The organism is Aliterella atlantica CENA595, assembly GCF_000952155.1.
Lineage (GTDB): Bacteria > Cyanobacteriota > Cyanobacteriia > Cyanobacteriales > Chroococcidiopsidaceae > Aliterella > Aliterella atlantica.
Window position 1 is genome coordinate 1 of sequence record NZ_JYON01000011.1, and the last position, 115,343, is coordinate 115,343.

109 protein-coding genes, 1 tRNA gene and 5 pseudogenes (1 of these 115 running past the window's edge) are annotated in these 115,343 nt (G+C 41.9%); 52 read left to right on the top strand and 63 right to left on the bottom strand.

Going from position 1 to position 115,343, the window contains the following annotated elements; genetic code table 11:
* The 4 genes and pseudogenes from UH38_RS26740 to UH38_RS11750 all read left to right on the top strand — a co-directional run.
* Window positions 1-424, top strand: a pseudogene (locus tag UH38_RS26740) (serine/threonine protein kinase); the annotation flags it as partial.
* 23 nt (window positions 425-447) lie between these two features.
* Window positions 448-1,833, top strand: a complete 1,386-nt coding sequence (locus UH38_RS11740; protein ID WP_045054848.1) for an ABC transporter substrate-binding protein — start codon at window positions 448-450, stop codon at window positions 1,831-1,833.
* An 87-nt stretch (window positions 1,834-1,920) separates the two neighbouring features.
* Window positions 1,921-2,643, top strand: a complete 723-nt coding sequence (locus UH38_RS11745) for an MgtC/SapB family protein (RefSeq protein WP_045054849.1) — start codon at window positions 1,921-1,923, stop codon at window positions 2,641-2,643.
* Between the two features lie 219 nt (window positions 2,644-2,862).
* The gene (locus tag UH38_RS11750; RefSeq protein ID WP_235355216.1) at window positions 2,863-4,359 is read left to right on the top strand and encodes an ABC transporter substrate-binding protein; all 1,497 of its coding nucleotides are present in this window, start codon (window positions 2,863-2,865) and stop codon (window positions 4,357-4,359) included.
* Between the two features lie 7 nt (window positions 4,360-4,366).
* On the opposite strand, the gene UH38_RS11755 is transcribed toward UH38_RS11750, so the two are convergent.
* Complete coding sequence (locus UH38_RS11755) at window positions 4,367-5,365, bottom strand: AEC family transporter (RefSeq protein ID WP_045054962.1); 999 nt, start codon at window positions 5,363-5,365, stop codon at window positions 4,367-4,369.
* Between the two features lie 708 nt (window positions 5,366-6,073).
* Between UH38_RS11755 and UH38_RS11760 the strand changes: the two genes are divergently transcribed.
* Window positions 6,074-7,126, top strand: a complete 1,053-nt coding sequence (locus UH38_RS11760) for a PstS family phosphate ABC transporter substrate-binding protein (RefSeq protein ID WP_045054850.1) — start codon at window positions 6,074-6,076, stop codon at window positions 7,124-7,126.
* A gap of 8 nt (window positions 7,127-7,134) precedes the next feature.
* Here the strand turns inward: UH38_RS11760 and UH38_RS11765 are convergent, their stop codons facing one another.
* Window positions 7,135-7,854: a Crp/Fnr family transcriptional regulator gene (locus tag UH38_RS11765; RefSeq protein ID WP_045054851.1), complete on the bottom strand. Its 720-nt coding sequence runs from the start codon at window positions 7,852-7,854 to the stop codon at window positions 7,135-7,137.
* A 415-nt stretch (window positions 7,855-8,269) separates the two neighbouring features.
* Between UH38_RS11765 and UH38_RS11770 the strand changes: the two genes are divergently transcribed.
* Window positions 8,270-9,121 carry a DALR anticodon-binding domain-containing protein gene (locus tag UH38_RS11770; protein WP_160295952.1) on the top strand — a complete coding sequence of 284 codons (852 nt, stop codon included), beginning with the start codon at window positions 8,270-8,272 and terminating at the stop codon, window positions 9,119-9,121.
* A 145-nt stretch (window positions 9,122-9,266) separates the two neighbouring features.
* Here the strand turns inward: UH38_RS11770 and UH38_RS11775 are convergent, their stop codons facing one another.
* From UH38_RS11775 to UH38_RS11800, 6 genes are all read right to left on the bottom strand, one after another.
* Window positions 9,267-10,139 (bottom strand): Cof-type HAD-IIB family hydrolase, encoded by an 873-nt coding sequence (locus UH38_RS11775; RefSeq protein WP_045054853.1) that lies wholly within the window; start codon window positions 10,137-10,139, stop codon window positions 9,267-9,269.
* A gap of 148 nt (window positions 10,140-10,287) precedes the next feature.
* On the bottom strand, window positions 10,288-12,027 hold the full coding sequence (locus tag UH38_RS11780) for an iron uptake porin (RefSeq protein ID WP_045054854.1): 1,740 nt from the start codon (window positions 12,025-12,027) through the stop codon (window positions 10,288-10,290).
* A 243-nt stretch (window positions 12,028-12,270) separates the two neighbouring features.
* Window positions 12,271-12,831: a Crp/Fnr family transcriptional regulator gene (locus tag UH38_RS11785; RefSeq protein WP_045054963.1), complete on the bottom strand. Its 561-nt coding sequence runs from the start codon at window positions 12,829-12,831 to the stop codon at window positions 12,271-12,273.
* 240 nt (window positions 12,832-13,071) lie between these two features.
* Entirely contained in the window at window positions 13,072-13,740 is a 669-nt protein-coding gene (gene phoU, locus UH38_RS11790; RefSeq protein WP_045054855.1) for a phosphate signaling complex protein PhoU, read from the bottom strand.
* Window positions 13,741-13,791: 51 nt separating this feature from the next.
* Entirely contained in the window at window positions 13,792-15,090 is a 1,299-nt protein-coding gene (locus UH38_RS11795) for a PAS domain-containing sensor histidine kinase (RefSeq protein WP_045054964.1), read from the bottom strand.
* 72 nt (window positions 15,091-15,162) lie between these two features.
* On the bottom strand, window positions 15,163-15,915 hold the full coding sequence (locus UH38_RS11800; protein ID WP_045054856.1) for a winged helix-turn-helix domain-containing protein: 753 nt from the start codon (window positions 15,913-15,915) through the stop codon (window positions 15,163-15,165).
* Window positions 15,916-16,203: 288 nt separating this feature from the next.
* On the opposite strand from UH38_RS11800, the gene UH38_RS11805 reads away from it, so the two are divergent.
* The 7 genes from UH38_RS11805 to UH38_RS11835 all read left to right on the top strand — a co-directional run bounded on the left by UH38_RS11805 (window position 16,204) and on the right by UH38_RS11835 (window position 22,552).
* On the top strand, window positions 16,204-17,202 hold the full coding sequence (locus tag UH38_RS11805) for a coiled-coil domain-containing protein (RefSeq protein ID WP_045054857.1): 999 nt from the start codon (window positions 16,204-16,206) through the stop codon (window positions 17,200-17,202).
* Between the two features lie 48 nt (window positions 17,203-17,250).
* Complete coding sequence (locus UH38_RS11810; protein ID WP_045054858.1) at window positions 17,251-18,333, top strand: coiled-coil domain-containing protein; 1,083 nt, start codon at window positions 17,251-17,253, stop codon at window positions 18,331-18,333.
* Between the two features lie 98 nt (window positions 18,334-18,431).
* On the top strand, window positions 18,432-19,079 hold the full coding sequence (locus tag UH38_RS11815) for a DUF3386 domain-containing protein (protein ID WP_045054859.1): 648 nt from the start codon (window positions 18,432-18,434) through the stop codon (window positions 19,077-19,079).
* 61 nt (window positions 19,080-19,140) lie between these two features.
* Window positions 19,141-19,371, top strand: coding sequence for a NifU family protein (locus tag UH38_RS11820; RefSeq protein WP_045054860.1), 231 nt, complete (start codon window positions 19,141-19,143; stop codon window positions 19,369-19,371).
* 125 nt (window positions 19,372-19,496) lie between these two features.
* A complete protein-coding gene (locus tag UH38_RS11825) occupies window positions 19,497-21,743 on the top strand; it encodes a glycoside hydrolase (RefSeq protein ID WP_045054861.1) in 2,247 nt (748 codons plus the stop codon).
* A 175-nt stretch (window positions 21,744-21,918) separates the two neighbouring features.
* Entirely contained in the window at window positions 21,919-22,161 is a 243-nt protein-coding gene (locus UH38_RS11830; RefSeq protein ID WP_045054862.1) for an AbrB/MazE/SpoVT family DNA-binding domain-containing protein, read from the top strand.
* Window positions 22,148-22,552, top strand: coding sequence for a PIN domain-containing protein (locus UH38_RS11835; protein WP_200892406.1), 405 nt, complete (start codon window positions 22,148-22,150; stop codon window positions 22,550-22,552). Before UH38_RS11830 ends, UH38_RS11835 begins: the two co-directional genes overlap by 14 nt.
* Window positions 22,553-22,574: 22 nt before the next feature.
* Here the strand turns inward: UH38_RS11835 and UH38_RS11840 are convergent, their stop codons facing one another.
* Window positions 22,575-24,542, bottom strand: a complete 1,968-nt coding sequence (locus UH38_RS11840) for a serine/threonine-protein kinase (RefSeq protein ID WP_045054864.1) — start codon at window positions 24,540-24,542, stop codon at window positions 22,575-22,577.
* A gap of 176 nt (window positions 24,543-24,718) precedes the next feature.
* Between UH38_RS11840 and UH38_RS11845 the strand changes: the two genes are divergently transcribed.
* Window positions 24,719-25,582 carry a Tab2/Atab2 family RNA-binding protein gene (locus UH38_RS11845; RefSeq protein WP_045054965.1) on the top strand — a complete coding sequence of 288 codons (864 nt, stop codon included), beginning with the start codon at window positions 24,719-24,721 and terminating at the stop codon, window positions 25,580-25,582.
* 138 nt (window positions 25,583-25,720) lie between these two features.
* Window positions 25,721-27,031 (top strand): TldD/PmbA family protein, encoded by a 1,311-nt coding sequence (locus UH38_RS11850; RefSeq protein WP_045054865.1) that lies wholly within the window; start codon window positions 25,721-25,723, stop codon window positions 27,029-27,031.
* Between the two features lie 117 nt (window positions 27,032-27,148).
* Here the strand turns inward: UH38_RS11850 and UH38_RS11855 are convergent, their stop codons facing one another.
* Window positions 27,149-27,745 (bottom strand): MarC family protein, encoded by a 597-nt coding sequence (locus tag UH38_RS11855; RefSeq protein ID WP_045054866.1) that lies wholly within the window; start codon window positions 27,743-27,745, stop codon window positions 27,149-27,151.
* Window positions 27,746-27,864: 119 nt separating this feature from the next.
* Complete coding sequence (locus UH38_RS11860; protein WP_082065371.1) at window positions 27,865-29,667, bottom strand: GspE/PulE family protein; 1,803 nt, start codon at window positions 29,665-29,667, stop codon at window positions 27,865-27,867.
* Window positions 29,668-29,988: 321 nt separating this feature from the next.
* On the opposite strand from UH38_RS11860, the gene UH38_RS11865 reads away from it, so the two are divergent.
* Window positions 29,989-32,676 carry a chloride channel protein gene (locus tag UH38_RS11865; protein ID WP_082065372.1) on the top strand — a complete coding sequence of 896 codons (2,688 nt, stop codon included), beginning with the start codon at window positions 29,989-29,991 and terminating at the stop codon, window positions 32,674-32,676.
* Window positions 32,677-32,795: 119 nt separating this feature from the next.
* On the opposite strand, the gene UH38_RS11870 is transcribed toward UH38_RS11865, so the two are convergent.
* Entirely contained in the window at window positions 32,796-34,190 is a 1,395-nt protein-coding gene (locus UH38_RS11870) for a TldD/PmbA family protein (RefSeq protein ID WP_045054867.1), read from the bottom strand.
* Between the two features lie 197 nt (window positions 34,191-34,387).
* Between UH38_RS11870 and UH38_RS11875 the strand changes: the two genes are divergently transcribed.
* Complete coding sequence (locus tag UH38_RS11875) at window positions 34,388-35,998, top strand: DUF2079 domain-containing protein (protein WP_045054868.1); 1,611 nt, start codon at window positions 34,388-34,390, stop codon at window positions 35,996-35,998.
* A gap of 47 nt (window positions 35,999-36,045) precedes the next feature.
* Here the strand turns inward: UH38_RS11875 and UH38_RS11880 are convergent, their stop codons facing one another.
* The 8 genes from UH38_RS11880 to UH38_RS11915 all read right to left on the bottom strand — a co-directional run bounded on the left by UH38_RS11880 (window position 36,046) and on the right by UH38_RS11915 (window position 41,728).
* Window positions 36,046-36,366 (bottom strand): hypothetical protein, encoded by a 321-nt coding sequence (locus UH38_RS11880; RefSeq protein ID WP_045054869.1) that lies wholly within the window; start codon window positions 36,364-36,366, stop codon window positions 36,046-36,048.
* Window positions 36,367-36,531: 165 nt separating this feature from the next.
* Window positions 36,532-37,521, bottom strand: coding sequence for a glutathione S-transferase family protein (locus UH38_RS11885; RefSeq protein WP_045054870.1), 990 nt, complete (start codon window positions 37,519-37,521; stop codon window positions 36,532-36,534).
* A gap of 49 nt (window positions 37,522-37,570) precedes the next feature.
* Window positions 37,571-38,017, bottom strand: a complete 447-nt coding sequence (locus tag UH38_RS11890) for a VOC family protein (protein WP_045054871.1) — start codon at window positions 38,015-38,017, stop codon at window positions 37,571-37,573.
* An 88-nt stretch (window positions 38,018-38,105) separates the two neighbouring features.
* Window positions 38,106-38,525 (bottom strand): MarR family winged helix-turn-helix transcriptional regulator, encoded by a 420-nt coding sequence (locus UH38_RS11895; protein ID WP_045054968.1) that lies wholly within the window; start codon window positions 38,523-38,525, stop codon window positions 38,106-38,108.
* Window positions 38,526-38,630: 105 nt separating this feature from the next.
* The gene (locus tag UH38_RS11900) at window positions 38,631-39,098 is read right to left on the bottom strand and encodes a salt stress protein, Slr1339 family (protein ID WP_045054872.1); all 468 of its coding nucleotides are present in this window, start codon (window positions 39,096-39,098) and stop codon (window positions 38,631-38,633) included.
* Between the two features lie 160 nt (window positions 39,099-39,258).
* The gene (locus UH38_RS11905) at window positions 39,259-39,864 is read right to left on the bottom strand and encodes a vWA domain-containing protein (RefSeq protein ID WP_045054873.1); all 606 of its coding nucleotides are present in this window, start codon (window positions 39,862-39,864) and stop codon (window positions 39,259-39,261) included.
* Between the two features lie 9 nt (window positions 39,865-39,873).
* A complete protein-coding gene (locus UH38_RS11910) occupies window positions 39,874-40,476 on the bottom strand; it encodes a vWA domain-containing protein (RefSeq protein WP_045054874.1) in 603 nt (200 codons plus the stop codon).
* A gap of 127 nt (window positions 40,477-40,603) precedes the next feature.
* Window positions 40,604-41,728 (bottom strand): site-2 protease family protein, encoded by a 1,125-nt coding sequence (locus UH38_RS11915; RefSeq protein ID WP_045054875.1) that lies wholly within the window; start codon window positions 41,726-41,728, stop codon window positions 40,604-40,606.
* A 169-nt stretch (window positions 41,729-41,897) separates the two neighbouring features.
* Here UH38_RS11915 and UH38_RS11920 point away from each other — a divergent pair, with 169 nt between their 5' ends.
* From UH38_RS11920 to UH38_RS11935, 4 genes are all read left to right on the top strand, one after another.
* A complete protein-coding gene (locus UH38_RS11920; RefSeq protein ID WP_045054876.1) occupies window positions 41,898-42,377 on the top strand; it encodes a hypothetical protein in 480 nt (159 codons plus the stop codon).
* A gap of 82 nt (window positions 42,378-42,459) precedes the next feature.
* On the top strand, window positions 42,460-43,044 hold the full coding sequence (locus UH38_RS11925) for a Uma2 family endonuclease (protein ID WP_045054877.1): 585 nt from the start codon (window positions 42,460-42,462) through the stop codon (window positions 43,042-43,044).
* A 67-nt stretch (window positions 43,045-43,111) separates the two neighbouring features.
* Window positions 43,112-43,714: a Uma2 family endonuclease gene (locus tag UH38_RS11930; protein ID WP_045054878.1), complete on the top strand. Its 603-nt coding sequence runs from the start codon at window positions 43,112-43,114 to the stop codon at window positions 43,712-43,714.
* 88 nt (window positions 43,715-43,802) lie between these two features.
* Window positions 43,803-44,936 (top strand): glycosyltransferase family 4 protein, encoded by a 1,134-nt coding sequence (locus UH38_RS11935; protein WP_045054879.1) that lies wholly within the window; start codon window positions 43,803-43,805, stop codon window positions 44,934-44,936.
* 221 nt (window positions 44,937-45,157) lie between these two features.
* Here the strand turns inward: UH38_RS11935 and UH38_RS11940 are convergent, their stop codons facing one another.
* Complete coding sequence (locus UH38_RS11940; RefSeq protein WP_045054880.1) at window positions 45,158-46,450, bottom strand: hypothetical protein; 1,293 nt, start codon at window positions 46,448-46,450, stop codon at window positions 45,158-45,160.
* Between the two features lie 341 nt (window positions 46,451-46,791).
* Between UH38_RS11940 and UH38_RS11945 the strand changes: the two genes are divergently transcribed.
* A complete protein-coding gene (locus UH38_RS11945) occupies window positions 46,792-47,187 on the top strand; it encodes a hypothetical protein (protein WP_045054881.1) in 396 nt (131 codons plus the stop codon).
* 216 nt (window positions 47,188-47,403) lie between these two features.
* On the opposite strand, the gene UH38_RS11950 is transcribed toward UH38_RS11945, so the two are convergent.
* Window positions 47,404-48,903 (bottom strand): TolB-like translocation protein, encoded by a 1,500-nt coding sequence (locus tag UH38_RS11950; RefSeq protein ID WP_045054882.1) that lies wholly within the window; start codon window positions 48,901-48,903, stop codon window positions 47,404-47,406.
* A gap of 354 nt (window positions 48,904-49,257) precedes the next feature.
* On the opposite strand from UH38_RS11950, the gene UH38_RS11955 reads away from it, so the two are divergent.
* The 4 genes from UH38_RS11955 to UH38_RS11970 all read left to right on the top strand — a co-directional run bounded on the left by UH38_RS11955 (window position 49,258) and on the right by UH38_RS11970 (window position 55,613).
* Window positions 49,258-51,360 carry a M3 family metallopeptidase gene (locus tag UH38_RS11955; RefSeq protein ID WP_045054883.1) on the top strand — a complete coding sequence of 701 codons (2,103 nt, stop codon included), beginning with the start codon at window positions 49,258-49,260 and terminating at the stop codon, window positions 51,358-51,360.
* Window positions 51,361-51,365: 5 nt separating this feature from the next.
* A complete protein-coding gene (locus UH38_RS11960; RefSeq protein WP_045054884.1) occupies window positions 51,366-51,941 on the top strand; it encodes a pseudouridine synthase in 576 nt (191 codons plus the stop codon).
* Between the two features lie 373 nt (window positions 51,942-52,314).
* Entirely contained in the window at window positions 52,315-54,390 is a 2,076-nt protein-coding gene (locus UH38_RS11965) for a serine/threonine phosphatase (protein ID WP_045054885.1), read from the top strand.
* Between the two features lie 23 nt (window positions 54,391-54,413).
* A complete protein-coding gene (locus tag UH38_RS11970; RefSeq protein ID WP_045054886.1) occupies window positions 54,414-55,613 on the top strand; it encodes a protein kinase domain-containing protein in 1,200 nt (399 codons plus the stop codon).
* Window positions 55,614-55,672: 59 nt separating this feature from the next.
* Here UH38_RS11970 and UH38_RS11975 read toward each other — a convergent pair whose 3' ends face one another.
* A complete protein-coding gene (locus tag UH38_RS11975; protein WP_045054887.1) occupies window positions 55,673-55,891 on the bottom strand; it encodes a DUF4327 family protein in 219 nt (72 codons plus the stop codon).
* A 169-nt stretch (window positions 55,892-56,060) separates the two neighbouring features.
* Window positions 56,061-56,861 carry a hypothetical protein gene (locus UH38_RS11980; RefSeq protein ID WP_045054888.1) on the bottom strand — a complete coding sequence of 267 codons (801 nt, stop codon included), beginning with the start codon at window positions 56,859-56,861 and terminating at the stop codon, window positions 56,061-56,063.
* A 603-nt stretch (window positions 56,862-57,464) separates the two neighbouring features.
* Here UH38_RS11980 and UH38_RS27225 point away from each other — a divergent pair.
* The 4 genes from UH38_RS27225 (at window position 57,465) to tnpA (ending at window position 62,341) form a co-directional block, all read left to right on the top strand.
* On the top strand, window positions 57,465-57,683 hold the full coding sequence (locus tag UH38_RS27225; RefSeq protein ID WP_200892410.1) for a hypothetical protein: 219 nt from the start codon (window positions 57,465-57,467) through the stop codon (window positions 57,681-57,683).
* 54 nt (window positions 57,684-57,737) lie between these two features.
* Window positions 57,738-57,866: a hypothetical protein gene (locus tag UH38_RS27875; protein ID WP_268748880.1), complete on the top strand. Its 129-nt coding sequence runs from the start codon at window positions 57,738-57,740 to the stop codon at window positions 57,864-57,866.
* Window positions 57,867-57,895: 29 nt separating this feature from the next.
* Window positions 57,896-61,693, top strand: a complete 3,798-nt coding sequence (locus UH38_RS11990) for an FkbM family methyltransferase (RefSeq protein WP_045054889.1) — start codon at window positions 57,896-57,898, stop codon at window positions 61,691-61,693.
* A 174-nt stretch (window positions 61,694-61,867) separates the two neighbouring features.
* Entirely contained in the window at window positions 61,868-62,341 is a 474-nt protein-coding gene (gene tnpA, locus UH38_RS11995; RefSeq protein WP_045054890.1) for an IS200/IS605 family transposase, read from the top strand.
* A gap of 520 nt (window positions 62,342-62,861) precedes the next feature.
* Here the strand turns inward: tnpA and UH38_RS12000 are convergent.
* From UH38_RS12000 to UH38_RS12010, 3 genes are all read right to left on the bottom strand, one after another.
* The gene (locus tag UH38_RS12000) at window positions 62,862-65,096 is read right to left on the bottom strand and encodes an O-linked N-acetylglucosamine transferase, SPINDLY family protein (RefSeq protein ID WP_045054891.1); all 2,235 of its coding nucleotides are present in this window, start codon (window positions 65,094-65,096) and stop codon (window positions 62,862-62,864) included.
* Window positions 65,097-65,223: 127 nt separating this feature from the next.
* Complete coding sequence (locus UH38_RS12005; RefSeq protein ID WP_045054892.1) at window positions 65,224-65,730, bottom strand: type IV pilin-like G/H family protein; 507 nt, start codon at window positions 65,728-65,730, stop codon at window positions 65,224-65,226.
* A gap of 189 nt (window positions 65,731-65,919) precedes the next feature.
* Entirely contained in the window at window positions 65,920-66,423 is a 504-nt protein-coding gene (locus UH38_RS12010) for a type IV pilin-like G/H family protein (RefSeq protein WP_045054893.1), read from the bottom strand.
* A gap of 436 nt (window positions 66,424-66,859) precedes the next feature.
* Between UH38_RS12010 and trxB the strand changes: the two genes are divergently transcribed.
* A complete protein-coding gene (gene trxB / locus UH38_RS12015; protein WP_045054894.1) occupies window positions 66,860-68,224 on the top strand; it encodes a thioredoxin-disulfide reductase in 1,365 nt (454 codons plus the stop codon).
* A gap of 229 nt (window positions 68,225-68,453) precedes the next feature.
* On the opposite strand, the gene proS is transcribed toward trxB, so the two are convergent.
* The 7 genes and pseudogenes from proS to UH38_RS28025 all read right to left on the bottom strand — a co-directional run bounded on the left by proS (window position 68,454) and on the right by UH38_RS28025 (window position 73,826).
* Window positions 68,454-70,274, bottom strand: coding sequence for a proline--tRNA ligase (gene proS, locus UH38_RS12020; RefSeq protein ID WP_045054895.1), 1,821 nt, complete (start codon window positions 70,272-70,274; stop codon window positions 68,454-68,456).
* Between the two features lie 131 nt (window positions 70,275-70,405).
* Window positions 70,406-70,630 (bottom strand): annotated as a pseudogene (locus UH38_RS12025) (Uma2 family endonuclease); the annotation flags it as partial.
* 15 nt (window positions 70,631-70,645) lie between these two features.
* On the bottom strand, window positions 70,646-71,860 hold the full coding sequence (locus UH38_RS12030) for an RNA-guided endonuclease InsQ/TnpB family protein (protein ID WP_045054896.1): 1,215 nt from the start codon (window positions 71,858-71,860) through the stop codon (window positions 70,646-70,648).
* A 113-nt stretch (window positions 71,861-71,973) separates the two neighbouring features.
* Window positions 71,974-72,321 (bottom strand): annotated as a pseudogene (locus UH38_RS12035) (Uma2 family endonuclease); the annotation flags it as partial.
* A gap of 7 nt (window positions 72,322-72,328) precedes the next feature.
* Window positions 72,329-72,973: an acetoacetate decarboxylase family protein gene (locus UH38_RS12040; protein ID WP_045054897.1), complete on the bottom strand. Its 645-nt coding sequence runs from the start codon at window positions 72,971-72,973 to the stop codon at window positions 72,329-72,331.
* A 15-nt stretch (window positions 72,974-72,988) separates the two neighbouring features.
* The gene (locus UH38_RS12045) at window positions 72,989-73,573 is read right to left on the bottom strand and encodes a hypothetical protein (protein ID WP_082065374.1); all 585 of its coding nucleotides are present in this window, start codon (window positions 73,571-73,573) and stop codon (window positions 72,989-72,991) included.
* 16 nt (window positions 73,574-73,589) lie between these two features.
* Complete coding sequence (locus UH38_RS28025) at window positions 73,590-73,826, bottom strand: DNA-directed RNA polymerase subunit omega (protein ID WP_045054971.1); 237 nt, start codon at window positions 73,824-73,826, stop codon at window positions 73,590-73,592.
* A gap of 350 nt (window positions 73,827-74,176) precedes the next feature.
* Here UH38_RS28025 and UH38_RS12055 point away from each other — a divergent pair, with 350 nt between their 5' ends.
* The 4 genes from UH38_RS12055 (at window position 74,177) to UH38_RS12070 (ending at window position 77,915) form a co-directional block, all read left to right on the top strand.
* Window positions 74,177-74,593 carry a fasciclin domain-containing protein gene (locus UH38_RS12055; RefSeq protein ID WP_045054899.1) on the top strand — a complete coding sequence of 139 codons (417 nt, stop codon included), beginning with the start codon at window positions 74,177-74,179 and terminating at the stop codon, window positions 74,591-74,593.
* A gap of 207 nt (window positions 74,594-74,800) precedes the next feature.
* Window positions 74,801-75,676 (top strand): AraC family transcriptional regulator, encoded by an 876-nt coding sequence (locus tag UH38_RS12060; protein ID WP_200892411.1) that lies wholly within the window; start codon window positions 74,801-74,803, stop codon window positions 75,674-75,676.
* 171 nt (window positions 75,677-75,847) lie between these two features.
* Window positions 75,848-76,747 carry an SDR family NAD(P)-dependent oxidoreductase gene (locus tag UH38_RS12065; RefSeq protein ID WP_045054900.1) on the top strand — a complete coding sequence of 300 codons (900 nt, stop codon included), beginning with the start codon at window positions 75,848-75,850 and terminating at the stop codon, window positions 76,745-76,747.
* A gap of 130 nt (window positions 76,748-76,877) precedes the next feature.
* Entirely contained in the window at window positions 76,878-77,915 is a 1,038-nt protein-coding gene (locus UH38_RS12070; protein WP_045054901.1) for an aldo/keto reductase, read from the top strand.
* 277 nt (window positions 77,916-78,192) lie between these two features.
* Here UH38_RS12070 and UH38_RS12075 read toward each other — a convergent pair whose 3' ends face one another.
* Entirely contained in the window at window positions 78,193-79,278 is a 1,086-nt protein-coding gene (locus UH38_RS12075) for an AI-2E family transporter (RefSeq protein WP_045054902.1), read from the bottom strand.
* Window positions 79,279-79,432: 154 nt separating this feature from the next.
* Between UH38_RS12075 and UH38_RS12080 the strand changes: the two genes are divergently transcribed.
* A complete protein-coding gene (locus UH38_RS12080) occupies window positions 79,433-80,014 on the top strand; it encodes a Uma2 family endonuclease (protein ID WP_045054903.1) in 582 nt (193 codons plus the stop codon).
* A gap of 44 nt (window positions 80,015-80,058) precedes the next feature.
* On the opposite strand, the gene UH38_RS12085 is transcribed toward UH38_RS12080, so the two are convergent.
* A complete protein-coding gene (locus tag UH38_RS12085) occupies window positions 80,059-80,391 on the bottom strand; it encodes a DUF5615 family PIN-like protein (protein WP_045054904.1) in 333 nt (110 codons plus the stop codon).
* Window positions 80,388-80,621, bottom strand: coding sequence for a DUF433 domain-containing protein (locus UH38_RS12090; RefSeq protein ID WP_045054905.1), 234 nt, complete (start codon window positions 80,619-80,621; stop codon window positions 80,388-80,390). Before UH38_RS12090 ends, UH38_RS12085 begins: the two co-directional genes overlap by 4 nt.
* Window positions 80,622-80,861: 240 nt before the next feature.
* On the opposite strand from UH38_RS12090, the gene UH38_RS12095 reads away from it, so the two are divergent.
* Together UH38_RS12095 and UH38_RS12100 are read left to right on the top strand one after the other, a co-directional pair.
* Window positions 80,862-81,281, top strand: coding sequence for an element excision factor XisH family protein (locus UH38_RS12095; RefSeq protein ID WP_045054906.1), 420 nt, complete (start codon window positions 80,862-80,864; stop codon window positions 81,279-81,281).
* Complete coding sequence (locus tag UH38_RS12100) at window positions 81,266-81,604, top strand: XisI protein (RefSeq protein WP_045054907.1); 339 nt, start codon at window positions 81,266-81,268, stop codon at window positions 81,602-81,604. Before UH38_RS12095 ends, UH38_RS12100 begins: the two co-directional genes overlap by 16 nt.
* Window positions 81,605-81,618: 14 nt before the next feature.
* Here the strand turns inward: UH38_RS12100 and UH38_RS12105 are convergent, their stop codons facing one another.
* The 11 genes from UH38_RS12105 to UH38_RS12155 form a co-directional block, all read right to left on the bottom strand.
* Window positions 81,619-82,101, bottom strand: coding sequence for a hypothetical protein (locus UH38_RS12105; protein ID WP_045054908.1), 483 nt, complete (start codon window positions 82,099-82,101; stop codon window positions 81,619-81,621).
* A gap of 17 nt (window positions 82,102-82,118) precedes the next feature.
* Window positions 82,119-83,042: an NAD(+) kinase gene (locus tag UH38_RS12110; RefSeq protein ID WP_045054909.1), complete on the bottom strand. Its 924-nt coding sequence runs from the start codon at window positions 83,040-83,042 to the stop codon at window positions 82,119-82,121.
* Window positions 83,043-83,046: 4 nt separating this feature from the next.
* Window positions 83,047-83,352 carry an NADH-quinone oxidoreductase subunit NuoK gene (nuoK, locus tag UH38_RS12115; protein WP_045054910.1) on the bottom strand — a complete coding sequence of 102 codons (306 nt, stop codon included), beginning with the start codon at window positions 83,350-83,352 and terminating at the stop codon, window positions 83,047-83,049.
* 55 nt (window positions 83,353-83,407) lie between these two features.
* Complete coding sequence (locus UH38_RS12120; protein ID WP_045054911.1) at window positions 83,408-84,043, bottom strand: NADH-quinone oxidoreductase subunit J; 636 nt, start codon at window positions 84,041-84,043, stop codon at window positions 83,408-83,410.
* A 128-nt stretch (window positions 84,044-84,171) separates the two neighbouring features.
* Window positions 84,172-84,756: an NAD(P)H-quinone oxidoreductase subunit I gene (ndhI, locus tag UH38_RS12125; RefSeq protein ID WP_200892419.1), complete on the bottom strand. Its 585-nt coding sequence runs from the start codon at window positions 84,754-84,756 to the stop codon at window positions 84,172-84,174.
* An 86-nt stretch (window positions 84,757-84,842) separates the two neighbouring features.
* Window positions 84,843-85,961, bottom strand: a complete 1,119-nt coding sequence (nuoH, locus tag UH38_RS12130) for an NADH-quinone oxidoreductase subunit NuoH (RefSeq protein WP_045054913.1) — start codon at window positions 85,959-85,961, stop codon at window positions 84,843-84,845.
* A 393-nt stretch (window positions 85,962-86,354) separates the two neighbouring features.
* Entirely contained in the window at window positions 86,355-87,491 is a 1,137-nt protein-coding gene (locus tag UH38_RS12135; protein WP_045054973.1) for a citrate synthase, read from the bottom strand.
* Between the two features lie 102 nt (window positions 87,492-87,593).
* Window positions 87,594-88,085 (bottom strand): phosphohistidine phosphatase SixA, encoded by a 492-nt coding sequence (gene sixA, locus UH38_RS12140; protein ID WP_045054914.1) that lies wholly within the window; start codon window positions 88,083-88,085, stop codon window positions 87,594-87,596.
* Between the two features lie 55 nt (window positions 88,086-88,140).
* The gene (locus UH38_RS12145; protein WP_045054915.1) at window positions 88,141-89,418 is read right to left on the bottom strand and encodes a DHH family phosphoesterase; all 1,278 of its coding nucleotides are present in this window, start codon (window positions 89,416-89,418) and stop codon (window positions 88,141-88,143) included.
* Window positions 89,419-89,626: 208 nt separating this feature from the next.
* Window positions 89,627-90,124, bottom strand: a complete 498-nt coding sequence (locus UH38_RS12150; protein ID WP_045054916.1) for an HNH endonuclease — start codon at window positions 90,122-90,124, stop codon at window positions 89,627-89,629.
* A 78-nt stretch (window positions 90,125-90,202) separates the two neighbouring features.
* On the bottom strand, window positions 90,203-92,455 hold the full coding sequence (locus UH38_RS12155; RefSeq protein WP_052672362.1) for a serine/threonine-protein kinase: 2,253 nt from the start codon (window positions 92,453-92,455) through the stop codon (window positions 90,203-90,205).
* Between the two features lie 413 nt (window positions 92,456-92,868).
* Here UH38_RS12155 and UH38_RS12160 point away from each other — a divergent pair, with 413 nt between their 5' ends.
* Window positions 92,869-93,909: a WD40 repeat domain-containing protein gene (locus tag UH38_RS12160; protein WP_045054917.1), complete on the top strand. Its 1,041-nt coding sequence runs from the start codon at window positions 92,869-92,871 to the stop codon at window positions 93,907-93,909.
* Here UH38_RS12160 and UH38_RS26745 read toward each other — a convergent pair.
* On the bottom strand, window positions 93,902-94,063 hold the full coding sequence (locus UH38_RS26745) for a hypothetical protein (protein ID WP_160295953.1): 162 nt from the start codon (window positions 94,061-94,063) through the stop codon (window positions 93,902-93,904). The genes UH38_RS12160 and UH38_RS26745 overlap by 8 nt on opposite strands.
* Before the next feature lie 289 nt (window positions 94,064-94,352).
* Here UH38_RS26745 and UH38_RS12165 point away from each other — a divergent pair, with 289 nt between their 5' ends.
* The 3 genes from UH38_RS12165 to uvrA all read left to right on the top strand — a co-directional run bounded on the left by UH38_RS12165 (window position 94,353) and on the right by uvrA (window position 98,444).
* Window positions 94,353-95,000 carry a MotA/TolQ/ExbB proton channel family protein gene (locus UH38_RS12165; RefSeq protein ID WP_045054918.1) on the top strand — a complete coding sequence of 216 codons (648 nt, stop codon included), beginning with the start codon at window positions 94,353-94,355 and terminating at the stop codon, window positions 94,998-95,000.
* Window positions 94,984-95,385: an ExbD/TolR family protein gene (locus UH38_RS12170; RefSeq protein WP_045054919.1), complete on the top strand. Its 402-nt coding sequence runs from the start codon at window positions 94,984-94,986 to the stop codon at window positions 95,383-95,385. Before UH38_RS12165 ends, UH38_RS12170 begins: the two co-directional genes overlap by 17 nt.
* A gap of 95 nt (window positions 95,386-95,480) precedes the next feature.
* Window positions 95,481-98,444 (top strand): excinuclease ABC subunit UvrA, encoded by a 2,964-nt coding sequence (uvrA, locus tag UH38_RS12175; RefSeq protein WP_045054920.1) that lies wholly within the window; start codon window positions 95,481-95,483, stop codon window positions 98,442-98,444.
* 14 nt (window positions 98,445-98,458) lie between these two features.
* Here the strand turns inward: uvrA and UH38_RS27230 are convergent, their stop codons facing one another.
* The 4 genes from UH38_RS27230 to UH38_RS12190 all read right to left on the bottom strand — a co-directional run bounded on the left by UH38_RS27230 (window position 98,459) and on the right by UH38_RS12190 (window position 100,789).
* Window positions 98,459-98,629, bottom strand: coding sequence for a type II toxin-antitoxin system RelE/ParE family toxin (locus UH38_RS27230; protein WP_200892413.1), 171 nt, complete (start codon window positions 98,627-98,629; stop codon window positions 98,459-98,461).
* Window positions 98,630-98,751: 122 nt separating this feature from the next.
* Window positions 98,752-99,018 carry a ribbon-helix-helix domain-containing protein gene (locus UH38_RS12180; protein WP_045054921.1) on the bottom strand — a complete coding sequence of 89 codons (267 nt, stop codon included), beginning with the start codon at window positions 99,016-99,018 and terminating at the stop codon, window positions 98,752-98,754.
* Between the two features lie 101 nt (window positions 99,019-99,119).
* Window positions 99,120-100,010, bottom strand: a complete 891-nt coding sequence (locus tag UH38_RS12185) for an ABC transporter ATP-binding protein (protein ID WP_045054922.1) — start codon at window positions 100,008-100,010, stop codon at window positions 99,120-99,122.
* A gap of 5 nt (window positions 100,011-100,015) precedes the next feature.
* On the bottom strand, window positions 100,016-100,789 hold the full coding sequence (locus tag UH38_RS12190; protein WP_045054923.1) for an ABC transporter permease: 774 nt from the start codon (window positions 100,787-100,789) through the stop codon (window positions 100,016-100,018).
* Window positions 100,790-100,805: 16 nt separating this feature from the next.
* Here UH38_RS12190 and UH38_RS12195 point away from each other — a divergent pair, with 16 nt between their 5' ends.
* Both UH38_RS12195 and UH38_RS12200 read left to right on the top strand, forming a co-directional pair.
* Window positions 100,806-102,722 carry an FAD-dependent oxidoreductase gene (locus tag UH38_RS12195; RefSeq protein ID WP_045054924.1) on the top strand — a complete coding sequence of 639 codons (1,917 nt, stop codon included), beginning with the start codon at window positions 100,806-100,808 and terminating at the stop codon, window positions 102,720-102,722.
* 89 nt (window positions 102,723-102,811) lie between these two features.
* Window positions 102,812-103,888, top strand: coding sequence for an aromatic ring-hydroxylating dioxygenase subunit alpha (locus UH38_RS12200; protein WP_045054925.1), 1,077 nt, complete (start codon window positions 102,812-102,814; stop codon window positions 103,886-103,888).
* On the opposite strand, the gene UH38_RS12205 is transcribed toward UH38_RS12200, so the two are convergent.
* Window positions 103,883-105,457 (bottom strand): polysaccharide biosynthesis protein, encoded by a 1,575-nt coding sequence (locus UH38_RS12205; RefSeq protein WP_045054926.1) that lies wholly within the window; start codon window positions 105,455-105,457, stop codon window positions 103,883-103,885. The two genes, UH38_RS12200 and UH38_RS12205, sit on opposite strands and share 6 nt — an antisense overlap.
* Window positions 105,458-105,839: 382 nt before the next feature.
* Here UH38_RS12205 and UH38_RS12210 point away from each other — a divergent pair, with 382 nt between their 5' ends.
* The 5 genes from UH38_RS12210 (at window position 105,840) to UH38_RS12230 (ending at window position 109,962) form a co-directional block, all read left to right on the top strand.
* Window positions 105,840-106,625 (top strand): SAM hydrolase/SAM-dependent halogenase family protein, encoded by a 786-nt coding sequence (locus UH38_RS12210; protein ID WP_045054927.1) that lies wholly within the window; start codon window positions 105,840-105,842, stop codon window positions 106,623-106,625.
* A gap of 51 nt (window positions 106,626-106,676) precedes the next feature.
* Window positions 106,677-107,195, top strand: a complete 519-nt coding sequence (locus tag UH38_RS12215; protein ID WP_082065375.1) for a DUF3465 domain-containing protein — start codon at window positions 106,677-106,679, stop codon at window positions 107,193-107,195.
* A gap of 111 nt (window positions 107,196-107,306) precedes the next feature.
* Window positions 107,307-108,275, top strand: coding sequence for an arsenosugar biosynthesis arsenite methyltransferase ArsM (arsM, locus tag UH38_RS12220; RefSeq protein WP_045054928.1), 969 nt, complete (start codon window positions 107,307-107,309; stop codon window positions 108,273-108,275).
* Between the two features lie 63 nt (window positions 108,276-108,338).
* Window positions 108,339-109,325, top strand: coding sequence for an arsenosugar biosynthesis radical SAM (seleno)protein ArsS (gene arsS, locus UH38_RS12225; protein ID WP_045054929.1), 987 nt, complete (start codon window positions 108,339-108,341; stop codon window positions 109,323-109,325).
* 139 nt (window positions 109,326-109,464) lie between these two features.
* On the top strand, window positions 109,465-109,962 hold the full coding sequence (locus UH38_RS12230; protein ID WP_045054930.1) for a pyridoxamine 5'-phosphate oxidase family protein: 498 nt from the start codon (window positions 109,465-109,467) through the stop codon (window positions 109,960-109,962).
* A 40-nt stretch (window positions 109,963-110,002) separates the two neighbouring features.
* On the opposite strand, the gene UH38_RS12235 is transcribed toward UH38_RS12230, so the two are convergent.
* The 8 genes and pseudogenes from UH38_RS12235 to UH38_RS12260 form a co-directional block, all read right to left on the bottom strand.
* Window positions 110,003-110,803 (bottom strand): class I SAM-dependent methyltransferase, encoded by an 801-nt coding sequence (locus tag UH38_RS12235; RefSeq protein WP_045054931.1) that lies wholly within the window; start codon window positions 110,801-110,803, stop codon window positions 110,003-110,005.
* Between the two features lie 7 nt (window positions 110,804-110,810).
* Window positions 110,811-110,936 (bottom strand): hypothetical protein, encoded by a 126-nt coding sequence (locus UH38_RS27880; RefSeq protein ID WP_268748882.1) that lies wholly within the window; start codon window positions 110,934-110,936, stop codon window positions 110,811-110,813.
* A 7-nt stretch (window positions 110,937-110,943) separates the two neighbouring features.
* On the bottom strand, window positions 110,944-111,447 hold the full coding sequence (locus UH38_RS12240; protein WP_045054932.1) for a GNAT family N-acetyltransferase: 504 nt from the start codon (window positions 111,445-111,447) through the stop codon (window positions 110,944-110,946).
* 8 nt (window positions 111,448-111,455) lie between these two features.
* On the bottom strand, window positions 111,456-111,587 hold the full coding sequence (trpF, locus tag UH38_RS28170; protein ID WP_200892420.1) for a phosphoribosylanthranilate isomerase: 132 nt from the start codon (window positions 111,585-111,587) through the stop codon (window positions 111,456-111,458).
* An 8-nt stretch (window positions 111,588-111,595) separates the two neighbouring features.
* Window positions 111,596-112,114 carry a phosphoribosylanthranilate isomerase gene (locus UH38_RS12245; RefSeq protein WP_200892414.1) on the bottom strand — a complete coding sequence of 173 codons (519 nt, stop codon included), beginning with the start codon at window positions 112,112-112,114 and terminating at the stop codon, window positions 111,596-111,598.
* A 108-nt stretch (window positions 112,115-112,222) separates the two neighbouring features.
* Window positions 112,223-112,390, bottom strand: a pseudogene (locus tag UH38_RS12250) (RtcB family protein); the annotation flags it as partial.
* 26 nt (window positions 112,391-112,416) lie between these two features.
* Complete coding sequence (locus tag UH38_RS12255; RefSeq protein ID WP_045054934.1) at window positions 112,417-112,896, bottom strand: hypothetical protein; 480 nt, start codon at window positions 112,894-112,896, stop codon at window positions 112,417-112,419.
* Window positions 112,897-112,923: 27 nt separating this feature from the next.
* A pseudogene (locus UH38_RS12260) lies at window positions 112,924-113,178 on the bottom strand (RtcB family protein); the annotation flags it as partial.
* A 154-nt stretch (window positions 113,179-113,332) separates the two neighbouring features.
* Here UH38_RS12260 and UH38_RS12265 point away from each other — a divergent pair.
* The 3 genes from UH38_RS12265 to UH38_RS12275 all read left to right on the top strand — a co-directional run bounded on the left by UH38_RS12265 (window position 113,333) and on the right by UH38_RS12275 (window position 115,020).
* Window positions 113,333-114,193, top strand: a complete 861-nt coding sequence (locus tag UH38_RS12265; RefSeq protein ID WP_045054936.1) for a class I SAM-dependent methyltransferase — start codon at window positions 113,333-113,335, stop codon at window positions 114,191-114,193.
* Window positions 114,194-114,196: 3 nt separating this feature from the next.
* Window positions 114,197-114,919 carry an HAD family hydrolase gene (locus UH38_RS12270; RefSeq protein ID WP_045054937.1) on the top strand — a complete coding sequence of 241 codons (723 nt, stop codon included), beginning with the start codon at window positions 114,197-114,199 and terminating at the stop codon, window positions 114,917-114,919.
* Between the two features lie 28 nt (window positions 114,920-114,947).
* Window positions 114,948-115,020 (top strand) — tRNA-Ala (locus tag UH38_RS12275).
* Between the two features lie 89 nt (window positions 115,021-115,109).
* Here UH38_RS12275 and UH38_RS12280 read toward each other — a convergent pair.
* Window positions 115,110-115,343 carry the 3' end of a helix-turn-helix domain-containing protein gene (locus tag UH38_RS12280; RefSeq protein ID WP_045054938.1) on the bottom strand. Its footprint extends 258 nt past the window's final position, so 234 of the gene's 492 nt are visible here — the last part of the coding sequence; the start codon falls outside the window, past its right edge; its stop codon occupies window positions 115,110-115,112.

Consider the following 115,343-nt stretch of genomic DNA (forward strand, 5'->3'; position numbering starts at 1 on the left):
CCCTGCTTCCCCTGCTCCCCCTGCTCCCCCACCAGTCCGCCAGAAGACCAGAGCGCGGTTTTCGACGCTGGAACTATTATTTAATGGTGCTTTTAGTGGCTTTGAAGGCGGATTAGTAGGAATTGCGCTATTTAGTTTCCTCGGTACTACTTTAGTTAGTACGGGAGCGTGGCTGCTAATTTTAGCGGTGTTGGTGTTTGCCCAATGGCGGCGCTGGATTGAAAGATGGGACTTGATAATTATTGCTGGAATTACCTTAGCATTAGTTTTGTTTGTGCCAGGATTAACTGCAAATGTTAGCAATTTGATAGGAATTGACTCCAAATTAGTTGTATTAGTAATAGCGACATTAACAGCAGCAGTAGCGATCGCTGTAACGGCAATATTTCGCTTGATTTACAAATTGCTGTCGCTAATACTTTAACTAAGTGGCGCTCCAAATTCCCTATGTCTCAGTCTAAAAATGAAACTGTTGTTTTAGTCCTAGCCTTGTTACTCACATTAGGATTGGTAGGTGCTGGGATTTGGTGGTTCAGCCAACTTTCTCAAGGCAACAGAGGCGGGACAACAACCTCAAACGATCGATCGCTTTCAGAGCGAATTAGCGTAGGTGAGAAAAGCTTGCTATCAGGGGCAAACGCAGCCAAACAGCAGGGGATAGAAGCAATTTCTAAAGGAGATTATGCCCAAGCTATCCGCAGTTTGCAAACATCTTTGCAGAGCCAGAAAAACGATCCTGAAGCTTTAATTTATTTAAATAATGCCCGCATTGGTACTGGTAAAAGTTATACGATCGCCGCATCTCTCCCCATTGGCAGCGATCCTAATGGTGCTTTAGAAATATTACGCGGGATTGCCCAAGCGCAAGATAAAGTTGCTAGTGCAGGCGGAATTAACGGCGTAAAGTTAAAAATTGCGATCGCTAACGACGATAACAATCCTCAAGTTGCAGAACAAGTTGCGGCAGCGTTAGTCAAAGATCCAACTATTTTAGGAGTAGTTGGTCCTTATGCTAGCGATGTTACCCTAGCTGCTGGCAGCGTTTACAATTCGGGACAACTTGTAGCCATTTCCCCCATTAGTACCTCTGTCAAGCTTTCCGGCTTTAGCCCTTATATTTTTCGCACCGTTCCTAGCGATTATGTCGCTGCTAGAGCGCTGGCAAATTACATGACTAGCAACTTGCAGAAAACTCATGCAGCAGTATTTTTCAATTCCCAAAGTGGCTACAGTCAATCTTTAAAATCTGAGTTTGTTACTGCTGTTTCTTTGGGTGGGGGACAAGTAGAAGCTGAATTTGACTTGTCAGATCCAGGGTTTAGCGCTGCTAGAAGTGTAAAACAGGCAAGCGATCGCGGCGCAGATATATTGATGCTAGCCACAAATACAGGCGAACTCGATAAAGCCTTGCAAGTCGTGCAAGTTAATAACAAACGCCTACAGATTCTAGCAGGAGATGATGTTTACGCTCCCAAAACTTTAGAAGTTGGCGGCGGGGCAGCAGTAGGCATGATAGTTGCAGTTCCTTGGCATATTGACGCTAACTCCAATTCTGAATTTGTCCGTCAGTCTCGGCAATTGTGGATTGGCGATGTCAATTGGCGCACTGCTTTAGCTTATGATGCTACTGTTGCTTTAATTGCGGCTATTCAACGCTCTCCAACTCGCACTGGCGTACAACAAGCTTTAAGATCGCCAGAGTTTACTGCACCTGGGGCGGCTGGTAATATTCGTTTTTTACCATCAGGCGATCGCAATGCTCCAGTGCAATTAGTACAAATTGTTCCAGGCAAGCGTTCTGGTACGGGTTATGATTTTGTACCCTTGCGTTAACAATATTCTAGAGTCAAAGATAAACTGCAGACAACCAAAACAATTTATAAATTCAATTAGTAGGTAAATTATGCATCATGAATTAAGATGTCCTGGATAGATTTTGCAATCCGCTTACTTTTAGCCTTTATCTTGGGTGCGGCAATTGGGATTGAAAGACAATGGCGACAAACTAAGTCAGTTCTCAAAACTAATGTTTTGGTGTCGATTGGCGCAGCTATGTTTGTGATGTTGTCGGCTATGTTTACAGGCGATGCTAGTCCAACCAGGGTAGCAGCCCAGGTAGTGTCTGGAGTTGGTTTTCTGGGGGGAGGCGTAATTTTACGCGAAGGATCTAGCGTGCGCGGACTAAATACGGCAGCTACTTTGTGGTGTGCGGCTGCGGTAGGAAGCTTGATTGGGGCGGGATTTTTATTTCAAGCTTATGTTGGGGCGTTAGCTGTGATCGGTGCAAATTTATTGCTTTCGCCTTTAGTGCAGTTTGTGCAGAACCTTAATGGCGAAACGATCGCCGAAACAAAACTAGAAACTCGCTATCGTTGTCGTGTAGTGTGCGATCGTGAAGATGAAGCTGATGTTCGGGCTTTGCTGTCTCAAGCAGTACATGATGGTGTTTTAGTGCTTGATGCTTTTTATAGCAAAAATATTGATGGGAAGGATATCAATAACCCAACTTTGGTAGAAATTAAAGCAAATATCCTTACTCAAGGGCGCAACGATTCGCTTTTAGATGAGCTTGTTAATCTGCTTAAGCTTAAAGTAAATGTTACTAAGATAAGCTGGGAATTTATTTCTCAAGAATCGGAGTAAAAATTATTTTTACTCGTACCTATAAATGTACGTAAATTTGCTGAAATGTTTTATAAAAGTAATATAAACAAGGCTCTAGTTATCCGTAAAATTACGCTTGGAATGTCATGAAGGGTAGCGGTAGTCTGGAAGTTTGTCAATGCGCTATCTAATTTGGGATGTTCCCTCCCAAACCGCACGTCAATATTAAAATAGCCAATCGGGCTGTGGAGTTGTGACTTGACCAAGCTCTCAAATAAGAATAATCAAACTACACCCCTACCAGATAGTAATACATTGGGCAACAGTCAACCAATGTCGCGCAAAAAGTTAAATAAATTAATTGCTATTTATTTTCTGATTGTAGGTTTGATTGGTATAGGTCCTTTAATTTACTGGTTAAGTAACCGTAGCGATCGCCCAGAACGAAGCAATGCATCATTTACCAGCTTATTTAGTCTAAATCACAATTATAAATTTACTCAAAGGCGTATTAGTTTAGCTAATAAAGTTCTCATTAGAGCAGATAATAGCCCAGATAAACAGGCTGGAGTCGTAGCTTTTGCCCAAGGAGATTTTGCCACTGCAATTGATAAGTTCAGTGCTTCTTTGCAAATGAATCGCAACGATCCCGAAGGATGGATTTATTTAAGCAATGCTAAAGCCGCCCAAACAGGTAATGTTATCAAGATTGCGACAATTGTACCCATTGGCGGCAACTTAAACGTATCTAGAGAAATATTAAGAGGTGTAGCCCAAGCCCAATACGAAGTAAACAATACTGGTGGGATCGGTGGCAAGTTATTACAAGTAGAAATTGCTAACGACGATAATAATCCAGAAGTCGCCACCCAAATTGCCACAGCCTTAGTCAAAGATGCAAGTATAGTAGCAGCGATCGGACACAATTCTAGCGATGCTTCAATAGCCGCCGCTCCCATTTATCAACAAGGTGGTTTGGTAATGATTTCTCCTACTAGCGTGGCAAGAAACTTATCTGGTATCGGCAGTTATGTATTTCGTACTACTCCTAGCGCGAGATTTCTTGCTAGCACCCTAGCAAGTTATGCAGTTATTGATGCGCGTAAAACTAATATTGCTATTTGCTCCGATACTAAAGCTGAAGCTAGCAAGTCTTTTAAAGAAGAGTTTATCGCCGCTGTATTTGAAAAAGGCGGGAAAATTACTAACACTAATTGCGACTTCGCCGCTGCTAATTTCGATCCGCAGGAAATTGCCTCGCAAGCAATCAGCGATGGTGCAGATAGCTTATTTTTAGCACCCTCAGTAGACAAACTCAATCAAGCTGTGGATGTAGCTAGGGCAAATAAAGGTCGATTGCCTTTACTGGGCAGTCATACCATGTACGCTTTTGATACATTGCAGCAAGGGCAAGCTGATTTTAATAGCATGGTATTGGCTGTAGCTTGGCATCCAGCGGCAATTCCTGGCAATCAGTTCGCGCTGAAGGCGAAAAAGTTTTGGGGTGGGGCAGGTAGCTGGCGCACCGCAATGGCTTATGATGCTACTGTTGCAGCGATCGCTGGTTTAAAGTCTAGTAATAGCCGCGAACAATTGCAAAAGGCGTTGTCTAACTCTGGTTTTTCTATTAATGGGGCGACAGGTAGAGTTAAGTTTCTACCTACAGGCGATCGCAATACAACAGGTACTTTAGTTAAAATTCGTCCAGGTAAGATTTCTGGTACTGGTTACGACTTTGCGCCGTTTAAACCATAAGACTCGATTACTTAAATAGGAAAAGCCACAAGGGAATAGTTAACGGCAAGCCTACTGTAGTTAGGACAATACTACTAGCGGCAATTTGCCGATCCAAGTTGTACTCTTCAGCCAAAATCAAGTTGGCAAAAGCTGTAGGCATTCCTGACATCAAAACTAAAGCAAAGCGAGCATCGCCAGTGATGCCAAAATAAGTCAGAATTACTCCTGCTAGCGCTGGTAGCACTAACATTTTTAAAACGGCAGGAATTATCACAGGATAAAAACTTTTAACTCCCTGGAGTTTGCTTAATTGCATTCCGATCAACAGAAAAGCGCCAGGAATGACAAATAATAAAGAAGTCTGGATTCCCCATTCGATCGAAGGTGGAAATTCTAGATGACGGCTAAAGTAGCCAATGGCAAAAGCCCACAGTGAAGGAACGCACATCACATCGCGTAGTTGCATCCACCACTGATTTTTTTGTGTTTGTCTGCCAAAATAGCTAGCTAGAACTACTCCTAAGCCGTAGCTTCCTAGTATGTTGTGCGTAACGCCGTATAGTACCACCCAGCCTAAATATGCTGAATCGACAAAAGCAGGAGCGATCGCAAGTCCAATAAACCCAGTATTACCCAGCATAGATGCTAAAACAAAACTGCCTTTACCCGATCGCTGTTGTGGTAACAACTTGCTGACAATTGGTAACTGATAAGTACGTTGTCTGTCAGCTAGTTGCAGTTGCGAGGTAAGCCGACTTTTCTGCCAATATGCTAATTGTTTGAGTAAGTACAAACTTAAAATAGCTAATCCCATGCCTAGTAGTAGCACTTCTAGCGTAATTGCTGGAGGCAACCATACCGCTTGAGTAAAGTCTGAGCGACGAGCTAGTGCTAAAATTTGCAGCGGTACTCCTACCCAATACAAACTACGACCTAGTAACTGAGGTAAATTTTCTTTTAGTGGCAAAAACTCAAGCCGAAAAAGTAGTACCCCTAAACTCGTCCAAAAAATACTTGTTGTCATTACCCACATTTTACTTACCAGCTATTAGTTAAGCTACATAATTTGACAAAATCATTTTTCCTATTTGAATATTCAAATAGGGAATAGTTTTTACTTCTGCTACTTTTTAACTAGGCTGTGGCTTAAAAAACTTGTTTGTATTTATGAATGCAGCAAAACTTAAGTAGCTAAGTCATTACCAATACAACTGTTTTTCTTGCCAATGCCCTGCTGCAAAAAACTTTCAGCTATTAAATTTGTGATTTTTGTGAGTATTTATTCAAAAGAAACTAATCTCTTGAAAAATCGTACTTCTAAATTAAAAATTGTTGCTTTCTGTCGATCGAAAATATTTTATATAAAAATAATCTCATTTTTATGGCTATTAAGTTTTTGCACTTTGTTTATTTAAATTGACTTAAATAAAAGTTTCGTGAAGAATTTAATAAACTTTGGTTTTGATTGAGTTAAAATTTATTAAACGCAGGTTAAGCTTAGATTTGCAGCAAATTAACTCTTGATTATGCTGACAACAAGTATAAAAAATATTGAGGACAAATACTGAGTATTTGCAGTATAATTAACTACAGCAAATCAAAGTAATTGAAAGTTTTAAAAGACGTAAAAGTTGGCAAGTTTAGCTAAACAACATCAGAAATAAATGTTTATTGAACAGAAATTGTCTGCATTACAGCAGGTAACATCTACCCTTAAGAGCGATCGCTACTTATGTCTCAAAAAAACGAAACCACTGTCCTTGTCTTAGCGCTTTTAATTACAGCAGGGTTAATTGCTGGTGGCTTCTGGTGGTTCACGCAAAATGGTATCAAATTAAATAATTCTCGTCTTGCTAGTAATGGTGACACAGATACCCCTAGCCCAGCAGGACAGCCAAGCCCAGTTAGTCAATTTGCTGCTGTGCAAAATGTACCTACTGGGCTATTTAACTATGGTGGTAGCACTTCGTGGGCGCCGATTCGCCTGAATGTCGATTCAGCAATTCAAGCGGCGCGTCCTGAATTTCGGCTGCGCTACGTCACGCCTACAAGCTCAGTAGCAGGTTCTTCGACGGGAATTAGGATGTTAATCGATGGTACGCTCGATTTTGCCCAATCTTCGCGCTCCTTGCAAGCTTCTGAGGTCAACCAAGCTCAATCTAGAGGTTTCCAACTAACGCAAATTCCAGTAGCAATTGATGGCTTGGCTGTAGCTGTTAATCCTCGCTTAGATATTTCTGGACTGACTACCGAACAATTGCGGAATATTTATACTGGCAAAATTACTAATTGGCAACAAGTAGGCGGACCAAACTTAGCTATCAAACCCTATTCCCGTCCTATCACCGATGGCGGTACAGTTGAGCTTTTCATCCAAGAAATCTTAAACAACCAACAATTTGCACCTAACGTCGGCTTTGTTGCTACTACTACTCAAGCCTTGCGCCAAATATCTAACAATCCTGGGGGAATCTACTATGCTTCTGCGCCTGAAGTAGTCCCCCAATGTACGGTTAAACCTTTACCCTTGGGGCGCAGTTCTAGCGAACTAATTGCACCCTATCAAGAGCCTTTTGTTCCCTTGTCTCAATGCCCTAATCAGCGCAACCAACTTAACTCTCAAGCTTTTCAATCTGGGCAATATCCACTGACCCGCAATTTGTTTGTCGTAGTTAAGCAAAACGGGCAGATTGAGCAACAAGCAGGAGTTGCTTACGCTAATTTTCTCCTTTCCAATCGCGGGCAGGAATTAATTAGTCAAAGCGGATTTGTCAGAATTCGCTAACATTAATTTTATGAACGCAGCAAATTAACTGATGAAGCAGGCAGACAAATCAAGTTGTCGCCTTGATTAATTAGCAGCCCTTTTTGCCGCAACTTACCCATCAACCGCGTGACAGTTACTCTGGTAGAACCAATCGCACTACCAATTTGAGCGTGAGTGAGGGGAAAAGGTAAATAATACCCCCTTAAGACTTCAGGATCTTCTTCGCTCACCGAAGGTTCTCCATACTCTTCTACTAGCAATGTTAAAAAGCCAAGTAGCCTGTCAATTGTCCGTCTTTGACCTAAAGCACTGAGCCACAAAAGTTTGCGCTGGTGTTGGTAGCGAAAGGCATCTAAGACTTCGCGCCGAAAGTGGGGCCAATTGTCTAAATCGTGCCAATACATCCACACGACTGCGGTTTGGTCTACGTGGGCGTAACTTTGGAGGGTAAACGGCGATTGAGCAACAATTTCAAAGGGTTGTCCCGCTCCTACAAAGCCTAAAAAAGCCTCTTCTGGTGTGCGGTTAGCTCGCCTTGACATTAGCTGACTTGCGCTACTACTAATTTGTGCCGTACCTACAAGTCGTACAGCACCGCGTTGGACTAAATACAATAGTCCAGGTCTAGTTGGGATTCGCTCGTCCTTGCTAAAACTACGGCATCGATAATGCTCAGTAGCCCAGTCGAGAATCCGCTGCCAAGTTAGAAAAGGTCGTGATGGCTCTGAAGAAGAAGGAGAATGCATAAGTTCAAGCGGTTGGCAATCAGTGCGAAAGTTACAAGAATTTATAGCCTGTAGCGATTTTCTGTAATGATAGACTCTATCCGAGCAAAATCGGGCAATTTAGGCTACCTGTGCTAGTTTAGCTTTACGTTTGTACAAAATATTATAGAGATTGATTTTACTAACATTTATTTAGGTTTATTGTTTGCTAATTTGTAAGTCATTGCAGTTTAATGTTAGAGCAAGAAACCATAATGAGCAATCGAACGAAATGTATAAAAATAGCTGTATAAAAAGCGCTGTCTCTAATTATTAGGTAAATTATCTGTACGAGGATTTAATTTGTAATAAAACATACTTAGATATTTTTTATCTTTGACATTGTGTCAATTTTGATTTGTTGAGTAAGCTCGATTCAGAAAAACTATACTATCCCTTGAAATCAGATTTTGATACTTTGGCTATTCAACAGCTTGTTAAAAGCAAGCTACTTGCGGCTGTAAATGAATATTTCCGGCATAATCAGTTAATCCAACAGCCTCAGTCTGTGCCTTTATATCGAGCTAAAGATTATAGTCGCGTGCTGTACATATCCAGCGTAGCTTTTGTACTCAGTAAAACGCTAAATATTCCTCCTTTAGAAATAGCTATAGCGATCGCTTCTCATTTTCGCGCAGCCCCAATAGATATTACTGTTAATGTAGTAACACCAGGTTATCTTCACTTAGAGCCGACAGCATTTGGGCTAGCTAATTGGTTGCAAACCATCCCATTTTTACCACGATTGCTAGCTAAGTCAACACCTAATGAGTATTTTAGCCCTATTGTGAATAATTCCTGTTTATTTTATATCCAACACGCTCATGCTCGTTGCTGCTCTTTGTTACATCAAGCCGAGCGCGAAGGAACGATCGCTCTGATTAAGAGTGAGGCGCAAGATAAATTATGTCATTGGGCGATCGCGCAACCGCAACCTTTGCCTTGGTTAAACGCGCGATCTAGGTTGCGTTTTTGCCATCAGTCAGAATATGCGCTCATTGGCGAATTAGTAGAGGTATGCGATTGCATCTACACATCTAGCAGCGATGAGCGGCGCTTTTGGCAAGCTGCGGCGAAACTAAGTCAAGCTTTCACTAGCTTTCATGGCTGCTGTAGGCTCTGGGGCGAGGTAAAGCAATTAGATCCCCAATTAGTAGAGGCGCGTTTGGGCTTGATTTTGGCTGTGCAAGTAGTGTTGCAATTCTTACTGGCCAAGCATTTAGGAGTCCTTGCGCCTCAAGAGTTATAGGCTATCTCTATCTTAAGATAGAAAGTTTTGTTACAGGTAATGACAAAAGCCATGCTTTCAAGTATTATTGTCTTGTGTGAGGAGCGAACCAGTCAGGACACCGAGACGAAACACGGCCAGTCGTCGGTGTCCTTTCTGATTTGTACTATTCCCTAAGTAAGAATTTTTCGATGGCAACTGCGGCTCCATCTTGCTCTACGCTAGGAGCAACCCATTGGGCGATCGCTTGCACATCAGCAGGGGCATTGCCCATCGCTACACCAATGCCTGCATATTCGAGCATTTCTACATCGTTGAAGTTATCACCTACTGTCATTACTTGACTAGGTTCAAGCCCTAGTAGTTCTTCGGCTAAATAGCGCACGCCCGTACCTTTGTTGACACTGGGATTTGTGGCTTCAAAAAACGTGGCTACAGATGTAGTCAAATACAGTTCTGCAGGCGTGTATTGCTCTCGTAAATTGCCTAGCAAGCGATCGATGACATCTGTATCGTCGCTGAGGGCTAAAACTTTGGTAGGAGCATTATCTAGTACGTTACGCAAGTCGCCGACAGCTATTGCTTCAATCTCCGAACGGGCGGAGTAAATTTCTGTTTCTGGGGTAATTTCTCGCACGTACAAGCGATCGTTGATATAGAAATGGACTGATAGTAAAGATTTTAGTTCTGGCTGTTCAAAGTAATCTAGCAATCTACGAGCAGTATTTGGATCTAAGCACCAATGACGGTGCAAGTGTCCTGTACTTGGGTTTTGTATCCACGCTCCTTGATACGCTAATAAGGGCAAATTAGAGCCTATAGCCTGGTGAAAACGCAAAGCCGAGCGATACATACGTCCTGTAGCGATCGCAACTTGTATGCCTCTATTTTGCGCTGCTTTAACTGCTTGCTTGACGCTGGAGTTAATGTCGTTTGATACTCCGGCGATTGTCCCGTCAATATCTAGTACCAGTAGTTTAATATTGCTTGAGTCTAAAAGCGTTGCTGCTTGATTGTGATTAGCTAAAGATGCTTGCATAGCGATCGCTTGTCAGTAATTCCATTTTGAGGGTAACAGGCTTTAAGTGCGATCGGTATGATACTCGTAAGGGCGCAATGCATTGCGCCCTTACGATCGCATAGGCACAAAATACATTCTGTGCCTATGTTTATTTAACTTCTAAAATTTAGAAAGTGAATGTAGTACGCAAAGTACCTACATAGATTGTATCGTTAGCATCGTTGTGTTCTGGGTTGAGAATTACGAGCAAGCCTGGAGTGATAGCTACGTTGTCAGTGAGTTGCAAGCGATATAAAGCTTCAATGTGGTAGGAAGTATCTGCATCTTCACCGCCAGCAACATCGCTGTCAGTAACTTTAGGTGGTTGACCGAAGATCAAACCAAGTTGGCTACCTTCACGACCAAAGTCTTGCAGTGCTAGAGAAACGGCGTAGTTAAAGATTGTGGCACTGTCGTCGTTGTTGAGTTTGTTTTCTGCATCTGTTAAACCAGCCCAACCAGATAGTGTTAGCTTGTCACTAGCGCGGAAACTAGCTTCTACACCGTAGTGGTTAGCTGCAGTAGGTACGTTACCGAAAGGTTGGTTAGCCAAAGCGCTACCTGTACCACCAGATAGAGCGACTGCATTAGACTCCGCTACACCGCCAATACCGTTTCCTTTGTCATAGCTACGAGCATAAGTTAAACCGATGTTGATTGCGTCGCTGGGTCGGAAAGAAATTTGACCTAAAGCGGCAAACGAACCATCAAATAAGCCTGTACCATCGGCAGGACTGTCAGCAGTAGGTGCTAAATAGCCAATAGATGCGCCAATAGCTCCATCGGGGTTAAAGTTGAGGGTTAGACCTGCACCACCGTTACCTTGGCGGTAGATGGGGTTGAATCGTCCGAAGCGAGAGATTGCACCGCGTCCGCTGCTTTCAAATGCTGGGTTGAATGTATAAACGTTATCATGAAATTCAACGTTAGAGAAGTCAACTTGCGCTTGGATTCTTTCGCCAATGGGGAAGCGATAGAAGAAATCGTCGATTTCAAATTGATTTTCAGTATTGGTTTCAAAGCCCAAACGAGTCATGTTAGTGCCAGTTGCATCAGTAAACGAACCGATGTTAGCTGCTTGCAGACGGGTTCTTAATAAGTCTCTGCCAGTGAAGCTGGTGTTGAAGTTCAAACGAGCGCGAGCGCTAAAGGTAGTGTTTGTGTCTGCATCTATATCTCCGCCACCTACTGCATCGCCACCAAATACATCAGAAACAGCCGCAACTACTTCTCCCGTCAACTTGGTTGTAGTTGAGAACTGGTTGGCTTCTAGTTCAGCAGTCCGTACTTCTAAAGCATCTACACGACCACGCAAGGTAGCAAGTTCTGCCGCAAATTCTTCTTGCAAGCGCTGCAATGTAGCTAAATCTTCTTTGCTTACTAAGTCAGCAGTTGCAGTGGCAATGAGTTCGTTAACGCGGTCCAAACAAGCGTTCAAACCAGCCGCAAATTCGTAACGAGTTAAAGCGCGATTACCGCGATATGTACCGTCTGGATAACCAGCAATACAACCATAACGTTCAACTAAAGACTGCAATGCTTGGAACGCCCAGTCTGTAGGTTGTACGTCTGATAGCTGAGAAACTGATGTTACCTGAGCTAGTGAATCGTTGGTTGCAGGTGCAGCTTGGGTTTCAGTTTGTGCGGGTGCAGCTTGAGTCTCTGTTTCTGCGGGTGCAAATTGACTGATAACTACTGGTGCTGGCTTGTCAGCGATTTGTAAAGTTTCGTTGCTTACTGCTGCATTTTGGCTGGGAACTAAATCTGCTGCCGAGGCTTCTACTGCTTGAGCGCGACCTGCTACCAATAAAGTAGCTCCGAGTAGAACTGGACTTAGCTTTAAAGCATTCCAAAAAATCTTAGACATATATTTATCTCACTCACACCGATGTTTTTTACTTTGGCAGTTAGGAAGCTTTGCTTCGTTTTACTTCTTAGCTGCTTTCACATATCCTCAAGTCAAATTATACAAACTATTTGTTTAAATGTGTCAACAAAAAGTTAGACTTTTGGATTGATTTACCTTAAGTTTATTTTTGCTTTACTTGGTAAAGAAATAATTACCCAGAGATTGTAGGGTGCGTTGACTTGCAACGCACCCTACTTGAAGCTACTGGCAAGCAATAATTAACTGCCTTTGATGGCGCACTAGCAAGCCTTCTTCTTCAAACTGCTGCAACATTCTAGTTACAGATACTCTAGTTGTATTAATAACTTCAGCAATTTCTTGATGAGTAATTGCTAAGTCTATTAGCTGACCTTGTTCGACATCGCGCCCAAACTTCTTACTTAGCCATTCTAAAAACTGCCACAATCTAAGAGATACAGGTTTGCGATGTATGATACTTAAAAGCTCTTCAGTTTGTTGAATATGCACGAGCATTGCTTCTATTGCTTCACACCACAAATCGGAAGGAAGCATAGTTGTTTCTACACTGGTTAAGCACTCAATTTGATAAGGCTGGACGCGCGATAAAGAATGCCCGACGATATCGCCTTTACCCCAATAGCCTAATACAATTAGCGTACCTTGTTCGCTCCAAGTAAACGTGCGGATTGCTCCCCTGTCTATTTTCCACAAAATGTCATGACGCGGTGGAATCATCTCTCGGCGGCTAAATACCCGCTGCGTCAGCATAGAGGGTAAAGTTGGAGTCAAAGTAGTTGACATAGATAAGACCGTTGTTGAAGTGTTTACCTGGTGTCTTTCTCTCTTTAATGGTTTTTGTTGGCTAATTAATATAGATGCGCCGCTTTTTAGCAAACTATACCCGCGATCGCACTTTGGGACAAAAATGTTTTCAATTCTCAAGCTGCACACTTATTTTGCTATGTGCATCCTACCACTGCCAGTTTAAGAATTGGTCAAGGTAGCATTAATTATTTCTCTACTATAAATAGTAAATTCTTATCAACCTCTATGACCTGTAACTATGTAGGCTACTCGCTGACCGATATTCGTTGCATGATCTGCCATCCTTTCGATATGACGGATTGCTAAAGCTAAAAGCAAAATTGGCTCTACTACTCCTTTGATATCCCGCTCGTTGGCTAAGGTGTGGTAAAGATTTTTATATGCAGTATCAACAACATCATCCAAACGCTTGACAGAACGCCCCAACTGTGGATCTAAATCGGCTAGTGATAACAAGCTAGTAGCTAGCATTGCTTGAGCGTGATGAGACATAACTTCAATTTGCGGTACGCATGGATGAGGCGAATAAGGAAATATTTTCACAGCTATTTCGCCTAAATCCTCAGCATAGTCGCCAATTCGTTCCAAATCTCGGATTAGCTGCATAAAAGCACTAATAGAACGCAAATCTTGGGCTACAGGTCCCTCCAAAGCAATCAAAGCAGCACATTCTAACTCGATTTGGCGATAAAACTGGTCGATTTGTTTATCTAAAATCGGTAGTTGTTCGGCGGCTGTCAAATCGCGGGCAAAAAGGGCTTGATGGCTCAAGCGAAAGGAATTTTCTACTAAAGCGCCCATGCGTAAAATATCTCGCTCTAAGCGCCGAATGCGGCGTTCAAAATGAGGTCGTTCGGGATTGCGATCGGAAACAGCAATGGTCACTGAGCTTTTAGTAGCAATTATTAGCAGTTACATACACTACTAAATATAGTGTCACTTATTAAAATCAGCCAGAACTTCAGGTAATTCGATTTGCAACCACGCGCCGCCAGTTTCGGGATGGTTTTTGGCTTTAACAGTACCATTGTGGGCTAGAACAATCTGCCGCACGATCGCTAGCCCCAAGCCGCTACCTGTAATCACAGGTGCATCTAAAGAACCATGCAACTGCCTTGTACGATCGCTTTCACAGCGGTACAAGCGATCGAAGACATATGGTAAATCGGCGACAGGAAAACCCCTACCGCAATCAATAACATTAATTTGCACCTGTTTGGGAGCATCTTTAGTCGGCAGCAAATTAACAACAACATAGATAGTAGCTTGGGGAGGGCTGTATTTAATGCTGTTGTCTAGCAAATTCAAAAATACTTGAGTTAGCCGCGCTTTATCTGCTCTAATCCATACTGGGCAAGGTTCCGAGTATGATAACTGCAATTGATGCGATTGCGCCAAAGGTTCCAAAGTTTGCCAAGCAACATCAACTAGCGATCGCACTTCGACTGGTTGCAGATTTAATTGCTTATGAGGTTCGAGTTCCAAATGACTAATTTCTAGCCAGTTATGGACTAAATTAATTAAACGGTCAATTTCAGGCAGCAAGCGATCTACCAAGCGGCGAAATGGCGATTCTATGTGCTGCTGCAAAGTTTCTACGACAAGACGAATTGAAGTTAGGGGCGTTCGCAGTTCGTGCGCCAAATCGGAAATCAAGCGATCGCGGCTTTGGGAAATTTCTACAATTGGTTGCTGATTTTCCAGAAATACGCCTACACCATCGTCAGGTAAAGGCAAGCTACACGCCCGCAGTTTTAAAGACTTTAGTTTGCCGATCGCACTCGCATCAGCGCTAGTTGGATGAAATACCCACTCGTAAATTTGTTGTTGTTGGCGATCGCGGGTTTGCTCGATTAGTCGATCGAGTTCGTAAGAGCGCACCAATTCTAATAATAAGCGTACCTGTCCTGGTTCCCACTTTTGCAGCCCTAATAAATCCCGCGCTTGTTGATTGCACCACAGCAATTGATTTTCTTCGTCAACTTGCAAGTAGCCTACTGGTGCTACACCCAGAATTGTCTGGCAAGTTTGCAGTTGGATTTCTAGTTCTTGCTGACGCTGATTTTGCCGCGCGATTTCTCTACGCAAGCGCCCAATAACTGGTAGTGCTATCTCAGAATCATCAGTTGCAAACCCTTTGAGTAATTGTTGCAGCTTGCGGTTCGATCGGATTTTTTGCCACAGCCAAAAACCAATACCAATTGATAACCCTAGTAAAAAATCAACCACAGGCAACACCCAAGCTGATGCTTATCGATTTTGATGAGGGTTATTTTAAGGTATCTTATTTTTTAGCGATCGCTACCTCTAACCAAAGCGATAACCAAATCCGCGCACAGTAATTATGTACTCAGGATGGCTGGGATCTAGCTCTAGCTTTTCTCTTAGCCAGCGAATATGCACATCTACAGTTTTACTGTCGCCGACAAAATCCGCTCCCCAAATTTGATCTAACAACTGTTCGCGCGACCATACTCGGCGGGGATAATTTATAAATAGTTCTAAAAGCCGGAACTCTTTGGGAGATAGGCTAACTTCTGCTTGGCGTACCATAACGCGACACTCTTGCGGGTAAAGCACAATATCTTTAAACTGCAAGACTGGTATCTGCGGCAAACCACCCAAACGCTGGCGGCGCAATAAAGCGCGACAGCGGGCAATTAATTCGCGCATACTAAATGGCTTAGTTATATAGTCGTCAGCACCGACTTCTAAGCCCAACACGCGATCGGTTTCGCTACCTTTGGCACTCAAGATCAAAATTGGTACGGGATTGCCTTGATGGCGCAGCAAGCGGCATATATCCATACCGTTTACTTGTGGCAGCATCAAATCTAAAATTACGAGATCGAAGGGAAACTCATTCAAGCCGTATTCTACACCTTGAAGTAAAGCTAAAGCCGATCGCCCGTCTGTAGCTGTTGCGATCGTATAGCCTTCTCCTTCCAAACCCAGCACGACCATTTCCCGAATTAGTTCTTCATCTTCTACTACTAAAATGCGGCTCATTTGTCCGATCTCTGCCCTGGGAGGACTCTTGATTATTTCGCGGGTAAACATGAATGAAAAACTATTTGCTTTTGCACACCATTATTATCCGCTCTAATGGGACATATAACTTTTTTCTTATCTTGTCAGGAAATAATGTGTTTATGCCTTGACATTCTCTTAAAGCTATGTATAAATCTTGATAGTACATTTGTTCTGTACGCAGAACTTTCAGGAAAAGCATAGATATTTCCGTAATTTCACTACATTGAGCAAACTGTTATCGAAGCTACATTAGACGCAAACGTAGCAGAGATTTTGTTTGTCTCCATCAGCGTTGCAACTTTTAAGGAGTAAAATATGGCGAGAATTGCGGCAAAAGATAGCAAAGAGCAACTAAAACAAGTATTTCAACAAATAGTTGCACGCAAGAGATCGGAGTTTAAAATCGCTACAAAGCAAGAAATAGCAGAAAGCGAGAAAACCCAGCAAATTTTGGAAGTTGCTTCAACTTATACTGTCGATAGTATTGTCAAGGGTTTAGCAGATTTACAATTAGAGTTTGGTAGTATCGTTCGCCAGTTATCAGAAAAATTAGCCAACGAGAACTCTAAGTTAGACGAACTCAAGCTAGCAATAGAAACTGAAACTCAACACCTACAAGAGTTACAAGAAATTAGGATAGCCGCAGATACGCTGCATATCTTGAGCCAAGAACATCAAGAGCAGTTAAATGTACTAGAACAAAATAATAGCGATCGCAAACAAGCGCTAGAAAAAGAAATAACAGAACAACGGAAAAACTGGCAGCAAGAACAAGCAGAGTACGAAGTTACTGTACAACAACAAAATGAGTTATTGCTAAAAGAGCGACAAAAAGAAGCAGAAGATTATCAATATCGCTTGGAGTTAACGAGAAAGATCAATACAGATGCTTACGAAGCAAGAAAGCGTAACTTAGAAAGAGAAATTCAAGAAGTAACCCAAATAAAGCAGAAACAATGGGCAGAAAGAGAGAAAATATTAACCGAACAGCAACCATTGTTTAAAGAAAATCAGAAGAAAGTAGAGTCTTTTACTAGCGAACTAGAAGAAGCAGTTAAGAAAGCTAGAGAAGAAGCAATTAGAGACGTACACCAAGACGCTAAAGTTAAAGCCGACTTGTTTGAGAAAGAGTGGCAAGCTACCAAACAAAGTTATGAATTGAAAATTCAAAGTTTGGAACAAAATATTACCAAGCAACTAGAACAAATTCAAGGATTGGAAAATCAGTTGCAAGCAGCAATGAAGCAAGCGCAAGATTTAGCAATGCGAGCATTTGAGAACTCTTCAGGAAAGTTCGCGGCTAAAAGCGAGTAGATATTAACTAACCAAGTAGAACAATTTGCAGGATATCAGAGGTTATTTGTGGTAGTCAAAAAACCAAATGCTAAAAGCACAAAAGCAGAAATTTTAGAAGCATTTGATGAGTTAGCAAAAGAAAAAGCAGAGCTTAAGACTCAAGTAGACAAATTAAGTAAAGAGCGCCCCGCTCAAGTAGTAGTAGAACAGCCAGTAGTACCCAAAAAAGAAGCTATGAATCAGTCGCAATCAGTTCAACAAAAAATGAACTACACCATCGAAAGCTTAGTAAAAGTGCAAATGGGTTTTGGTACTGCTGTTAGCGAACTATCAGAACAACTAACAACAAAAGCATCCAGTTTGGAAGAATTACGCAGTTCTGTAGCAACAGAAATAAAACAATTAGAGGAACTGCACGATTTAGAAATAAACAACGATACTTTAGATAATTTACTAAAAACTTATGAAAATAACGAGCAAACCTTTGGCGAAGAACTTAGGCGCAGACAAGAAACAGTAACGCAAGAGTTCTTGCAGCAGACAAAAACATGGGAAAAGGAGCAAGAGGAACATAAACGTTTAGTCAAAGAACGCAACGACGTACGCAGTAAAACAACCCAGAGAGAAGCAGCAGAATATAAATACGATTTGGAATTGCAACGCAAGTTAAATACAGATGATTACGAGCAAACGCAAACTAAGCTAAATAATGAATTAGAAGAATTTAGACAAGTACAAGAAAAACAATGGACAGAAAGAGAAAAAGTAATTGCCGAACGCGAACAGCAAGTTGCAGAAGCTAAAAATAAGGTAGAAGGATTTGTAAAGGAAAAAGAGTTAGCAATTAAAAAAGCAACAGAAGAAGGCAAAGGAATCGCTCATTACCAAGCAAAAATCAAATCAGATTTATACGCCAAAGACGTAGAAGGGCAAAAGCGTTTTTACGAACAAAGATTAGCATCGTTAGAACAAACAATTCAAAATCAAGAAACACGAATTCAGGGATTGACAAAACAGCTAGAATCTGCTCTCAAGCAAGTACAAGATTTGGCAGTCAAAGCAATTGAAGGAGCAGCAAATGTGAATTCTTACCAGGCTGTAAAAGAAATTGCTATAGAACAAGCAAAAACCCAGATGAAAAATAAATAAGTTAAAAAAGAGGTAAACAGGCAAAAAGCCCTCATCTTGCAAATGGGGGCTATTGTGATTGAGCTAAACTGGAAAAAAGTGTAATTAACTAAGGCTTTATGACTGAAACGACGGCTCGTGACTTATTTAAAGCAGCTTACGAAAATCGTTACACCTGGGATGCAAACTTCCCTGGTTACAGCGCCGACGTGCAAGTAAAGCAAGGCGATGAAGTCTACAACGGTCAAATTCGCATCAACCGCGACTTGAGTGTAGATGTAGAAGGGATAGAAGACGAAACAGTAAAAGAAAGCGTATATACCCAACTACGAGATATCGTAACTCACCGCAAAAGGTCGCAATTTGAACAAGCTCATGGCAAAAACGAGTTTAGCTTAGGAGAGCAAGACGATACTGGTGCTACAGCCATACTCGTCAAAGGCGATGCAATGGGTTCTAACTACAAAATTCGTGGCAAAGAAATTTGTCAAGTTAGCCGCGTTATGGGCAGAATGGCTTTTGTTATCGACACTCAAGAAAGTGTAGATACAGGCAAAGGTTATGTATCGTCGCGCTACGATGTAGTTTTCCGCAATCCGCAGACAGACGAAGTTAGCCGCGTATTGAAGTTTAAAGATACTTTCGCACCTGTTGGCGATTACTATATCATGACCAATCAGGCGATCGAGTCCTACGAAAATGGTACGCGCACAGTCACAGAATTTAGCTTCTCTAACGCGAAACTACTAGAGCCTGCAACCGTATAAAAGCTACGGGCAATTAGAATTAGCATAGATAAAGAAGCAATTTAATAAAGAGGCTGAAATCATGGAACTGACAACCGACAACGTAGAAACAGTTTTGGATGAAATGCGCCCTTATCTGATCTCTGATGGGGGTAACGTGGAATTGGTAGAACTAGATGGTCCAATTGTAAAATTGCGCCTGCAAGGAGCTTGCGGTTCTTGTCCTAGTTCGACAATGACATTAAGAATGGGTATCGAGCGCCGCTTGCGCGAGATGATTCCCGAAATTGCTGAAGTTGAACAAGTCATCTAGAGCGATTAAAATTTAGCTATCAGTTTCTTGGGCAAAAGGAATTTTCCTTTTGCCATTTTACTTTTAGCGCGATCGCACTTTATTCTCTACAGCACTACTAAGTTTTAACTTTTGACTTTAATCTTATGTCTCATCCCCTGTATGTAGCTTTTATCTGGCATCAGCATCAACCTCTATATAAAGCTCGTGACACCAGCAATTCTACTTCTCAACAGTACCGCTTACCTTGGGTACGCCTTCACGGGACAAAAGATTATTTAGATTTGGTGTTGCTGTTAGAGCGCTATCCTAAGTTGCATCAGACAGTCAATTTAGTTCCTTCTTTGATATTGCAAATCGAAGACTACATTGCTGGAACTGCTTTCGATCCTTATTTGACACTTAGCCTTACTCCTGACGAACAGCTAACGCAGGAACAGCAGCAATTTATCATCGAACACTTTTTTGATGCCAACCATCATACGCTAATTGACCCTCATCCCCGCTACGCAGAACTTTACGGACAAAGGCAAGATAAAGGTAGAGCTTGGTGCTTAGATAATTGGCAACAGCAAGATTACAGCGATTTATTAGCTTGGCATAACTTAGCTTGGATCGATCCGTTGTTTTGGGATGACCCAGAAATTGCTGGCTGGTTAAAACAAGGGAAGAATTTTACTTTAAGCGATCGCCAGCGCATTTATTCCAAACAACGGCAAATCTTAAGTCGCATCATCCCCCAACACAAGAAAATGCAGCAAGCAGGGCAGTTAGAAGTAACAACTACGCCCTACACGCACCCAATATTACCTCTACTTGCCGATACAAATTCTGGGCAAGTCGCAGTTCCAAATATGGCTTTGCCCAAACATCGCTTCCAATGGGCTGAAGATATTCCCCGTCACTTACAAAAAGCATGGGATTTGTATATAGATAGATTCGGACAGCAACCGCGTGGCTTATGGCCCTCAGAACAGTCCGTTAGCCCTGCAATTTTACCTGATGTAGCCAAACAAGGCTTTAAATGGCTTTGTTCTGATGAAGCTGTATTAGGCTGGACGCTACAGCACTTTTTTAACAGAGATGGGGCGGGAAATGTTTTGCAACCAGAACTGTTATATCAACCATACCGTTTGCAGACCCCAGAAGGCGATTTAGCGATTGTTTTCCGCGATCACCGCTTATCTGACTTAATTGGCTTTAGTTATAGCTCTATGCCCCCAAAACGTGCCGCAGCAGACTTAGTAGGGCATTTAGAAGCGATCGCGCACACACTAAAACACCGCCAAACTAGCGGTAGTACGAGCTTGGATCGACCTTATCTAGTCACAATTGCTTTAGATGGCGAAAACTGTTGGGAATTTTACCCAGAAGATGGCAAGCCATTTTTAGAGAATTTGTATCAAAGCTTAAGCGACAACGAACAGTTGAAACTTGTCACTGTATCTGAGTATCTCGACTCCTTCCCAGTTACATCTACTTTACCAAGCGATCGCCTGCATAGCGGTTCTTGGGTAGATGGCAGCTTTACAACTTGGATTGGCGATCCGGCAAAAAACCGCGCTTGGGACTTACTTACAGAAGCAAGAACCGTGTTAGCAAGTCACCCCGAAGCTACAGAAGAAAATAACCCCGCAGCGTGGGAAGCACTATATGCGGCTGAAGGTTCTGATTGGTTTTGGTGGTTTGGGGAAGGGCATTCATCTAATCAAGATGCCATGTTCGACCAACTATTTAGAGAGCATTTATACGGCATTTACCAAGCTTTAAACGAGCCTGTACCGCCAAGTATCCGCCAACCTGTAGAAGTCCACGAAGCAAAGCTAGATAGCCGCCCAGAGGGCTTTATTCACCCAATGATCAACGGACTTGGCGACGAGCAAGATTGGGATCGGGCGGGGCGTTTGGACGTAGGTGGGGCGCGAGGTACAATGCACCGCAGTAGCGCAATTCAAAGGCTGTGGTACGGGGTAGACCATTCAAATTTTTACTTGCGTCTAGACTTTCAAGCAGGAATTAAACCAGGGCGCGATTGTCCGCCGCAGTTAAATCTACTATGGTTTTATCCTGAAAAGACAATGCACAATAGCCCCGCACCTCTAGATGGTTTGCCTGATGAAGCACCGCTAAATTATTTATTTCACCATCAGCTAGAGATTAATTTGCTCACTCAAACTGTGCATTTTCAAGAAGCTGGCGACAATTATCAATGGCATCCTCGTTTTAGTCGCGCTCTTGTAGGACTAGATAAATGTTTGGAAGTCGCTGTGCCTTGGGCAGATTTGCAGATGCCGCCTGACTATCCACTACGCATGACTTTGGTATTGGCAGATGATGGGCGTTTTAAGGGTTATTTACCGGAAAATGTCCTAATTCCGATTGATGTCCCGTAAGGGTGCGATCGCATTAAACTTACATTTATTCCCAAGCGCGATTCTCAGGCGATCGCGCTTTGGTGCTATATTCTTTGAAAATTTGGTAGCTTCCATCAAAACATCCTCAAAGGATTCTCAATTATGACTAAGATTCTGCTAAATTGGTAATGAGACAAAGTAAGGAATTATAGTAATGGCAGCGACGATTACCAGTAAAGGGCAAGTAACTATTCCTAAAGAAATTCGTGACTATCTGAAATTAGATACTGGTAGTAAAGTTGAGTTTGTCATCGACGAGAACGGTGATGTTAAAGTTATTGCATTGAGGTTTCCTATCAGTGCATTGTCAGGTATATTGCACCGTCAGGGAATGAAAGCCGCTTCAATAGAAGAAATGGAAGAAGCGATCGCCGAGGCTGCCCATGATTGGGCTTGATACTAATGTCTTAGTTCGTTACATTACCCGCGATAACGAGCAGCAATGGCAAAAAGCTGTAGAAATAATTGAAAGCGGACAACAGTGCTTTATCGCCAATATTGTGCTATGCGAATTAGTTTGGGTTTTGAGAGGTAAACCTTATCAATTTAGTAAGGACGAGATTCTCAAGACTTTAGAAGTAATGATGCAAAGTGCCGATCTAAAATACGAAAATCGTACAGCAGTATATCAAGCTTTACAGCATACTAAACAGGGTAGGGGAGATTTTTCTGACTATCTTATTGGCACGGTAGCTCGTCAGCTAGGCTGCCAAGAAATAGTAACTTTTGACAAAAAGCTGAATGGCGAGAGTGGATTTCAATTATTATTGCAATCGCCAAGCATTTAGTAACTCATCAGGCAAAGCTACATTAATTAGGCACTTGCCAAGTTCTAATAGTTTTATCTGCACTAGCGCTAACTACAGTACGCCCGTCAGGACTATAAGCGACAGCAAATACAGCACCTAGATGCCCCTTAAAGGTATATATATCTTCACCTGTACTTAAATCCCAGATTTTTACGGTTCTATCGTCGCTACCTGTAACAACGTGCTGGTTGTCTGGGCTAAACTCTATGGCGTTGATGTCTGCCATGTGTCCGGTAAGTGTGCGAATTTCTCTGCCAGTGTTGAGATTCCAAAGTTTGATGGTTTTATCGTCGCTGACACTGGCTAATTCTTGATTGTTGCCACTAATGGCGATCGCATTTACATCGCCAGTATGTCCGGTTAATGTATGCTGCACTTTTAAGGTGGCTAAATCCCAAATCTTTATAGTTCGATCTACGCTACCGCTAACTACTTTTTTGCCGTTGGGACTAATGGCAACTGCTAAAACTTCTCTAGAATGCCCTTGGAGGGTATCTACTTGCCTAGTTTTTAGATGCCAAACTTTTACCGTTTTGTCATAACTGCCGCTGGCAATTGTTGTGCTGTCTGGACTAATAGCAACGCTGTTTACATAGCTAGAATGTCCTGTAAGCGTATGAAGTTGTTTGCCTGTAGCTAAGTTCCACAGTCTAATAGTGTTATCTTTACTGCCACTAACAATAGTTTGGCTATCGGGGCTAATTGCTACAGAGTAAACCCAGTCTTGATGTCCTTTGAGAGTATGCTGTAAAGTGCGACTGTTTAAATCCCAGACTTTTACTGTTTTGTCGTCGCTGCCACTAACAATACTTTTGCCATCAGCAGTAATAGCAATAGTATTTACTTCTCCACCATGACCCATAAAAGTTGGAGCCTGCCCTTGCCAACGCTGATATCCAACAAAACCAAGTACCAAAACTGCTGCACATCCTCCAATTAATAGCGATCTTCTTTGCCACTTATTTGCAGGAATAATTGTAGTCGAACCCCCGCGCTGGATAGACTTATCTCTTTTTTGGCTGTTTGGATTTGCCACAAACTCGTTAAACGGTACTTGCATCGTCGGCAAAACAACCGTTACAGGTAGCGCCCGCAAATCTTGCCAAACTTGTTCTACAGATTGATAGCGCAAGCCGATATCTTTTTGTAAAAGCTTGTCTAAAATTGCTGTAAGTTCTGGGCTAATTTGCACGTTTAGGTGTTGCTGCCATTGCTTTACCCAGCTATATCCGTATTCTGTCCATAAATGGGATGGAGAATTATTAGTTAGCAGGTGAAAACAAGTTACACCCAAACTATAAAGATCGCTAGCAGGATAAGCTGCCCCTTCATTCATTTGTTCGCTAGAAGCATAACCAAACGAACCGATAGTTGTGCCGGAAGTTGCGATCGCACTTTCGCTAAATTGTTTGGATACGCCAAAATCGATTAATACTAACCTACCGTCGCTGCCCTTGCGCATGATATTGTCAGGTTTCAAGTCGCGGTGAATTACATGGCGATCGTGAGTAAACTGCAATATCGGCAATATATCAGTCAATATTTCCCAAATTTTTTGTTCGCTAAACGCTCCTTGCAAATCCAATTCTTCACGCAAAGTACGTCCGACAACTAGCTGCTGGACTAGATAAAGATAGTCATCTTCTTCAAAATAGGCAAATAATGTCGGAATTTGGGGATGTTCGCCTAATTGTTGCAAGCGCCTTGCTTCTTGCTGAAATAATTGGTGTGCCTTTTTTTGGGCGTTAGTACCTTGCAATTGGGGTACTAATTGTTTGACAACACATAACTCATTTAGCTTATCGCGGTCTTCTGCCAAAAAAGTCCTGCCAAATCCGCCGCCACCCAAGGGGCGAATAATCTGGTAGCGGTTGCGTAATGGCGATAGTTTTTTGCCGCAACTTCTACAGGTATCTATTCCATCTAGGTTATGTGGGTTGTGACAAGCAGGATTGAGACAGTAGCTCATAATAAGCTTTTAAACCTTGAATTTGCCTGTTTTTTGGGTAAAAGGAGCAATGTAAGATAAAGCACAACTCATTTTATTAGATTTTGCTACCTCAATCTTTACCGCGATCGCTGAAGATTGGGGGCGCGATCGCCTGTAGGATCTATAACGAACAGCCAAACAATGACGGGCAAGGCATGGGTAGTATTTGGGAAATTGATTTTTATTCGCGTCCAATTGTCGATGAAAATAACAAAAAGCTTTGGGAAGTCTTAGTTTGCGAAAGCCCTCTGTCTATTAATACTGATGTTAGCTCGCTGTTTCGGTATGCTCGGTACTGTTCTAGCAGTGAGGTAAATTCTGGCTGGCTAAGAACGGCTCTATCAGAAGCTATTACCCAAGCTGGAGTTGCTCCGGTAAAATTTAGGTTCTTTCGCCGCCAAATGAATAATATGATTGTTAAAGCTTGCGAAGATTTGGGCATTCCTGCCCAACCTAGTCGCCGGACTTTAGCTCTCCACCAGTGGTTGCAACAAAGGCTGCAAGATGTTTATCCTCACGAGCCAGGTTATCAGCCTATTGCCAATTCATCTGTACGTTTAGAATCACCTAACCCCCAACGCCTGCCCGATGCTTTAGTTGGGCAAAAGTGGACGGTTGTCAGTTTAGATGCTGCCAGTTTAGCAGATATGCCCGAATGGGACATTAGTTTTGGCGAAGCTTTTCCCTGGCAAATTGCTGGGATAACGCTGGAAACTAAAATTCCTGGGATAGCAATTTTTTCACCTAGGGCTTTGCCTTTAGCTGGATGGATGTCGAGTTTAGAAATAGCCTTTCTGCAACTTGACAATACGCCGCCAGGTAGATTGCTTTTAGCCACTGGTGCTAGCGATAGTTGGATTGTAGCAAACTTAACCAAACCTGAGACTTTAAAAGAAGTCCAAGAATTTGAGGAAGCTAAACAAAAAGCCAACGGGGTGCATTTTTTAGCCGTGCAATCAGATCCAAATTCGCAATCGTTTGCAGGCTTTTGGCTGCTGCAAGAAATTGCCCTACCGTAATTTGCTGCTTTTGCAGTGAATTATTAGTAAAGACATAAAAATTAGCCATTATGCCTGCATAACTTAGGCGCATCGTCTCATAGCTGCGGCTGCGTGGCGGTTCAATTGCATACATACGTTAATACATTCTTAGCACTCATGGGTCCTGAAACGCTGCAATACACTCTACTAGCAGAACAACTGTTAGAAATAGCCGCAAAATCTGGCGCAGAAGCGGCAGAAGTGTATCAATCAAAGTCGGTGTCTCGTCCAGTGTTCTTTGAAGCCAACCGTCTCAAGCAGCTAGAAAGCGCCCAAACCGAGGGAACTGCCCTGCGACTGTGGCAAAATGGATGTCCGGGGTTAGCAGTGGCTTACGGTCCTGTAGAGCCTCAAGAGCTAGTAAATCGGGCTTTAGCTATTAGCCGACTCAACCAACCAGAGGAAATTGAACTAGGTACTAGCTCCAAACCAAATTATCCAAATGTGGGGGAAGAAGTAGCAGTAACTCAATTAGTAGAATGGGGCAAACAAGCGATCGCCCAAGTGCGCGAGGCTTACCCAGATGTGTTAGTTAGTGCCGAATGGGATAGCGATATCGAAAGTACCCGTTTGGTCAATTCCTACGGTTTAGACTGTTACTACACAGACACTACACTCAGCGCGTTTCTAGCTGTCGAATGGATACGCGGCGACGACTTTTTAAGCGTGTCTGATGGGCAAACGCAGCGCGACTTTTTGCAACCGGAAAAGATCGTCCAGCAAATTTTGCAGCGCTTAGATTGGACGCAGGATAATATTGCTCCACCTGGGGGGCGCGTGCCGATTTTATTTACTTCTAAAGCTGCCGATATGCTGTGGAGTACAGTGCAAGCAGCGTTAAATGGCAAGCGCGTGTTAGAAAAAGCTTCGCCTTGGTGCGATCGCCTGCATCGTTCGGTGATGTCTTCAGCTTTAACTATTTACCAAGATCCAGAAAGTGGTCCATTTAGCTGTCCTTTCGATGACGAAGGCACGCCAACAATACCTTTAGTATTTATTCAAGATGGAGAATTGCAGCATTTCGCTAGCGATCGCACAACAGGCAGATTGTTAGGTACGGGGACGACAGGAAACGGTTTTCGTCCTGGAATGGGTAGTTATCCGACACCAGGGTTATTTAATTTACTCATTCAACCAGGCAAATACTCTTTACTAGACTTGATCGGGCAATTGGATGACGGCATTATTGTCGATCAAATGTTAGGCGGTGGCGGGAGTATTTCCGGTGATTTTTCCATCAACGTTGACTTAGGCTATCGAGTCAAAAAAGGTCAGGCGATCGGGCGCGTCAAAGACACGATGGTAGCAGGTAATGTCTACACAGCCTTAAAACAATTAGTCGCCCTCGGTAGCGATGCAGACTGGAACGGCTCTTGCTACACGCCATCTTTGATTTTAGACGGGCTATCAGTTACGGGAAGGCAGTAGAGAGCAGGGGGAGCAGGGGGAGCAGGGAAGCAGGGGGACAAGGGAGACAAGGTAGAACCCAAAAATGTAGAGACGTAGCACTGCTACGTCTTACAGGGGTAAATATTAGCCCAAAAATCAAGAAAGCGAAAACAGTGCGCGAATTCCCGTACTACCAATTTCAATTGCCAAAGCAGCTAGCAAAAAGCCGAGCAATTGGGTAATAATTACAGCACCTTCTGCACCAATAAATTGATCGATGCGACCTGCCTGACGCACAATAAACCAAGTAACAAACATCGCTGCTACAATGCCCACGACTACGCTCAAATGAGCATTAGGACATTGAGACATTAATAACATAACTGTCGTTAGCGTCCCTGGTCCAGCCAATAAAGGAAAGGCAAGGGGTGTAATTGCTACATCGCGCTCTTGTTCGACAACAGGCGTATCGATTTCACCTTGCAGCATTTGTAGGGCAATTAATAGCAGCAACAGTCCTCCAGCGACTTCTAAAGAACCCATGCTAATGTGCAAATAATCTAACAGTGCTTGCCCTGTAAAAGCAAAAGCAAGCAGTACAGCCGTTGCGACCAAACTTGCTCTATCGACAACGTTGTTTCTTTGTTCTGGTTCCATGCCTTTTGTTAACACCAGAAATATCGGTGCGTTGCCCAAGGCATCAGCTAGAACGAATACAGCAATAAAAGCTTTAATTAATATTGAGAAATCCACTGGGCGTGCCGTAGAGGAAAAATGTCTTTCTCAACCTTAACGCGAGCTTTGAGACAGTGACCAGTAATCAGTGACCAGTGACCAGTGACCAGTGACCAGTGACCAGTTAGATGTAGAAATTAATTATATTTTTCTTCCAACTTCTCGGCGGCGTGATGGGGATGAGGTATTCTTGAGAGCAGGGCGGCGATTTTGTCTGTAATCGATTCTCCTTGTTGCCCCCTCCTAACGTTATTTGGTGCAAGGTTAATATAATTCATCGGTTTTACTAAACTATTGAAGTCAGAGTTTGCAGCCTTGGAATATAAAGCACTACTTGGTAGCACTCGCAATACTTCGTCTATGGTAGTTAAGCCGCTGGTAACTTTTTCAATCGCTGCCGTCCGAAACGAGTAAAAGTTGTCTTCATTTAGATACTTATGCAATTGAGACATATTGCCTTGGTAGATTGCCTCCCGCAGTGTTGTATCAATATTGAGTAACTCAACTAGCGCTTCTCGACCTAGATAACCAGAATTAAAACATTTAGGACAACCTTTACCTTTGCGCCACTTAGAAGCATTTGCTTGTCCCCAGGTTAAACCCAATACTTTTAAATCTGCACGATTGGGGGTATAAGGTTCCGAGCAGTGGGGACAGTTGCGACGTGCGAGGCGCTGTGCCACTATTCCCAGCAAGGCATCACTCAGCAAACTCGTGTCGGGACCAATGTCTTGCAGCCTAGGAATTGCCCCAATTGCATCGTTAGTATGCAAAGTAGTCAGCACCAAGTGTCCAGTTAGCGCCGCTCTTACTGCTGTTTCTGCTGTTTCGGAGTCTCTTACCTCGCCAACCATGATAATATCTGGGTCTTGGCGCATAATTGCCCGCAAACCTGCAGCAAAAGTCATTCCTGCTGCTTCATGTACCTGAGTTTGAGTAATGCAAGGCAAAACATACTCTACAGGGTCTTCTACTGTTACTACATTGACATTTTCCTTGGCAACAGCTTGCAGGCTGGTGTAAAGGGTGCTGGTTTTACCCGAACCAGTAGGACCTGTAAGAATAATCATGCCTTGAGGCTGACTTAACCAATTTTTGTAGATAGACAAAGTTTTTGGAGTCAATCCCAAGTTTTCGATTTTAGTAAAAGGGTTTTGTCTTGGTAATAAGCGGATTACAGCTTTTTCGCCATTAACGCAAGGTAGGGTACTAACTCGCATATCCATAGCTAGTTCTGATGCTTCACCTGTGGCATATTTATCTTCCATGCGTCCATCTTGAGGACGGCGGTTGTCAGAAATATCCATGTTAGACATTACCTTTAGAGCAACAATTACTTTGCGGCTCACATCGGCAGGTAAAGTTGTAATATGCCGCAGCACGCCGTCAATGCGATAGCGCACTCTTAAGCCGTCCGGCATTGGTTCTAAATGAATGTCGCTAGCGCGGTTGCGCAAAGCCGCAGCCAGGATAGTTTTAATGCGAGCAGTTTGATCGTCTGCTTTGGCGAGGTGCAGTTGGGTAGTTTCGCTAATGTCTTCTGGTTCTTGTTCGCCTGTATCGGGATTTATGAGGGAAAAATTATTGTTGTTTGAGTCAATATTATAAGCGCGAACCCAAGCGCAATAGCTTTTATAAGCAATAGGAATTATTTTAATTTGGCTGCCTGTTCGTTCGGCAAGATGAGCGACTTCTTGTGGTAATAAGTTAGTATGGCTGCCTAAATAATAGCAACCACGCCACAGTAGTAAGGGAATTACTGGCGGTAATGAATTTTTGTCTGTAAAATGCCGCAAAAATCTATTACTAACTTCTCGATCTAATAATGCTAAATTAACTGCTCCTTGTCCGTTGACTAAAACGTTTAGTGCTTGTTCGCAACTAATTTTCTGACTTTTTAACTGTTGCCAAGTAGATGAAATGTTAGAGGTAGATTGCATATTTTCGCTTTAATAATTAATTGAAAGATTTATAGTGATGATGAAAATATCAAAAGATTGATATTTGATTTACATAAACTTTATATAATTAACTTATAAATAAAGTTAATGCATTTTTAATAAGGGTCCAAGCGAAAAATTACTGATAACTTTACTCGGTTTTAAATTAGTATTTATTTAGGATTCAGTAAATCCACTGATGGTTAAGCTAAAACAAAAAAGGACGTTTTAGCCCTTCAGGCAAGAAAACGGGGAACATTAGAGATAAATTCACCTTCTTAAAACCGCGATCGCATTTTCGATTCTTACTCCTCCCCAACAATGCTGCAAATCGATCTACTTCAGCGCCTCCGTCAATGGCTCCTACCCACAAGTAGAGCAAGCGCGATCGCCTACGCAGTCTTAATCGGCTTAGTTGCGGCTTTACCTGCGGTATTACTCAAAGTTAGTTCGGGATGGCTAGGATCGTGGCGCGTCCATGCGGCAACTCAACTTCCTAGCCTAATTGTCCTGCCAGTAGTAGGAGTATCTTTTGGCTTTTTGGCAGGCTTATTAGTGCAGCGACTAGCACCAGAGGCGGGCGGTAGCGGAATTCCTGATGTCAAAGCAACTCTTGCCAACGTGCCGATCAAACTTTCTTGGCGCATTGCTTTAGTCAAGTTAGTTAGCTCGGTTGTCGCTTTAGGATCGGGGCTAACTTTAGGCAGACAAGGACCTACAGTTCACGTTGGCGCTGCGCTAGCTGGAGGTTTGAGCCGTTATTTACCCATGTCTCCAGATCATCGCAGGCAAATTATTGCCGCAGGTGCAGGGGCGGGTTTAGCGGCTGCTTTTAATACGCCAATTACAGGGGTACTATTTGTCATTGAAGAATTGCTGCAAGATTTATCGGGGCTAACTTTGGGAACGGCAATTGTTGCTTCGTTTATCGGTGCGGTAGTTTCTCGGCTGTTGGGTGGTAGGAGTTTGCAACTGAATTTAGAACTAACTGCAAATGTTACTAGCTTTTCTTTGGGAGAAATTCCCTTTTATTTAGCATTAGGAATCTTAGCAGGGTTACTCGGTTCGTTATTTAATCGTGGCGTTATTGCTAGCGTCAAGGTTTATCGTCAGTTGCACGTTAGTTTACCCTGGCGAGTTGCTCTAGCAGGGTTGATTTCTGGGATAGCGATCGCCTTGCTTCCTGCTGGCTTTCGCGATAATACAGGTTTGAGGGAATTTCTAATTACTGGCGAAGCTAGTTGGTATATCGCTGCGATCGCTTTTGTTGCTCAATTTATCCTCACATTAGTAGCTGCGGGTTCTGGTGCGCCAGGAGGACTATTTGCACCCAGCCTAATTATGGGTTCGGCTTTGGGCTACTTAGTGGGCATATTGGAATACAAAATAACTGGCATGAGTTTGCCAACAACTTACGCCTTGGCTGGGATGGGAGCCTTTTTTAGCGTCGTATCCAAAGTACCTTTAACGGCGATCGCGATCGTCTTTGAAATGACGACAGACTTTAACTTAGTATTGCCATTAATGATTGGTTCGGTTACAGCTTACTTAATTGCCGAACAAGTCGATCCAGGTTCTCTTTATGACAAGCTTCTAGCTGTAAATGGCATCTATTTAGAAAAAGCAGCCCCAAAAAAAGGCTTATTAACCGAACTTACAGCCAAAGATGTCATGCAACCAAGAGTAGAGACTTTGGCAGTGCAGATGACTTTAGATGAAGCAGTACAAGCATTTTCGCGCTCTCACCATCGCGGCTTTCCGGTAGTAGATGACGGTAAATTAGTGGGGATAGTTACGCAGACAGATATAGCCAAGATGCGCGATCGCACTTTGCCAGGGGATACGCTATTAAGTGAAATTATGACCCCCGAACCTGTAACTGTCAGCCCGCAAGCTAGTTTAGCGAATGTTTTGTACCTACTCGATCGCGCATCTTTAAGTAGATTGCCTGTAGTCGAGCAAAAAAAGCTGATTGGAATTATTACCCGCGCCGATATTATTCGTGCCGAAGCAGATAAGCTCAACGGTGAAACTGGTAAAGCTGGACCCCAACCAGAGCCATCTTACGTCGTGTATCAGACGCGATCGCCCGCAGTGGGGCGGGGACGCTTGTTAGTACCTTTAGCTAACCCCCAGACGGCTACAGCCTTATTGCAGCTAGCAATTGCGATCGCTAAAGAGCGGCATTACGAAATAGAGTGCATCCAAATTATGCTAGTTTCGCGTCACAGTTCGCCAGCCGAGACGCAAGTAAATACTACCAAAAGTCGGCGATTATTGCGTCAAGCAGAAGTAGAAGCCCGCAAATTTAAAATTCCCGTACACACGCAAATTCGCGTCGCTCACGATATCGCCTCAGCTATTTTAGAAACTATCAAAGAGCGGCACATCGACATAGTGTTAATGGGTTGGAAAGGTAACACGATTACCCCAGGGCGAATTTTTGGCAATGTCGTCGATACTTTAATTAGACAAGCAACTTGCAACGTAGTGTTAGTCAAATTTGCCGAGGAACCAGCGAAATCGACTCATAATCCGGCGCTGTGGAGTAAGTACCGTTTGCCAATGCGGGTAAAAGACATGACTTTTCATAATTTGCCTAACTTCAACCGTTGGCTAGTACCGATGGCGGGAGGTCCCAACTCGCAAGCTGCTATTGGACTTTTGCCTGCTTTTTTGACTCTGGCTGAGGAGCCATTTATTCATTTATGTCAAGTATTTCCCGAATCGCGATCGCCTGCAGATACAGACATTTTAGAACAAGGAATGCGCTATTTAGTCCGCCAGAAGCACTTAAAAGGTGCAGTAACGGCTGCACCCATGCAAGCAAAATCCGTAGTTGAAGGTGTAATCGAGCTTGTCAACAAGCAAGATTTTGATGTAATTGTGTTAGGAGCAAGTAGAGAAGGATTATTGCAACAAGCAATCAGCGGTAACATTCCAGCAGCGATCGCCAGCAGCATAGATCGCACTGTAATCTTAGTACGAGGTGCGATCGCCAGCAATTAAATAGGACTTATGAATAGGGACGGAAAAACGAACCACGTTCGCGAAGTGTAGGTTTTGGTTGGGGTAAAAACATCCCCAACTAAACCTGGTCACTGGTCACTGACAAACTGGTCACTGATTTAAGCTTCTCCGCCAATTACTACATCTCGAATTCGCAAACTAGGACCGCCGCAACCTACGGGTAAGCCATTTTGTCCGCCTTTTCCGCAACCGCCAGACTCATCCCAGTAGAAGTCATCGCCAATACCTTCAATATCGGCTAAAGTCTGAAAAACGTTGCCAGATAAAGTTACATCTCTTACAGGTTCGGCAATTTGCCCGTTGCGAATCATCCAAGCTTCCCCAGCACTGAAGGTAAACATTTCGCCGTTGGTCATGCCGCCTAACCAATTTTTGGCATATACTCCTTCTTCGATATCGCTAAAGAGGTCATTTACAGGCGTTTTGCCTCTTTCAATCCAAGTATTGGTCATGCGGACAATTGGGGCATAGTGGTAGCTAAGACAGCGAGCATTACCTGTAGGTGCTTCGCCTAATTTGCCAGCCGTTTCGCGCGAGTGCAATCTACCTACTAATACGCCATCTTTAATTAGTTGCGTTGTATTTGCAGGCGTACCTTCATCGTCGTAGAAAAAGCTGCCGCGATGTCCTTCTGGTGCAGCACCATCAAAAATTTGGAGTTCCTTTGGTCCAAAACGGCGCCCAATACTCATTACCTCTAGCAAATCGGGGTTTTCATAAGCCATATCTGCTTCCGAAAGATGCCCAAAAGCTTCGTGGACGAATAAGCCGCTCAAAATAGGGTCGATAACTACGGTGTATGTACTACCCTTGACGGAGGGTAAAGATAATGCAGCAACGGCTCTTTGAGCAGCAGAGCGGACTTTATCATCAAGAGAGGTCAAATCTTCGTAAGCTTTGCGCGAACCTGTAGTTTCTCGCCCAGTTTGCACTGTGTCGCCGTCACGCGCAGTAGCAGCAAAGCGCATTTCCATATCTACCCAGGATTGCTCGATTAGCGTGCCTTCTGAGGTTGCTAGGACGACTTTTTGAATCGTATCGCCATAGCGGACAGATGTAGTAGTAATACGATTATCTACGCTTTTGAGGATGTCGCTGTAGCGATCGCACAGTTCTTTTTTAGCAGATAAGGAAATATTACGCGGATCTATGCCTGTTAAGGGAACAAAGCAAGTATCTTGGCGCGGCTCAATTGCTGCTAGCTGAGTTTCCGAGTCACCAACTATTCTGGCGGCGGTGATTGCTTCTTCAATGCGATCGCTAATTGTGGCTAAATGGTTAAAGCTACTAAGTCCCCAACCACCTTTATAACAAGCTCTAATTTGACCGCCTATTGACAAACCTTCACTTAGGGTTTCAACTTTATCGCCGCGCCGGAGAATATCTGTGCCTTGGGCTTCTTCTAGGCGAATAGCAAGATAATCTACTTGAGAACTATAACGGGCAATTAGGTCGGAAAGTAAATTTCGGGCATCAACAACAGCAATCGGCATATAAAAGCAGCCAGAAAATAACTTCCTTTATTTTGAATGAATTTGGGTGCGATCGCTACAACAATAGTTTTGAGTTTTAAGTTTTAAGTTTTGAGTTGAAGACTAAGCTGTTAATCCCCATGTTGCTCCCATATCTCCCCATCTACCCATTGCTGATAAAATAAACTCGCTTTCCACTTATATAAGGCGGTGAGGGAGTGAGGTTATCAAAATTGCGGCAACAGCCGAGTTTATGGCTGGTTATTAAGGTTGCGAGTATTTTTTTCGTGCTGTGTCTGATATTGACTTTGCATCGGTACTACACCTTTTACGCTTCTTTCGATCAAGGTATTTTTAATCAGGTATTCTGGAATGGCACTCACGGGCGTTTCTTTCAAAGTTCCCTCTCTTCTAGCCTTTCTACTAATGTTGTCCACAATGGCGAAGTTCCAGAAGTGTTTTATCACCGCTTGGGACAGCATTTTACTCCAGCCTTGTTACTCTGGTTGCCGCTGTATGCTTTATTTCCTTCGCCTGTTACCCTGACTGTTTTACAAGTTACTCTAATTACTGCAGCCGGAATTGTTCTTTATGCTTTGGCGAGACACTATTTAGAACCGCCCCTAGCAGCAATGGTAACAGTTAGCTTTTATGGCGCTAATGCTGTTATTGGTCCAACTTTGTCAAATTTCCACGATATTAGCCAAATTCCCTTGTTTGTGTTTGGACTGTTGCTAGCAATGGAAAAACGTAAGTGGTGGATATTTTGGCTGTTGGCGGTGTTAATTTTGGCGGTGAGGGAAGATAGTGGCGTAGTGCTATTTAGTATTGGATTTTATTTAGTTGTTAGCAAACGCTTTCCCCGCATTGGGCTTGCTGTTTGCACTCTTAGCTTTTCTTATATGCTGCTGCTAACTAATGCGATTATGCCGCTCTTTTCTGAGGATATTTCGCGGCGATTTATGATCGAACGGTTTGGACAGTACACGGATGAAGAGGAAGCTACTACCTTAGATATTATCTGGGGAATGATTAGCCATCCCGAACGTTTGATAGGACAGCTTTTTTCGCCACTAGGAAAGAAAATTAGCTATTTATCTGGGCATTTCTTGCCTTTAGCTTTTGTACCTGCTGCTAGTGCTTCGGCGTGGGCGATCGCACTTTTTCCTTTGTTACAAATATTCTTGCAACAAGGTGAGTCGAGACTTGCAATTACAATTCGCTATGCCTTAACTGTTGTTCCTGGGGTATTTTACGGGACAATATTGTGGTGGGCAAATCATCCCAAACGATTTAAGCCTTCTTTTCGCCGCTTTTGGGTAGGCTGCATTTGTCTATCTTTATTTTTTACGCTGACATCTAATCCCAGTCGGACATTTTACTTTGTAATTCCTGACTCTATTCAACCTTGGGTTTATGTATCTTTGCCTCAGCAATGGCATCATGTATGGCAAATTAGGAGCCTTTTATCACAAATTCCCTCAGATGCTAGTGTAGCGGCTACTACTTACATAGTTCCTCATCTTTCTAGCCGTAGGGAAATTATCAGGTTTCCAGCTTTGCAGTTGCGTAACGATCGCCAACAAGTAGTTAATGTTGATTATGCGATCGCCGATTTGTGGCAATTTCAGCAGTATCAAGTTGCTTTTGATAGCGATCGCGAGTTACTCAAACAAGGTATGACTGTGATTAACCAGCTTATAAATAGCCAAGAATACGGGCTGATTGGTTTTGCAGATGGTGTAGTGTTGTTGCAAAAAGGCACACCTAATAATCCGTCTGCAACTAATGCTTGGGCAGAATATCAAAAAACCATTCAGATATCCTGAACGGCATTACTAAACTGACGCTGCTATTTACGCATCGATCGCAACTATTATCCTCTTAATGTCCTGCCTGCTTGTGACAGCAAATCTGCAAGCTGACGAATTTTAGCTGCAACCTCGTTAGAAGTTTCGATCGATAATTCGCCCAAGGTGTCTTCGCCTACACTGGTGAGCAAATTAGCTATTGCTTCGGCGCTTTTGCCTTTACGTAAAGCGTCTTTGAGTTCTCCTAGATCGTTGGCAATGTCTAATCCTTGAAGTTGGTGCTGCCAACTTTCCAGCACTGCAATTGCTTGTTCGACTGGAATTGCTGTAATTCCACTTTCGAGAGCGGCGATCGTCGAATCAATATCAGCCTGAGTTGATGCCATGAGAAAATCCTGATTACAAAAGATTCGATCTGTTGAATTATATCCGGCTAACATCGTGCTGAATTTAGATAGCATAAATCGTCCCTCTAGAGGAGGAAGCCGATTGAACTTGCCAAAATTGGCAGGTTAAAAGAGCGAAATTCTCCTCAAATTCAGCAATAGCCCCTAAACTTGTGCCATCTGTTTAGATTCGGTAAATATACGATCGCGATTATGGGATGCATCAAAATCTATTTCTGGTCCTACTGGCACAATTTGGGTAGGGTTAAGTTGGGGTAAGCCTTGATAGTAAAGCTTTTTGATATGATCGGCGTTGCATACATCTTTAACTTTGGGCTGTTGGTATAAATCTTTAAGATAATTCCACAAGTTGGGGTAATCGACGATGCGACGCAGGTTGCATTTAAACAAGCCGTAGTAAGCTAAATCAAAGCGCAAAAGTGTTGTAAACATACACCAGTCTGCTTCTGTTATCTGGTTTCCACATAAGTATCGCTGCGCTGCTAGTACGTTTTCCCAGTAATCTAAAGCTTGAAATAACTCTGTAACTGCTTCTTCGTAGGCGGCTTGAGTGTTAGCAAATCCCGATCTATACACGCCATTATTAATCGGCTGATAGATAGCATCAATTGTTTTATCAATTTCCTGCTGTAACTCGGTGGGGTAAAAGTTAGCGTCAGTGTTGCTATCTGCAAACTGGGTGTCAAACATCCGTATAATCTGGCGCGATTCGTTATTAACTATAGTTGCAGTCTGTTTATCCCAAAGTACCGGAACTGTAACGCGCCCCGTATAATTAGGATTAGCTCTAGTGTAAGTATCGCGTAGATAGAAGTCGCCATTTACAATATCGGGAATGCAACCAGGATTTTGAGTAAATTTCCAGCCATCTTCGCTAATTACCGGATCGACGATCGAAAGGCTAATAATATCTTCTAATCCTTTCAATTTCCACATAATTGCTGTGCGATGCGCCCAAGGACAACCTAACGAGACATAAAGATGGTAGCGGTTGGCTTCAGCCTTGAAACCGCTAGAACCATCAGCAGTAATCCAGTTGCGAAAATGAGTAGGCATTCGGTTAAACTTGCCTTGTTCGTCTCTTTCCGTCCAATCTGTTACCCATTTGCCATCAACTAACATTCCGAGTGTCATAATTACCTCTGTTCATATTCGCCCTAAACTTTTACTGTCTCTTCACTGGTCACTGATAATTGGGTAAGGAATAAGCTACATCTCTACTAAATGGTGCTGACAAATCCGCCCATTCTTCGTGAGGTACATCTACACCTAATTCAATGACGTTGCGATCTGGATCTAGTACGTAAAACGATCGCATTACTGTATGGTCAACTGTACCTAAAATAGTCACGCCAAAAGATTTACAGCGGTTGTATAACTCGGCTAATGCTTGCTCGTTGCTGACATTAAAACAGATGTGAAATAAGCCTGTTGCCTGACTTTGAGGTGCGATCGCCTTGCTACCAACTTCGACTAAAGCTAAATCGTGGTGATGTTTCCCTGCATGGTAAAACCACATACCAGGGCGTTCGGCTACTTTTTGCATTCCTAGTATTTCTTGGTAGAAGCGATCGCTAGCTTCTAAGTTTCTCACTTTCAAAACAATATGATTGATTCCTTGTATAGCCATTGTTTTGTACCGCTGCTAACGTTTGCGTTAGTAATGTACTAATGCGTACTATTATTTATATCATAAATATTGTTTGCACGCAAACAGTCTATATAGGAACTTTCTCAAATATGCTCCTGAGCTTGACTAAAGCAGCTTCAATTTGCGGTAAATCTTCAGGTTCCAGGAGAGCGAAACGCTCTTTGAGGTAGGCAATATGGGCGGGGAAGGTTTCAGCAAAGACTTTTTCACCTTCAGGAGTAAGTACGGCAAGAAAGCTGCGCCGATCTTCTTTTGGTACTTCGCGGCGGACTAAGCCTTTCTTTTCTAAGCGATCGATAATGCCTGTAAGTTCGCCTTTAGTGGTCAGAGTTTTTTCGGCTAACTTGTGAAAAGTCATACCAGGGGTATTACCCAAAGTGCTAATTACATCAAACTGGGAGGAAGTTAAACCCATCTGGCGAATTTGGGCATCAGAATAGCTTCTAAAAGCTTGGTAAGCCCAGACTAACTCGCGTACTGTCCCCATAAATAATTCTTTGGCGGCGGCTTTAGTTGCAGACTGATTTGTTTGATTATCTTCGGTTGTCACTAGACTTCGATCCCCCTGTAGTCCCCCTTGTCTCCCACATCACTAATGCGAGTCTTGCAAATATTCAATAGCTGCGGCGAGTTTTGTCGGGTATCCTTCAGCAAATCTCTCAAACCACAAGCCTTCAGAAGACAAAGGATCTAGTTTTTCTAACCAAGCTTGAGCCTGAACTTTTAGAGCCTCAAGTTGTTTTTGCCTTTGCTGTTGTTGCTGTTGTAGCTGTGCTTGGATTTGCTGCTGTTTTTGTTGTGCTGCTATTTTGTCTTGTTCTTGATAATCGTTCTTAACTTGGTTTAGTAGGCTGTCTATAGCGGAATTTGATGCAGGTTGCGATCGCTTTATATTAGGCGATTGAGGTGCTGGTGGCTTTTGATACTTGCCTTCTACTTGCTCTAAAAGGCTATCAATAGCTGCATCGTTGGCTGCGGCTGGATTTGGTAAATTGGGCTTTACTGTAGGTTCTTGAGACTCGGCTTTAATTTGAGCTAAAAGTTTATCAATTGAGTCCATCACTTTGAGTCCTAAATTAAGGGAACAACTTTAACAGTGACCAGTGACCAGTGACCAGTGACCAGTTAAATAATGAATCAATTTCTTGATTTTTCCCAATTTTATTTCGGGGCTTGTACCTACTACTAACTGGCAAAACCCAATCGTTACCAAAGGGTAATTAGTCGTTAATAGCGTTCAGCAATACTTCAGACAAACTCATGTCTTCCATATCGTCCATTGTAATCGTGTCGCAGATATCAAACTTTGCTCCAGCAGTTTGCAGTTCGTCATCTAAAACTTTGAGAAAGCGAGTTGCTTGAGCATCATTACCTACTTGAACTATTGAAATGGCTAGTTCTTCGTCACGATCCATACGCCTAGAGACTTCGATAATTACCTTCATCACAGCTTTGCGATCGTCTGGTTCGCCATCTGTTACTACTAAAATAGTTTCGCCATTTGGTTTAGTTTGATTTGCCGATTTACGCGCAAAGTAGTCGTCGGTGGCGTGTTTGAGTACAGCCGCCAAATCGGTAGTACCAGAGGGATCGTTTTCTTGAAATATTTGCGTAACTTTGCTAGAAGTGACATTTTCAAAGCGTTTGAATTTACCAGAAAATAAGTAGATAGTAATGCCATCTGGATCGAATTGTTCGCATTTACTAGCTAATGCTAAAGTTGATTCTTGCGCTGCTACCCAGCGAGTTCTACCATTTTTTTGATCTGGGGTAGCCATGCTGCCGCTTTTGTCGATAATTAGGGTATAGTCTCGGTTCTGTAGCATAAATACCTGTTAATCGTTAATGGCGTTAAGTAGCACGTCCGCAAGACTCATGTCTTCCATGTCATCTAGCGTAATCGCATCGCAGATATCAAATTTTGCGCCTACTCCTTCTAATTGATCGTCTAAGGCTTTGAGGAATTTAGTAGCTTGCGGATCGTTACCGACTTGAATCATCGAAATAGCTAACTCTTCATCGCGTTCCATTTGCCTTGATGCATTTACAATAGCTTCCATTACAGCCCTGCGATCGTCTGGTTCGCCATCTGTAATTACTAAAATTGTTTCTCCATTAGGCTTAGTTTGTCCGGCACTTTTGCGCTTGAAGTAGCTATTGGTAGCATCTTGCAGTACGGAGTATAAGTTAGTAGTCCCCGATGGATCGTTTTCTTGAAAGATTTGGGCAACTTTAGCAGATGTTACATCATCGTAACGCTTGAAGCGACCGGAAAATAAATAAACTGTAATTCCATCTGGATCGAACTGTTCGCATTTTCTAGCTAAAGCTAAAGTAGATTCTTGAGCTATTTCCCATCTACTTTTTCCACCCATTTGATCGGGAGTGGACATACTGCCGCTTTTGTCAATAATTAATGTATAATCGCGGTCTTTCATATTATGTCTTCCTGATAATTACGTCTTCGGCTCTAGTCTAGCTTTTAGGTAATGCTACGTCACCTAGCAAATAAAAAAGGAAAAGGATTTTTCTGCCCTTTTCCCTTTAACCTTTGCCCTTGTACAACTACACAGGATTTAGTTGAGTTTTCTGTTGCAGGATGTGGAGAATTGTTGCTTTTTCTAGAATGCCTACTAATACTCCGTTTTCCTTAATTACAGGTAATGCTGACTTTTGTTGCTGCTCTAGTTGCATTACCGCCTCTAATAGCGATCGCTCGGAAGATACGACTGTAGTAATATCAATTGGTTGCATTAAGTCTTTGACTTGCATTTCTTGCCAGCGCGAACTTGGAACTTTGCTCAAGTCTTCAATTGCGATCGCACCTACTAATATACCTTGCTCGTCTGTAACTAGATACTTGCGCCAATTGTTGCCATTGATAATAGATTCGTCAGCAAACTCTCTTAAACTTAGATTTGCCGCAACTTGCGGACTATTAGCAGTTACCGCATCGGCTGCTGTCAAACCTTGGAATTTTTCTTGTACGGTAGCAGACTGAGCCGCTCTACCTGCATTTTGCAACAAGAACGAACCGATGAGCAAGTTCCAGATATTAGCAAAGCTGCCGAATAATAATAGCGGAATTAAACCACTAGCGATCGCTAGCCAACCAATAAATTGCCCTACACGACTTGCAAATACAACGCCCTTATAAGGATTGCCTGTAATTTTCCAGACTAAAGCTTTAAGAATATTGCCACCATCTAAAGGTAACCCTGGAATTAAGTTAAATAGCGCTAGTGCTAAGTTGACATAAGCTAACGTGCCGAGTATTGCCGCCAATGGTCCTGATAAGGGAATAGTAGCAGTAATAGCCGTAACTATACCAAATATTGCCAAACTAACTAAAGGACCTGCGATCGCTACCCAAAATGCTCCGGCTGGTGTTTTTGACTCTTTTTCTAAACTCGCCAAACCACCAAACAGAAACAGCGTAATCGATTTAACGCCAATTCCTTGCTTCAAGGCAACGAAACTATGTCCTAATTCGTGTGCTAGTACAGAAGCAAACAACAATAAAGCTGCAACTAATCCCAGCAGCAAAGGTAAAAAGCCATTTAATCCAGGAAATTGCGCCGCCAAGTTGCTAGCATAGCTCCAACTTACAAAAGCTAGAACTAAAAACCATGACTGGGCGATATAAAAAGGAATCCCGAACAAATTGCCTGCGCGAATAGTGCCATTCATCATGCACTGCCTCTCATTTCAGCTATGTCTCGATCGTAACGAAATGTTAAACGGGTTTAATCTTTTAAAATAGAGTAGTATCCGTCCTTTGAGGTGCGGTTATGAGAATCAGGCGTACTTAGTTACTTGCCTAGCACCTTAAAATTATCCAAGCTGACTCGCTACAAATATGGTTAAGTACACTCTTGCTCAAAGTCCAGAGATTATATTGAATGTCCCTGGCAAAGATTCAGCCAAAGCTCGTGAAAAAGCAATGGATCAACTGATGGAATTGATGGATGATGGGACATTATCTACCGATCTTGCCGATGGTTTTAGTCCGCAGCAGTTCATTGAAGTCAAAGATTTGCCTGCTGACGAACAAAGCGATGAAGACGGTATAACTCAAGCCGTACAAGTGCTAAATAACTTAGCTACGTTGAAGTTGAAAGTACAAGAATCGCGCAGCGAGGCGCTAGCTGTGCGTGCGGCAGTCGATATTTTGTTTACCGATAAGTCAGTCAGCGAGGAAGAAATAGCCAGCCTCAAAGAAGGCTTTAAGGTACTCAAAACCTTTGCTCAAGCGAACTTGCGCTATCAAGAAGCAAGAGCAAAAGCAGAACAAGCGCGGGCTGTTTTGGATCGCGCTTTGAAGTCTCCTGAAGGTTAAAGTTATAAGCGATCGCATTAGACAATTCTTTTTTGGAGTGCGATCGCACATTAGCAAACTATAGATCGCTAAGGAGGTTGAAATGATTGCAATATCAGATAAACCATACATGACTCCAGAAGAATATTTGGAGTGGCAAGAAACGCAAGAGCTTCGCTATGAATACGTAGATGGAGTTGTGTACGCTAAGGATGAAGTTTATGGCATGACAGGGGGAACCCTTGCTCATAACGATATTGCCCTTAACCTTTATAGTGCTTTGCGTTCCCCCATACGCACAAAAGGCTGTCGGGTAAATGTTGCCGATGTCAAAGTTCAAACTGCTGAAACAGGTGCTTTTTTCTATCCCGATGTGCTGATTTCCTGCGATTCTCGTGACAAAATCGCTACCAAATTTGTCCGTTTTCCCTGTCTCATTGCTGAAATCCTTTCTCCTAGTACCGAAGCTTACGATCGCGTTGCAAAGTTTGCCCAATATCGCCGCCTCGAAAGCCTGCGAGAATACGTGCTGATTAGTTCGGAAAAAGTCAGCGTTGACATTTTTAGGCTCAATGGCAGTCATAAATGGGAACTTACACCATACTCTGCAGGTGAAATAGTTCAGTTTACAAGTATTAACTTTGAATGCCCAATTGAACTGCTGTATGAAGCTGTAGAATTACTCTAGAAAAATAACCTTAGACTTGCAGTTTGGGTAAGATATGAGAGTTTAGGGGAGCGCAGGAAGGTTAAACATGATTGCCAATTCCCAAAAGCGACACATGACACCTGATGAATACCTGGCATGGGAAGCTTGTCAGGAAACAAGGCACGAGTATGTTGATGGCGAAGTCTACGCCATGACTGGCGGTACTTTGCCCCATAATACGATCGCTATTAATCTTACCTCTGCCCTCAAAAATCCTGTGAGAAGTCGAGGCTGTCGGCTGTTTATGTCAGATGCGAAAGTTCAACTTTCCGAATCTGGCAACCCATATTTTTATCCAGATGTCTCAGTAACTTGTCATCCTGAAGATAAGCAAGCAACTAAATATCTAAAATACCCCTGCCTAATCGTTGAAGTTGTCTCTCCTAGTACCGAAGCTTACGATCGCGGTACAAAATTTGCTCAATATCGCCGCCTTGAAAGCCTGCGAGAATACGTGCTGATTAGTTCGGAAAAAATTAGCGTTGACATTTTTAGGCTCAACGACAGTCATAAATGGGAATTTACACCATACGCCGCAGGTGAAATAGTTCAATTTACAAGTATTGACTTTGAATGTCCAATTGAACTGCTGTATGAAGATGTAGAACTTTTACCCTCAGAAAATGGCTATGCCAGGATTGTGTCTTGAGTGAGACATAAATCGGGTAAATATGCCTGCGTTGTCAGGTATTAATCTAAATTAATATGCTCAAGCGATCGCAAATAATCCCATAATTATGAAAATTCTATTTTTAGATCAAAGCGGTAAACCTGGCGGTGCAGAACTGTGTTTAATTGATATTGCCAAACCTTACCGCGATAATTGTTTGGTGGGTTTATTTGCTGATGGGACGTTTAAACAATTACTAGACGAGCAACATATCCCCGTACAAGTGCTAGCAAGTCAAGGGATAGAAGTACGCAAGGAAAGCGGTTTAGCTAAGGGTTTAGGTAGTTTGGGGCAACTCGTACCGCTGATTAATCGCGTTACTGCTCTTAGTCGCAAATACGATTTAATTTATGCTAATACTCAAAAAGCGCTAGTAGTAGGTGCGATCGCCAGTTTCTTCAGCCGTCGCCCTTTGGTGTATCATTTGCACGATATTTTATCTTTAGATCACTTTAGTGCTACTAACCGCCGCATTGCTGTAACTTTGGCTAATCGCGCAGCTTTAGTTATTGCCAATTCCGAGGCTAGTCAAGCAGCTTTTATTGCCGCAGGCGGGCGCAAAGAAATTGTAGATTTTGTTTACAATGGCTTTGACTTAAATTTGTATCAACAGCCGCAAGCCTCACTCAAGCGAGAGTTAGGGTTAGAAGGCAAGTTTGTAGTCGGTCATTTTAGCCGCCTATCGCCCTGGAAAGGACAGCATATATTGCTAGAGGCGCTGCAATATTGCCCAGAAAATGTAGTAGCAATTTTTATCGGCGATGCCTTATTTGGCGAACAAGATTACGTACAGCAGTTGCATACCAAAGTTACTGAACTAGGTTTAGAAAACCGAGTCAAGTTTTTAGGATTTCGTTCCGATATTATCCCTTTGATGAGTGCTTGCGACTTAGTTACGCATACATCAACCGTCGCCGAACCATTTGGGCGCGTAATTGTCGAGGCGATGTTGTGCGGTACGCCTGTAGTTGCAACCAAAGCTGGAGGCGCAATTGAACTTGTTGAAGATGGTAAAACAGGCTGGTTAGTCGAACCAGGAAATGTTGATGCATTAGCCGCAACGATTAATACTTGCCTAGAACAATCACAATTAAGCGCTAATATCGCGCAGCAAGCGAAGGTACAAGCAAGCCAAAGATTTGACGTAGCAACGATTAATCAACAAATTGAAAAATTACTAAGTAACGTTGCCCTTACTTAATACGTCATGCCCATGACCAGTTATTAGTAAGTACAAGTCAATCGACGTTTGGGTATAGAGTATTCTATCTCCTGGGTATAGAGTATTCTATCTCCAAAGTTCGCGCCCCAAATTAAGAGAAGTGAAAAATCAAGAAATTGATTGATTATTTAAATCCTAGCTCTTTTAAGTATGGGCATTAACTGGTCACTGGTCACTGGTCACTGGTCACTGTTAAAAACTCACGCCCGTCGCCGCCGAAAATGAGGAAGTTCGATCGCCGCTAATGATTTGAGTCCTTTGGGCGGACGGGAGGGGTAAACTACTGGTGAGGGCCAATTTTTGTTGGCGTTGAAGTAGCTTGTCTCTGTTTCTACTGGTGAAGAGACATTTGGATCTTCATCTAGTTCTGCAAGTAGATCTGCTGTTAGGCTAGCGATCGCTTCATCTTGTAAGTTATTTTCCACTAAGTTTGCTAACTCTTGCCATTGGACTTCGATAATTTCATTGTCGCGATCGCTTGGTAGTTCTTCTGCAACAATTGGCTGTTCTATACCGATATTTGGTTCGTCTGTTTCTACTACCGCAGCTTCATTAACTAAATCTGTTTCTGGCTGATGGCGTTCCCAATCAAGTTCTATTGTGCCCTTACATGGTGTTTTTACCGTCCAAGTTTTTATTGGCGGTGCTTTAGGAACGGCAAAATCGGCTTCTAAATCGGTGGGATGATTTATATACTGCTGGTTGATTGCTGGAGTTGCCAAACACTTTTCTAGAGCGAATTTAAGTTGCACGCTATGTTGCTGTTCTCGATGTAAGCGCGTGCGTAAATCTCGACAAGTATTTTTTGCCTCTAGTAGTTGGTAAGACTGTTCGCTATAAATAGCCTGCGATTGGGCGACAAACTCTTTGTGACTTGCAAGTTCCGTATTTAAAGTTTCAATTAAATTTTGCTGGCATTCAATAGTTTGACAGGCAGCTTCTAGCGCTCGATCTTTTTCTAAAAGCATCGTCTGTGCAACTTGATTTTGCGCTTTTTGAGATTCTAAAGCTTGGTGAAACTGTGTCATTGCTTGACTTAGATCGGTAACTCGCTTACCTAAATTGCTATTTGACGATCGCAATTGTTGAATCAAAGCTACTAAATTTGTCATATTTGAGGGCGCAATGGCTCCTTGTTGCTTATTTTTAGCTTCAACTTGGAGAAAAAATTTATTATCTATTTCTTGGGGCTTTTCTGATGGAATATTGGATACTTCGTTGCTTTGTAGGGCAATTACAGGGCGATCGCTTTGGGGCATATTTGCAGCAAATAAGCTAGAATCGCTTGTCTCGATCTGGTTTTCTGCCAATGTATCTAAATAATCCATTAGTTCATCTAACGCCCAGTTACGATAATTTTCTGTTTGATTTCTGGGCATAGTTGCTTGCAGTGAATTGCTATAACTTACGTTCGTTTGAGTGTCTGTCAATGAATTTACATAATTCATTAATTCTTCTAGCGCCCAATTTTTAGTATTTTCAGCTTCACTCATATTTTTCCCCACCCAAGTTATTTAATTTGATTACAAACCTTAACAGACGTTGGCGATCGCTAACTTTAACTCGATGCTTGTACTGAATTTTTAGAAAATGTTAAACGGTTTGATTCTAGCAACCTCCGAGCTTTTAAAATACCTATTCAAAGCGTTTTTTTTGTTAATTTTTAATTAAATAAGTAATGAACAACGATTCTTATTAACTGTCAACCGTAATTTTACTTAGAAGATTTTGACTAATCAAAACAAGTGAAAAAGGCAATTTAGCTCGATCGTTTGTCAAAAAGGCGATCGCCCACGTATGCTGAAAGATAAAGATTTATTAATTGATAAATTAAATGGATCGCCTAGAAATCCTGCTAAAAATGGCAGAAGACGAATTAACTGAATACAGCACTACTGCTCGCAAAATAGAAAAACTACGGCGCAAAATTGGTTTATCTGTACCAATAGCAGAGCAGAGAACAGCAAAAGAGGCGTTAGCAGCAAGTATGCAAGCTGGTGGGATCGAGCAGCTAATCGAACAGCAGCGGCAAACAGTAGCTTTGCCATTTTGGGGAATTGCCGGATTAGGCTTATTAGTAGGGATTTCTTTTTCAGAACCATTAGGCTTAGTAGCAGCGATCGCTGGAACAATCGCCGCTTACAGAATCCAAAAATGGGGTTGGCAATTGCAAGCAAAGCGTTTATTGCTGCAAACCTTTGAAGATATCGAAGCTAGGATAAATCAGTAAATAACAGACCAGGGAGACTTTTGTAGTGACCAGTAACTAGGTAAAGATGAGATAGTTAATATGTCAGACAATTAACAGTAAATAGTTACTGGTGCTTAACTGGTCACTGGTCACTGGTCACTGGTCACTGGTCACTGGTCACTGGTCACTGGTCACTGGTCACTGGTCACTGGTCACTGGTCACTGGTCACTGGTCACTGGTCACTGGTCACTGGTCTAGGGTAGCCAACGCGGGTGAAAGCCTGGTAATGGTAATTGTTCTGGTTGCACTTGGGTAGATGTTTTTGCTGATGCAACTAGAGGTACTAGCCAGAGACGACTTGTGGCGATCGCTTCTCCGTCATTGGTGCGGGGAACATTAGTTTGTGGTGAATTATTGGGCGTTGTTGCTGTGACAATTTGATCCAATAATAAAGCTAAACCATCGGGTGATAAGCTTACTTGGACATCTTGCTGTTCGGGCATGACAATTAGAGGAGTTTGTTTGCCAGAATTGATGTCAACAGCCGCTAAATACGGCTGTTCTTGATAAGTCTCGCCTTCTACTAATTGAGTCAGCATACAGTAGATACTGGGCAATGTAGGGTGAAAAAGACAGCTATTAATTGAACCAGTAGTACGGAACAGTTGTTTTTGTACGCCTTGATTGGTGACTAAAAATAGCGATCGCGTGTAGTCAGAATTAAACTGCACCATCGCCGCTTTAGTTCCATCTGGGGCAAAATCTAGCACCATGCCAAACTTAGGTAAAAAGTCTAATGGTTTAGTTGCTTGCACCTGCAACGGTAAAATGGCTACGCCTTGACCTTGGGCAACCGCTAGAGTTGAACTATCTGGTGTAATGATAAAGTCTCCTCCTGGTTGGCTTTGTAGTAGTTGTGGTTTAGGAGGAGAGTTGCGATCGCTATCTGCTTTCAGCATCCACAGTCCAAAGTCTCCAGGATTTTTTTGACTTACTCTTTGTACGACAATCGTTTTCCCATCTGCTGATAAGTCGAACTTGAGGTTTTGATAACCTTTGTCATCCAAAACTAGATCGATTCTACCTGGGGCAACATTATTTTGAGCATTTAGCTCTGACTCAATGCCTGTCGTCACGTTATATAACTGAGTTAGTAGCAAACCTTGGCGATCGCTAGTTCGTTCGCTAGCAGAAAATAAAATTTTGTTACCTGTAGGGTAAGGTTTGAAGTCTACTACAACTAAATCTTTGGGCGTGAGGATAGTTTTTTGCTCTTTGGTAAGGTTGTAGAGGATCAAGCGCCCTTGTTCGTCACCTTCTACACCCAAATAGACAAAAGCGCGATCGCGGGTTTGAAAAACGCCTTTAAATGGTTGAATTGGTTTGCCTGTAAGCTTATCTGCAAACCGATCTTTAGCTCCATTTAGCTGCACTTGATAGGTATTGCCATAAGGAGGTGGAGCTAGCAAAGTATAAGCCATTTTCCGCCCAGCCCAGCTAATTTTGCCTGGTAGTTGCGGATCTATTTGCAGGTTATCTTCAACGCTCTGAATATTCATGGGGCGGCTGAAGTTGAGATAAAAGGCGTTATCTGTTGCGCCTACACGCTGATTTTGCCAGCTAAAATCGCGGACGCGCGGCGCGATCGCATCGCCTTGAAATAACAGCAGTACCGTAATTAAGCTGAGTATTGCCATGAGAGCGATCGCAACGCGATCGAGTGGTTGAAAAAACGACTTAATTTTGACTGACATTGATTACCGAAAATAGACAGGAGAGCAAAAGAAGCAATTAGCTATTGATAGAGTAGCGCTATCCTAGCTTGCTGTTGACATGGACGCGAAAATTTTTCTAAGCAACTGCGATCTCTCATCTCAAAACCTGGTCACTGGTCACTGATTTAAAACCTGGTCACTGGTCACTGAAAAACTGGTCACTGATTTAAAACCTGGTCACTGGTCACTGAAAAACTGGTCACTGATTTAAAACCTGGTCACTGGTCACTGAAAAACTGGTCACTGATTTAAGGCAGGTTCGGTATAAACACCAAGCCAAGATTGTTAAGAAAAGCGACAATAAAAGAAAGGATAGTTGATACTGAGCGTTTCATGAGTACAAATACTACCATTAATAAAAATCCCCTATTATTAGGTCAAGGACTACCACCCTTTGCAGAGATTAAGCCGGAACACGTAGTTCCTGCAATGACTCAACTGTTAGCAGAAGCAGACGAAGAAATAACAGCATTAGAAGCACAAGTTCAGCCTACTTGGACTGGCTTAGTAGAACCATTAGATCGCCTAGGCGAACGTGTAACTTGGAGTTGGGGTATAGTTGGGCATTTAATGGGTGTAAAAAATAGCCCCGAACTGCGGGAAGCTTATGAAAGCGTACAGCCGCAGGTAGTGCAGTTTTTTAATAAACTCAGCCAAAGTCAGCCTATCTATGCAGCTTTTAAAGCCCTAAAAGCAAGTCAAGATTGGGATAGCCTAGATTCAGCCCAAAAGCGGATTGTAGATGCAGCTATCAAAGATGCAGAACTTTCAGGGATTGGCTTAGAAGGCGAAAAGCGCGATCGCTTTAATGCTATTCAACTAGAACTTGCCGAAATTTCGACTAAGTTCTCCAACCATGTCTTAGATGCAACCAAAGCTTTTAGCTTGACTTTAACAAGCAAAGCAGAAATTGACGGTTTACCCCCTAGCTTAGTTAGTTTAGCTGCTCAAGCTGCCCGCGAAGCTGGCGAAGAAAACGCAACTCCTGAAAATGGTCCTTGGCTGATTACCTTAGATTTCCCCAGTTTTGGTCCTTTCATGCAGCACAGCACGCGCAGCGATTTGAGGGAAAAACTCTATAAAGCTTTTATTAGTCGCGCCTCTTCAGGCGAGTTAGACAATAACCCCTTAATCGAGCGCATCTTACAGCTACGTCAAGAAAAAGCCCAATTGCTAGGATTTGCTAGTTTTGCCGAACTTAGCCTAGCAAGAAAAATGGCTCCAAGTGTAGCCGCCGTAGAAGCGCTATTAGAAGAATTGCGCGGTACTAGCTATGAAGCAGCCAAGAAGGATTTAGCAGACTTAAAAGCCTTTGCAGCCAGCAAAGATCCCAAAAATAGCGATCTCAAACACTGGGATATCAGCTTTTGGTCAGAACGCCAACGGGAAGAAAAGTTTGCTTTTAGCGCCGAAGAATTGCGCCCTTACTTCCCCTTGGAGCAAGTATTAGAAAGCTTATTTGGCATAGTCAATCGGTTATTTGGTGTAACTATTACCGCCGCAGATGGTCAAGCTCCAGTGTGGCATGAAGATGTACGTTATTTTCAAGTTGCCAACGAACAGGGAGAAGCGATCGCCTACTTCTATCTAGATCCCTACAGTCGCCCTGCAGAAAAGCGCGGTGGTGCTTGGATGGATGATTGTATCGGTAGAGCAAAAATTACGCAAGCTGACGGTACAACGACATTACGCAAGCCTGTAGCCTATCTAGTTTGCAACCAAACTCCCCCAGTTGACGGGAAGCCGAGTTTGATGACTTTTGGCGAAGTAGAAACTCTATTTCACGAATTCGGTCACGGCTTGCAGCATATGCTGACTAAAGTTGATTACGCCGATGCTGCTGGGATCAACAACGTCGAGTGGGATGCGGTAGAATTGCCCAGTCAATTTATGGAAAATTGGTGCTACCACTACCCGACTTTGATGGGTATGGCAAAACACTACGAGACGGGCGAACCGTTACCAGATCATTACTACCACAAGCTAGTAGCAGCCAAAAATTACATGAGCGGTAGCGCTATGCTGCGCCAACTGCACTTTAGTCAAGTAGATATCGAACTACACCACCGCTATCAACCTGGTAACGGGGAAACAGCTAACGATGTCCGCAACCGAATCGCGCAAACTACTACAGTTTTGCCACCTTTGCCAGAAGATGCTTTTTTATGTGCTTTTGGGCATATTTTTGCAGGCGGCTATGCTGCTGGCTACTACAGCTACAAATGGGCGGAAGTATTGAGTGCCGATGCATTTGCGGCTTTTGAGGAAGCTGGGCTAGATTCCGAACAAGCGATCGCATCAACTGGGCGGCGTTTTGGCGATACAGTATTAGCTTTAGGCGGTAGCAAGCACCCAATGGAAGTATTTAAGTCTTTCCGAGGACGCGAACCTAGTACCGTAGCTTTGCTCAAGCACAGTGGCTTAGTAGCTGCTTAATTTAGATGGGTAAATACCGATATATCTTGTTTAACAAACCTTACGGCGTTTTAAGTCAGTTTACTGATAGTTCTGGTGAAGAACGGCGGACGTTGAAGGATTATATATCGGTAGCAGGTGTTTATCCTGTCGGGCGCTTGGATTGGGACAGTGAAGGGCTGATGCTGTTAACAGATAACGGACAATTGCAGCACCGCCTGTCTCATCCTCGCTACGCTCATTCACGTACTTATTGGGTGCAAGTAGAGCGAGTTCCTGATGCTGAAGCGATCGCGCAATTGCAAGCAGGAGTAGTAATTGATAATAAGCCTACTCGCCCAGCTAAAGTCCGGTTGTTAGAGTCAGAACCACAATTACCGCCACGCGATCGCCCAATTCGGTTTCGCAAAAATGTACCGACTGCATGGCTAGAAATGACTTTGACTGAAGGACGCAATCGCCAAGTGCGACGAATGACAGCTAAAGTAGGGTTTCCAACGTTGCGCTTAGTTAGAGTTAAGATGGCACACTTAAGCTTAGATGGGCTACAACTAGGTCAGTGGCGCGATTTGACTGCTGATGAAGCTAAATTACTATTTTAATATTTATAACTTTTATATTTGAAAGGCATAATTGCCATATATATATTCAGCAAATATGTATTTATGCTGGAGAAAACGCCTGATGAAGTAGCAATAAAGGTAAACTTACACCGTTTTGCTCTTAATATGGGCAAAAGAGAATTAATTATGGCAACTTAAATATAAAGCCGCTTGTGAGGAGTGCGATTAAATCAGTGACCAGTTTGTCAGTTACCAGTGACCAGGTTTTGGATAGGGTAAAAAATCCCCATCCAAAACCTACAACTTTTAGAAGATAGGGAATTAGACCCAAGGAATGAATATTTAACTGGTCACTGGTCACTGTTAAAAGTTATTTGCCCTGCAAAACGGCAATAGAGGAGTTATTTAGATCGTGCTGATTTGTCCCCAGTGTCAGTTTGACAATCCAGACAATAACAAATTCTGCCAAAATTGCGGCAAATCTTTGAGCTTCAAGATTTGTCCTCAATGTAGCGATCGCGTAGCTGTAAATCAATATGAGTGTGACAACTGCGGGACGAAAACAGGCGTAGTTTGGCGAGCAATAATCGCTCAAGTGCTAAACCGCAATACTTTAGCAGTCACTAATGATGTTGAAATCTCAGAGACAACTGAGGATAGCACTGTTAATAATGCTGAAGTACGGCAGATTGAAGCTAGCACCGATCCAGAAGTAAATAACAATGACGCTGAAGTACGGCAGATTGAAGCTAGCACTGTTAATGATGCTGAAGTATCTCGGACTATTGAAGCTCGAATTACGAATTACGAATTACGAATTACGAATTACGAAGTTAATGATGCCCAAATACCGCTAACAGTGGGCTCGTATTTAGATCCCCAACAGCGCTATCAGGTAATTGAGCTTTTACCGCAGCTAGATCCAAACCAATGGCAATGTAAAGTGTTAGATTGCCAGCCGTTTCAAATCTCGTTAATAAGGGCAGATACTAGCGGCAAAATAGAGTTGCCAGAACTTGCCAAAACTTATATAACTTTGCACTCGCAGTTAGGCGAAAAAATCCCTACCGTTCATGAGGCTTGGCAGCTTGATAACAAGCAGATAGTATTGATTAGCGATCGCTCTTTCGATCGGCAAATCAGTGAGGCGTGGCACGATAATCAAACTACACCAGTCCAAATTTGGCAGTGGTTGTCTGATATGACTGAATTATGGGCAGTATTAACGCCCTGGAATTTACGCCGAAGCGTGCTTGAACTTGCTAACGTGCAAGTCAACGCCAAAGGAGTTCTAGGACTGCAATGCCTGTATGTTGAAGCTACAGACCGCACCTTAACATTACAAAACTTAGGATCAGTTTGGCAGCAGTTATTTCAAGAGTCGCAACGTACCAAAGTTGGGGCTTTAGTAGACCTGCTAGCAGACTTACATCTAGGTAAAATTGAAGTAGTAGAAGATTTGCGATCGCGTCTAGAAATAGTAGCGAACGAACTCCAAGCTGCTGGGATTACGCCACCCGTTTCATCTGTGGATTCAGGCAGCCCACAAGCCGATATAACTACAAGTTATCAGCCTGCGCCCACTATTTTACAAACTAATGAATCACCAAGTACATTTATGCAGATTGATGACACGCCAACTATTGTTTTGCCCATGCAGTTGGTCAGCTTAGACGATGCTGGTCTTACTGATGTGGGCGGTCAGCGCCAGCACAATGAAGATTGTTTTGGCATTGAAACAGCGATTAATAAATTAGAATTTCCTAAAGGCAGAAATATTCAGGCAAGGGGCTTATATATTCTCTGCGATGGGATGGGCGGACACGCTGGGGGTGAAGTTGCAAGTAGCATGGCGGTACGCACGCTACAGCAATACTTTCAAACTCATTGGCAATCGTCGCAATTACCTAGCGAAGAAAGCATCCGCGAAGCCGTACAGCTAGCAAATAAAGCAATTTACGATGCCAACCAACAAGATTCGCGTTCTGGTGTGGGGCGGATGGGGACTACTTTAGTGTTGGTATTGTTGCAAGACAATCAAGTAGCAGTCGCTCATGTCGGCGATAGCCGTTTGTATCGCTTGAGTCGCAAACAAGGTTTGGAGCAAGTAACGTTAGATCACGAGGTGGGACAAAGAGAAATTTTGCGCGGCGTAGAACCTGCGATCGCTTATGCTCGTCCTGATGCGTATCAACTTACTCAAGCTTTGGGACCGCGCGATGAAAACTACATTCACCCAGACGTGCAGTTTCTCGAACTCAACGAAGATACTCTGCTAGTTTTGGCTTCTGATGGGCTGTCTGACAATAATTTAATCGAACATTATTGGCAAACTCATTTAGATCCGCTTTTAAGTTCTAGTAGCAATTTAGAGCAAGGGGTCAACGCTTTAATCGATCTGGCAAATCAGTACAACGGACATGACAATATTACGGCGGTTGTCATCCGAGCAAAAGTGGCTCCGAAACAACAAGCGCCCCAAGTTTAAATAAATTCTTTTGCGCTAATAATGTGGTTACGCTGTCTTTATTACATCCACACCAAAACAATGCCCTCAAGCAGTGGAAGTTTGAGGACGAATCTGTAATTAGAATCGGTCGTTCGCCAGATAATGACGTAATTTTGACTGAGCCTTTGGTATCGCGGCATCATCTAGAACTACGCCAAATTAGTAGCGACTCGTGGCAACTAAGCAATCAAGGGACTAATGGCACGTTTTTAGATGGCATTTTAGTATCGCAAAGCTTAATTACTGACGGTGCTTTGCTTCAGCTTGCTAAGGGCGGTCCGATCCTGAAGTTTCAGTTAGATGCGACACCACAACCAGTAGCGAATCTAAATTCTTCTTCCTATTGCCAGCATACAGGCAACCCCCCAGGCAATTTGTTTTGCATTCACTGCGGACAACCTTTAACGGTACAAAGGACAGTCCGCCAGTATCAAATTTTGCGAACTTTGGGACAAGGGGGAATGGGGACGACTTATTTGGCGTGGGATGAGGTGGGTATAATTTCCGGTATGCCGCAACTTTTGGTACTAAAAGAAATGAATGCGGACATGGCAAAAGTTGCTAAAGCGCAAGAATTATTTGAACGTGAAGCCCGTACGCTGAAGACGCTGCACCATTCAGGGATTCCTAAGTATTACGACTTTTTTTTGGAGGCTGGTAAAAAATACTTGGCAATGGAGTTAATTCACGGTCAAGATTTGGAGAAGTTAATTAACGATAAAGGACCTGTAACTCCAGCGCAAGCGATCGCCTGGGCAATCCAGACGTGCGATGTTTTGACTTATATTCACAACCAGCAGCCGCCACTGATTCACCGCGATATTAAGCCAGCAAATTTAATGGTGCGGACAGCAGATCGGCAAATAGTTGTATTAGATTTTGGTGCTGTCAAGGAAATTGGCACTTTTGCGGGGACGCGGATTGGTGCGGAAGGCTATTGCGCCCCCGAACAGGAACGCGGACAGCCTGTAACTCAGTCCGATTTGTATGCTATTGGACCGACATTAATATTTCTATTGACTGGCGAGACTCCATTCAAGTTCTTTCGCCAGCGGGGGAGGGGTTATCGCTTCAATATTGAGAGCATACCAACGATTACCCCTGAGCTAAGAGAGGTAATCGATCGCGCAACCGAACCCTTACCAGGCGATCGCTATTCTAGTGCCAAGGAACTAGCAAAAGCTTTAGCTACTTGCCTATAAACTGCAATTCGTAATTCATAGTTAACGCATCAATTACGAATTACGAATTACGAATTATGTTAGTCGTCGTCCCAGTTCTCGACTTCTAGTAAGTCGCAAATTGGGTCTTGCGTAGCAAAGCCAAAGTCTAGTAGTTCTTTTTTCCAGTAAGACCATTCGCTGCCATACAACAGAGCAATTTTGCTAATGCTGTCTGTAGGCTTAACGATCTTCGAGTCTACAAGTGAACGGACGTGCCGTTGCAACTTCACCATTGGGTGAATAACTTGTTGAGCCATAAATTAAATTAAATTCCGATTGAATTGGACAAATGTTTGTCTGAAAGCGTGTCCCCTATTTAGGTGGTGTTTCTGGGATCGCATTTCGTCTCTTTCAGAGTATCACACGCGATCGCATTTGGAACCTGGGGTGCGGAAATTACTACTTTAGAGTGAGTTGAGGTTTATTTTAATCTTTTTTCGGGGGTTGCACCTTTAATTGTCCATCTGGGGTAATTGACACTTTGCCGCCTAAAGCTTGGATGCGACTAATTGCGATTTTGCGTACGCGATCGTCAAAAGCATTATTTAATACTAAACTCCATGCACTAACTTGAGCAGATTTACTATTGGGGTTTTTCGCCAAAAATTGAGCGGTTTGATAAGAAAGTTGGGAGATGTATTTACTATCTTTATCGGAATATGTATCTGCCCACTTGCCTGCTGTCTCAAAAGATTGCCTTGCAGCTTGGCTATCACCGAGAAATAGTAACTCATCTGTTCCCTTGTAGCGCCAGATATAATAAGAATTTTTGGGAACTTGGGGAGAAAGAGACTTTAAGCCTTTTTCCATTAGTGCTACTGTTCTTTCTGGCATTCCTGCATATAAGGTTGTACTGCTAGACAGGAAACGATAAGCATCTAAAAAATAGGGATCGCGGTTTATAATTACTTCAAAATATTCGGGGCTAAGAGCATATCCAGTTTTAGCACGAGCTTCATCATCGCCAAAGTAGGGAGCAAAATTAATAAAAGTATAGTCTGCAATTATATTTCTAAACCCAAAGCTAGGAAGCTTTTGCAATACAGTCAAGCGGATTCTTTCTGACTCTAAGTCTTTATTGAGATCTGCAACTGAATCAGTTTGAGCTTTGTTAGCTAATTCCTTTAATAGAGGCAGTTGTAAAACGACAATTACTCCGATGGATAGCACCGCTACTATAGATACAGATATTAATTGCTTTAGAGATTGACGAGATGTGGCAAACATCTTTATTACAGTTTGTAGGAAGATTGATTGATATGTTATTGAAATATATTTTGTGGCTATTAAGTTAAAGTTTCTTAAACTGATATAAATATTAATTGTAGCTTTTTATCATATATCGGTACAAGTCAGTATTGCAGCCTTTTCGCGATCGCAAGTTCGTTTACGTAACTCGTCTTGGAGATTGGCGACGCGAACAGGGGTTTTCCGTAGTCTAAAAGGCAAAGACCTTAATTCTGCCACTGTATATTTACTGAAATAAAACAGCGAGTAATCAAATATTTGGTTAATATCTCAGTAAAATTTCGCTTGGATACTGAGTAGAGGTGTTTTTAAATATTTTTGTAAGTTTTTGAACGGGACTATAGCAATTTTAAATCAGTTGTAAAAAGCGTTCTGGGTTTCGCCCCCTAACCCCCAACCTTGGGGGGACAAGACTCTTAGCCCCCAGATTTGGGGGTTGGGGGCTATAGATATTTCATAACTCAAATAGGATTGCTATATCTGAAAATGCTATACAAGAAATTGAGATGAGGCGATCGCTACTTAATAGGAAATGGGTAGGTTAAACATAATCCCTTTAAAATGCCCAGCGATCAAAACACTATGTCTACTAAACCTATCCACCGGATTTTCCTTTTAGTATCAATTGTTTCTTTCTTCGGCTCTACTGCATTAGCAGCCGTACGAGCCATCAATAATGCACCACAGCCATCCAGAGAAAATACTAATGTAGAAAGTTCATCTGTTGAAGCGCAAAGACAATTACAAGCCGATCGATTGCAACTGAAAGAACGAGAGCAAGGGTACAAAATAGTTCTATAGCAAGAACAAAATAATCGGGTAGCACTAGAGGGATTGGTAGAAGTTAGTCTCCAGATGCAGAATGCTAAAGGTGCAATTGCGCCACTAAAGAAGCTGACACAACTCTATCCTAATCAGCCTAAGTATAAAACTTTGCTAGGTCAGGTGGAGAAGCAGGTTAGTGAGGGTAAGGGCGATCGCTAGAGAAAACCGCTATAAATGGAATGTTATGTATGAATAATCTTGATAATTCTGAACTTAATAGTTTGATTCCTGCTGAGATTAAGAATGATGAGTTTTATATAGCTCTTCAAAAGATAGCTGAAGAAGAAAATATCAAAACTGTTTTAGAAATTGGTTCATCTTCAGGTGAAGGAAGTACCGAAGCAATTGTAACTGGTTTAAGGCAAAACCCTCACAAGCCAATACTATTTTGTATGGAGATTTCAAAAACTAGATTTGCTGAACTAGAAAATCGTTATACCAATGACTCTTTTGTCAAGTGCTATAACGTTTCATCAGTTGCTCTAGAGCAGTTTCCTAGCGAGAACGAAGTTACTAAGTTTTACAATAATAATCAAACTAGCCTAAACCATTATCCACTTGATAGAGTTTTAGGCTGGCTACAGCAGGACATTGATTATGTAAAAAGCTCTGGAGTAATGAGTAACGGAATTACTAAAATAAAACAAGAAAATAACATTAATGTTTTCGATCTTGTATTAATCGATGGTTCTGAATTTACAGGCATTGCCGAATTAAATGAATTATATGGAGCTAAAATAATTTGTTTAGATGATATTAACACTTTTAAAAATTATCAAAACTATCAAAAACTACTTGTAGATAAAAACTATGTATTGGTAGCTCAAAACTTTTTTGTACGTAATGGATATTCTATATTTAAAAAGTCTTCTAAAGTAGAAGATTATTATTTTGAGTATGAAGCATCTGAGCAACTACTTGTTAGAAAGCTTGTTCAGCCAGGAATGACCGTTTTTGATGTTGGAGCAAACATTGGTAATTATTCACTATTATTAAGCAAACTTGTTGGAATTTCAGGGAAAGTATATTCATTTGAACCAGCATCCAGTACGTTTCAAAAACTACAAGAAAGAATTATTCAATCAGAGTATAATAATATACACTCTTGCCAAAAAGCAGTTTATTCGGAGAACAAAAATCTTAATTTTAATGAGTTTCCAGACGATTACTCTGTTTGGAATAGTATTGGTAAGCCTAAAATGGCAAATCCAAACGGTTCTGGAGATTACATACCTATTATTAAAACAGAATTAGTTGAAGCAATTACACTTGATTCTTTTTGTCAAGAACAAAATATCCAAAAGATTGACTATTTAAAACTTGATGTAGAAGGAGCAGAGAGTGATAGTCTTCAAGGTGCAATAGGTTTACTGAAAGCAAAAGCTATTAGCTTCTTACAGTTTGAAATTTCCTCAAAAATGTTAGAGGGTTTAAATCGTGAAGCCAAAAGCACTTTTGATATTTTAATTGAAAATGGATATGAATGTCACCAAATATTATCAAATGGTGATATTGGAAAAGAAGTAATAAATTCAGACTCTTTTTATGAAAACTATATAGCTTTTCCTTCAGTACCAGTACACTTTTTAACGATCGTACTCAATGGAGAACCATTTATACGCTATCATGTTGAAGTCTTCAAACAACTACCTTTTAAATGGCATTGGCATATTGTTGAAGGCGTAGCGGAATTAAGGCACGATACAGCTTGGAGTCTTCAGTTAGGTGGAAGAATTACAGATGAACTTCATTGCAATGGGCGTAGTTGTGATGGAACAACAGAATACTTAGATGAATTAGTAAAACAATATCCAGAAAAAATTACAATTTATCGTCAACCACAAGGTACTTTCTGGGACGGCAAACGTGAAATGGTAAATGCGCCGCTATCAAACATTAATGAAGAATGTTTGCTGTGGCAAGTAGATACAGATGAATTATGGACAGTCGAGCAGATTTGTACTGCACGACTAATGTTTATTAATAATCCTGATAAAACAGCGGCTTTCTACTGGTGCTGGTACTTTGTTGGTAAAGACTTAATTATTAGCACTCGTAACTGTTATACTCAAAATCCTCAACAAGAGTGGCTAAGAACTTGGAGATATAAACCAGGTTCAGTTTGGGTAGCACATGAGCCTCCTGGACTAGCTGAACCTTTACCAAACGGACAATGGCAGGATATAGCAGCAATGAATCCTTTTACGCATGAAGAAACAGAAAAGCAAGGTTTAATATTCCAACATTTTGCCTATGTAACACCAGAACAATTGCGCTTTAAAGAGCAATACTATGGTTATAAAAATGCAGTAAATCAGTGGAATCAACTGCAAGAACAATCTCACTTTCCTGTTTTGTTACGTGAATATTTTTCTTGGGTACAAGACATAACTCAAGTGGATGAGGCAAGTGCTTACGGTGTAGTGCCACTTGCACAAAAGCAAGACAGTAGCGAAGATTGGCGGTTCTTGCAATTAGAAGAGTTATACAGACAATCTGTACAGATGAAAAAGCCGTCTCCAACTATCATTGTTGATGGTGTTTTTTTTCAACTTTATAAAACTGGTATTGCTCGTGTTTGGCAATCTTTGCTGCAAGAATGGGTAAACAACGGTTTTGCTAAACATATTGTAATTTTGGATCGGGTCGGCACTGCTCCACCAATAGCTGGTATTAAATATCGCAGCGTGCCAGCTTATGATTACGGTAACACTGATACCGATCGCGAAATGCTTCAGCAAGTGTGTGACGAGGAAGGCGCTGATTTATTTATCTCTAGTTACTACACTACACCTCTATCAACGCCATCTGTTTTTGCAGCATACGATATGATTCCTGAACTCATAGGATGGGATTTAAATCATCCTATGTGGCGAGAGAAACATTACGGTATCCAAAATGCTGCTGCTTATATTGCAATTTCAGAAAATACAGCGCGTGACCTAGTAAAAGTTTTTCCAGAAATTGCATTAGAGTCAGTAACCGTTGCAAAATGCGGGATCGAGCGTAAAGTATTCTCACCCGCAAACTCGGAAATTATTAATCAATTTAAAACTAAGTATGGTATTTCAAAACCATATTTTATTTTAGTAGGGGCTGGAGGTAACTATAAGAATAGTATTTTGTTCTTCAAAGCTTTTGCTCAACTACACAGTAGCCAGGGCTTTGATATTGTTTGTACGGGAAGCGGCTTTACCTTAGAAGCTGATTATCGAGCTTATACATCTGGTAGCACTGTCCATCTGCTGCAACTTAGCGATGAAGAGTTAAGCATAGCTTACTCTGGTGCTGTAGCACTTGTTTATCCTTCCAAGTATGAAGGTTTTGGCTTGCCTGTACTAGAAGCGATCGCCTGTGGATGTCCTGTCATTACTTGTCCTAACGCCTCTATTCCTGAAGTTGCAGGAGAAGCAGCCTTATATATTAACGATGAGGATGTAGATGGACTAACAAATGCACTGTGCGACGTGCAAAAGCCAAATATACGTAATTCATTGATTGCTGCTGGACTAGAACAAGCTAAAAAGTTCTCATGGTCAAAAATGGCAGAAACAATTATTTATACATTAATTGAGGCTACGCTGCTACCGCTAAACCTGAGAGATATTAACTTAATTATCTTTCCAGATTGGTCGCAATCAGAAGAAACTCTTTGTTTGGAACTAGAGCAAGTTATTAAAGCGATCGCTACTCATCCAGATAGCAGCAAAACTACGCTACTAATTGATAACGGAAATATATCTGAAGAAGAAGCTGCTCTAATTATATCCAGTGTCAGTATGAATCTTCTGATGCAAGAAGAATTAGATATCTCTGAAGGACTAGAAATTTCCTTTTTAGGGCAGTTGAGCGAAATCCAGTGGAAAGCTTTGTTACCTTGTATTCAAGCGCGAATTGTCTTGGAGAGCGAAAATCAAGAGGCGATCGCAGTAGCAAAAGCAGAAACTATTCCCTACTACCAAGATATTGCAAGCAATCTCAATTAGTATCTAGATCCACCCAATCCGCCCAGAAATTAATTTCTGGGCTAATAGCGAAAGTCTACTGAAGTAGACTAGAGACTAATTATAGTCGGATTTATCTGACTTAAGTTATGAGGCTGGGATTTGAATCCCAGGCGGACTCAAACCAACTACGTAATTTAATCCACAAGAATTTTTATGGCTCTCTGGCGACTTTACTATCATTTAGTTTGGGCAACCAAAGAGCGTCAACCTTTAATTACTCCTGACACAGAGCCTAAACTTTATAGTTATCTTATTGGCAAAGCTGATGCCCTCGGCTCTATTATCCATGCGATCGGTGGCATAGAAAATCATATCCATCTAGTAGCTTCCATTCCACCTAGTCTTTCTATTGCGGATTTCGTCAAAAATCTCAAGGGTAGTAGCGCTCATCACTTAAATCATCGCTTGCCTGATTCTTCGCATACGTTTGGCTGGCAGCGCGGATATGGAGTCTTTTCACTTGGGGGCAAACAACTCACTCAGGCTGTAGACTACGTTAAAAATCAGAAAGCACATCATCTACAAGGAACTACCGTTGCTTCTTTGGAACGAGAGAGCCATGAAGAAGATGCACCGCACTTCCCTAGAATCGAAGTAGAACATCGGCGTGAATTTGAGGAGCCTTGAACTCAAGTTCAGGCTCAAAGCTTAAGCCCGTTGCAACTGGCTGAAAACACTATATAGTCAGCTTAAGCTGACTTGAGCTATGAGCCTGGAAATTAATTTCCAGGCTAACCGCTTCCCTAGAATCGAGGTAGAACATCGGCGTGATGAGGCTACTGAGTAGCCTTGTAAAGTTCAGGCTAAAAGCTTAAGTTCGTTGCAACTGGCTAAAAACTCTACCCAGTCAGCTTAAGCTGACTTGAGCTATGAGCCTGGAAATTAATTTCCAGGCTACCGCTTCCCCAGAATCGAGGTAGAACATCGGCGTGATGAGACTACTGACTAGCCTTGAACTAAAGTTCAGGCTAAAAGCTTAAGCCCGTTGCAACGGGCTAAAAACTCTACCCAGTCAGCTTAAGCTAACTTGAGCTATGAGCCTGGAAATTAATTTCCAGGCTAATTGTACGTTTGTAGTTAGTAGCTAGATTTGAGTTGAGCAAATTATCGAAGTTGCCCATTTGCTAGTCGGCTTAAGCCAAGAAACTTATTCCTTGGCTGCTTCAACATACCTTTGCCACATCTGCTGGTATGCCTTCTCCATCTCGCGAGTAAACTGTTTAGCATTCCAAAGTGGTGATGTTTGCCTTGATTGTTGCAGTTTCCAATTAATTTGTTGACGTAAAGCCGGATCTTTCCCTAAACGTACGCCCCACTCTACATATTCTTCATCTGTCCAAGCAATGCCTTCCGTTACGCCAACATTCATCATAAAAGCGTAACTATTACGGGCAGAAAATTGTTGACCAACTCGTGTCACTAGGGGAACACCCATCCAAAGAGTTTCTAGAGTTGTTGTTGCTCCATTGTATGGATAGGTATCAAGTACCACATCAGCAATATTGAGGTTAGCCCGATGCACTTCTTCTGATGGGGTTCTGGGCAAAAAGCGTAGGCGATCGCAACTTACGCCCACTTCTTCAGCCACCTGTTCAAAAAAGGTTCTTGAGGATTCGCGATCGCCTAACCCTTTGATTAAAAGGTAACTATTTGGTACTTCTTTGATAATTCTCATTTGTAGCCGCACATTATCTAAGTGACGCTTATAAGCATTTTGAGTTACAAGATAAATGACAGCATCACTGGGAATGTTTAAGCGATCGCGCCGCAGATTAGGCACACCGACTTCAAAGCCATCAACTGCTACATAGGTATTAGGCAGCCGCACAATTTTTTCAGTGTAGTAGTCTTGAGCAGAATCAGGCAACACATACGGATCGGCAATATAGTAATCGATTGATGGCAAACCTGAAGCATCCCAGCCTAACCAAGTTGCTTGAATTGGAGCAGGTTTTACACTCAAAACTTCACACATCGATGGAAACGTTAGGCTATCTAGATCAATCAGAATATCAACTTCATCCTCTCTAATCCGCTCTACAACTTCTTCACCTAGCATTTCAAATCTATATGTACGATATGTGTTATTAATAAACCATCTTCTCGTAAAGTCATCTGTTGCTGAATAGTTTATAAGATAGGCATAAATTTGAAAATTTTCTCTATCGTGATGTTGAAATATCCATCGCGCAAGCCAACCAACTGAATGTATTCGTAAAAAGTGAGAAATATAGCCGATATTCAAAACTTTCTTTGTAGTAACTTTAGTTGGTTTATGTAGTGAAGAATAACGGCATTTCTCTATTACATCTTTTGCATAAATTTCAAAATTGTTTTGATAAAGACGAGAAATTTGATTTTGAATTAAGCGGTTAATGTGTGGCTCATCTCTGAGGTAGGGAAAAAAGAAACTTGAATTAACTAAACAATTATTAGAGCCTGAATCAAGATTTGTTGGATTTTCTTCTGCTAAAGAAACTAATAATGATTCTTGTTGCAACAATCTCTCTTTATATTCTTCCCAATATCCAGAAGCAGATATTAAAGCTCTAATTAGTATATGGTTTGCTACGATCTTAGTTACTAAAGATTCAGCTACCTCATAGTAATGCTTTGCTGTGTCTATGCCTTTAAGGTATTGATGAGAATCTTGATAAAAAACTGCGAGATGATACAAAAGTTCTGTATTGTTAGGCTCTTGATGCAAGCATAGTTCAATAAAACGCGCTGCTAATGTAGCATCCCTACGAGAGTGAGCAATGTGCAAACAGGCATCAACTACTATATCAATAATTACTTTAGGCTTAGGAGCATAACACAGACAAGCTTCAGTAAAGGTGCAAACGGCTGAATGTTCAGGAGCAGAGTCTAAAATCATTTCTAGGGCAAGCCGTAACAAGTTGAAATCGAATGTTAATTCCTCTGCTTGTAGTAGCTCAATGATTCCTAAATCTGTCAAATATTCACCACTGAAAGTTCCTAGCTGAATCGAAAGTGCAATACAGTACAACAGATTATTAATGTTTGTTGGAGCAATTTCCTTGATGTGTTGCCGAATCGCCCAGGCAAGTTGATAATCTTTAAGAGCTTCTTGCCGCTCTGCTTCTGCTTGCAGTATATGCACCAGTTCTGTTGTCCACTGCTCAACTTGTTCTGGTTCGCCTTCTGCCATTCCTAGCATCCAAGTCATGTGGGCTTCTGCTTCCTGCCCCTGCAACAGTAGCATTAACCCTAAATGCCAGTAGTGGGATTTTAACTCAGGTTCTACTTCAATTGCCTGCTCGTAAAGGTTTGCTGCCTGAGTGTAGTTGCCTTGAAGTAAGTATCGGTTAGCTTGCTGCTGCCAATCATCGGCATTCATTGAAGTTTGTGCAGAAGTCATAGAAATTTGGTCAGATTTCTTCAGTTAGTTTTGCGGTAAAAACAAATGGCAAAAAGCGAAAAGAGGAGGTAGAGAAACTCTAACCACCTCAAATGAATATTTTGATAAGCAAGACTTAGCTCAGTTACTACTGCATTCTTGTTAAACCAGTACCGCAAGAGCTTACAGTACCTGGTGCGCCTGGATCTCCAGTTCCAGCAGTACTTTTTTCACACAAGATTGCACCAGTAGTTCCGGCTGTTGCATCTTTAAACACACCGCCAGTATAACCCTTGAGGTCTCCATTACCTGCCGATGCTTTATTAGCAACGCCACTTGTAATTGAAGTAATTGCTGCTGCTGTGTAGCTATAGTTGTTAGAGTCACGAATACCTACACCTAAGTCAGAAAGAGTAGAAGTAAAAGTTTGGTTCTCAAGATAGTGGGCTTGCTGCGCTCTGTTTAATGCACCAACATTAGTTCTAGCTTCTGATTGACGAGCTTTAGCTGTTTGATTAAGGAAAGAAGGCAGAGCAATAGCAGATAGAATACCAATAATGATGATAACAACCAATAATTCAATTAGAGTAAAGCCTTCGTCTTTCTTTTTCTGAGTCAGGTGTTGTAAGAATTTAGCTTTAAGTTCAGTTTTCATTTGAGTAGTGTCCTTGAGGGATTGAAGTGGGATTTCTGTTCCGTTACTTATAACTTACCCACACCTAAAACTATTCATATCACCACTACCTAAAATTCAGTGTATCTACAGAATCTGACGAGTAAAAGACAAAGAATAGCCCTTTTATCAGTAGAAATACTGTTTGAACAAAGCAAGACTTAGTTACTATCACAATCTAGATAAAGTGGAACTGCAATAAGTAGAACTATCAGGCACTCCTGGGTCTGACTGTCCAGTACTATTAGCCTCACACAGAATCACTTTAGTAGTTCCAGCTACTGTATTTTTGAACACACCACCTACATAACCTTTGAGGTCAACATTAAGCGACCTTGCTTTGTTAGCAACGTCATCTGTTATGGAAGTAATAGCTGCTGCTGAGTATGAGTAGTTGTTAGTGGTAGAAATACCAATACCTAGACTATTAATATCATTAGTAAAAGTTTCTTTCTCAAAGTAGTAGGTTTGCTGTGCGCGGTTCAGTGAGCCTACATTAGCTTTACCTTCGGATTGGCGAGCTTTAGCAACTTGACTGAGAAAAGAAGGCAATGCAATTGCTGAGAGAATACCAATAATAATGATTACGACCAGCAGTTCAATCAACGTAAAACCCCGATCTTGCTTCTTCTGGTTTAAGTGTTGCAGGAACTTAACTTTTAATTCAGTCTTCATGTTAGATTCACTTCTCTAGTGGGTGAGGAGTATCTCTACCCTCTAGACTTAAGTTACCCAAATGAGCAGTCTTTCCTATAACCCACTACCAAAGATTTCACTCCCGTTAAACATACAGCATATTAGGGCATTGGTATAGCCTACTTATTACTATTGCTATGATGAGTTTTCCCATTTGCTCTTCAAAAAATATACCCAGAAATACACGCTATTTTCGGTCGTGTTACAAAAACTTTTTTCTATCGATTCCTTTGGCGGAAATAGAGCGGCTTACGAGCAACGGTTAGAATCTCAAAAGCAAACTGCCGAGGTATAGCAAACTAAATTTTTGCCATAGCTGATGATATAGAGCGATCGCTAACCATATTCACAAAACTTCATATCTGCGCTATACTAAATAAATCGTAGTCGTTATGAGTTTATTTAATCTTTGCTTATGACTAACCAAAATGTAGAAAACTTAGTAATTATTGGTTCTGGTCCGGCTGGATATACGGCGGCTATTTATGCGGCGCGGGCTAACTTGAAACCAGTGGTATTTGAAGGCTTTCAATCTGGAGGCTTGCCAGGGGGACAACTAATGACTACTACTGAAGTAGAAAACTTCCCAGGCTTTCCTCAAGGCATCACCGGACCCGACTTGATGGACAATATGAAAGCGCAAGCAGAGCGCTGGGGAGCAGAGTTATATACAGAAGATGTAACTCATGTAGACCTGAGCCAGCGTCCTTTTGTAGTGCGCTCGGAAGACCGCGAAATCAAAACTAACAGTATTGTAATTGCAACTGGGGCAACAGCAAAGCGTTTAGGCTTGCCCAGCGAACATCAATTCTGGAGTCGGGGAATTTCCGCTTGTGCAATTTGCGATGGTGCTACGCCCATATTCCATAGAGCAGAATTAGCTGTAATTGGTGGTGGCGATTCAGCAGCCGAAGAAGCAATTTACCTAACCAAATACGGCGATACAGTAAACCTGCTAGTACGCGGCGACAAAATGCGGGCAAGTAAAGCCATGCAAGACCGCGTTTTGAGCAATCCCAAAATTACCGTTCACTGGAATAGCGAAGTAGTAGACGTATTTGGTGGCGACCATCACATGGAAGGCATCAAAATTCGCAACGTGCAAACAGACGAAGAAACAGATTTGCACGTTAAAGGATTATTTTATGCGATCGGTCATAAGCCTAATACATCTTTATTTGAGGGTCAATTAGAACTAGATGATGTCGGCTACATTGTCACCAAGCCTGGTTCTGTAGAAACTAGCATTGAAGGCGTGTTTGCTGCTGGAGACGTGCAAGACCATGAATATCGCCAAGCAATTACCGCAGCAGGTACAGGTTGCATGGCGGCGATGTTGGCTGAAAGATGGCTGTCATGTAACGATTTAATCTATGAGTTCCATCAAAAGCCGGAAACTCCTAACAATGAATTAGAGCATGAAGCCAAACAGCAGGCAGAACCAGCAGAATTTCAATTGCAAGCTACTCGCCATCAAGGCGGCTATGCATTACGCAAATTATTCCATGAAAGCGATCGCTTACTCATAGTCAAATACGTTTCGCCTGGTTGCGGTCCTTGCCATACATTGAAGCCAATTTTGAATAAAGTGGTAGATGAGTTTGATGGCAAAATCCACTTTGTCGAGATTGATATTGATAAAGACCGCGATATTGCCGAAAATGCTGGCGTAAGTGGAACGCCGACGATTCAGTTCTTTAGGAATAAGGAACTGTTGAACGAACTTAAAGGTATCAAGCCTAAGAGTCAATACCGCCAATTAGTTGAGAGCCATTTATAAGGCAAAATGCTCTAGACCTCAAGAAGTGAATAATCTTTTGCCCCCCTAGCCCCCCAATTCTGGGGGGAACTGGCTCTGTAAGTCCCCCAAACTTGGGGGATTTAGGGGGCTTTTCTAGATTCAGGCAAATCTTTTGCCCCCCTAGCCCCCCAATTCTGGGGGGAAACCGGATTGCAAGTCCCCCAAACTTGGGGGATTTAGGGGGCTTTTCCAGATTTGTGCAAGAAGTCTATTCAGCAACGCTAGTCAAAGCAGCTTTAATCCACTGCTTTAAAGTAGATACTAATTCATCAACAGGAATTTCTTGAGATTGACGACTTTTCCTTTCTACTACTTCTACCTTATTTTCCTTCAGACTGCGCCCTGTAACTATTCTGTAAGGGATGCCAATTAAATCTGCATCTTTAAACTTCACGCCAGCACGTTCGTCTCTATCGTCTAACAAAGTTTCAATTCCTGCTGCATTTAACTGATTGTAGAGTTTTTCCGCAGTTTCTACTTGCTGAGAATCACTCATATTGGGAATGCAGATAATAACGTGGTAAGGTGCGATCGCAACTGACCAAATAATTCCATCTTTATCGTAAGATTGCTCTACTGCTGACTGTGCTAGCCGCGACACGCCCACACCATAACAACCCATCACTAAAGGCAGTTCTTCGCCTTGTTCGTTGGTATAAGTAGCACCTAAGCTTTTTGAGTATTTAGTCCCTAGTTGAAAAATATGCCCGACTTCAATCCCCCTAGCGCTTTGCAAAGTCTGTTGGGGATTGCGAACAGAGCGATCGCCTGCTTTGGCTTTTTGCAAGTCTATAATTTGGGTAGGCTGAGGATATTGCTCTCCCCAATTTGCACCGACAACGTGATAGCCAGATTCATTTGCACCTGTAACAAAGTTTTGCAATGTAGATGCAGTTTCATCTAGTAGGCGTACAAATTTGGGATGGATAGAGCGATCGCCCTGAGCTATATAATCGTCGCTAAGGTCGGGTGCAATATAACCTAAAGGTAAAGCCTTAGCCGCCCATTTCTTTTGTGCTGCTGCATCGGGAACGGTTAAAGATAGAACGTTTTGAGCTTTATATTGCCCTGCTATGCTAGTTAAGTGGTTTTGCAGCTTAACTTCATTTACATCTCTATCGCCGCGAATGCTAACTAAAACTAATACTGTCAAGCCATTTGCATAAACTGCCTGATATAGAACATTTTTGACTAAATTTGTGGGCGAACAATCCAGCAGCTTACAAACCTTCTCAATTGTTTCTGCATTTGGCGTTTCTCGCTGTTCGTAAGCTGTAAACGGTGAAGTTTCCGCATCTGGCGGTAAAGATACAGCCTTTTCTACATTAGCTGCGTATTCTCCATCCTCGCTATAAAGTACCTCATCCTCTCCTGCTTCTGCTAGCACCATAAATTCTTGCGAACCAGAACCGCCAATTGCTCCTGAATCTGCTTGTACGGCTCGAAATGCCAAACCAGCGCGGCGCAGCATATTACTATAAGCTTGATGCATATCTTGATATGTCTTTTGCAAGCTTTCGGCATCTGCATGGAAAGAATAACCATCTTTCATAATGAATTCCCGTCCGCGCATCAAGCCAAAGCGGGGGCGAATTTCATCTCTAAACTTAGTCTGAATTTGGTAGAGATGTACGGGTAATTGACGATACGAGCGAATTGTTTCGCGGGCGACAGTAGTAACTACTTCTTCATGAGTTGGTCCTAAGCCTAATTCTCGCTCTTGACGGTCTATGAGGGAAAACATAATCCCTTCAGCTTTAGTATAAGTATCCCAACGCCCTGATTCGCGCCACAACTCTGCAGGTTGAATTTGCGGTAATAAACATTCTTGTGCGCCTGTAGCGTTCATTTCTTCGCGCACGATTTGCGAGACTTTTTGCAGTACGCGCCACATCAAGGGCAAATAAGCATAGATACCGCTACCGATGCGACGAATATAACCCGCACGCAATAATAATTTGTGACTGGGAATCTCTGCTTCTGCTGGGTCTTCCCGTAGCGTGACAAAAAGCATTTGAGATAGTCGCATCGCTTGTAACCTTACTAAACCAGATCGTCATCTCAGTTTAAAGCATTCATAGGTACAAAAGACTTGTTATTGAGTGTTGAATGTAAGGACAAGGAGACAAGGGGGACTACAGGGGGATAAAGTAGTTAACTTTAGGCTGGGGGAAATACTTTGGCTAAATCTAGACACAAATCGGGAAAACACGGCAAATCAACTGATTCATTAGATAAAGATATGACCTTACGGCGATAGCTAAAGCTACCTTGCAAATTTTGATATGGTTCGCTATATGCTTCTAAACAGTCTTCTTGTAAGTTGAATAACCAAAAGTCCACAATCCCTGCTTGAGCATACATAGGTAACTTAACTTTTTGGTCTTGACACTCTCTGCCTTATAAGGGCAAAGATTCTTGCGTCACGGGGATTCCAATGAATTTACCCTCGGCAAGCATCTTGACCGAATATCCTGCGGCTGCAAGCCCTCGACTGAGAACTACTTGGGCTGCGGCAACATCTCTATCAGTTGTATATCCGCAGCTACTACAAATATGAGTACGTTCTGAAAGCTCTTTCTTTCCAGTTTCAAGTCCACAACTGGGACAGATTTGACTTGTCTTGCGGCTATCTACTTTTTGAAAATAGACATCACGTTTAAAGCAAGTCTGTTCGAGAATGTTAAAGAATTGACCAAACCCCGCGTCTAGGCAATGTTTGCCTAACATCCCTCTAGATAACCCGACAAGATTCAAATCTTCAACAAACACCATTTCTGCACTATTGCAGATTTGGTGAGATAGCTTTCGGTGCCAGTCTTTGCGACAATTGGCGACGTACTCGTGCAACAAAGCAACTTTTTTCTGGGCTTTCTTCCAATTGTTCGATCCTTTGCGTTTTTTGGAAACGCGCTGTTGCAGTAATTTCAACTTGCGTTCGGCATCTACAAAAAACCTTGGACGATTGACCGTTAGACCATTAGAAGTTGCAACAAAACTGGTGAGTCCTACATCAATTCCTACTGCTTCGCCATGTGGCAGAGGAGACGGTACAGATACATCCCATTGAATGGTTAGCATCACGTACCAACCAGAAGCTTTTCTTGCGAGGCGGGCTTGCTTAACCAGTCCACCGTTGGGAATCGAGCGCGATTGACGCACTCTAACCACACCAATTACAGGCAGTTTCACAAATCCATTAGCCAACGGATTTGTACCTAACTGTGGAAAAGAAAAAGACCGCATTCGTCCTAACTTTTTAAAGCGTGGAAAGCCGTGATTTTGTTCCCACATACTGACAAAAGCCTTCTCAAGTCGCCTCAATGTCTGCTGCAAAGATTGGGCATTCACACGTTTTAAATACTCATTTTCTTTACGCGCAGCAGTTAAAGACTTACATTGACTGGCGAATGTTGGACGCGGTGCATCAGCAGGGATTATATATTCACTACGGAGAGAACAAGCATTGATCTGACAACTACGAGACTGATACCAGTCCTTACGTTCTGCTAAAGCATGGTTGTAAACTCGTCTATGAGTTTCTAGCCATTCTTCAAACATTGCTACCTGGCTTTGTATTGGCGAAGACTTGAATTCGTAAGTCAGATTAAACACTCTTATTGCCTCCTGACTGTATTTTATCACAATTCTATTAATCAACTACTCGATTTTTAGAACTAAAGTCTCCCTAGAAGGGGGAGGCTCTAACCCCAAAGCTTTCGGTCGCTCAAAGAGGAATCAGCGATTTCAACAAGCAATAATATGTCCGCAGGACTAGGGTGAGCAGATAAATAATCATCAAGGCAATTTTTGGCGATCGCTAAATCTGGCTCAGGTTCGCTATCATCTGAAATAATAATTGGTTCTTGTCCTCGCAGCGTCGCTCGTTCACCCAGTAATTTAAACAACTCTCGCTCTAAACGAGTGCTACAAACTGAGTGTTTTCTACCTTTAGCTGCTATTTGGACAATTTCACCTGCAATCAACTCTACTCGCTCGTTTCCTGCAAAGAAGCCTAGTTCTGCTAGACGATGGTATTCATCTAAGTTAAAGCGTTTAGTAGCGATCGCATTCATATTACCTCTACAATCTAGCTTTTATCGGCGTTTGTCCTACTACTTCTGGTGCATCAACTACTAGACGCATTTGGTCAGCATGAACTGTTAACCAAGGCTGGCTAACATTTAGGCTACTAAATGGACTTTGCTGTGGTATCTCTAATTTGCTACTAACTAAGCCAAAACGCGCTTCTGCTTGTGCTGGAAATAACAACAAATCTGTACCTTGACTGCTAAAAGATAATGCACCTAACTTTTGCTGCAAACCGAAGCCTTGGCGGTTGTAGTTAAGGCTGCATAGCAATTTATCTTCATGACGGACTGTGACGCTATTTTCGCTCCAAGTAAATTCGGCTAATTCTTTTGGCAATCCCCAAATTTCTCTACCGCCTGCTACAGAATCGGGGTTGTCTACATAAATATGCGAAACCCAACCGCCAAATTTACCTTTATAGCTGTGCAAGCCAGAAATAACAATTAACTCGCTGTATTCCAATACAGAACCAGTACCGTATTTAGATAAATACACTCCGCCTACAGTTTTACCAGGAAATACAGAAATAATATCTAATTCGGTAGGAATAAAGGGACGTACTCGCTCAATATCTAGCAATTGCAAGGTTTGGAAAGCATAACCTTGTAGTATCCAGGGTGCTTGAGGATAGCTCATTGGTTTAGTTAATGATTAAAGCTTTAACCTTTGTGCGTCGCCAGGACGTGGCTGCAATGGTGAATTTGGCGCAGGTGATGGGGAAGGAGCGATCGCTCCTGCTGGTGTATTATTAACCGAGGTTGGCTTACCTTGGCTGTTTTGAGCAAATAAACTAACTAGCGTTGCTATCAAATCATTGCGTTGTTGGCGACTGAGTTTGGCTATTGCTTTGCGATCGCTTTCTAGGGGATTTGTTGTTAAAGTATCGTTACCTGGATATGCTGTTTCGCCGATTAACTCATTAGCACCTAGGTAGTCTGCCATAGTTAGTTTCCAATCTAGCCGATAGTTGGGTGCGCGTCCTTTGACGTACAGGTGATACTGGAGCAAGCGAGTAACTAAAGTGCTATCTGGGGCTACTTTGCCAGTTTCTTTGCTAATGTACTTATTTTCTAAAGGTAAGTTTGGCAGTTGCTCGTAAACGCGCTGCCAAAGTTCTTGTGGTTGGGCAGTTTTTTGGGCGTAGCTAGGTGGAAAAGTATTTGCTCCCCATCCGAGCAAAACTACTACGCACATGGCGGTAATTAATTTAGCTAGCGATCGCATTTCCCTATCCACAATCTACTACTTTTAACTACGGTTCGCCAATAATTTCTGGCTGTGTCAACTCATCAGACATTTCAATAATTGCCCGTAATACTGGCTTCATCAGCGGGTCGTCCATGCTGTCAAAGTCTTCATAGCGACGGCGCTTGGCACGATTGGCAACTTGTACTGTAACGCGGTAGCGATTTGAGGCAGCACTAATTAGCTCCTCGGCGCGGTGCATAACTTGGCTTTGGGTTGTCTCGAACTTAGAACGCTTCAGCATGAAATCTACAATGCAAAGGTCAATTCCAGTGTATATCAAAGTTACGGCAAGCGCGATCGCCCTGCCCTGACTAAATAATTCGTAATTCGTAATTCGCGCATTACGGACAAAATTGATGATTAATTCAATTAGGTTGCAAGCCAAGCTCTCGCCCTGAGTTCAATCATGGAAAAACTCACCAATGCGTAGCTCGTTACTTCAAGCCCCTAGATTTATCTCTATGGTATTAATTACGAATTACGAATTAGTAATTACGAATTATTTTGACTTACCCCTCTGTTGATAGATGTTCTTGAGCTATTTTTTCGATTAAAACTAAGTTTTTAGTCTATTTCAACTAATAAAAACTCATGGCTGATATTATCGAAACTGCGATTAATGCTGGAAATTTTACTACTCTAGTAAAATTAGTTGAAAGTACCCAATTAGTCGATATTCTTAAAAGCGAGGGTCCTTACACAGTTTTTGCTCCTACAGATGATGCTTTTGCTAAATTACCTCAAGAAACTTTAGACGGATTGTTGCAAGATATTCCCAAACTCAAAAGAATTTTAACGTACCACGTTGCTTTTGGAGATGCTAGAGAAGAAGATTTAAGGCAAATTGAAGAAGCCGCAACTGTAGAAGGCTCAATCGTTGCTATTGAATCTAATGGTGGTATTAAAGTTAATGAAGCTAATGTTTTGCAGACAGATATTTTAACTGATAATGGTGTAATTCATGTTATTGATAGCGTACTAATTCCGGCATTAGTAGCTGCGGAGTAGATAGCAATCGCTTTTAAGTATTTACAAAGATCGAGCAGGTAGTTAACAATTAATTACCTGCTTTGTATTGGAGATTACCTATAGTTCTGATAAAATTTGGCTATGGCTTTTAAGTTAAAATGTAATAATTAATGCCTTGTTTTTAGACTGAATATTGAATTAGATTTAGTGTGGGGTAAAACTTTAGGTTAAGTAAAACGGTAAAATGTGCGGGAAGATGACAGAAGCGATCGCGCGATGAAATTACACGCATGGCAACCTGCCTTCAATCTCAAAGCTAGTTGGGAAAACATTGAAGTTGAGTATAGTTGTTTAGATGAAGTCGGTGAATTTGATTTTGCCATGCCTCCGCAGGCTATTAGCGTTGCTTTTTTACCTCACGAGCGCGTAACTTGGTCGGTTGATGGAAATAATAGTAACTCAACTTCCTTGCCCGCAGGCAGTGCATTTATTTACGGAGCTCGCAATTTTGTCTGGCACAAAAGAGAGAGAGCAAGCGAGTATATCAATATCTTATTAGAATCAAAGTTTTTACAACAAGTTGCGATCGAAAGTAGTTTATCTTCACCAATTGAACTACAACACCGCGTCATTTTTCCAGATCCTACCATTTTGCACATAGCACAATTATTTAGAGCAGAGCTTCTTAATAGTGGTGTCGCAGGAAAACTGTACGTTGAATCATTAAGGAACTTATTAGCCGTTCATCTCCTGCGAAACTACAACTTCACAACAGCCAAGCCCGTGTTAGTAGATGGAGCTTTAGATAAATTCAAGCTAATAAAGGTAAAAGATTTTATCGAAGACCAAATAGCTGCAGATATAAGTATTGCAGATATGGCTGCTGTCGTACACATGAGCCAGTTTCACTTTGCTCGTGCCTTTAAAACGGCTACAGGTACTTCACCTCATCGCTACTTAATGCAAAGACGCATAGACAGGGCAAAAGTAATGCTAGAAGTAACAAAACTTTCTGTAGCTGAAATTGCTTACCAACTTGGATTTGCCAATCAAAGCCATTTTATTGCTCAGTTTCGTAAAGCTGTAGGTACAACACCTAAAAGTTATCGAGATAGTTTTTGATTGTTAGCAAGATTTTGATATTTCTGGGCAAGAAATAGCTATAAATCAGCTTCTAGATGTATTTAAGCTATAAAAAAGACAAAATCGATGGTACTTTGCCTTGGTGAACCGCTAGAAGTCATGTAGCAGCGCGATCGCATTACCCACTTTTTTACCCCAAAATTACTAACAATGAGCAATAAAAAATTTTCCATTAGCCGTCGTCAAGCAATCGGCGCAGGAGTTGTAGGGATAGCCGCAGTCGCAACAAGTAATAGAGCGATCGCTAATACTCAAAAACCACCAGCACCAGCAAGCGGTAAGGCAGACGCTAACGGCAGATTCAAAGATAAAGTTGTCCTAATTACTGGAGCAACTTCTGGAATTGGAGAAGCAACAGCCAAAGCTTTTGCCAAAGAAGGTGCGATCGTTCACTTTTGCGGTCGTCGAGAAGCTTTAGGAAACAAGATTTCCCAGGAAATCAACGCTCAAGGTGGGCGCTCTAGCTACCAAAAGGCAGATATCCGCAACGAACAAGAAGTTAAGGCATTTGTTGACACTTGCGTTCAAAAATACGGTCGAATTGATATTGCTTTCAACAATGCCGGAATTGAAGCAACCGCCGCACCTCTTGCAGAGCAAAGCCTAGAAAACTTTACAAACGTGATGACAACAAATGCCGTGGGCTACTTTTTATCTATGAAGTACGAAATTCCGCATATGCTGCAACGAGGTGGAGGTGTAATCATTAATAACGCTTCAGTATCAGCACACGATGGCTTTGCTTTGATTTCACCCTACAGTGCCAGCAAACACGCAATTATCGGCTTGACTAAATGTGCGGCTTTGGAATACACGCCCAAAAACATCCGCATCAACTCGATTTCTCCTGGAGGCGTTGACACTCCAATGCTGCGGCGGGCGTTAAAAGGATTTGGCATTACCGCAGAGCAAGCCGCTGCAGGCGTTCCGATCAGACGCATCAATACGGTTGAGGAGATGGCACGAATGGTAATGTTTTTGAGTTCCAACGATGCTTCATCCGTTGCTGGTACTGATATTGACGTGACAGGGGGAATGCTCACTGCGTAAAACGAAGAAATTTCCCGCTCAACTCAATGCAGTGGAAAATATGCAAAAAGTAAGACTGAGGTGCGATCGCACTTCACAGAAATCTACTTTCAATTTGTCCAAACAACAAACAACAGGAGAGTAATTAACTATGAAATACAAACTTCTAGGTAAAAGCGGTTTAAGAGTCTCAGAACTTTGTTTAGGCACAATGACTTTCGGTGAAGATTGGGGATGGGGAGCATCTATTGATGAAAGTCGGCAAATATTCGATGCTTTTGTGCAAGCAGGTGGCAACTTTATCGATACTGCTAATGGCTATACTGATGGTTCTAGCGAAAAGATTGTTGGCGATTTTATTAGTGCAGATAGAGAACGGTTCGTCGTTGCTACTAAATATTCGTTCCCTTTAAACATGAACGATAAAGCAGGTAATCCCAATGGTAGCGGCAATCATCGCAAAAATATGATGCAGTCTCTAGAAGGCAGCCTAAAACGCCTAAATACTGACTATATTGACTTGTTTTGGCTCCATGCTTGGGACTTCATGACCCCAATTGAAGAAGTCATGCGGGCTTTTGACGATTTGGTGCGATCGGGTAAGGTATTGTATATCGGCATTTCCGATGCACCCGCTTGGATTGTGGCGCAGGCAAATACGCTTGCTCAGTGTTACGGTTGGACACCTTTTGTAGCTTTGCAAGTTGAGTATAGTTTGGTGCAAAGAACGCCGGAACGCGACTTGTTGCCAATGGCGAAAGCATTTGACCTTGCGGTTACGCCTTGGAGTCCTTTAGGTCAAGGTGTATTAACGGGTAAGTACAATCAAAATCAGAGTAATAGCGACGAGCAGAGGCGATTAGAACAAATCCCAGAGAAGAATTTAGCGATCGCCCAAGTTGTTAGTCAAGTCGCTAGTGAAATTGGACACTCGCCTTCTCAAGTTGCTCTAGCATGGCTGTTAGCGCAACCTGGTGTAACTATCCCTATAATTGGAGCGCGGAAATTGTCGCAGTTTCAAGATAATATTGCTTGCCTCGATGTTACGCTTGCACCAGAACATCTGCAACGCCTAAATGAAGTTAGCCAAATTGAGTTAGGTTTCCCTCACGATTTCCTCAGTAGCGATACGATCCACGATCGCCTATTTGGAGGTACGTTCGACGCTATCCAAAATCATCGCCTTTAGGTAAAAGATTTCTTGCATAATTCAATGGACAAGGAGACAAGGGGGACAAGGAGACAAGGAGACAAGGGCAAGAAGATAAAATTGCTAGTTTACAGAGCGTTGCCTACTTCTGCAAGAAGTCTAAAGAAGCGTTAGCAACATTGCGGTTAAATGTCGATTCCCCTCTAGTAGCGACAAAAATAATTCGTATTTACAGCCTTCAATTACGAATTACTCACGGAACACCCAATCTTAATAGCGGGGTAATAATTACTAATTACGAATTACGAATTACGAATTACGAATTACTACAAGGCGGTTCCGGTTGTGGGACTTGGGTTTCGATATCTTCAGTAAGCGTGTGCCAGTTATCTAAAACGTCTTTAAGGCAGGTGGCTATAGGTACGGCAATTAGCAACCCTAATAATCCTGCAACTTTGGTTCCTACTGCTAAAGCTGCGACAATACCTACAGGACTAAGCCCTGTAAAACTGCCAAGTAGTCGAGGTGCGATCGCTTGATCGATAATTTGGTCAACTACTAAGGTGACGGCTATAGTCTTGACTCCCAGCCAAAAGTCATGCGCAGCAACTAATAGACTTACTAAGCTAAAACTCAAAACATCGCCAAAGGGAATCAAAGTTAATACGCCAATTGCCAACCCAAAGATTAACCCAAAGGGAACCTTTAACACCAAAAACGTTGTTGTCATGGCAAAACCAACCAAACAAGCTAAGGCAACTTGGGCGACGAAGTAGTTTTGAAAGTTTTGTTGCAAAGATTGCTGCACTAAAAGGGCAACGCGGGGGGGAAACCATTTAAATAAGTAGTTCCAGATTCTTTTTCCGTCTAATAGCAGGTAAAAAGACAATACTATGGTCAAAATCACTTCAGAAACGCTATCAACAGCCCCAACAGCCAAGCTAAAAAACTTTTCTGCTAAAGCCTGCAACTCTTCAGGCAAACGATCTGTAAGTTGATTTGCCAATTGACTAAAATTAATCGGTAAATTCCGCGATGCTGCCCAAGTATCAAGAACTTTGAGTTCTTGGCTGCCAGAATCTATCCACTGAGGCAAAAGTTGCAAACTCTCATTTAACTGCTCTAGAAGAATTGGCACTAAGGTAATACTTAGAGCAATCAGAATAGTTAGACTTAGAAAAAAAACTAAGGCAACAGCATAAGTGCGTTTGATATTGCGCCCGTGAAGAAACTGCACCGGATAGTTCAAAATAAACGCTAATACTGCGGCTAATACGAAAATAGTTACTAGCGGTTGGAAGTATTGAATAACTTGCAGCGCCAGCCAACCGTTAAATACAACCAGAGGAAATGGTAAGCCCAGCTTAAGAGCGCGATTTACTTGAGGATGTGAACCAGTCATGTACTTGATAATTGCAGACTCTCTATCACCGTATCTTGTTTGGTTAACCTGAAAAACTCCTAAAGTGCGATCGCTTCACTTTGGCAGCAAAAAACCTTGACAGAACTAGCAACATTTGCAGCCTATACTAAAAACATTCACTGAAGTCAAACTAATGCAAATCCAACAACGTTACTACACTCCAGAGGAATACTTGGCACAAGAGGAAGTTGCAGAGTTTCGCAGCGAGTATCGAGACGGAGAGATTGTAACAATGGCGGGTGGCTCGATCGCTCATAATCAAATTGCTGGTAATATTTATGCATTTTTGAAGTTTGGGCTGCGTCGAACAGACTTTAAGCCATATATAGGTGATTTGCGGCTATGGATTCCCCAATATCGACAGTACACTTATCCAGATGTCTTTTTAATTCACGGTCAGCCAGTTTTTCAAGAGCAACGTACGGATACAGTTTTAAATCCTTGCTTGATTGTTGAAGTTTTATCAAAGTCTACAAAAGACTACGATCGCACTGATAAATTCCGTTATTACCGCTCTATCCCTGAGCTTCAGGAGTATATATTGATTAATCAATATGAAATTGGTATCGAGCAATATGCAAAAACTGAGGAAACTTCATGGCTGTTTCGAGCTTATGAATCTGACACTGAAAAGATAGTGTTTGCTTCTATTAACATCGAAATTGCGATCGCAGATATTTATGAGAATGTTAGCTTTAACTTGGGCAATCTATAAAGGTGAAGTATAAGCCTTAACTTTGGTAGTGATGCGATCGCATATCAGTATAGTTCCAGACAGTCTATTGAGCGATCGCTGATAATTTGTTGAATTATCTCTACTCCAGAGCGAAATATTGCTTCTATACGGCTTGTTAGCGCATTTCCACACCGCAGCCAAATCACTTTTGGAGGCGCTCCGTAAAGACGGCTGCGTTCGGCAAAATCAGCATCTTGCGTCACAATACAAAAGTTTTGAGATTTTGCAAATTCCCAAATATCGATATCTTCTGCTTTTGTTAGATTGTGGAATTGGACGTGGCTGGAGTCAGGAAAAATATCTGTAAGTCGGGCTACCAGTTTACGACTCAAGTTTTGGTCAAACAGCAGCTTCAAGCGTATTTACCTACCACAGCAATCGTATAACGTTCGCGGTCAGCAGCGAACTCTAAACACGCTCTAATGTCTTCCTCAGTCAATTCTGGAAAATCATCCAAAATTTCTGCATGAGACATTCCCGCAGCTAGCCAACCTAATACATCATATACAGTAATCCGCATTCGCCTAATACAAGGCTTCCCGCCACGTTTACCTGGCTCGATTGTAATGATGTTGCGATAGCTCATAATAGGGCTGGATTTAGTATACCTCTTAAGTTTATCCCAGTATTAGAGGGGCTCATAGATGTTACTAACAGTTGGGAAGCTGTTCGCCACCGCTCGCCTTAACAGGTTTAGCTTTTATTAACGTCGAAATTGCGATCGCAGATATCTATGAGAATGTCAGATTTAGTTAAAGTAATTTTCTGCAGGGAAATAGTAGCGATCGCACTGTACTATTGAAACTGTTACTAGCCTAATCTTAGATTGCCAGCCCGAGACATATACCACGATACAGTAAAATTTTCTTTGCAGAAAGATGGTTGGACAGTTACCCACGATCCTTTTCCCCTGCAAATCGGAAAAAAGCGTTTGTCTGTAGATTTAGGTGCGGAACGTCTGATAAGTGCCGAAAAAGGAATCCAGAAAATTGTTGTTGAAGTAAAAAGTTTTGTGGGACAGTCTGATGTAAAGGATTTAGAGCAGGCACTAGGACAATACATCCTTTATCGTCAAATCCTCAACGAAATGGGCATTGAGCGTAGTTTGTATCTTGCTGTTTCTCGACCGACTTTCATTAGCGTGTTTACTATAGAATTGGGGCAAGTTCTCCTCAAAAACCAGATTATTAAGTTAATTGTTTTTGATGATGAAAGGGAGGAAATTGTGCAATGGATACCCAATTAAAGTACCGAGACATTATTAAAAGCGTACTCCAGCAACACGCCAATCATCGTGCGAATCTAACAGATGGTTATGATTCTCGCGTTTTATTTGATGATGAGCGCGGGCATTATATAGTTTTAGACATCGGCTGGAATGGCGATCGTTACCTTCACACTACACCACTTCATCTCGATCTAGTCGGTGATAAGATATGGATTCAATATGATGATACTGAAGAAGGCATAGCAACCGATTTAATTGCCGCAGGTGTACCTAAAGAAAATATAGTTCTTGGGTTTCGCCATCCCAGAATCCGGCAGCATACAGGCTTTGCTGTAGCATAAAGGGCTGATAATTTTTACCTAAAAATACTCTGTAACTTACGGATTAAGTAAGCCCACAAGGGAAACTCATAAAACTCAATTATTAGCCAAATAATAATGCCCAAGTGCAGTAAAAAGGTTAATCCAGTCCAAAAGACCGGAAACCATGATAAAGGGCTGCCATATACCGGAGGTCTCGCGTAAACTGTTATACCTATTAAGCAGGTAGGCAGAACTACAATAGCTATTGCTCCTAAAGCGTAACCCCAACCCATCTCTACATCTTTTAACTGCGCTTCTGTCCAATTTTTGCCATTCCAGCGCCAGACTAAAGGCGGTTCTCTATCTGCCATTTGCAACTGCTGTTTTTCTAAGTCAGGGGTAAAAATATGGTTGCAAAACTGGCACGCCATCGCTTCCATTAAAGGTAGCGTAGCAATTTCCCCGACACGACAAATTGGGCAAGGAAAGATATCGCGATCGCTCAAACGTCTAGCTGAATTTTTTAACTGGTACATAAAAGCAATCTACCAAATTAATTGTCGCGATGATTGTTATTGTAATGAACTCTTGCCCCTGCCCACTGCAGTTTCTCGCGCAAGGTTTGATAATAAGAATAGTTCTCTTCCAGAATGATAAATTTTGCGAGGCAATCAGCCATACTTATATCTACCCTTTGTCCTGGCCAAATAGAAGTACCAAGTACGCTATCAGTCCACAGCTTAGTGCTTAAATCGTAATCCGCTAAGGGCCAAACGCTAACAACCGAACCCGCAGGTAAAATCAAAGGACGGCTAGAAAGACTCATCGGGCAAATCGGCGTAACAATAATCGCCTTCATGCCATCGTGGACGATGGGACCGCTAGCAGAAACAGTATAACCAGTAGAACCCGTAGGCGTAGCGACAATTAGCCCATCACCTTGATATTGATCGACTACTTCGCCATCGATATCCATTTCTAAAATAGAAGTAATCGTGCGATCGGCAGAAGCAGGTTTGATACACATTTCATTGAGGGCAAGAAAGCGATCGCTCATCGGTTCGATATTTGTGCGATCGCCTTCATAAACTGCCGCTTGCAGCATCATCCGCCGCTGAATAGCATAGCGATCTTCAAGTATCCGCTGCCAAATCCGCTCGGAATCTTTAAATTCATCAAAAGATTCCGTCAAAAACCCCAAATGTCCGCCGACATTCACTGCCAAAATCGGGATGCCATAAGGCGCTAAATGCCTAGCCGCAGTCAGCACAGTACCATCGCCGCCCAACACGATCGCCAGATCGATAGGATGCATCGCCGAAGCCAAAAATACCGGATAAGGATTGTCTTTCGGTCCGCTAGGTCCCATTAAAATGCGGCAATTGTGCTTTTCTAGTTGTTCGGCACAAACTTCTGCCCAACGACGGCTTTGCGTATCGTTTGCCTTGTGGGCGATAATAACCTGCTTTAGCTGCACCCGATTACCACTTCAAAAGGTTAAATTGCTCCATATCCACAGTATCGCGGTTGCGATAAATAGTTAACACGATCGCCAACCCCACAGCCGCTTCTGCTGCCGCAACTGTCAGCACAAATACTGTAAATACTTGCCCTTTAATTTCTTGAGCGTCTAGATAGTTAGAAAACGCCATCAGATTTAAATTAACGGCATTCAACAATAATTCAATTGACATCAAAACTCTAACTGCATTGCGGCTAGTAATTAAGCCGTAGATGCCGATACAAAATAAAGCCGCCGCTAGGAGTAAAAAGTATTCAAGTTGCATAATTTTCCAGTTTTATTAGACGATATAAGCCTGCATTTAACAGGCTTACATAAGTTTATCCGCGCCGACCGTCATCAAGATTGCTAGTTTTATCGCTAGAAACGCCTACCAATTCTCGCGGACGTTCTGCCAATGTCAACACAGGTTGTTGTAAATTGGGCGACATAACTTGGTCGGGCAAAAATTCGCGCCGCGCTAAAATAATTGCGCCTACCATTGCCATCAATAGCAAGACGGAAGCAAGTTCAAACGGGAGCAAAAAGTCTGTAAAGAAATGCTCTCCAATCGTAATAGTCGATCCGTTCGCAGGCGTACCAGCAGGGGAAAGCGCCCAAGGCGTTGCCAAAATCATCACGCTCAGTAAGGCAAATATGCCGGCACTTACTACCGCAGTTAGCGCCGGACGTACCCAAGCATTACGCATGGGCTTAAAATCTTCGCGCTTGTTGACTAACATGATGGCAAACAAAATCAAAACGTTGACTGCGCCAATATAAATTAGGATCTGGGCAGCAGCAACAAAGTCAGCATTGAGTAATAAATACATACCAGCAATGCTGATAAAAACACCTCCCAGCAAAAAGGCTGAATAAACAATGTTAGATAGCAGCACTACTCCTAATGCTGCGCCAATCATCATTACAGCTAGGATGCCGAACGAAACAATTTGTACGCCTTCTGCTAAATTCACTTTTTTATTAGTCTCCAATAGTTAGCTTACAGAGAAAGTAATTTTGCCTTGCAGCCTCAAATTTTAGCTAGCAGAAGGTAAAATCTTTGACGACTATACTCTTCTAACTCAAAACTTAAAACTCAAAATTACTTTTCAGCTTCTTGTTCGGCAATATCTTCTGGCAGCTTGCCTACACGACGGCTATTTGCAGGCAAACCGTGAGGTTCGAGAACGCCTTTAGGCAAGTAGACTAATTCGCGCAAAGGTGTCACCATTGGGTCTTCTGTCACCTTGTAAGGCAGACGACCTAACGCTACGTTATCGTAGTTTAATTCATGGCGATCGTAGGTAGAAAGGTCGTACTCTTCTGTCATCGATAAACAGTTGGTTGGACAGTATTCTACGCAGTTGCCGCAGAAGATACAAACCCCAAAGTCAATACTGTAATGTTTGAGTTTTTTCTTTTTGCTGGCTTTATCAAATTCCCAATCGACAACAGGTAGATTAATCGGACAAACGCGCACGCAAACTTCGCAGGAAATACACTTATCAAATTCAAAGTGAATGCGTCCGCGAAAGCGTTCTGAGGGAATTAATTTTTCATAAGGGTATTGCACTGTTATCGGGCGGCGCTGCATATGGTCGAAGGTTACGGATAGCCCTTGACCGATATATTTTGCAGCTTGCACCGTTTCTTTAGCGTAATCCCCGACTTGCTTAAGGAACTTCAACATAAGTAGTGTTCTCTTCTCAGGATAAGGTGTAATTTCTACACTCAAAACTCAAAACTCAAAACTCAAAACTTAAAACTACTACCCTAGCCTCCAAAGGCGACGGGAAAAGCTAATTTCAAGGCTGCGGTTAATAATAGGTTAGCAAGACCAACTGGGAGTAGAAACTTCCATCCTAAATCTAACAATTGATCGATGCGAACTCTAGGTACAGTCCAGCGCAGCAAAATTGCTAGAAAGATCAGGAAATAGGCTTTGAGTACGGTCATCGTAATCCCTAAGGCAGCATCTACTAATTGCAGCCAAGAATTGGTTTCACTAACTCCAACCCAATTAGCTAACAAACCAATCGGAATGGGAAAGTCCCAACCCCCTAAGTATAAAACTGCAACTAAAAGTGACGAAAGTACCAAGTTAACGTAAGAACCTAAGTAAAACAGACCGAACTTCATGCCAGCATATTCGGTTTGATAGCCTGCGACTAATTCTTCTTCTGCTTCTGGCAAATCAAAGGGTAAGCGTTCGCATTCAGCTAAGACAGAAATCCAAAAAATGATGAAGCCTACAGGTTGCCGCCATACGTTCCAGCCTAAAATGCCGTAACCTGATTGTTGACCGACAATGTCGATAGTGCTGAGACTATTAGACATCATTACGATCGCTAGCACTGCTAAAGCTAAGGGAATTTCATAACTAATTGACTGCGCCGCTGCCCTAAGCCCCCCTAACAAGGAATACTTGTTGTTGGATGAGTAGCCTGCCATCAATAAGCCAATCGGCTGAATGCTAGATAAGGCAATCCATAAAAATACCCCAGTGCCAACATCTGTAATTACTAAATTTTGTCCGAATGGCACGATCAAATAAGACAAAAATACTGGAATGACAACAATAATTGGTCCGAGGGTAAACAGTAACGAATCTGATTTGGCTGGCACTACGTCTTCCTTGAAGACGAGCTTTAAACCGTCAGCTACAGGCGCAAGTAAACCAAAAGGTCCCATAAAGTCAGGACCAATTCTTTGCTGGGCGGCGGCGGAAATCTTGCGCTCTAGCCATGTAGTTACGAGTACCCCCACTGTTGCCCCAATAATCATTAAAATCATCGGCAGTGGCATCCAAATGGCTTTGGCTGTGCCAGCAGGCAAACCTAGCTCCATTAGGGATTTGATAAAGGTTCCTTGGAGGTCAATTCCTGGATTCATGTTTACGCTCTTGAAGTCATCTTAATCAGTGACCAGTTACCAGTGACCAGTTACCAGTTATAGATTTGTCTAGGCTTTTGCTTTTGACATATTTCTACTGATTCAGCGATCGCTGTTCGCTGGTTTTATATTTGAGGGATTGAAAAAGGTATCAGTTGATATAGTCTCTTTTTATCCTTTATCCTTCTTACTTTCTAAAGGTGATGAATTTGACCGTTGAGTTAACGATCGCACATTCACCGTTTTGGCTGTTTGCAGTAAAGACTTTCTAGTGATGATGTTTTACGTGCCACTGCTTAGTATATCGTTACCAATCGCCCACCAAGAAATTATCTGGCGAAATTATACTTATAGGTTGTATAGAGACATTCCATAGAACATCTCTATGGCTGTTTAACGTTCCTCAATGGCTGTATAAGGAACATCATGCAAACCGTTATATACCTGGGTAGGACGGAAAATTCTGTTTTGGACTAATTGTTCTTTCCAGTGGGCTAGCCATCCAGCGACGCGAGCGATCGCAAAAATTGGCGTAAATAAGTCGGTAGGAATGCCCAATTTTCTATACACCAAACCCGAATAAAAGTCAACATTAGGATAGATACCTTTGTGACTTAACTTTTCTGCCACTACCCGTTCCATCTCTACGGCGATGTCATAGTATTTATCGTGTCCGAACTTCTCAAACAATTGTTCGGCAAGGTTTTGCAAAATAGTCGCTCTAGGATCTTTAACTTTATAAACGCGATGACCGAAGCCCATGATCTTCGCTTTTTTTTCTAGCCGCGATTCTAAGTAAGGGCGGACATTTTCGACCGAGCCGATTTCCTCAAGCATTCCGATTACTTCTTCATTTGCTCCACCATGCAGTGGACCTCCCAAAGTACCTACAGCAGACGCTACTACAGCGTAGGGGTCAGTCAAAGTAGAAGCCGTCACCCTAGCACTAAACGTAGAAGCATTCATAGTATGTTCGGCGTGTAACATGAGGCAAACGTCAAAAATCCTAGCTGCCAAAGGATCTGGTTCGCGTTCGTGCAGCATATACAAGAAATTTGCCGAATAATCCAAGTCGTCGCGCGGACGTACCGGATCGTTACCTTTACGCATGAGTTGGAACGCGGCTACCATCGTGGGAATAGTTGCTAGCAAGCGCACTACCGAGTCCCGAACGTAAATAGGGTTGTCTAATTCGCGCAGCGAGTAGAATAAGCCCAGAGCCGCAGCAGAAGCTTGCAGCGCATCCATTGGGTGTCCGCTTTCGGGAAAAGATTTCATCATATCGCGAATGCGATACTTGATCCGGCGATGATACTGGACTTCATGAACAAATTCTGCTAGTTCCTCCTTCGTCGGTAGTTTTCCCCAAATTAGGAGATAGGAAGTTTCTAAAAAGGTACTTTTTTGGGCTAGTTCTTCAATACGGATGCCACGATATTCAAGTATTCCCTGTTGCCCATCGACACAACTGATACTAGACTCGGCGGCAGGTATGCCTTCTAATCCAGGCTTAAATTCGCATACAGACATAGCTACACTAGGGACAATTAACAATTAATTCATACTCAGGCTAACTTACCAGAAATGCTGTAACTATTGCACTTTTTAACAGAGACAAGGGGGATAGGGGGATCAAATTAGGAATTTAGGTGGCGTTAGCCAAAACATTTGCGATCGCCCTAGAGGCGAACCTGTTTCTGGTAATGTCAAACCGATAATACCTGCTTTTTTTAATACTAATCTGCCCAGTGCTTGGTTGCCGATGAGCATTGATGCCCACTGTCCTAAATTCGGTTCGTGTCCGACTACAGCTAGCTTAATGCTGTGCGGATATTGCTGCTGCTCTAACCAATCTAGCCAAGCAGAAATATTGCCATTAGGAGCAAGATGTACAGACTCTTGCCATTGGCTGCTAAGTTGCGATTCTACAAGAATTTCCGCTGTTTGACGCGATCGCACTAATGGGCTAGTCAAAATCAAATCGAAGCGCAAACCCAACGAATACAGCTTTTTCGCTACTTGCTGAGTTTTTTCCTGCCCTTGCGCCGTTAGACTTCGCAATTGGTCAGGGCGATCGCTCGTTCGTTCTTGGGCAATACCATGTCTAATTAAGTACAATTCCATTGGAAAAAATGGTAGGGCGCAATCCGCCGCGCCCGTGCAAAGGAAAAATAAAAGTCTACTCAGTTTGAATTGGGTTATCTCTTGGATTAACTAATCGCAATAGTTTTTGTTTAATTTGCGAGTCATAGACTTCCCATTTCATCTTGGCGTAGGCAGAATTTTCATTAGAGCCTGACAAAAAGCCCATCGGAATTTCAAAACCACCTGCACCAGTACGCCCGCCACCAAAAAAGCGCCCTTGATTGTCTTGTCCAAAGGCTTCTTTAATAAACTCATCGGGATCTAGAGTTAATTTGGTAGTTCTGAGCGAACCAATTACTACTTCTAATTCTTCATCCTCATCGTGAACGATACCGTAGACTACTGCTGTATGCACGTTTTCTTCAGTAACAATAAAATCTGCTGCTTGGGGAATTGCATCGCGATCGTCGTAGCGCAGGTAGCCAACGCCTGCAATTGAGAAGTTATTTTGCACGATCCGATTTTTTAGCGATCGCTCGATTACATCCATCACCCGTTTAGAGCGATTGGCTTGCAATATGGCATTAAGTAGTTGCGAGTCATAAAACCTACTTAAATAACCTGCGGCTAAGAAATCTTCTTCCTGCGCTTGCATCAATCTATTAGTATCGGAGCGCAAGCCATGCATCAAGGCTGTAGCGCACTTCACATGATGGTTGATGCTGTTATCTAATGCCAGCATTCCTGCTTGCAAGTATTGAGTAAAAATTGTTGCTGTCGCTCTTACCGAAGGACGCAAATCACTAAACTCAGCTTTGAGTTCTCCTTGCAAGCTGTGATGATCTACGACGACGACGATGGGAATGCCTGCTTCTTGCACTAATGACATCAACTGGCTAGTTGTTCCTTGGTTGTCAATTAGAGCGCAACCTTTATAGATTGATAAATCTTTGCTCTTGGTAGTTTGCAACGTCCAACGGTGGGCGGGTAAACCAGTAAGTTTAACTAGGGCAATATTTTCCTGATGGCTCAAAGTGCCAGCATAAATAATATCGCACTGAATGTCGTACTGTTCTGCCATTAATTGATACGCCCAGGCAGATGATAAGGCATCTGGATCGGGAAAATCTTGGAGAATTACTAACTGACGCTCGTGCTGGTGTTTTTCAAAGGTTGCTCTAAGCGCTTCTATCTTCTGGCTTGGTAATAAAATACAACGCTGCCCTATATGAGTGCCATCGCCGTTTGCTGGCGTAGAAGCAGGTGAGTGATGCGTCGGATTATCTGTTTCTATATCTGGGGAATGTTCTTTGGGTATGGGTTCTACAGTTATAGGCAGATTGTCAAGCACTTTTAGGGAGTTTAACTGCATAAAGGTTAGGTTTTTCTTGAGTGTGAGGAGGAGAAACTGTAAATAAGGCTAAAATTGACGCGCGGATTTTGGAGGTCTCCTCCAAAATTAGATAGCGCGTTGACAACCTTAGTATTTGAACCACACACTACGATCTTTGCAAAAAATTTGCTTTATGGCATTTTTTTGGGTTATATCTCTAGATATAAATGTCTAAACCAAGCTTGCGCTACAGCCCAATAATATATTTTTGCCATTCTTGATGCAGCCCGCTCTTTAAGTGTTTGCTGACTTCGAAGTACAAACTACTGTATGGTTTGCGCGGTTGATGAAACAATAACATATGTGCTTCTTGCGGCGTGCGACTGCCTTTTTTGACGTTACAGCGGACGCAGGCTGTCACCATGTTTTCCCAGGTATCGCCACCGCCACGCGATCGCGGAATGACATGATCCAAGGTCAAATCTTCACCTGTGTAGCCGCAGTATTGACAAGCGTGACTGTCTCGGTGCAAGATGTTACGGCGAGTCAAGGGAATTTCCTTGTACGGCACGCGGACAAAGTGCCGCAGCCTAATCACGGTCGGCAGGTTAAAGTCTGAGTAAATCAGCTTACCGTTGTGTTCTACCTGCTCTGCTTTACCTTTGATTAATAAGACAGCCGCTCTTCGCCAACTTGTGATGTTGAGCGGTTCGTAGGAGGCGTTGAGAACTAAAACCTTCGCCATCGATAACAGCAAATCGTCAGCTTTTTTACAGATGGTAACACACTTAAAGAAGTTGTGTACTTTTTTGAATGGCAAAAATTAGCGAATAGTTTTGGTCGTCCATCTGTATGATTGTTTGCGACTACCAGAGCGGATCTGTACTCGTTTGTTCGCGGGTTGCTTTCTAAACAATTTGGTGCGCTTAATTACTTTTCTTTGCATCCGCGTAATTTGTCTAGATTGCACTCGTGTTGTAGTTTTTTTACTAATGCGTAGCAATCGCTTTGGCGCAGTAGTAGAACGACGCATAATTAGGCGTTGATTTACGGACGACGATCGCCTAGCCGTAATTGGCGCTATTCGCTTTAACCGGACTACTTTTTTAGTATTTGTCTGCGCTGCGGCGCGTCTAGTTTTGGCTGCAGCAGTATTCCGTACTGGTACTCGTGTCTGTACGAGTCGTTTTATGGGCGTTGCGCGTCTAGCTACAGAAATTGTGCGTCTGGTGGGGGCGGTTGCTACTTGTCTGGTTACAGGTGTTACTCGTGGATAAGTAGGACGTTTTACCAGGGTTGTCCTATTTACAGGCATTTTTGCTGTAGCTGTTTGTAAAATTGGCTCTGTTTGCTCTTGCCAGTAAGGAGTAGCTGGAACTTGCTTGGCAAGAATAATCGCTTCTTGCCATTTTCCTCTACTTAAAGCGCTTTTGGCTGCTTGCAGCGATGAATTATTTTTTACCCAATCTTTGCGCCACTGGGCGATCGCGCTTTGTGCTTGCCCGTATATTGGACTAATATTCGGGATATTTTGCGCTAAGGCTATTGCTTCATCTAACTTTCCCGACTGGTATTTATTGTTTGCTGTGGCTAAAATGCTTTGCGACCATTGCTTAATTAATGGTTGAGCTTGTTGGTAAAATGGACTATTTTTAGGTAAAGAGCTAACTTGAGCAATCGCTGTTTTAAATTCTCCCGCCTCGGCAAGTTTTTTTGCTTGTGCTAGCTTGCACTCTAACAAAATATCTTGCGCTTGCGCGTATAGGTGCGAACTTTGAGGAATTTTGGCAGCGCTAGTAATACACTGAGTCGATTTTCCTGTTGCTTTCAAGTTTTCTACTTGCTCGAAGGTTTTTTCTATTTGCTGCGGTTGCCAGTAAATTGTGTATCCTGCTACTAAGCTGATAGCTGCTGCAGCCATTGTTGCGCCAATGCGGAGGTAGTATTGCTGGTGAGGAGTTGCGATCGCCGCATATTTTGCTTTGACACTACTTGCTAGTTGACTGGGTTTTGCAGGTGAAACGACCGTTGGTTGGAGAGTGCTACTGCTGGTTACTTGTAAATTAGCTTGGTGGGGATAAATAACTGTAGTAGTGGTTGCTGCTGATTCTACTGTTACTACTGCTTGAGCGCTATTTTGATTTGACGGCGCGATCGCTCTAGCTTCTCCTACTACATTTACCTTACCGTTATGCTGGGGCGGTTTTGCTGCTGAAATTAACTGCGTTGGTAGATAAAAAATTGCTATTTGCTCGATTTCTGCTAAAGCTTCTGCTGCACTTTCATAGCGGTCTTGGAAATGGTAGCGCACCATTTTAGTTAAAATTGCTGCAAGCGCATCGCTAACTTGAGCGTGATGCTGCCAGATAATTTCTCCAGTTTTGGCATCTTCTTCTAACTGTACTGGATGCATTCCTGTTAGTGCTTGAATGGCGATCGTTCCTAGAGCATATAGATCGCTATTAGGGCGGGGTCTACCACGCGCTTGTTCGATTGCCATATAGCCTGGCGTACCAATACCCACAGTGGCGGGAACTTCAATTTCTGTAGTATCTGTTTCTGCAAGTCCTATTTGCGTCCAAGGTTGCTTGACAGAGCCAAAATCTACTAAAACTAATTTGCGATCTTGTTCGCGTTGAATAATGTTGCTAGGTTTAATGTCGCGATGAATAAATCCGTGATTGTGAACAAATACTAAAATGCCTAAAATTTCTTGTAAAAATAGGCATACTTGGCTTTCGCTCCATCGTTGATTTGGTTGCAACTTATCGCTTAATGGGTGTCCGGGAATAAAGTCTTGGACTAAATAAAATTCTTGATTTTCTTCAAAGTAAGCGAGTAATCTGGGAATCTGCTCGTGATGTCCTAGCTTTTCTAATGTTTCAGCTTCAGCTTGAAAAAGTCTTCTCGCGTTTTGGAGGAAGGTGTAGTTGCTAGTTGCAGGTTGGAGGTGTTTGACTACACATTTGGGCTTTCCTGGTCTGTGTGTATCTTCAGCAATGTATGTTTGGCTAAAGCCACCTATACCCAAAATTTCCGCAATTTGGTAACGCCCGCCTAGCAACCTATCAATCATTATTTTAGTTCTCCAGCCATAGTTAGATTATATGACACACCTAGAAGATATTTTTCTTTATTGTTTATTTATAACCATAGATATACGTGTATTTTCCTAGTATTGGATTGAAAAAATTATTAGAGTTTAACGCTCATTTTTAACATTTAATATCTATTAAGTAGTGGTAGGCATAATCATAAAATAGTTGCAGGTAAGCTTTGCTAAAGAAATAGTGAAAAGCTTATAAAATGGCTTAATAAAAATTTTGCCATAAAATTGCAGTTATACAAGCAAATTTGTCAAAATTGAAGCGATCGCTAAAAAGCGGTGTTAGCCTAAACCAGATCTAACATTCTTTTAATTTAGCTATTGCATACAGCAAAATCAAGCCAACGTAGGCGATCGCCACTGTAATAACCTCATCAATAGCTATGGCATTTCCAGGATTAATCCTTGGTAGTTTATGTTTTGCCCTGATAGTAGTTTCTTTCCCAGGCGTGCTGGCACAGCGCGATCGCATTTCTCCAGGGCAAATTGACCGCATGACGCAAGTCACCGCAGCAATCAATTCCTGGCTGGGAAAACTGAGTGTAGATACAATTAGCGGCGGTCATTCGCGAATAGTTTATTGTGTTGCTATTAGCCCAGATAGTCAATTATTGGCTAGCGGTAGCGGCGATCGCACGATCAAAATTTGGAGTTTAAGCCAGAGAAAGCTAATGCAAACGCTGGTAGGACATTCAGATTGGGTAAGTGCAGTTGCTTTTAGCCCAGATGGGCGGACTTTAGTTAGTAGCAGCGGCGATAAGACAATTAAGTTATGGAACTTGCAGACTGGGCGATCGATCCGTACTTTGGTAGGACATTCAGATTGGGTAAGTGCAATTGCTTTTAGCCTTAATGGGCGAACCCTTGTTAGCGGTAGTGGCGATAGAACTATTAAAATATGGGATTTAAAAACAGGGCGAGTTAGGCGTACAATTGCGGAAAAAGGAGGAGTAACAGCGATCGCTATTGCTCCCGATGGTAAGACTTTCGCTAGCGGTAGCTACCTTAATACCGTGAAAATTTGGCAGCTTAATAATGGTAAATTGCTCCACACCCTAACAGGACATTCTAGACCAGTTTATGCTGTTGCCTTTAGCCCAGACGGTGAAACTTTAGCTAGCGGTAGTAATGCTGGCGAGGTTAAACTGTGGAGAGTCCAAAATGGTAAATTACTCCGTACCCTTTCTAGTCATAAAAGAGCAGTTGCAGGTGTTGCTTTTAGTGCAGATGGTCAGCTTGTAGCTAGTGGTAGCGAAGATAGAACTATCAAGCTGTGGAATGTGGATAATGGCAAATTAGTTCGCACTCTGTTGGATAACAAAGATGGAGTTACGTCAGTTGCTTTTAGTTCTAATAGCAATACTCTTGCTAATGGTAGTAGAGATAAAACGATTAAGATTTGGCGCGTCTTAGTTGCTAAGTAGTTTTGAATTTCGAGTTTTGAGTTACCCAAAAATTGCTCGTGCTTAAGACTGCAACGTGCAATCCTACTGAACCAACTAGGCTAAAGACAATAAAAGACTTCAGCGCCTCGTCTTCTTTTTCTCGCTGCTGTACAGCGATGCTCGATAAGCCCATACACTATTGCTACTAATTCCCACCTGGTCGCTCAACTTAAGATGCATTAGAAGTCATTGTCAAGAGGAAAATGCTGGTTTTTAGTTGCTGCAATCCAGTAACAATATCCTCAAAGCAGCTAATGACAATAGTTTTATCCTTTCCTCTCCCATTTAAAATAAGTTTGTTTGTTATCAATTATTTGCAATTGCTTGACATTAGTTCGCATTAGATTTACTTTTTCTTGAGAAGTAGTTTCAGCTTATTGTGAGTTGGGATGTTTCCTAAAAATTTGTCCTAGAAATAAAAAATGGGAATTAGTAATCTTTTTGCTGCAGGTGGCGTAGTTATGTGGCCCCTGCTAGGATTTTCGATAGTAGCGATCGCTTTAATTGCCGAACGTTTGATTTTTTGGTTCCGCATCAACAAAAGGCAGCCGCGTGTAGTTAGAGATGCAATGTCTTACTACAGACACGATCCTGACACTGCTTTAAAAAAACTCAAGCAAAACGCCGATTTACCAATTGCGCGGATTTTCTTAGCAGCCTTAGAACTAGAACAACCAACACCAGAAGAATTTCGTCTAGCTTTAGAAAGCGAAGCGCAAGCAGAAATTCCGGTACTCAAGCGGTTTAACACTGTATTTGAAACTATTATCAGTCTTGCTCCTTTACTTGGATTATTAGGAACAGTTTTAGGATTAATTTACTCTTTTGCTTCGTTGCGATTGGGCGATGTGGGCGGAGGTCAAGCTGGAGGCGTGACATCAGGAATCAGCGAAGCATTGGTTTCTACTGCTTCGGGGTTAATTGTGGCAATTTTCACGCTGCTATTCTCTAACGCTTTTCGCGGCTTTTATATTCGCCAAATAGCGCTAATTCAAGAATATGGCGGTCAGTTAGAATTACTTTACCGTCGCTATTATGAAAAAGGAAGCAGATATGCGTCTACCCGATGAGCCAGAAGTTCCCGCACAAATTAACATCGTGCCAATGATCGATGTGATTTTTGCTATTTTGACATTTTTTATTATGTCAACGCTATTTTTAACTCGCTCTGAGGGGCTGTTAGTAAATTTACCGCAAGCATCCTCGGCGAAAGTTCAGCCTTCAACGCCGATTACAGTTACTATTGACGCGCAAGGAAATATAGCCCTTAATCGCAAAACAGTACCAATTGATGCACTAAGTACCCAAGTTGGGCAATTAATTAAACCGAATCAAGAAACCCTAGTAATTGTCAATGCCGATAAAGCTGTCAATCACGGGCAAGTTGTCACAGTTATGGATCGAGTCAGGCAAATTCCAGGAGCGAAACTGGCGATCGCAACTCAAAGACCTTAGCTTTTAGATCGCAATCTAGTCACAGCGATGAGAGTCGCAGCGCTAAAATTATTAAGCACTGTTTACGCGCTGCTGCTATGTCTCATACTGCTGATATGCCCAATGCTCAGGTAGAGTCTACTAACGGTCATCTTTTAGATCGAAGCAATACTATTCGCATTCGCGGCGCTAGACAGCACAATCTTAAAAATATCGATTTAGAATTACCGCGCGATCGCTTGATTGTTTTTACAGGCGTTTCTGGTTCAGGTAAGTCTTCTTTGGCTTTTGATACGATTTTTGCTGAAGGACAGCGCCGTTATGTAGAATCCTTGAGTGCTTACGCGCGGCAGTTTTTGGGGCAGCTAGATAAGCCGGATGTAGAGGCGATTGAAGGCTTGAGTCCAGCTATCTCTATCGATCAAAAATCTACTTCTCACAACCCCCGTTCTACTGTAGGAACGGTTACTGAGATTTACGACTATTTACGCTTGCTATTTGGACGGGCTGGCGAACCTCATTGCCCGATATGCGATCGCTCGATTGCCCCCCAGACTATCGATCAAATGTGCGATCGCATTCTGGAGTTGCCAGACGGTACGCGCTTCCAAATTTTAGCCCCTGTTGTCCGAGGGAAAAAAGGCACGCATCGTAAATTACTTTCTTCTCTCGCTTCTGAAGGTTGGATTAGGGCAAGGGTAAATAACGAGGTCAGAGAGCTATCTGACAACATCGAGTTAGATAAAAATTATACACATACTATAGAAATCGTTATTGATAGGCTAATTAAAAAGCCTTCTATTCAGGAGCGTTTGACTGATTCGCTGGCTACTTGCTTGCGGCTTTCTGGGGGAATTGCAGTTGTAGATGTATTAAATGATACATCATTTAGTGCAGGCGGAGTCCGACAAGATAGTAAATATATAGATACTAGCACAAAAATTGAAAATGAAAACCCCGATTTAGCTGCTACAAATGCAGACAATTCCTATCAACAAAACGAGCTAATTTTCTCAGAAAACTTTGCTTGTCCAGTACATGGCGCTGTGATGGAAGAATTGTCACCGCGACTATTTTCTTTCAACTCTCCTTACGGCGCTTGTCCTAACTGTCATGGTTTGGGTAGTTTGCAGAAGTTTTCGCCAGAATTGGTAGTACCAGATCCGCAAGCACCAGTATATGCAGCGATCGCTCCTTGGTCAGAAAAAGACAACTCTTACTACCTATCGTTGCTCTATAGCGTCGGACAAGCTTATGGCTTTGAGATTCAGACCAATTGGAATAAGCTCACACAAGAACAGCAGCAAGTAATTTTACACGGCAGCGACAAACCAATTTGGATAGAAGATCGTAAAGATCATCGGCGTTATGCAGGCGTAATACCTATACTCCAGCGCCAATACAGCGAAGCATCTGACTTGCAAAAGCAAAAGTTAGAACAATATTTAATTGCTCAACCTTGCGAAGTCTGCCTTGGTAAGCGTTTAAAGCCAGAAGCATTATCAGTACGACTAGGACAGTATCATATTATCGATTTGACAAGTAGCTCGATTCGGGAGTGCCAGCATCGCATCAATACCATGAAACTAAGCGATCGCGCTTTTCAAATTGCTGACTTGGTACTGCGAGAAATCAAAGCTAGGCTGCAATTTCTCCTTGATGTAGGTTTAGACTACCTGACTCTAGATCGCCCAGCAATGACGCTTTCAGGCGGCGAGGCGCAGCGAATTAGACTTGCAACGCAAATCGGTTCTGGTTTAACTGGCGTACTGTACGTTTTAGATGAACCGAGTATTGGATTGCATCAACGAGATAACGGGAGATTGCTACAAACTTTAACTAAACTGCGCGACTTAGGAAATACGCTGATTGTTGTCGAACACGACGAAGAAACAATTAGAGCAGCAGATTATTTAGTAGATATTGGTCCTGGTGCTGGGATTCACGGCGGCTATATTATTTCCCAAGGCAACTTAGAGGCATTATTAACAGCAAAAGATTCGCATACAGGTGCGTACTTATCAGGACGAAAAGTAATTGAAACGCCAAAAGAGCGGCGAGAAGGTAACGGGCGATCGCTTTCTATCAAGCAAGCGCATCGCAACAACCTAAAAGATATCGATGTCGATATACCTTTGGGTAAACTTGTCTGCGTTACTGGTGTTTCTGGTTCGGGAAAATCTACACTAATTAACGATTTACTTTATCCAGCATTGCAGCATCAACTAACGCGCAAAGTCCCACTACCGCAGGAATTAGCCGAAATTAAAGGACTTAATGCCGTTGATAAAGCGATCGTGATTGACCAATCTCCAATTGGACGTACTCCGCGTTCAAATCCAGCAACTTATACAGGTGTATTTGACGTTATTCGCGAAGTATTTACCCAAACAATTGAAGCTAAAGCCAGAGGATATAAAGCAGGACAATTTTCTTTTAACGTCAAAGGCGGACGTTGCGAAGCTTGCTGCGGACAAGGGGTAAATGTGATTGAAATGAACTTTTTACCCGATGTTTACGTGCAGTGCGAAGTATGTAAAGGTGCAAGATATAACAGGGAAACTCTGCAAGTCAAGTATAAAGATAAATCAATTGCTGACGTGCTGAATATGACAGCAGAAGAGAGTTTAGAGTTTTTTACTAATATTCCTAGAGCTTTTAGTAGGTTGCAAACATTGGTAGATGTAGGCTTAGGTTATGTCAAGTTAGGACAGCCAGCAACAACTTTATCTGGTGGTGAAGCGCAGCGGGTAAAATTAGCATCAGAGTTATCGCGTCGCGCTACAGGGAAAACTTTGTATTTAATTGACGAACCAACTACAGGTTTATCATTTTATGACGTGCATAAATTACTAGATGTATTGCAACGTTTGGTAGATAAAGGCAATTCAATTTTAGTCATCGAACATAACTTAGACGTAATTCGTTGTTGCGATTGGGTAATAGATTTAGGACCAGAAGGCGGCGATAAAGGCGGCGAAATAGTTGCAGTAGGAACACCAGAACAAGTAGCAAATAACGATCGTTCTTATACAGGTCAATATTTAAAACAAGTATTGCAACAGCATCCACCTAAATGAACTTCTCACCTATTTTAATCTTCTGCAAACAAGGCTTCTAAATCCTGACGACCATTGACTACTCGCAGAATGTTAACACCATCATCTACAACCTGATAAAGAATAATGTATCCATTTAGCGGTAAGCCTCGCAAGTATAAGCTGATATAGTTATAACTACGTCCTATATTAGGAAATTTCGCCAAATAGAGGCATTTTTAATTAAATTCTCGAAATAGTTTCTCTCCTGCTTCCACATTGCGTTCTAAAAAATATTCTGCAATACGATTTAAATCTTGACTTGCAGAAGGAGCAATAATAAAACGGCTCATTTATGCTCCTCACGAGCCTGTCTAAACCGTTCTAGAATCTGATTGACGACCGTCTCACCGTCTAGTCCTTCGCCGCGTTCGAGTTCTGCTGTAGCAACATCTACCTGTGCGCGGACTTCTTCAATCCACTGACTGGATTCACTACCTAGGTTGTCAAGTAGACGAAATGCGACATCAATCACTTCATCTGCATCAGTAAATTTACCAGAGGAAATTTGTGCTTGAATAAATTGTTGATGTTCGGGTTTAAGTAAAATTTTCATTAGAGCAAATTCCTAGTAAAGATATATCTATCACGCTTGTTGTTACTTAAAATTGTAATAGTGCGATCGCCACTTGTAGGTGCGTTGCACAGGCAAGCACTCTACTTATTCGTAACTTCAATATAAATATGCTCTAACCTTACTGGTGTTCTGGCAATTGATTCTAAGTTAATACCTTCAAAGCAAGCAATAATTTCTTTAAGTTCTAATTGTTGTGGCAACCAAAAAGCTAAATCTCTGCCGTATCGCCTGTAAGTAAAACCGCATTTATTACCAAGTGCGATCGCTTTTTCTTCTTCTTGCGTCTGTATAGTCACAATTTCTGTAGCTGGAATGCGCTGGCGCAATTGTGCTAAACTCCCTTCTGCTAATATTTTCCCAGCTTTTAAGATGCCAATGCGATCGCACAAACGTTCTGCTTCGTCTAGTAAGTGAGTAGTAAGTAATATTGTCATTCCTGATTGTTTTAGCTGTTTAATTAACTCCCACATTTGGTAACGCGCTTCAATATCTAAACCTGTAGTTGGTTCATCTAATATTGCTAATTTTGGTTTGTGGACAAGAGCAACTGCTATATTTAACCTTCTTTGCATTCCGCCGCTCAATTTTTCTACAGGAGTTGTGGCGCGATCGCTTAAATTAACAGCAGCCAAACACGCTTTTACTTGTTGCTGGCGTTCTTTTCCTGTTAAACCGTACAACTTAGTGAAGAAGTTGAGATTTTCTTGGCAAGACAGAGTTTTATAAAGTAGATTTTCTTGGGGAGCAATACCAATTAGCTGTTTAGTCGAAGCTGAAATTGGGCGATCGCAAATAGTAACTTTGCCACTATCTGCTTGCAGCAAATTACAAATGATATTTATAGTCGTAGTCTTACCCGCGCCATTTGCTCCTAGTAAGCCGTAAATTTCTCCTGGTTGAATCTGTAGCGATAAATCATCGAGTACCGATCGCTTGCTGTAAGCCTTACTTAAATTTTCAATTTTTAGCACTGCTTCTACAACCTTCTTTCTACTGTCAACATCCGCCTGTAAGACAACCAACCACCGCCAACCATCAAGACTGCAAACCCACATAAAAACCAAAAGTGATTAGCAATAGCCTCTATTTCATCGCCTCTTGCAGAAACCCCTAGCAAAGCTTCATTCATGTGGTAAATCGGATTAAAACGCGCAATATTTAGCAATAATTTGGGAAATAGAAAAGTAGGTACAAATGCCCCTCCCAAAATTAATAAAGGTACGCCAAAAGCAGCCACCAAAGAATTTACATCCTCAGTTCGCCGCGCCAACTGCGTACCCAAAATAAAGCCTAAACCTACATAGGCAGCAATACTCAAGAGAATAATTATTCCTCCTAAAAGCATAGAACCATTAAAACTTGCTCCCCAAAAAGCAGCAACAGCGTACACTAATAGCGTTTGTCCAATCCCAATGCAGCTATGAGCTAAAAAAATTCCTAAAAAATAGGAAGTACCACTTAAGGGCGATACAAATAATCGCTTGAGCGTCTGCTGTTCGCGCTCAGAAACAACGGTAGCGACACTTCCACCCAAACAGCTAAAAAATAGTGCCGCGCCTACAAGCGTCACGGGGGCGGATCTTTCTAAAGCTTGAGCCATTGACAATGACGCTCTTTCTGCAAAAATTAATCCGTTGAGTAATAGTACAGAAATAGGAAAAATACTCCAAAACACTAAACTGCGCCGCCGTCGCCATAATTCAATTAAAATTCGCTGCGTCACAGCTAGGGTTTCTCGCCAATATTTCATATCAAGTTGAGCTTTGATGAATCAATCTCCATACTCCCAATTACCGCCCATCTCTCGCCGCACTGTGCTGAAATTATTTGGTGTTGGTACTGTAGGCGGTTTACTCGGATATTCTCGCTTTAGCAAACCACAACCTACAGTTTTTCAGCAAGATGTTTTAAAGTTACCGCAGCAATTAGATAAGCCTTTAAGTGTAGTTGTAGTTGGTGCTGGACTTGCGGGTTTAGCCTGCGCTTACGAACTAAGTCAGCGCGGTTTTGCAGTAACGCTGTTAGAAAAGTCGTCTTTACTTGGCGGTAAGGTTGCTAGTTGGCAAATCGATGTCGGGGATGAAGCTTTTAGGATGGAACATGGCTTTCATGGCTTTTTCCCCCAATACTACAACCTCAACAACTTAGTTGCAGAGTTAGAAATTAAAGATAATTTTCAGTCTTTAAATCGCTATAGCGTGCTTTATCAAGATAGTAAGTATAAACCAGAGGTATTTTACCCCAGTAGTTCGGCTTTTCCTTGGAATATGGTCGATTTGGCTGTAGCGTCTCCAAATCTATTGCGTTGGGGAATTAATTTAACTAAGTTAAAACATTTGCAAGTATTCCAAGCAATTACTGGTTTTCAAATCCAAAAAAGCTTTGCTAGGCTAGACCGCATTTCTGTTGCTGATTGGGTAAAATCTGACTTTCCCCAAGGGTTGTACGACTTATATTTTCTCCCATTTGCTAAATCTAGCCTCAATGCTCCCGATTTAATGAGTGTGGGGGAACTGATGCAGTTTTTCCACTTCTATTTTTTCGGTAATCCAGAAGGCTTGGCTTTTAACGGTACGCGCGATGATATGGGTACGAGTTTAGTTCAACCAATTGCCGATGCGATCGCTCAAAAAGGTGGCAAAATAGTCACAGGTGCAACTGTAGATAAAATCCATTTATCTCCAGGAAAAATAGATTATTTATCTTACCAACAAGGCGAATCAAGCGTTCCCTTTTGGGTAGAACGCAACAATGCAACTCAATATTACGGCGCAGGCGATCGCGTATTTGCAAATATTCCTGAATCTTCTGAAGCTATCTCGCTTACTTGCACTCATCAAGGTTGTACGGTAGCTAAAGCTGATGATGGTAAATTCCATTGTCCGTGTCACGGCGCAGTTTTTGACAAAGAAGGAAAAGTATTAAAAGGTCCTGCAACTAAAGATTTACCGCGATATCAAGTTATCCAGCAGCAAACAGATAAATTGCAATTAGCCGCCATACAACAATTGCAGCAAAATCCAGAAACAATTAAGGCAGATTATTACGTATTTGCTACAGATGTTCCTGGAGTAAAACAACTATTTAACCGCACAACTGGGGAAGTAGATGATAAAGTGCGATCGCAAATCGATAAACTAGCTGTAGCCGATCCTTTTGCTGTATGTCGTTTTTGGTTCGATAGCGACTTTGACTGGGAACACAGCAATTTTACATCTCTATCTGGATACAAACTAACTGATAGCATCACTCTCTACCACCGAATTCAAACGCAATTTATCGACTGGGCAAAAAAAACTGGTGGTAGTGTAGTAGAGTTACACGCCTATTGTTACAAAGAAAAAGACTTTCCCACCCAGCAAGCACTACTAACGACATTTCAGCAAGAACTCTACCAAATAGTACCGCAGCTAAAACAAGCCAATATCTTGCACCGAGAATTAGTCAATCAAAAGAATTTTGCAGGCTATCCACCCAATAGTTATGCATTTCGCCCAGAAACCAGCACAGAAATATCTAACTTATTATTTGCAGGCGATTGGGTAAAAATGCCATTTCCCAGCGGCTTAATGGAAAGAGCAGTCAGCAGCGGCTTACTAGCAGCTAATGAGATTTTACATCGCCAAGGCTTGCAAAGGCGATCGCTTTTTTCGGTAAATCCAGAAGGTTTATTCAATATTTGATAAATAATGACCCAATATCGGGCATATTGCATTGTTTCTCACCTACGAGCGTAATGCATTACGCCCCTACATTCAACTATTAAATTTCTATGATAGATATTCGCACTTGTGGAATCGATTTAAATTGCTGGTATGTAGTTGCCAGCAGCAGCGAAGTTAAGGATAAGCCTGTAGGAGTCACGTTATGGGAAGAAGCGATCGCATTGTACCGCGACTCTCAAGGTAAAATTCATGCATTGAGCGATCGTTGTCCGCATCGTTTAGTCAAACTCAGTCATGGTAATGTTATCGATGACTTATTAGAATGCTCTTATCACGGCTGGCGCTTTGATGATAGTGGTAAATGTACAGCAGTTCCTTATTTAGCAGCCAATCAAAAGTTGCCCAATTGTCAAATTCGTTCCTACCCAGTAGAAGAACGCGATGGGTTTATTTGGTTATTTCCAGGTGATGCAACTTTAGCAAAACAGCAACCTCCTTTAAGTATCCTAGAATGGGAACATCTCAACTATATTGCTACTGTTTCAGTAATTGATTGTGCAGCCCATTATTCGTACTTAATTGAAAACTTGATGGATATGTATCACGGTCATTTGCATAACTCTTATCAAGCATGGGCAGATCCAGTTTTACAAGATATTTATACGGATGAATTGCGTGTAGATGCACGTTATCAGGCACAAAGTTATTACAAAATTGATAAAATCTGGTCAATTTCCCAGCTATTTATTCCAGCTTTGCGGCGGTTGCATCCAGAACCATTAAATGTTAGCTATATCTATCCGCATTGGGTTTCAAATTTGGGTGAAGACTTCAAAATTTACTGTTTATTTTGTCCTATAGATAGACGAAAAACTCGCGCTTATTTAATTCATTTTACTTCTTTAAATTCCTTCTGGCGCTTGCACAAATTACCCGTTGCATTTCGCCGCTTTGTTAAAAATCGTTTATTTGGTTCGGCGCAAAAGCTACTTGATGGCTTAGTCAAACAGGATGTTCAAATGATTGAGGAAGAACAACAAGCATATTTAAATTTACCAACCCAAAAAACTTATGAGTTAAATAAAGCTTTGATGAGCGTGCAAAAGCTAATATTAACTAAAGCAAAGCCAGACAATATAAAGCCTATTGGTACTTGTAAACTAGATAGTTTTAACAGCTTATAAAAGTGAGTTTTTGAACTTTTTAGATATAGCTTTGAGATATGTAACTTGTTGTTCGAGACTAGGCAAATCTACAAGCATTTCAATTATGGAGTCAAATCGTTGGGGAGTTATTTTACTTTGGGTTAAATCCTCACAGTTTATTCTCCCGTATAATTCTTGCACGAGCAGTTGAACAACATCTTTATGAGCAATTATCGGAGTACCTTCTGCTTGCAATCTTTTTTTGTCAACTCCCCATCTTAAAGTATTTAATAGCTGGTATGTAGAACTCCAGGCAAAACTAGAACGAACTATATCTTTTACAACTATTGCTAAGTAATGCTTAATTTCAATATCTGCTAAGTTTGAATTATTTAATAACTCTTGAAATATTAATAAATGTCGATTGAGTAGTTCTAGGTTAAACGGAGCAATTTCCGTCACTAATATATCTCCAGAAGGATCGACAGTTGTAAATTTTTCTTCTAAAGCATTGACTAATAAGTGAATTTCTGTAGGTTTATACCAGTCAAATTGACCTAAAAAGAAAAGTTCTTCATAACCAGGTATTAACCCCTGAAAGTATATTGGTATACTCTGCCCCGATTGAAGGATTTTATAAAGGGCAATTTCTAAAGTTTCAGTAGGCCAACCTAGATTGCGGACTGTTAAAAACTTTAGCTTACCTGGCTGAGATAAAACTAAAGCATTTAGTAACAAATGTACGGCTTCTCTACCATTTTGCCCAACTATATATCGTTCGGGGGCGTGAAGATTGACAATCTTACCTTGCTCGATCTTATCTTCTATTTGTTGGCACACCGAACTATTATCTAACATATGCGTAAACCGCACCATAGAATAAGTAGTGTCACCTTGGAGTGCAGCTTGCAAAAACTGCCATTCAGCAACTTTTTTAGATGCAGCATAAACTTCAGAGGTGAAGTATCTCGAAGCTTTACCAGTTGAAGAAAAAACACACTGCTGCACGCCGTAACTCTCGCACAGTCGAATAATATTTTGAATGCCAAAAATACTGGTACTAACAGTTTCGTGGATTTTGATTTCAGCTAACCAAGGCAGACGTTGGGCAGCTAAATGAAAGACAATACTAGGCTTTTCTAACTCAAATATTGATTTAAGGGCATTATAATCTCGGACATCAGCAGCGTACATTACTGCTGGTACTTGCTTATCAGTTGTTAATTTAATCGCCGAACCGTCTGTACCGCGCTGTTTATCGACTGAAACTATCCGCTTGACTCCAAGTGTAGCCAGTTTGGCAACTAATTGACTGCCAACACAGCCTTCGCCGCCAGTTACAAGTATTACTTTATCGTAAACTAAGCTACTAACTTCTGCTTGATATAAGTGAATACTACGAGTTAACACATCGCCAAAAGGGTCTTCTGTTAATTTCCCTGTAGCTATATAAGCTTGAATTAAATCTGCAGTTAATACTTGTAAATCTGCAAGAACTGTAGGACATTGAGGTTCTGGAGAACCTGGCGGTACTAAGTCCTGTATAGCTTTAACAATTTCAGCTTTGCTAGTATTGTTAAAGGGCGATCGCTCGATCTTAGTCTTCACTCTTTTTTAAGAAAATTTAGTATAGATGACTGCTACTATATTTTCTTCGACATTGATAGCGATCGTCAAATAAATCACTTTCTTCTGTAAAAAACACTGAATTAACTAGCTACAATTTTGCGCTACTACTTTCGCACTACAAAAATCAGCCAATAGTTGTAGCAAACCATACATTAGACTTGAACAAATAACTAATTTAGTTTAATCTGCATTTGGCATAGTTAATTTGACCAGTTAGTAATAGGTACAAGCCAAGCTTGCGCTCCAAATTATGAGCGCGGAAAATCAAGAAATTGATTCATTATTGAAATCCATATTCTTTCAAGTATGGGGATCAACTGGTCACTGGTTACTGCTAAAAGTAATATTGGGTTAATTTGTGATGTTTGTTCACTTAATTGCAGACTACGGTAACGGCGATCCAGCATTTGCAGAAGTTACCCAAAGACTTTTAATGGCTTTACCCAATGCTCAAATTCAATGCGTTTCCGTTCCACCATTTAGCACATTGGCTACAGGTTTTTGGATTGCTCAACTGGGATTAAATCCTGGTGCGAACGATCGCTTAATCTATCACAACTGCGCCCCCCGTCAAGATGACTCAGAACCAAGGATGGATAATGAAGGAGAAGGATTGACTTATGCCTTATTACCTAATGATGTCAAAGTAGTAGGAGTGCTTGCAGGTTATACTCTATCGTTTATTAAAGATCGCGCCCAGGTAATACAGACAGTAAAAGTATCGCGTGGCGGTTCGCAATTTCGTTCCCGCGATGTCTTCCCGATGGCGGCGACAGCTATAGCTAAAGAAGATTTCAGCTTATTAGGCGAACAATTAGCTGCAAGTCAAATACCTGATGCCCCAAGCGATCGCGTAGCCTGGATTGATGGCTATGGTAATATCAAAACTACAATTGCATCTCATACTCTCAATCTCCAACCAGAATCAAAAGTAGTTATCAGAGTCGGGGATGTAGTCAGCGATGCAGTATACTCTGACGGTAGTTTTAGAGTTCCAGAAGGAACTTTAGCATTTAGTCCTGGTAGTTCGGGTTGGGATGCTGGCGGTACAACAATTCGGTGGATGGAATTATTTTTACGAGGTGGTAATGCTTGGGAACGTTTTGGCAAACCGCGTGTAAATCAAGTAGTGACGATTCTAGGTTAAGATACAGGCGATCGCCCAAATAAGCGATCGCTCCTTACTAAAATTTCTAATATGCGATCGCTTGTCAAGGTTTTCTGCGTAGCTGTTATCGTTACAATTGGCTACCAACACCAAACACTGTCACTAAATTTAGCCAGCCTACAACGCTCTGCAAAAGTTTACAATATTTCCCAGCGATCGCCGAATACTGCGCCCAGATATCAGTTAACTAATTTAGCAGTAATAAAAAATGCCTTTAATCGGCGCATCAGCAATATACAAGTTTTGGTGCAAGGCAAAGTAATTGCTATCTTACCAGACGATCTTCGAGGCGATCGCCATCAAAGATTTATTATCAGATTAGCGAACTTACAAACCTTACTAATTAGCCACAACATAGATATTGCACCACGAGTCAAAGATTTAAAGATGGGCGACTCACTATATATTTATGGTGAATATGAGTGGAACGCTAAAGGCGGAGTTATTCATTGGACGCACCGCGATCCTAAAAAGCAGCACATCGACGGGTGGATAAGGAAAAATAACATTACTTATCAACAGAGTATGCAGAAGTTAAAAGTAAGCTAATTAGTTACCTTTGTAAAAGCGATCGCATTCACCCTAATGCACCTAAATATACCTATAGGCGCTACTAAATCATAGAAACCAACTACTAAACTTACCCTAAAACACCTTAATATGACCTATCTCGAAACCGCAGCCCAATTTTACAGTGAAGTCGCCCAAACCCCACAAATCGGGCTGTGTTGCGTGCAAAGCACTCCTTTGCAACTACCAGGGCTAAACATCCCCACGCAGATGCAGGAGATGAACTACGGCTGCGGTACTACCGTCCACCCTACCGAACTTGCCAATCAACCGACAGTGCTGTATGTAGGCGTTGGTGGTGGTTTAGAAGCATTGCAATTTGCTTATTTTTCTCGCCGTACTGGTGCAGTAATAGCTGTAGATCCCGTTGCAGCTATGCGCGAAGCAGCTAGTCGTAACCTGCAAATAGCCGCCCAAGAAAATACTTGGTTTGACACGAGTTTTGTCGAACTCAAAGCTGGAGATGCTTTTAATTTACCTGTTGCTGATGCTTCTGTAGATGTAGTTGCCCAAAATTGCCTGTTCAACATCTTTGAACCTGCAGATTTATCTAAAGCATTGCAAGAAGCTTATAGAGTGTTAAAACCAGGCGGACGCTTGCAAATGAGCGATCCTATTGCTACTCGTCCTATTCCCGCACATTTGCAGCAAGACGAACAATTGCGGGCGATGTGTTTGTCAGGCGCATTAACTTATGATGAATATATGCAGCGGATTATTGATGCTGGATTTGGGCAAATAGAAGTGCGATCGCGTCGTCCTTATCGGCTGTTAGATAGTCAAAGTTACAACTTAGAAGAACATTTACTTTTAGAAAGTCTCGATTCTGTATCTTTCAAAGTACCAATTGCTGAAGATGGTGCTTGTATTTTTACAGGCAAAACAGCTATTTATACTGGGGATAGAGAAATTTTTGATGATTCCGCAGGGCATATTTTGCAACGTGGCGTACCAGCCGCAGTATGCGACAAAACTGCTAATAAATTTGCTCGTTCTATGCCAGAAAATGTAATCGTTACTAATTCTACGTGGCATTATGATGGTGGTGGTTGCTGTTAAGTAAAAATAGATGAGGAAGCAAGCATTTAAAAGTTTCCTCTCTTCCAAAACATATAAAATTTTATGATTCAAACATCAATCAAAGCATTTAAAGACCAACTATCTGCGCCGCTAACTAAACAACAAATAACTACCTTACAGATTAATTTAGGTAAGCGTTGTAACCTTGCTTGTAAGCATTGTCACGTAGAAGCGGGACCAAAAAGAACAGAAGAACTTAGTCCAGAAATATGCCAGCAGTTAATTGAGGTAATTAACAAATTTCCTCAAATTCAAACTGTAGACTTAACTGGTGGTGCGCCAGAAATGAATTATGGATTTAAGCCACTGGTAGAAGCTGCAAGAAGAGCAAACAAGCAAGTAATTGTCCGTTCTAATTTAACTATATACTTCGTTCCAGGCTTTGAAGATTTACCAGAATACTGTGCCAAACATCAAACAAAAATAGTTGCTTCATTGCCCTGCTATTTAGAAGACAATGTAGATAAAATGCGTGGCAAAGGTGTTTATAATGATTCTATTGCTGCTATACAAATTCTTAATAGATTAGGTTATGGCAAAGATGCAAACTTAGTCTTAGATTTAGTATATAATCCACCGATTCCTAACTCAGAAAAATTTGCTTTAACTCCAGATCAAAAGAAGCTAGAGCAAGATTATAAGTCATACTTGCAGAAACATTTTGGCATTGTTTTCAATAACTTATATACGATTACAAACTTACCAATTGGCAGAACTAAATTTCAGTTAGAACATAAGAAATTGCACAAGCCTTATCTGCAATTTTTAGAATCAAACTTTAATGCTGGCACAGTAGAACATTTAATGTGTAGAAATGAGCTTTCTATAGACTATTTAGGTAATGTCTACGATTGCGACTTTAACCAAATGGAAAACTTACCTGCTAGAACGTGCAGTGGAGAAAAACTCACAGTAGCAAAACTACTAGAAGCTGGAACTTTAGATTTAATTGAGGAGATAAAAACTGCGCCTTATTGCTACGGTTGCACGGCGGGGAGTGGTTCTAGCTGTGGTGGAGCGTTAGTATGACAGTGACCAGTGAGCAGTTAAATACTATAACTGGATATTGCTTAAATGAATTGCCAACTTAGTCAAACCTTACTATAGATAGACTAACTGCCTAGTAATTGAGTGTTATCTGTAGAGGGTTAGCACTCAAGTAGAAGTAATGGACGATCGCCAAGATAATATCAAGAAGCTGCACGATCTAATTAAAGATATTAGATTTGCCATGCTAACCACTATTGAAGATGATGGCACGTTACGCAGCCGCCCGATGGCAACTCAAGAATTTGAGTTTGACGGCGATTTATGGTTTTTCACTGCTGCTGATGCAGCCAAAGTAAAGGAAGCACAGCACGATGGTCATGTTAACGTGAGTTACTCAGATCCGCACAATCAAAAGTACGTTTCGGTATCGGGAAAAGCCGAACTTGTACGCGATCGCGCCAAAATAGAAGAGTTATGGAATCCTTTATTTAAAGCTTGGTTTCCCGACGGTTTAGACGATCCCAATTTAGCGCTACTTAAAGTCAACGTTGATAAAGCTGAGTATTGGGATTCGCCATCTAGTAAAGTTGTGCGCCTGTTAGGTTTTGCCAAAGCGCTAGCTACAGGTAAGCCTATTGGTAATCCTGGTGACAATGCCAAAATAGAATCGTTGTAGAAGCATCGCATTTAGCACCGTAACTTGCGGTGCTTTATACTTATTTTCGAGCTACTACAAAGAAAGCCGTTGCATCATTCCATATTCCTTTATCTGTAGCTAAAGCCTCAAGTTCTGCTAAGTATTCAGCCTTCACTTGCGCTATTTTTTCTGGTGGTAGTTCAAACACTTGATATCCACAAGCACTATTTGAGTTTCCTTGCCAAGCACTTTGAGCTTCGCTAAGATAAAAGCCAAACTGTTCTGTATGAATTTGTATATCTTTAAAACCTGCATTCTGGAGCATTTCTACGCACTTTTCAGGCGTACCGAGAATTTCGTTAGGATTGGGGACTGTAACGCCGTAATCTTGCAACTTGGCTCTATATAAAACAGATATTGTCATAGCTGTTTCGGCAAAACAAGAAAATGCGACTATTCCCCCCGATCGCAAAAAGCGATACCACGATCGCAATGCAGCAGGAATATCGGTTAAATAGGCAAGTGCAGACGAACATAATATCGCATCAAAGCTGTTATCGGGAAAATTGAGATAGTCTGCATCTGCTTCAACAAGTTCTATATTTTGCAAACCTACAGCATCAATTTTGCTTTGTGCTTGCTTCAGCATTCCTGACGATATATCTACGCCGATTACTTTACCTTCATTACCGACAATTTTTGCAGATGCGATCGCAACTATCCCCGTACCAGTAGCTATATCTAAAACTTTTTGCCCCTTTTGCAGCTTTGCAAGTTCTACTAGGCGGTTAGCAAAGCGATAACGCCATTCGTTTTCGTAATTGGTTCTAGAATCAAAGTCAGCAATTATTCTCTGCTTATACTCGCTGATATCTGGCATAAAACCCTCATAATTTTAACCAATTAAATAGATCGGCTACAGTTAGCCGTAAATCTGCAACCAAATCGGGAACAGGTAATACATCATTTTGGGTTAATAATCTTGTTTGCTGTTTTGCTGGATAAACTAGCACAGATTTTTCATCTTAAAACTTTTTTCATAATCCAATTTTGAATAATATGTACGCCAACTTGCTCAAATCCTAGCTTTTGGTACAAATGTAGAGCATTATCATTTGTTGAATCGCAACTTAAGGAAATATGCCCGTAACCATCTGTTTTTGCTTGTTCGAGGAGACGGATTAGTAAAGATTTTCCTACGCCTTTATTTCTGTAATGAGGGAGAATAGCGATCGCAATTTCAGGAGTATTATCGTCTACATAACCGTAACCTGGATTATCTGCTGTAAAAAGACGATACCAAGCTGCACCTATAGGGATTTGAGCATTTATTGCTATGAAAGCGCGATCGCTTTTATGCCCCCAATCCCGCACATATCTTGCTAAATCGGGAGTTTGCAAAACATCCCTAGAAGGCAAAGCTTTTCCCTCACGCACGCAACGCAAGCTGCGAATCTCGTACAACATATCCCATAAAAATGAGATATCCTCTTGCTCTATTGCTCTAATAGAATAAAAACTCATTTTAGATATTATCTTAACTGTTGAACAAATTGCTTAAGCTTGTCCTCATCTAACTTGCCATCACTACGAACTCCACTACACAGATCGAGTCCAAAAGGACTAACGCGCTGTACTGCGAGAGCAACATTTTCAGCATTCAGTCCACCTGCTAAAAAATTGGTAAATTTACCTGCTTGCGGATCTCTCTACTCAATTCCCAATTATGAATGCGTCCCGTACCGCCTAATTCTTTGATTGCTAATGATTGATTTCCTGAGTCTAAAAGAATTGCATCTACATAATGGGATACTTCAATTGCTTCTTGCACAGATTCTTCTGAATTTACGTGAATTACTTGAACAATAGCAATGCCTGGTAAGCTTTCTCTAATATCTTGATAGCTACCAGATATTAAGCGATCGCAAATCTGTACTGTATTTGTTCGGCAGTATTTTAACTGTCTAATAATGTCTTGAGAGTCTTGACTACAAGTAAGTAGAAAGGTAGCAATTGGAGGAGGAACTTGAGCCACGATTCTAGCAATTAGCTCCTCAGATATAACACCTGGACCGCTAGGCATATTAGAGACAAAGCCCAAAGCAGATGCACCGTACTTAATAGCAGTCCATGCTTCCTCTACGCTACTAATGCAGCAGATTTTAACTCGTAGAATTGCTGTTTTTTCCATATGCTTGTTATGTAATCGATTCTGCTTTGCGTATTTACTAAGCAGACGTAATAAATTTTATTTTATCACGTCCTAAAGTTATAAAAAAGTAGAAGTGTCCGCTTTCATTTATCCCTTAACGCAAACAACTTGTTTTAGAGTTGCGACAATTTCCACTAAATCGGATTGATTGCTCATCACCCTATCTATAGACTTATAAGCGCCAGGAATTTCATCCAAAATGCCTTCATCTTTGCGACATTCTACGCCCTTTGTTTGCTCGATTAAATCATTTAGCAAGAGTAATTTTTTCCTTGTATTAGTCAAAACTCCTCACTATGTTTTTGCTCATGACAATTTGCACACAGAAGATCGCATTTACTTACTTCTTCAATAATAGAATCCCAAGATTTTACAGTAAGTAAATGCATGGTAAATAGTTTAGTAGCTGGATCTCTATGGTGAAAGTGAAATATACAAGCATTTTTACCGTTGTACTCAATTCCACAGTTAAGGCATTTTCCTCCACTTAGGAGAACAAGTTTAACTTTACGCTTGCGATGATACTGTTTTTTGTACTCCATCCTCTGCGCTCTGTTTCTATGATTCCACTCACGCTTAAACTGAGTCGGATCTTCATATTTTCTTATGGTATTGTGACCGCTAATATATTTCTTAGGTCTACCATATTTATCTCGATCCTTAATTTTTGTTTCACAACCACAAGCACACTCAATCCAATTGGCTTGTTCATAAAGTTTTTGATAATGTTTTTGTTTAGTTTCTTTACTACTAGCGGTCATTATGTATCTTTAAATATTGATTTAGACTATACCACATCCTGTATCTACCCTTTTGAGAAAGAACTTGTAATACTCGATCGTCATCGCATCAGTGGTTGCAACTACAGATCCAACTAATGCACCTTTACCCAAATGCACGTCTGGCATCACGGCAACGTGTTTGAATACGAAGGGTAAACCAGCGACGTTTTTTGCCATCTTGGTTTCTTCTTTGCCTAAAGCATGATTCGCCCAAGATAGTACAGGCTTGGAAGATGATATATCTAATTTTTCGTAGGGCATAAACGTTGCCTTTATTTTATACTACATTTATGCTACAAAAAGATTATACGAACGTCAAGGAAAAGAGCGATCGCCCAACTCCGAATCCCAGCGCGTTATATTAAACTTTGTAAAGGGGTAAATATCCCGCACCTCTAAGCGCAAGTCAACTCCTATGCCAAATCAAGACACGATCTGGGAACGTTTTTTATCGCCTGTAATTCGCTTGTTCATCAACGAAGAAGAGTTAAGACAATACTCCCGTAGTATCGATTGGGAGCAAGCAGGCGAAGCTTTCCGGCAGCCTAACGTAACAATTCCCGAATACTACAGCAGCCAAAACTTTCACGGTATTACAGGCGGTTATCTTACCTCTGGCGCAGCAGTTACATACGATCCGATTACTCAATACGTCTTACCTCCTAACGAGAAAGTAGTACGTCAAGCTGCGATTGATGCCATTGCTGGTAAACCCAGACGAATTTTAGATTTAGGTTGCGGTACAGGTTCGACAACATTGCTATTGAAACAAGCCTTCCCCCAAGCTGAAGTAATCGGCTTAGACTTATCTCCTTATATGCTAGTTAGGGCGCAAGACAAAGCAAATAAAGCAGGTTTAGATATCCAGTGGGTACATGGCAATGCCGAAAATACAGGATTTACAGCAGATAGTTTCGATCTAGTTACAGCTTCCTTGCTATTCCACGAAACACCGCCTAATGTTAGTCAAGCAATTTTGACTGAATGTTTTTGCTTATTAAAAGCTGGGGGAGAAGTAATCATTCTCGATGGCAATCAAAAGACACTGCGAAACCTAGAATGGCTCAATAATGTATTTGAAGAACCGTATATTCGTGACTTTGCGGCGGGAAATCTTGATGCTTGGTTGGGTAAAGCAGGATTTGACGCGATAGAAACTCATGATGTGTGGGTAATACAGCAAGTAAGTCGCGGTATGAAACCTTTAAGAGTTAGCAAGCAGGAAATAGCAGAAGATAATATTACTGAAGCTTGGATTCCCGCGCCTGGATATTAGAGTATGGCATTGAAGGCAGTTTTATTTGATTTTAATGGTGTCATTATTAATGACGAACCGCTACACGAGCAACTAATCGAGCAAATACTGATCTCTGAAAACTTGCGTCCCCAACCAGGGGAAATTAGAAAAGTTTGTTTGGGTAGAAGCGATCGCTCCTGCCTGCGCGACTTACTCGCCAATCGCGGTAGAGTAGTTAGCGACAGCTACTTAAATGAATTGGTAAAACGTAAAGCCCAAGCATACCAGCAACTTTTTACCGAAAAACAGGATAAATTGCCGATATTTCCTGGTTTAGAGGACTTAATATTTCAACTGCGATCGCGTAATATCAAATTAGCTATAGTTACAGGTGCAATCCGTTCGGAAGTAGAACTTGTATTAACCAAGACAAGCCTAGCCAAACACTTTAATGCGATCGTGGCTGGCGATGAAATAAACAACAGCAAACCCGCACCAGACGGCTATCTTTTGGCAGTAGAACGCCTCAACCAGTTTTATCCTGATACTAATTTGCAACCTACAGAATGTTTGGCGATTGAAGATACTCCTGCTGGAATTACCGCCGCAAAGCTAGCAGGAATACCTGTTTTAGGAGTAGCCAATACTTATCCGTTCCATATGCTACAACGTCAAGCAAATTGGACTGTAGACTACCTGCACGATTTGGAAATAGAAAGAGTGCAGAAGGTATTTTTTCGGACTAATAGTTCTGCAACACCCTAGAGTGAATGCTAAAATAGCTAATCTAGGCGGGGAATTAGCTCAGTTGGTAGAGCGCTGCGATCGCACCGCAGAGGTCAGGGGTTCGAGTCTCCTATTCTCCATTCCTTACCGAGTAAGCCTCTCAGATGTTTACGCTTACTAGGTTAACTCAGCCTCAGTAATTTTTTGCAAGTTTTATGCAAGCTTCAAACTACCTCGTTTTTTTAAAAGCTGATAACTGCTCAGTTGACTGCTCCACGCTGACCGGACGCGGCACTTTTAGTGACGATGCCAAGTGGTAATACACCAGCTTGTGAACTGTTTTGTAAGCTGCAACGACCCCTAATTTTGCCTCTAACCACTCTTGAATCTCCCCATAGCTCTCAAATCCCTCTGGTTCTTGCAACCTTTTAGCTAACGCCTTTTCTGCCCAGTCTGGTATCGC

Bases quoted from the DNA above. Each gene is read 5' to 3' on its own strand.
- UH38_RS12170 (WP_045054919.1), top strand. From the start codon at position 94,984: ATGCGTCTACCCGATGAGCCAGAAGTTCCCGCACAAATTAACATCGTG.
- UH38_RS12055 (WP_045054899.1), top strand. From the start codon at position 74,177: ATGGCTGATATTATCGAAACTGCGATTAATGCTGGAAATTTTACTACT.
- UH38_RS12105 (WP_045054908.1), bottom strand. From the start codon at position 82,101: ATGTACCAGTTAAAAAATTCAGCTAGACGTTTGAGCGATCGCGATATC.
- UH38_RS11920 (WP_045054876.1), top strand. From the start codon at position 41,898: ATGGTTAAGTACACTCTTGCTCAAAGTCCAGAGATTATATTGAATGTC.
- UH38_RS12005 (WP_045054892.1), bottom strand. From the start codon at position 65,730: ATGAAAACTGAACTTAAAGCTAAATTCTTACAACACCTGACTCAGAAA.
- UH38_RS11755 (WP_045054962.1), bottom strand. From the start codon at position 5,365: ATGACAACAAGTATTTTTTGGACGAGTTTAGGGGTACTACTTTTTCGG.
- UH38_RS12235 (WP_045054931.1), bottom strand. From the start codon at position 110,803: ATGCCAGATATCAGCGAGTATAAGCAGAGAATAATTGCTGACTTTGAT.
- UH38_RS12265 (WP_045054936.1), top strand. From the start codon at position 113,333: ATGCCAAATCAAGACACGATCTGGGAACGTTTTTTATCGCCTGTAATT.
- UH38_RS12190 (WP_045054923.1), bottom strand. From the start codon at position 100,789: ATGAAATATTGGCGAGAAACCCTAGCTGTGACGCAGCGAATTTTAATT.
- UH38_RS11990 (WP_045054889.1), top strand. From the start codon at position 57,896: ATGAATAATCTTGATAATTCTGAACTTAATAGTTTGATTCCTGCTGAG.
- UH38_RS11825 (WP_045054861.1), top strand. From the start codon at position 19,497: ATGTCTCATCCCCTGTATGTAGCTTTTATCTGGCATCAGCATCAACCT.
- UH38_RS11980 (WP_045054888.1), bottom strand. From the start codon at position 56,861: ATGTTTGCCACATCTCGTCAATCTCTAAAGCAATTAATATCTGTATCT.
- UH38_RS11925 (WP_045054877.1), top strand. From the start codon at position 42,460: ATGATTGCAATATCAGATAAACCATACATGACTCCAGAAGAATATTTG.
- UH38_RS12195 (WP_045054924.1), top strand. From the start codon at position 100,806: ATGAATCAATCTCCATACTCCCAATTACCGCCCATCTCTCGCCGCACT.
- UH38_RS11765 (WP_045054851.1), bottom strand. From the start codon at position 7,854: ATGCATTCTCCTTCTTCTTCAGAGCCATCACGACCTTTTCTAACTTGG.
- arsM (WP_045054928.1), top strand. From the start codon at position 107,307: ATGACCTATCTCGAAACCGCAGCCCAATTTTACAGTGAAGTCGCCCAA.
- UH38_RS11895 (WP_045054968.1), bottom strand. From the start codon at position 38,525: ATGGGGACAGTACGCGAGTTAGTCTGGGCTTACCAAGCTTTTAGAAGC.
- UH38_RS12090 (WP_045054905.1), bottom strand. From the start codon at position 80,621: ATGAGCTATCGCAACATCATTACAATCGAGCCAGGTAAACGTGGCGGG.
- UH38_RS12215 (WP_082065375.1), top strand. From the start codon at position 106,677: ATGCGATCGCTTGTCAAGGTTTTCTGCGTAGCTGTTATCGTTACAATT.
- UH38_RS12150 (WP_045054916.1), bottom strand. From the start codon at position 90,124: ATGGCGAAGGTTTTAGTTCTCAACGCCTCCTACGAACCGCTCAACATC.
- UH38_RS12065 (WP_045054900.1), top strand. From the start codon at position 75,848: ATGAGCAATAAAAAATTTTCCATTAGCCGTCGTCAAGCAATCGGCGCA.
- UH38_RS11865 (WP_082065372.1), top strand. From the start codon at position 29,989: ATGCTGCAAATCGATCTACTTCAGCGCCTCCGTCAATGGCTCCTACCC.
- proS (WP_045054895.1), bottom strand. From the start codon at position 70,274: ATGCGACTATCTCAAATGCTTTTTGTCACGCTACGGGAAGACCCAGCA.
- arsS (WP_045054929.1), top strand. From the start codon at position 108,339: ATGATTCAAACATCAATCAAAGCATTTAAAGACCAACTATCTGCGCCG.
- UH38_RS11870 (WP_045054867.1), bottom strand. From the start codon at position 34,190: ATGCCGATTGCTGTTGTTGATGCCCGAAATTTACTTTCCGACCTAATT.
- UH38_RS11800 (WP_045054856.1), bottom strand. From the start codon at position 15,915: ATGTTTACCCGCGAAATAATCAAGAGTCCTCCCAGGGCAGAGATCGGA.
- UH38_RS12145 (WP_045054915.1), bottom strand. From the start codon at position 89,418: ATGCAGTTAAACTCCCTAAAAGTGCTTGACAATCTGCCTATAACTGTA.
- UH38_RS12230 (WP_045054930.1), top strand. From the start codon at position 109,465: ATGGACGATCGCCAAGATAATATCAAGAAGCTGCACGATCTAATTAAA.
- UH38_RS11940 (WP_045054880.1), bottom strand. From the start codon at position 46,450: ATGAGTGAAGCTGAAAATACTAAAAATTGGGCGCTAGAAGAATTAATG.
- UH38_RS12080 (WP_045054903.1), top strand. From the start codon at position 79,433: ATGCAAATCCAACAACGTTACTACACTCCAGAGGAATACTTGGCACAA.
- UH38_RS11845 (WP_045054965.1), top strand. From the start codon at position 24,719: ATGGGTAGTATTTGGGAAATTGATTTTTATTCGCGTCCAATTGTCGAT.
- UH38_RS11745 (WP_045054849.1), top strand. From the start codon at position 1,921: ATGTCCTGGATAGATTTTGCAATCCGCTTACTTTTAGCCTTTATCTTG.
- nuoH (WP_045054913.1), bottom strand. From the start codon at position 85,961: ATGAATCCAGGAATTGACCTCCAAGGAACCTTTATCAAATCCCTAATG.
- UH38_RS26745 (WP_160295953.1), bottom strand. From the start codon at position 94,063: ATGGGCTTATCGAGCATCGCTGTACAGCAGCGAGAAAAAGAAGACGAG.
- UH38_RS11840 (WP_045054864.1), bottom strand. From the start codon at position 24,542: ATGAGCTACTGTCTCAATCCTGCTTGTCACAACCCACATAACCTAGAT.
- uvrA (WP_045054920.1), top strand. From the start codon at position 95,481: ATGCCCAATGCTCAGGTAGAGTCTACTAACGGTCATCTTTTAGATCGA.
- UH38_RS12245 (WP_200892414.1), bottom strand. From the start codon at position 112,114: ATGGAAAAAACAGCAATTCTACGAGTTAAAATCTGCTGCATTAGTAGC.
- UH38_RS11905 (WP_045054873.1), bottom strand. From the start codon at position 39,864: ATGCTACAGAACCGAGACTATACCCTAATTATCGACAAAAGCGGCAGC.
- UH38_RS11860 (WP_082065371.1), bottom strand. From the start codon at position 29,667: ATGCAATCTACCTCTAACATTTCATCTACTTGGCAACAGTTAAAAAGT.
- UH38_RS11880 (WP_045054869.1), bottom strand. From the start codon at position 36,366: ATGGCATCAACTCAGGCTGATATTGATTCGACGATCGCCGCTCTCGAA.
- nuoK (WP_045054910.1), bottom strand. From the start codon at position 83,352: ATGCAACTTGAATACTTTTTACTCCTAGCGGCGGCTTTATTTTGTATC.
- UH38_RS11885 (WP_045054870.1), bottom strand. From the start codon at position 37,521: ATGACACTCGGAATGTTAGTTGATGGCAAATGGGTAACAGATTGGACG.
- UH38_RS27225 (WP_200892410.1), top strand. From the start codon at position 57,465: ATGTCTACTAAACCTATCCACCGGATTTTCCTTTTAGTATCAATTGTT.
- UH38_RS11945 (WP_045054881.1), top strand. From the start codon at position 46,792: ATGGATCGCCTAGAAATCCTGCTAAAAATGGCAGAAGACGAATTAACT.
- UH38_RS11835 (WP_200892406.1), top strand. From the start codon at position 22,148: ATGATTGGGCTTGATACTAATGTCTTAGTTCGTTACATTACCCGCGAT.
- UH38_RS11820 (WP_045054860.1), top strand. From the start codon at position 19,141: ATGGAACTGACAACCGACAACGTAGAAACAGTTTTGGATGAAATGCGC.
- UH38_RS12100 (WP_045054907.1), top strand. From the start codon at position 81,266: ATGGATACCCAATTAAAGTACCGAGACATTATTAAAAGCGTACTCCAG.
- UH38_RS12000 (WP_045054891.1), bottom strand. From the start codon at position 65,096: ATGACTTCTGCACAAACTTCAATGAATGCCGATGATTGGCAGCAGCAA.
- UH38_RS12040 (WP_045054897.1), bottom strand. From the start codon at position 72,973: ATGAGCTATCCTCAAGCACCCTGGATACTACAAGGTTATGCTTTCCAA.
- UH38_RS12270 (WP_045054937.1), top strand. From the start codon at position 114,197: ATGGCATTGAAGGCAGTTTTATTTGATTTTAATGGTGTCATTATTAAT.
- UH38_RS28025 (WP_045054971.1), bottom strand. From the start codon at position 73,826: ATGCTGAAGCGTTCTAAGTTCGAGACAACCCAAAGCCAAGTTATGCAC.
- sixA (WP_045054914.1), bottom strand. From the start codon at position 88,085: ATGGAATTGTACTTAATTAGACATGGTATTGCCCAAGAACGAACGAGC.
- UH38_RS12010 (WP_045054893.1), bottom strand. From the start codon at position 66,423: ATGAAGACTGAATTAAAAGTTAAGTTCCTGCAACACTTAAACCAGAAG.
- UH38_RS11830 (WP_045054862.1), top strand. From the start codon at position 21,919: ATGGCAGCGACGATTACCAGTAAAGGGCAAGTAACTATTCCTAAAGAA.
- UH38_RS12155 (WP_052672362.1), bottom strand. From the start codon at position 92,455: ATGATTGATAGGTTGCTAGGCGGGCGTTACCAAATTGCGGAAATTTTG.
- UH38_RS12160 (WP_045054917.1), top strand. From the start codon at position 92,869: ATGGCATTTCCAGGATTAATCCTTGGTAGTTTATGTTTTGCCCTGATA.
- UH38_RS12180 (WP_045054921.1), bottom strand. From the start codon at position 99,018: ATGAAAATTTTACTTAAACCCGAACATCAACAATTTATTCAAGCACAA.
- UH38_RS11775 (WP_045054853.1), bottom strand. From the start codon at position 10,139: ATGCAAGCATCTTTAGCTAATCACAATCAAGCAGCAACGCTTTTAGAC.
- UH38_RS11935 (WP_045054879.1), top strand. From the start codon at position 43,803: ATGAAAATTCTATTTTTAGATCAAAGCGGTAAACCTGGCGGTGCAGAA.
- trxB (WP_045054894.1), top strand. From the start codon at position 66,860: ATGACTAACCAAAATGTAGAAAACTTAGTAATTATTGGTTCTGGTCCG.
- UH38_RS11760 (WP_045054850.1), top strand. From the start codon at position 6,074: ATGTCTCAAAAAAACGAAACCACTGTCCTTGTCTTAGCGCTTTTAATT.
- UH38_RS11915 (WP_045054875.1), bottom strand. From the start codon at position 41,728: ATGAATGGCACTATTCGCGCAGGCAATTTGTTCGGGATTCCTTTTTAT.
- UH38_RS11960 (WP_045054884.1), top strand. From the start codon at position 51,366: ATGGGTAAATACCGATATATCTTGTTTAACAAACCTTACGGCGTTTTA.
- UH38_RS27875 (WP_268748880.1), top strand. From the start codon at position 57,738: ATGCAGAATGCTAAAGGTGCAATTGCGCCACTAAAGAAGCTGACACAA.
- UH38_RS12165 (WP_045054918.1), top strand. From the start codon at position 94,353: ATGGGAATTAGTAATCTTTTTGCTGCAGGTGGCGTAGTTATGTGGCCC.
- UH38_RS11740 (WP_045054848.1), top strand. From the start codon at position 448: ATGTCTCAGTCTAAAAATGAAACTGTTGTTTTAGTCCTAGCCTTGTTA.
- UH38_RS11780 (WP_045054854.1), bottom strand. From the start codon at position 12,027: ATGTCTAAGATTTTTTGGAATGCTTTAAAGCTAAGTCCAGTTCTACTC.
- UH38_RS11910 (WP_045054874.1), bottom strand. From the start codon at position 40,476: ATGAAAGACCGCGATTATACATTAATTATTGACAAAAGCGGCAGTATG.
- tnpA (WP_045054890.1), top strand. From the start codon at position 61,868: ATGGCTCTCTGGCGACTTTACTATCATTTAGTTTGGGCAACCAAAGAG.
- UH38_RS12200 (WP_045054925.1), top strand. From the start codon at position 102,812: ATGATAGATATTCGCACTTGTGGAATCGATTTAAATTGCTGGTATGTA.
- UH38_RS12210 (WP_045054927.1), top strand. From the start codon at position 105,840: ATGTTTGTTCACTTAATTGCAGACTACGGTAACGGCGATCCAGCATTT.
- UH38_RS11930 (WP_045054878.1), top strand. From the start codon at position 43,112: ATGATTGCCAATTCCCAAAAGCGACACATGACACCTGATGAATACCTG.
- UH38_RS11890 (WP_045054871.1), bottom strand. From the start codon at position 38,017: ATGGCTATACAAGGAATCAATCATATTGTTTTGAAAGTGAGAAACTTA.
- UH38_RS11950 (WP_045054882.1), bottom strand. From the start codon at position 48,903: ATGTCAGTCAAAATTAAGTCGTTTTTTCAACCACTCGATCGCGTTGCG.
- UH38_RS11805 (WP_045054857.1), top strand. From the start codon at position 16,204: ATGGCGAGAATTGCGGCAAAAGATAGCAAAGAGCAACTAAAACAAGTA.
- UH38_RS12135 (WP_045054973.1), bottom strand. From the start codon at position 87,491: ATGTCTGTATGCGAATTTAAGCCTGGATTAGAAGGCATACCTGCCGCC.
- UH38_RS11975 (WP_045054887.1), bottom strand. From the start codon at position 55,891: ATGGCTCAACAAGTTATTCACCCAATGGTGAAGTTGCAACGGCACGTC.
- UH38_RS12240 (WP_045054932.1), bottom strand. From the start codon at position 111,447: ATGAGTTTTTATTCTATTAGAGCAATAGAGCAAGAGGATATCTCATTT.
- UH38_RS12255 (WP_045054934.1), bottom strand. From the start codon at position 112,896: ATGACCGCTAGTAGTAAAGAAACTAAACAAAAACATTATCAAAAACTT.
- UH38_RS11850 (WP_045054865.1), top strand. From the start codon at position 25,721: ATGGGTCCTGAAACGCTGCAATACACTCTACTAGCAGAACAACTGTTA.
- UH38_RS12075 (WP_045054902.1), bottom strand. From the start codon at position 79,278: ATGACTGGTTCACATCCTCAAGTAAATCGCGCTCTTAAGCTGGGCTTA.
- UH38_RS11815 (WP_045054859.1), top strand. From the start codon at position 18,432: ATGACTGAAACGACGGCTCGTGACTTATTTAAAGCAGCTTACGAAAAT.
- UH38_RS11955 (WP_045054883.1), top strand. From the start codon at position 49,258: ATGAGTACAAATACTACCATTAATAAAAATCCCCTATTATTAGGTCAA.
- UH38_RS12070 (WP_045054901.1), top strand. From the start codon at position 76,878: ATGAAATACAAACTTCTAGGTAAAAGCGGTTTAAGAGTCTCAGAACTT.
- UH38_RS11900 (WP_045054872.1), bottom strand. From the start codon at position 39,098: ATGGACTCAATTGATAAACTTTTAGCTCAAATTAAAGCCGAGTCTCAA.
- UH38_RS11785 (WP_045054963.1), bottom strand. From the start codon at position 12,831: ATGTCAACTACTTTGACTCCAACTTTACCCTCTATGCTGACGCAGCGG.